Below are 109,323 nucleotides of genomic sequence, written 5' to 3'. Positions count from 1 at the left end.
GTGAGGTAGGCGAACAGCTCACGTAACCAGACCGGACTCGACACGATGACGCCGGCGAACAGCGCGATTCTCAGTTCGAGATCGAAGGCGCCCGTGACAGTTTCGAAGTTGAGACTGGCTGCACGCGAGAGGGCGAGTTCCTCGACCGGTGCGCGGAGGATGTCGAGAATCTGGTCGGAGAGGGCGAACCCGATCGCTATGCCGACGAGCAGGGACACCGCCGCGCGGATCGCACGGCGACGTGCCTCGCGCATATGGCCGGCCAGGGGCATGGTGCCCCGCGGAGCGGTAGCCCGCGCGGCAGTGCCCCGCGCGGCGGTGGCCGTGATCACGACGCGTGTCGGTACGGAACTGTGGCGGACGAAGCGTCGGCAACCGCGTCATCGCGGGGTGCTGCGTTCTTGTCCTCGCGCACTTCGTCTTTGAGGATGCGCAGCGATTGGCCGACGCCCTTGGCGAGTGACGGGAGTTTGGTGGAGCCGAACACGAGCAGCAGGATGGCGAGAACGATGAGGGCGTGCCATCCGGTGAGGTTGTGCAACATGGTATTTCCTTCGGTGATGTGGGGTGAGGGGGGATCAGTTGGTGGGTGCGGCGCCGTCGGCCGGTGGGCCGCCTGCAGGGGGAGTGCCGCCGCCCATCGGAGGCTGACCGCCACCTCCGGCAGGTGCTCCGCCGCCGCCTGCAGCGGGTTCGGTGGTGGTGTCGATGGCCACGGCCAAGGATCCGACGTAGCCGGATGTGGGGTCGCCCGAGAACGTCCCCATCTCGAGGTCGTAGCCGTCGCCGAAGACGTTGTCGTTGTCGAGGCTGCCGAGCTGGGCCAGGTTCTTCGCGGAGTTCGGGTAGGTGTCGAGTTGGTAGATCGCGTCGAGCATGTCCTGAGGGAACGCGACCTGTGAGGTGGCAATAGCGTTGTCCGCGTTGGTTGCCGACGCCGCATCGGGATAGACCTCGAAGTGCATGTGGGTCCATCGACCGGAATAGCAGCCGGGGACGATGGTCTCGAACGTCACCGTACCGTCGGCACCGGCAGCTTGAATGCCGCGCAGATACGTCTCGTCCTCGACGCCCTCGGAGTACATCGAATACTGGCCGTCCGCGTCGCACTGCCACAGGTACACGGCAGCACCCTCGAACGGTCGATTGTCGTTCGCCATGTCGGTGAGTGTGAAGGTGAACGACAGTGGCGTTCCCTCGACTGTGGTTCCGCCGTCGAGGCTGGAGGTGATGTCGTTGCGCACTATCCCTGATTCTTCGAGAACATTGACGCCGTTGGTGCCGTCGGCCGGGTAGGGGCCGTTGGTCTCCTGGGGGATTTCGCTCGTTGCGCTCGCGGTGCCGGTGCCGGTAGCCGTCGTCGTGGAAGTTGTTGTGCTGGTGACACTTGCGCCGTTGGACGTCGAGGAGCAGGCGGCCAGTGCCACCGCTCCGGCCCCCGCGCCGACGATGCTGAGCACGCGGCGGCGAGTGATCAGGGTGGTGATGTCGAACCCGGCACCCTGATCGACCACCTCTTCGGTGGGGCGATCGAGAAGCCGTCCCTCGTAGGTCGGTCCGGCAGAAGTGTTGGTGGGCTCTGGAATTGGGGGCATCGTCTGATCTCCTGAGATGGCATCGGTTCTTTTCGGTAGTGCCAATACTCTGGGATGTTCCGGTGAGAACCCTGGACTCTCACTGCGAGGTTCCTGTGAGCCCCGGGCGGTCGGTTTTACCAACAGGGATAGCTAAGGCTAACCTACAAGTCCGATCACCGACATACAGGACATTCATGACTCATCGCGCAACTACTCGATTCGCTGCCGTGCTCACCGCCGCGTTGGCCGGGTCCATCGCACTCGCGGGCTGCAGCCCTTCAGATACCGTCGAGACTCCGACCGCAGCGTCATCCACCGGCTCGTTCCCGCTGACGGTGCAACACATGTACGGCGAGACCACCCTCGACGCTGTGCCTCAACGGGTAGCGACCTGGGGCTTCGGCACAACGGACGCGGTACTCGCGCTCGGCGTCGTGCCGGTGGCCATGCCCGCGGCCGAATACGGCGGCGGCGACGATCTGATCTACCCGTGGATCTCCGACGCGATCGACGCGAGCGGCGGTCCGGCGCCGACTCTGCTCGACAACGTCACCAACGCCTTGACGGTCGAGAAGGTGCTCGCCGCCGATCCTGATGTGCTGCTGGCCCCGCACTCCGGCCTGACGCAGGCCGAGTACGACGCGGTGACCGACGCCGGAATTCCCGTCATCGCCCCGCCCGAAGAGCTGTGGTCGACGCCGTGGCGCGATGTCATCACCACCACCGGAGATGTTCTCGGCGTTCCGGATCGGGCCCGGGATCTGGTCTCCGATCTGGACCGGCAGGTGAGCGAGGCAGGTGCGCAGCATCCCGAATTCGACGGCCGATCGATCGCATACGTGTCCGAGGCCGCCGATGTGTACTACCTACTGCTGCCGTCGGACCCCCGAGTGGAGCTACTCGAGAATCTCGGCTTCGTCTCGCCTGCATCGGTGACCGACCTCGCGACCGACGACGCCACGTACTCGACCACCGTCTCGGCAGAGAACATCTCGAAAATCGACGCCGATGTGGTGTTCACTCAGGTCGACACCGACGACGCCTTGCAGCAATTCGTCGATTCGCCTGTCTCGCGCCAGATTCCGGCCGTAGCCGCGGGTGCAGTCGCAGGATTCGTCGGCCAGGAAGCCGGAGCTGCAGTAGGCCCGACGGCATTGTCGATTCCGTATTTCCTGCCGACCCTGGTCGACGGACTCGCATCCGCTGTGAACACCGCTGGCTGAGTACTGCCGAGGAGTGGGGCGGCGACATTCGGGAACGTCCGGAAGAGTTTGTTCACGAGTAGTCTGGCCGCGATGTCCGTCCGTCGACTCCGGGAGTTCTGATGACCTCACGCTTGCCCGACGTGTTCAGCCCGTCGGCCGTGCAGTACGGCGAGACCGTCAGAGTGGACGACCGCACGACCATTCTGCCGGTATCGCGTCGATCGACTCGGGGAGCAGAGACCGCCGTGGGGTTGTTCACCATCGCGGACGGTACGGCCACGTGGACTCCGGCTGTCGATATTGGCCGCATCCATCTGATCGGTGCACTCACCGGCCTCATTGCAGCGACACTGGGATGTGCGGCGGTGTTGAGGCGGCCACCGTGGCCGAACGTCACCATCGATCGTTGACGTAGCTCATGCCTGACGAAGGACGTCGCGTGTGAGCTCGAGCTGGCCGAGGTGCTGGGCCAGCTCGCGCACCAGGTGGGTCAACACCCACTCCGGGGTGGCGGTTGCGAGCTCAGGGCGCGTGGTGCCCATGACGGTCCGATCGCGAATCCCTTCGCGTAGTGCGACATCCACCCACTCGGGTAGACGCGCCCGAACATCATCGAGCCGCGTGATCACATCGTCGACCCGGCCTGTGGCAGTGAACTCGGCGGCGCGGTCCCGCGGGATTTTCAGGCCGGCGATCACCGAGCCCGCCCAGTACTCGATCACGGCGACGCAGTGGAACACAATGGCATACGGACTGTTGGCACCCGGCAGATCCGGTTTCGTGTTGGCCAACTCGTCCCCCAGGTCCCGCAGGATCTCCGTCATCGACGACAGGCTTCCGCCGGTGATCGCCAGAACGGCGTCAGCGACCCGGCTTTCGGCGTCGTCCTGCGACGTCACCACTGGTACGACTCGAAGTCGGTGGGGATAAATCCGGACAAGTCGACATCTGATTTGCCTTGCATCATCGGACCGTACACCCGGGCCGCAACGACGCCGGATCAGATCCGACGGGTGACTCGAACCACCGCGTCGCGCAACGTCTTCGAGTGACCGTCTTGTCCGCCGACCGTCCTCGAGCGTTCGGCTTCGGTGTCGACGCGCCAGGCGGAGGCGTCGAACAGGGCGGCCGCCCGCCCGTCCTCACTAGTCCCTCGTGTGTCTTTTCGCTAGGTTGTTCTGTGCCTACCTCCTTCGATGCCCGGTTCGGCGGCTTCGAATACCTTCAGCAAGTTCGACGTACATCTGGTCAGGAGTGAATTTCTTGTCGAGCACCGGGACCGTGTCGGTCGATCACCATCAATTCGTCGTGGGATCTCCGAGCGCTGAAACCTACGAACCCTCAACGACCGGCAGCGTCATCGAAGTTGGTCCCAACTTCGTCACCATCATGACCGGCGTCGCGTACGGACCGGTAGCCGTGAGCATCGAGACGCTCGATGCACACCCCGGAGAACCGAGCACACCCTCGGAATGGGAAGTGATCGAAGAAGCCACGATCAAGGTCACCGCATCGTTCCGAGTCCTCAGCCTGGACGGCGAGGCCGCGTCCGACTTCTCCGACATGCCGATCCGCAAGGGTTGGAATACGTTTCGAGTAAGCGCGAGAGGGCGCGATGCACGCTGGGATCTGACTGTCAGCGAGCCGACCGAGGAGTACCTCGTACAGATCTGGAAGACCACTCGTCCCGCTCCGATGCGTCGAATACACAAGCGCGACAAAGCATGGGACGACGACATCGTCACCCACAGGACACGTAACTGGTGGGACCCCGACCCGGCCGGGGACGCAACCCTGTACCTCAAATACGGCTACGAGCAGATGGCTATCTGGGCCAAACAAGAAGCAATCGACTGGGGTGGCAGACCTCCGACCGACAAACTCCGACACACTGCCTACGCCAAGCAATTCGCCGCTCACGACAGAATGCTCGTCGACGCGTTGGCCCGCACTCGCGCACCGAAGCTACGAAAGATCGCAGCTTGGGCAGCGCGACGTGCCTACACGATTGCCGGTGTTGCCGATATCGAATGGATACGGGACGGGCTCGACGCATTGGACAACGGAACCCCGTTGCCACCCCCGTTCACCGACCGACACAGCACGGCCGTCATCGATGCCTTCAACGCTGACGAACGAATCCAACTGTGGACCACATCCGAGAGCGGTGACACAGCGCCCACTGCCGCGTTGGCCGCTGTCAACGCGTTGACCGACGCCAGCTGGACCGATCCACTGCCAGCCTTGTTCAACGTCCTGTGGACCTTGCTGAAAACCCAAGGCTCTGATTACGGGGGCCTCATCGCGGACCTACGGCATGCGTTCTATCCGAAATTGGCCCCGGCGGATCAGTACGAGAGGTGGATTGGACTTACCGTAGACGACGTCCCCTGACCGCCGTCACGACAGGATCGAAACTCCGCATTCGGCAGAGACCAGGAGCCGGGCCTGTTCATCGCGGCAAGCGAAGATCCCGAAATGGTAGACAAGAAACGCGTCTGGGAAATCCGCAGGAACACCCGCCTACGCCTTTACCTGGAGAGTTCAACGAAATCTGAAGTGCTGCAACAGTATGCAGCACATTTGTGGTGACGCTGCCGTTAGGGCGAGTCGCTTTTCTCATAGAGCTGCGGATTCAGTGGAGGAGTACCGACCACATCTTGGCCTGGGTGAAGCACGTGTTGGAGTTGCGCCAGTGTCGTGTCGGTCAAACTGCCCGGTCCCAGGCCTAGTGCGCATGCCCAGTCGAACTCGTCGGTCGACCATGCCCGGATCGGCGTCGGGTAGTGAGCGGTCCAGTTCACGGGGAGCAACCAGTCTTCGCTCGATCGCGCACGTCGCCACAATCTGCCGGCACCCTTCTCGAAGTGGGCTTCGAAGCCGTCTGGATGGTCTGGATCCCGCCGCACCTCGGTCGGGGTGAAGTCGACCAGGACATCCGCCTGTATCCGCTGTGCGCTGACGTTGTCGTGGAACCATCGCATGTTGTTTCTCGATCGTTCCACCTCTCGCGCCCGATCCTCGGCGAACACGTTACGAGGCATTCTGACCGGGCCGGACCATATGAACGTCGAGTCCGGCAATTCGTCCGACACATCGCAGTCGACGTACGCCGCACTGCCCTCCTCTGACTTCTGCTTCAACACGGCCCCGGTCTCGATGTCGATCGTCAGCACCATCGGCTGGCCCTTGCTGCCGGTCTGCAGTTCCACGTTCCAGCATCGACGTCCGAGGAATTCGACTTCTTCGATAGGACGCGTAGGTCTGGTGAGGCCCGGCCGCGCCCAGTGTTCGACCGGGCGGGACACGATCAGATCCCGGCCCGGGTCGGGTATCCGTGTGTTGAGCTCGTTCGTTTCGATCGGATCTTCGTGACCTGCCTCGAACACCCAACATGTCTGGCCGTCGGCGATGAACAGCGGTTTCCCGTCGAGGGACTCCATACGTGTCATTCGACCGAAACGGAACAGGCGGATCGCGCCGAGCCCGAAACCCACATACGACGGAACGATGCCGTAGTGCCCGTCGTAGACGCTTCTCGGACCGTTGTCGGCGTGAATTGCGCGGGCGATACCCATGACCGGCCGCTGCGGACCGTCGACGATCTCGAGCAGCACTTCGACCCAATGCGTCATACGTACAACACCCCTCCGACGGCGCGCGACCGATCCGGGTAGGCGCGGGTGTCTGCCTGCTCCATCAATTCCGTAGGGACATAGGAGGCTATATCGTCGAGACGTTGACCCTGTTCGTCGTACAGGTTGAGTCGAGTTACCAAGGTGAGCCCCTCGTAGTCATCGTGGGTGAAACTGATGTGCAATCGGCCATGTGGCCAGTCCCCGACGAATTCGGCCCGCACGTCGTGCATTCTCTTCGAGAGCTGTCGCCCATGGAGTCGACGAACGCAGTACCTGACGTACGACGCATGATCAGGAGGCTCGGGAGCGACGGGACGGCAGTAGCCCGTGATGTCCAGATCGTCTATCGCTGTTCGGAGTTCGGACTCTGCTGTGTCTGTCGACAGCCGAACAAGGTGGCGCTCCGAATTGAATTCGTCTGCAGACCTCACAAGAAGCCAGAGCTGGTCACCGTGTGCGGTGCCCTCGTAGGCCCGGACCCCGGGCAGTTCGATCTCACGTACCGGCACCGACGAACCGCCACGGAATGCGTTCACGAGGAGAGCACCGCCGTGTCTGTCTGTCACGCCCCAGTGCCATCGGACGCCATCGCCGAACGCGCGCTTGCGGCGGTGCAGTTCGTTGTACGTGGTGTCTGCGTACTCGCTGGTGTGCCATGCGCCGTCGGCTCGGGATCGAGCGTAGTCGTCGAGTTCTATGCGACTGTTACTCGCATCCAGCGGTAGATGAATCCACGACTTGGATTGTTGGAGAACATATCCTGCCGGAGTCGGGGTATCGCGATAGGTGCGCGACCATGGGGTGTGCTCGACGCCCAGACGGACCGACTGTTCGTCGAAGTCGGCTGCGACGACAACCCCGTCGACGTCGATCGTAGAGGTGCCTCCGCCCGGGTATGCCAGGAGCAGAGGTGGTCGCGGTCGCGGGCGGGGGAGCGGAGGCTCCTCCGCGGTGCGAGCGACGTCGTCACGCGTGCGTGTGGGTCGAAAACACCATGCTCCGGACGATCCCGCGGTCAGCAGATGTGTGCCCTCGAGGTACTCGGCGTGATGTACCCCGTCCACGGTCACGCAGGCCAGAACATCGGTTCCGCGGTACTGAAGCCAGACACGGTCTTCGTGGGAGGCAATCGTCAGCGCAGGTGACGATGAGAGTATCTCGGGCCAGGACACGATCCGATCGACCTGTCCGGAAATCGTTTCGAGAAGTGCTGCAACAGGCTGGGTTTCGTCGATCACCCACAGTCGGTCGGCAGCAAATCGAATATATCGTGGGCGCAAGAGTCTGCGCTCGGACGACGGGGCGCTCATGCGCCTTTCTGCAGTGTCATGACTGAGACACTACCTCACCCTGTTCGACGTGTAGTCTGAACCTCTTCGTCCCCGGACGGAGTATCCGGGAGTGTTTACGAATGCCAGCACACGACAAGCCCTCTGCAGGTGTCCCATGATGCCACGAGAGCGCGATGATATCGGTCATTACATCCTTGCGGGGTACGTGACCATCGCGGAAGCTCAACGGCTGCAAGTCAATCCACCGCACAGGTCGGTAGTTCGGGATTTACGGGATAACCTTCTCGTCCACCTCAGTGCGTATCCTCTCGGCGAGGCAGGGCCAGGCTCAGGACTTGCGGAATTGCAGGTGTTCGGTTCGGCTATCGAGCGCGAGCCCGCGGTCTGGGCGAAAGACATGGATGACAGGGTCGGTCGGCACATGATTGCCGTCGGACGGACCGTCACGCGCGAGTCCCGGGAGCAGGCTCGCTGGGACATGTTGTTGCCCTTGGGCTCACCTTCGACAGACCGATGGCAGGCGGCCATCAACGTTTTCACCCGCGTGATCAGCTCGCGGGCCGTGGAGGGCTTGATTCATCCTGTTCTCGCAGCGAACTCGATATGCGGGTGGCCAATTCCTGGGCCGTTGAACCAGCCGGATGTGCCCGGTATTGCGATGATCGGAACCATGGAGCGGCTGTTCGATTCGTGGAAGGACGATCGCGGACAACGAGACGCGATCGAGCAGGACATGATGGACGCGTTCCACGCTGGGACCTGGTCGTGACGGTTCCAGAACCTGCGGCCGATCCGATGGTGCAGATGCGGCCGTCGGGCGGGCTTTGACGGTCTCCACCCTCACCTTGATCCGTTGCGCAGCAACGCTTTTTTCCTGGTCGTCGAGGAAGCTACGGCACCCGAGCTGCGCGATCCGAACAGCTGGCTTCCGCAGCTCATTCCGGTCACGGCGCTGCTTGTCGTCGTCCCTTGCATCGCGGGGGCTGCGGGAAATATGTACGTAGTGGGCCGGCTGAACGCGCGCGAGATCTTGCGTTAGCGGTGTCGACGATGCACAGCCGGCATTCTTCCGACGATTCCCTTCGTACCCTCACTACTGCGGAATTCAGCGGATCAGTCTCGGTACACCGATTCGTATCGGTACCAAGGACCGTCGAGGTGAGTCGAGGAGAAATCTACGTCGCCCAGGCCGTCCGGTTCATGCTCAGGTGAGTACACCCATCCGCTTGTGAAGCTGAAAAAGATGGTCGAATTGTCGACGAAATAGACCTCTCCCGACGGACCGCCTCGTGCACGATTGATGTCGAAAGGACCGATCTCGAACTCATCGCGTGACGAGCCGGGATTCTCCCGGATGTCGACGGCAATGGCCTCGAACTCGCTGCGCTTGTCGAGGAAGGTCGTACTTGGCCCCCACACCACGAACGCGAAAGCTGCAGAGACGATGACGGGCGCAGGAAGTATCCACCAGGACCAACGTCGGTCGCGGCCGAGCACGTAGAGGGTTCGGATTGCCCACACCAGGCCAGTGACGGCCAAAACCACAAGGACGACTAGATGGGCAAGTAGTGGGTCGGCCCAGGTGTGTGCGCCGAACGGAGACGGCCACCAATTTCGTTTGACGCAGACCCATACCGCAGCGGCAGCTGTCACGAAGGTCAGCAGTATTGGACCGGGTGGCTTCGCCCGTCTCTGCTCACCCGTGAGATGGTGATGCACCCACCTGTCGAGCGACGTCATTCTCGCCATCGAACCAGCGTATCGGCCTACAGCCTGCGGCCGATCTCGAACGCTGTACGTCAGTACGGTTGGTGACAGCCCGAAAGTGAGGAGCAAGGTAATGGAATGGCACGTATCGGTGTTCAACCCGGAAACCAAGCGGAGTCGGTTGCGCAGTGGGGAAGCCCCTGACCGTGAGGCAGCGATCAGGTCGATTGTCGGCAACGGGCGCGAGCTCGCGCAGGAGCTGGGAAGCAAATTCGGCAACGTAGTCGTAGACGATCAGCCGGGCAACATGGTGAACTTCGGCGAAACCTCACTCACCGACGAACAGATGGCTGAACGAGTACAGGCAGCCATCGAGTACGAACAGCAACGAACGGCCGAGCGTGAGAGAAAAGCTGCTGAGTGGACGGAGTCAGCTCCTCCTCCACCTGCACGTGAGCCAGGTACAACAAAGTTTTCGACACCGGCGGCCGACGTCGGTCAGCAGTGGGCCCGTGTCGCTCAGTGGCTGAATGTGCATCAAACCCATCAGCCGGCTGCGGGCGCTGAGCCGGAGGCCATTACCGAGGCAGAGGCGCGCTCCGGAGTCACGTGGCCCACCGAACTACGCGAGCTCTTCCGCCACGTCAACGGCATACCTGCCGACTCATGGTTTCCATTGTTTCCGTCGCATCATCTGTTCGACCTCGAGCAGGTAATCGATGAGCGCGAAGTGGAGCTCGAGGTCTGGAGCCAGTTCGGCGATGAGGCAGAAAAGGGCGGAAGCAACGCGGGGGATCCTGCAGGTACCTGGTTACCTGAGTTCATTCCGTTTGCCGGGGTCGACGGCTACTTTCTTTTTGTCGATTCCAGACCTGGGCCCTTGTGGGGCTGTGTCAGCGAGTTCGAGAAAGTGGGTGCCGACGATCGTGGGCCGCAGTGGATTTCCCTCAGCGCCATGCTCGCCGACCTAGCCGATGCCCTGGATACCGGCGGCCCATTCGCGGAGGTGTGGCGCCCGAGCATCGTAGGCGGTCAGCTGGAGTGGACGTACGAGGCGAACGGGTAGGAAGGCCGATACCCCACGGCGTTCGACGCGGGGCATCCCGCGAAGCGGCACGCAGGGGCACCGCGCATCGCCAGTTCGGTTCTGCAAAAATGAGACTCGTGCCCATTCTGGTCGAACCCGCTATTCCCCAGGGATCATTTGTCGGTTCTGCTCAACCCGTCATCGAGGTGTCGCGGTCGGTCTCGCTGCGCCCGTGGGATGGGGGCGATGCTGCAGCGGTGGTGGACGCGTTCCAGGACCCACTCATTCAACGATGGCACGTCCGGCGTGCAGATTCCGTCGAGGAAGCAGCGGAGTGGATCGAACGGTGGCAGTCCGAGTGGCACAAGGAATCCGGAGCCCATTGGGCTGTGGTCGATTCGTATTCGAATCTTCTACTCGGGCGAATCGGGTTGAAGAGTATCGATTTGTACGACGGAACAGCCGAGCTGGTGTACTGGATGACTGCATCGGCGCGTGGGCACGGAGTGTGCTCGAACTCAGTGATTGCTGTGGCGCGATGGGCTTTCAGCGAAATGACGTTCAATCGGATCGAGCTCGAGCACTCGGTCGACAATGCTGTTTCGTGCCGCGTCGCGGGAAGGGCCGGGTTCCAGTTGGAAGGGACTCGTCGTAGGTCAGCACGTCACGCGGACGGGTGGCATGACATGCACGTACACAGCCTCATTCGGGGAGACTCGAATGAGGGCTGAATGACCCTTGGCTCGTGGGGGACAGACGCCATTGCGGCACCGGATCAGATCGGACGGGTGACTCGAACCACCGCGTCGCGCAACGTTTTCGAGTGCACACCGGTACCGACGACGGTCCTGGAACGTTCGGCCGCCGTGTCGATGCGCCAGGAGGCGTCGAACAGAGCAGTGATGTCTTTCGCGGTGACGGTGGCCTCGTGCGGCGGCTGCTCGTCGTCCCCGTGTGAATGGTGATGCCCGCCGTCGTGCAGGTGCCCGACGATGAGCAACGAACCGCCCGGTGCCACCCACTGCGCGATGTGTCGATAGAAGTCCAATTGCGGAATCGACGGATGCGCGTAGTGGGTCATCACCAAGTCCCATCGCTCGTCAGGACTCCAGGTGGTCAGATCGGCTTCGATCCAGGTGACGTCGACGCCCGCCCCCTCGGCCTGCTGCGCGGCGGTGGCGAGAGCGGCGGCGGAGATGTCGGCACCCGTGACCCGCCAACCCTGCCCGGCCAGCCAGATCGCCTCCGCTCCCGCGCCGCAGCCTGCGTCGAGCGCGGTGCCGGGTGTCGACCCTGCTGTTTCCTCCACGAGGTACGGATTCGCTGCGACGGTATGGGATGTTCTGTCATCCCAATGGTGCTCCCAGTAGTCCTTGTCGAATGCGTGAGTCATCGATCGTCCTCTCCTGGTGGCGTACAGATGCCAGAGTGTCAGCTCACACGGGTTTATGGCAAGTGAATTTGCTGGATCAGCAAGTTCCACGAAGCGCTCGCACCGTCTCAGTGAGGTGCGTCGGTGACCATTCGATTGCGGCCGGCGCGCTTCGCCTGAAACATCAATGCGTCGGCTCTGTCGAGTGTGTGGCGAAGACCTTCGTTCGGTCGCTGGAGCGTGTATCCGGCCGAGAACGTCACACCCGACGGCGTGGTGGCGGCTGCAAGAGCCTCGAGTGATCGAAGAGCGCCCCGACGATCGCAGTTGCGCAGAGTGATCACGAATTCCTCTCCGCCCCAACGTGCTATGAGTCCATCGACGCCGATGCACTCACGGGCTGTCGACGCGAAGTCGCGTAGCAACGCGTCGCCGGCTGCGTGGCCGAAGTTGTCGTTGAACTGTTTGAAATGGTCCAGATCGAGAACCGCAACGACGGTGTCGACCGAATCGCCGTCGACGACGGACACCGCGTAGTCCGACCAGCCGCGACGGTTGAGTGCACCGGTCAGCTGATCTGTTCGGGACGCGCGCAGGATGCCGTCCTCGACTTCCTTTCGGTCGGTGATATCGAGAGCGGCAGCGAGAGTCCACTCGGCATCGGACGGACCGGTGAAAGGAACCAGAGTCAGGAGAACCCAGCGAATCTCGTCGTTCGGTCGAACGAACCTCACCTCGACCTTCACGGATTTGTCCGCGGCGGTCCCGGCGGCCATCAGATCCTCGACGCTGTCGTGGAGTGCGAGGTCGTCCGGGTGAGTGTGCACCGTCGCGGATCGCCCCAACAGTTCCGAGTAGGACAAGCCGACGAGATCGCAGTAGGCGGCATTGACGTCGACGAACAATCCGTCGGCGTCGGAGAGAGCCTGCGCCACGGGGCTGGAGGCGAACATGCGCCGGTACCAGTGATCCTCCACGACGCAACGACCTGCTTTCTCCCCTTCCTGCATCGGGAGTCTAGTCGAGGTCGGGTCGAGCTCATCGGCACGTGCGTCTGCTGGAAGGCAGCAAAACTGGCACGAATGTACGACTTTTGGGAACCGTTTGCGCTCGGGCATCGTCGAAGTAGTGGGGCAGCCGGCCGACGATGGGGGTTTTAGATGATGACGAAGTGGCGAGAAGTGACGAGCGCCGAGTGCCAAGAAGATTTCGACGATCTACTCGACGTGTGTGTCGAGATCGCCGCCGAACGAATCAGCGAGAGGTGGGGACTCGAACCGGTGGCTGTCGTCAATCACCTCTCGCTCGGTCAGAGGGTTTTTCCTTCGGAGGGGCAGGCGGATGCGTCGTCGACCATGTCGGTTCATCAGCAACTCGTCGGTCGGCTACGGGCGACGTCCGACGATCTTCGCTCGTACGCCATCGTGTCCGACGCGACCGTCGAGGGGGCGTCGGACACTCATCTCGAGGTTCTGCTCGAACACCGCGAATACGCGATGCGCATTCTCGTGCCCTACCTCATGCCGGATGCGAAGACATTCGATCTCGGTCCGATGAGAGCGGTTGTGGGGCAGCGTCTTCTGTGGGGATGATGGCGGCGGTCGCGATGGTGGAGCCCAGTAGGCGCCCCCCGTTCAGGGCGCGGAGTACCGAGGTGGCTCCTGGGTAGGTGTTGTAGTAGATCCCAGCAGATTCGCCTACTGCATAGAGGCCGGGGACAGCACTGCCTGCGGTGTCCAGAACTCGTCCCGACGCATCCGTCGCCAGTCCACCGAAGGTGAAGGTGATGACGCACGCCAACGGCCAGGCGAGAAACGGTGCCTCGGTCAGTGGCCGGGCCCAGTTCGATTTGGGCGGAAGCAGCCCCTGTGTGCTGAGGCCATCGCAGGAGTGTGGGTCGAATTCACCTGTGGTGCAGGCATCGTTGAACCGAGTGATCGTCCATTCGAGCTCGTCGACCGGGACGTCGATACGCTCGGCCAGTCCGGCAACTGTCGACGCGGTGTACGGCGGGCGGTCGGTGAGGATCGCCCGGTCGATACCGACGATGTCGAGCAGCCGAGAATCGGCTATGAGGTAAGCACTTTGGTGTGCATCGCGCCAGATCCGGTAGGCCAGCTCCTCGAAGGTGTTGTCGGGTGAGTCGGACCCTTCGTCGAGGAACCGCCGACCGTGAGAGTCGACGACGATGCCGTAGGGGTACGCCATCACCAACGCTTCGGGCCGAGTGGACCGCGCATCGGTCGGCTCACCGTGGAAACGGTCGTATTGGCCCCCGCGGGCTGCGCCGTTGTGCACGGCGAGTTCGATGCACGCGCCGTCGTTGTAGTTGCCGCCCGGGGCGATGGTCCGCATGGCCTCGGCCGTGGGGCCGAGGTAGCGTTTCCGCAGGTCGGGTGACCCCTCGAAGCCGCCCGCTGCAACCACTACATGGGCGGCCCGCACGTCGTATGCACCGTCGGGTCCGTCGATCGTCACCTCCCAGCCTTCGTCGAGTCGAGCCAGTCCGATCACCTTCGATTCGTAGCGAAATTGGGCTCCGAGTCGTTCGGCCGACTGCACCAGCTTCTCGACGATCGATGCTCCACCGCCCTGCGGCATGAGCCGCGGACCCTTGGATGTGAGGAAGTACGTGTTGTCGGTGACGAATCGGATGTCGTGTGTGCCGCTCAACCATTCGATGGTCTGTCGGCATCCCAGAGCGAGGGCGTCGATGTGCTCGCTCGGGGTCCGTCCCTCGCTCAACGAGTGCATTCGCTCGACGAAATCGATCGACGGGTCACCCTCTGCGGTCGTACGAAAGAACGACGATGTCCATGCCGTGTTGCCACCGCGATGGCGTACCGACGCGCGCTCGAGGACCAACAGTTGTGCGCCCGGTGAGTGCTCCAGAATGCTGACGGCACTGGCCAATCCGGCCGCACCGCAGCCGATGACGATCACATCCACATGCTTCATGACAAGTCCTCGTTCTCGGTCGGTCGAACTTTCCGGGGGAGCGTCAGTGCGACGATTGCGGCGAGCGCCATGCAGCACAGGCACAGAACGGTGACGCCGTTCCATCCGTGGGAATGGAACGTGGCGGTGGCGACGGTGGCACCCACACTGTTGGCCACGTAGTAGACGGTGAGATAGAGAGCCGACGCCTGCGCTCGTGCGGTGGACACCGAGGAGCTTGCGCTCGCCGATGCCACGACGTGGCCGGTGAAAAATCCGGCGGTGACGATCGACAGGCCGATCGCGATGGACACCAGTGAATCGGCACGCGTCACCACGGTTCCCACTGCTGCCAGAACTGCACCGGCGAGAAGCGTCCGGTTCACGCCGATCTTTCCGGCGACGCGGCCCACGCGCGGGCTGATGACTGTTCCGACCAGGTAAATGAGGAAGAACGCTCCGACTGCACCCTCGGTGAGACCGAAAGGATCTGCCTCCAAACGGAATCCCAGAACCGTGTACACCGCGCCGAACACCACCATGAACAGTGCGCCGAGGAGATACAAGCGCAACAGCAGGGGGTTTCGCAAGTGAAGGCCGAGCGTTCTCACCAGTGCTCGGGGAGTCAGGCGCTGTTCCGGTCGAGCGCCCTCGCCGGGTATGAGTAGCCGAAAAACGACGGCACACGCCATGGAGGTGAATCCGAGAACGCCCAGAGCGATCCGCCAGCCCGCGTATTCCGAGACCATCCCCGCAAGGAACCTCGAGCCGAGTCCGCCGATGCTGTTGCCGGACAGGTAGATCCCGATCGCTGCGGTGGTGTACCGCGGGTCCACTCGATCGGCCAGGTATGCCATCGCGGTGGCGGGCAGGCCGGCCAATGCCAATCCCTGAACGGCACGCAACGAGATCAGCCACCATGCGTTGGGAGACAGTGGAAGTAACACTCCGATGGCAGCGGCGGTGAAGATCGACGCCGTCATCACCGGTACGCGACCGACGATTTCGGACAGGCTGCTCATGGGGATGAGTCCGATGGCAACGCCTGCGGTGGTGGCCGAGATAGTGAGACTGGCAATCACCGGAGTCACGTGAAGTCCGGATGCCAACTGGGGCAACAGACCCTGGGTCACGTACAGCAGCAGGAACACGCTCACGCCGGCACTGAACAGAGCCACCATCGCACGCCGATACCGAGGGTCGGTCGGAACCAGGAGTCCAGTGCTCCGACGGTTCGACGAGGCAGTGGCGGTGTCGTTGGTCATGGCTGCGACAGTAAGCAGATGCTGCAGATGCGTCCAATGATCAATTGACCTATTATCCATGCAATGATGCATGAGGGGGAGACCGGCGCGGCGGTGGCAGCTGCGGATCTGATGCCCAAGCTGGCGCAGTTCGCAGCGGTTGCGAGATCCGAACACATGACCAATGCTGCTGCTGCGCTGGGTGTTCCGCAGCCCACGATGAGTCGGTCGTTGGCCCGGCTCGAGGAGGAACTCGGCATCCAACTGTTCGTGAGGCGTGGCCGCTCGGTGCGCCTCACGCCGGCCGGCAAGATCTTCGCTCAGTACGTCGAACGCGCCGTCGAAGAGATCGAAGCGGGAATTGCGCACACACTCGAGGCAGTCGACCCCGGTCGAGGAAAGGTGTCTTTCGGCTTTCCGCTCACCATGGGTGGCGATGCCGTTCCGCGCATAGTCCGCGACTTCCATACTCGATACCCCCGGGTGTCGATCGACTTGATGCAGGGAAGCGGTGAAGACCTTCTGGATGCATTGAGGCGCAATGCAATCGACCTCACGCTCATCTCACCGCCCCCGTCGTCTCCTGAAATCGAGACGGTAACGGTGCAAATTCAGTACCTCCGCCTGCTGGTGCCGCGCGGTCATCGACTCGCTCAGCAGCGTTCGGTGTTGCTGCGCGAGGTTCAGGGCGAAGCGTTCATCGGCTTCCCCGACTTCTACTGGATCAGCGATATAGTGCGAAAGCTGTGTACTCGAGCTGATTTCAGTCCCAATGTGGTGTTCACGAGCAGAGAGTCCGAGACGATCCGTGGGTTGGTGAGCTCCGGACTCGGTGTCGCGGTGATGCCGCCGACGGCCGCTCGGTGGCCCAATATCGTCGAGCTGGAACTGATCGATCAGGATGCGTTCCGAGAAATCGGACTGGTGTGGCTGCGCGATCGGACCTTGCCGCCACCGGTGGAGCTGTTCCGCGATTTCATCGTTTCTCGGCGGCACCAGTTCTCGGGAGCTCCGACGATCGATCCGAAGCGGATCGACCGAAAGCGCTGAACAACACGCCTTCGGTCGATCCGGTCACGTTGCGCGGGTTACGAACTCAGCGCTGCCTTCGCGGCGCGATCGGCCAGCGTCTCGCCGCCGATCGACCAGTCGTCTTTCGACACCTCTTCGATGGTCGCCCAGACACTGGCGGGCTTTGCGCCGGTGACCTCGACGTAGGTCGACGTCAGCTTCTCCAGCAGTTCCTTCTTCACCTCGGGCGACTGTCCGGGGGTTTGAACGATGTGCAGTATCGGCATTGCAGCTCCTGACAACGGGAGGGAAATGTCGGCCGGTCGATCCGACCGCTGTGAACGCTGCCGACGCTAACAGTGTGTACCGAGCCATGTACCGGCAAGTGGCCGTTGTCACATATCGAAACTGCTATACCCCGGACAGCCATCCGCTTGCCAAAGCCGCGCGTTGCACGATCTCGGCGTAGTCGGTTCCCTGCATGGCGGTGAGGCCGAGCCTCTCCTCCAGCGCGGGCCCGTCGGAGATCGATTTCCACTGCAGGATGGGATCCGGTTCGATCGCCGATCGTGGCCGCAACGACACCAGATCGGGGTTGGTCTGCAGGAGATGCTGGAACAAGATGTGGCGGCTGGTGTCGGCAACCACGAGGTCGGGTGCCCAACCGGCCGCATGCAGGGCGGTGAGGAGCGAACTTGCGTAGAGCGGTGCCTTCGCGGTGTCGAACCACAGAAGTCGTTGAGTGACCAGCTGCGACCACGTGACGGTGGGGCCGGCGGCGAACGGGTGGTGTTTGCCCACCACGACGCCCAGCTCCTCGCGCCACACCTGCGCGGCGACCAGCCGGTCGTTGTCGAGCGGCAACCGCGCGAGCCCGAAGCTCAACTCCCCGTGCTCGAGCAGTGTGGCCTGTCGCGTCGAGCCGGCCGAGCGCAGTTCGATGCTGGCCGAGGTTCCCATTGCATCCCGTGCCTGCCGCTCGAGCGCTCGTTCCACCAACTCGATGACGTGCGACGGAACGCCCGAGCACACCCCGATCGACCAGTTGTGTTCTGCTCGCACAGCATTGGCAACTGCCGCTCTGAACTGGGTGGGAATGGTCTCCACGCCGTCGAGGAAGATTCTGCCGGCAGGCGTCAGGGTCATCCCGCCGGCCGAGCGGGCGAACAGTTCGACGCCGACGCGCGCTTCGAGCTTGCGCAGCTGATTGCTCAGACTCGGCTGGGCGATACGCAATTCCTTGGCTGCCGCAGACACACTGCCCTCACGGACCACGGTGAGGAAGTAGCGGAGATGGCGCATGGCGATCTCGTCGAGGTCGGTCACCGTCGGCTCGCCGGGCCATAGCCTAAAGACATAGCCACTAGGCTATACCCCCTACGCTGATTCGGTCTTACCCGATACCGATCTCCTGTCGCTAGCCTCGTCTGTATCGACACACCGCCGTGTCGGTCCATCTGCATTCACATCACTCGTGCGTACACGACGAGCACGCGAACGGAGCATTCTCGTGACATCCACTGCACGTACCAGTAGCGGCGACACTGCCGCATTCGCATCGAACGACGTCGTCGGATCCGCGTTGGTCGAAGATGCAATCGAAGCGGCGTCTGCTGCCGCGCCTGCCCCGCAGGCATCGCGCCTGTCCTTCTGGCTGGTCACCGCCGCCACCGCGCTGGCCCTGGCCGCCAGCGGAACACCCTCGCCTCTGTACGTCGACTACCAGGCGAAGTGGGGATTCTCGGCCACCACGATCACCCTCATCTACGGGATCTACGCGGGCGGTGTGCTGCTCGCCTTGCTGACGATGGGCGGTCTGTCCGATCGCATCGGCAGGCGTCCGGTGATGCTCGGCAGCATCGGAGTCCTGGCGGCCAGCATGGTGGTTTTCGTGTTCGCAGACAACGTGGGATGGCTGTACGCGGCCCGTGCGATTCAGGGTGTCGCAACCGGCGTGTTCACCGGTGCCGCCGGTGCTGCATTGTCGGAGTTGCACTTTCGCCGCGATCATCGCGTCGCGTCCCTGGTGAACAGCACGGCGACGGCGTCGGGCATCGCCTTCGGTGCCGTGCTCACAGGCGTGTTGGCGCAGTGGGCACCGGCGCGGTTGGTGACCCCGTACCTGGTGGTGGCAGGACTGTCCGTGGTGGTTCTGGTGGGGATTGCGATCTGGGTTCCGGAGACGGTGGCGAATCGCCAGTCGTTGCGCAGCAGCCTGATCAGAATCCAGCGACTGAGCCTGCCCGCGGGTATCCGCCGCGAGTTCGCCATCGGGGGACTCAGCGTGACCGCGGCGTGGTCGGTCGGTGGCCTGTATCTCGCGCTCGGCGGCACCATCGCGAAGGAACTTCTGCACGTCAACAATCATCTGGTGGCCGGTCTGGTCATCCTGGCCGTTCAGGGCGTCGGCGGGGTCAGCCAACTGATCTGGAATCTCACCAGGCCCGCGGCCACCATTCGCTCGTCGGCACTGGTTGGGTCTGCTGCGCTGATCGTCGGCCTCGTACTCGCCTCGATCGGACTTGCCACGTCCACCTCGGTGACCTTCTTCGCCGGAGCCATCGCAACCGGTGTCGGCTTCGGCCTCGCCTTCATGGCAGGAACGCGACGGGTGACCCAGGCGGCACCCGATGCCCAGCGCGGCGAAGTGCTGGCCGCGTATTTCGTGATCGCGTACATCGCGATCTCCGTGCCCGCCATCATCGCGGGGTTGGTGTCGACGCACCTCGGCATCACCGAGACCTTCTACTGGTTCGCCGGTATCACCTCGCTGATCGCGGCGGTGGTCTTCGTGTCCAGCGCCCGCGAGCACAATCCCTGATTCAAAAGTGGATGCATGGATCACGCTCCCCGGATCAGCCCGTCGGTCCGGGGAGCCCGCGTTTCACCTGGGGACATTACCGAGTACATAGCTATCGTTAACGCGCTGTTCACGGCCGGTTTCGTGGTGCGGGTCACGACTGCCCGTCGCCGGTTGCGCAACTCGAATAGCTTTCCTAACTTTCTCCCTGGGACGCGACGACGCCTCCCGCAGAACGTGTGTCACGATCCGACACTTTCTCAGCGGACTGGGGGCTCCATGATCACGAACATCGATGTGACGCTGCGAGACGGCGGCTATCGAAACGGTTTCAACTTCACACTCGACTATGCACTCGAGCACGCCCGGCGAAGCGTCGATGCAGGCTTCGACTGGGTCGAAATCGCCTATCTCAAAGGCTCTTTCGATCCGTCGAAGAGCACCGGACTGACCGGGCGAGGTGATCCGGACTACGTGCGAGCACTGGCGCAGCACATCGGGCCCGATCACACCGGTCTGATCGGACACCCGAAGAACATGAGCTACGCCGACGTGGCGGCATCGTACGACGCGGGGGCGCGATTGATGCGGTTGTGCCTGACGCAGTCGCCGGCGGAGTCCGATTTCGCGATGCTCACTGCGGCCAAGGACATGGGATTCACCGTGTGCGCCAACTTGACCCGCGTCAGCCGTCTCGCACCTCGGGAGATCGCCGATCTCTCACTGCGTGCCAGCGAGGCCGGTGCGGACGTGGTGTACCTGGCCGACTCCAACGGCAGCCTCCGCCCCTCGGATGTCGGATCGCTGATCAATCTCGTGGAGATCGTCACCCCGGCCGCGGCGGGTCTGCACGCCCACAACAATCTCGGATTGGCCCTCGCCAACGCCCTCGCCGCTGTGGGCAGCGGTGCCACGTGGATCGACTCGTCGGTTCTCGGTATGGGCAAAGGTGCGGGCAATCTCATCGCAGAGCAGTGGATCGCATACCTCGATCGTGACCCCACGATCGACTCACGAGCAGTGGATCTCGGTACCGTACTGGAGCTTTCGGATTTCCTTGCCGCATCGGTCGCGGAGTCGCGGCCGGCAATTCCGATGACCGATCTGCTGATGGGCCACTTCGATCTGTCCATCGACCAGCGTGAGCACTTCCGCGGCAGCCATCGGGACTCCGTTCTCGCGGCCCGGGACCTGCACGGTATCGCCTCGTGACGCGGGGTCGTGCCGTGGTCTTCGGGCCCGTCCAACCGGTGTTCGATCCGGGATTCTTCGATCCGATCAGCGCCTGGCTACGGGCGGCGGGCTACGCGGTGGAGCTTGTCGATACCCTCGCCGTTCTCGAGGACGACGCGATGTCCGTGGCCGACGTGGCCGCCGAATGGCTGCGTCGTCGACCGGAGCTGTCGGAATCGAACCTGTTCTGCGGTAACGCATTCGGCGGCGCAGTGGTTCAGGCAATGTTGCCCGCGGTAGGGCCCGACGCCGCGGTGTTGACCGTGTCGGCACCGACGATCGCCGACGCCTCACTGGCGCAGCGACTCGGCGAGGTAGCGGAACTTGCCCGGCACCGGAGGATCGACGACGCTCTACGCACCTTGGACTTCTACGTCCGATCGCACTCTGTGCGGTCTCCGTTCGTCGAGGGTGCAGCAACCGATATCGACGACATCGACGACGCCTGCCGCCGGATCGAGATGGGGATGTCGATGCTGACATCGATCGACCTCGAATCTGTCGTTGCGGATCACCGAGGACCGATGCTTGCGATCGTCGGCCAGGAATCCAGATTGGTCACCACGGCAACCGTTCGCGTACCCGAACACGGTGTGATCGCCGATATCCCTCGTTCCGGAATGCGTCCACATCGAGACAACTGGCCGGCCGTCGCGCGCGCTCTCGCGGCCCACCCGATATTCGCAGATGCGCGAGACACGAACCGCCACAACATCGAAGGAGCGGCATGACCACCATTGCAGTATTGCCCGGCGACGGCATCGGTCCCGAGGTGACCGATGCAGCCCTGCCGATCATCGCCGCCGCAGGTCTCGACTGGACACTCGAATTCGGTGACGTCGGATGGTCCTGCTGGCAAACCGAGGGCAACCCGGTTCCGGAACGGACGTGGGATCTCATCGACCGGACGGACGGGTGTCTGCTCGCGGCGATCACCAGCAAGCCGTTGCGCGAGGCCGAAGCCGAACTGCCCGTGGAGCTTCGCGGCACCGGTGTGCGATTCGTATCGCCCGTCATCCAGCTTCGGCAGCGACTCGGCTTGTACGCCAACCTGCGTCCGGTCACGGATTACCGCGCAGACACCTTCGCCTTCGAAGTGGTCCGCGAGAACACCGAGGGGTTGTATGCCGGATTCGACTACCACGGACTCGACGGCGAACTCTGGAATCTGGTGTCGACTCACCCGAATGCAGCCGCCTCGGGACCCGCGGACACCAGTGTCAGTCTGCGCCTGCAGACCCGGGTAGGAATCGATCGGCTACTCCGCTTCGCCTTCGAGCGTGCGGTGGTGGGTGGGCACTCGCTCGTCACTCTCGCAGACAAGCCGAATGTGCTGCGGCAGAGCAGCAACTTCCTGCGCGGACGGCTCGAGACCGTTGCCGCCGACTACCCCGATATCGACTTCGAGATCGCCAACGTGGATGCCGTCGCACTGTGGATGGTCAAGAGCCCGGGGCGATTCGGCGTCGTCGTCGCCGAGAACATGTTCGGAGACATCCTCTCCGATCTCGGCGCGGGGGTGATGGGAGGGTTGGGATTGGCCAGTAGCGCGAACATCGGCGACGGTGGGTGCTACTTCGAGCCGGTCCACGGCAGCGCGCCCGGGATGGCAGGAGCCGGGCGAGCCAATCCGATGGCCATGATCCTGACCATCGCGCAGCTCGCCGAGCATCTGGGTGAGGACACCGCGGCCTCCCGAATTCGCACCGCGGTATCGAACGTCATCCGTGCCGGGACCACCGTTACGTACGATCTCGGCGGTTCCGCCAGCACATCCATCGCCGCCAAGGCCATCATCGAGGAGCTATCGTGACACTGCCCGCACCCGCGCTCGACGACGTGATCGATCGCCTCCGCCTCACAGACACCGCCGCAGTGTCCGATGCCCTCGACAGCCTCGGCATTCCGGGTGTGCTCACCGGAATCGCTTGTCGGGTACCGGGAGTGACCATGGTCGGGGTCGCCTACACCGTCACGTACGGGCCGGTGGAAGATACGACAACCTTCCACAATGCCGCCAACTACATCGACGACGTACCCGCAGGGGCGGTCATCGTCGTCGACAACGGTGGCAGCCTCGAATGCACCAACTGGGGCAACATCCTGACCGCGGTGGCCATGCAGCGCGGTGTCGCCGGCACGGTGATTCACGGTTCCGCCCGCGACATCGCCGAGATCCGAAGTCACGGGTACCCCTTGTTCAGCACAGGGGTGTCGATGGTCAGCGGAAAGAATCGCGTCACGCTCGCGGCAACCGGCAACGACATCGATGTACACGGGGTGCGAGTGAGTCCGGGCGATGTGATCGTCGCCGACGACAACGGTGCGATTCGGATTCCTCGGGCGATCGCGGAGACGGTGGCCGAGCGCGCAACACAGGTCGACGAAACCGAACGACGCATCGCCGACGCAGTTCGGGCCGGTGCTCGATTGGACCGAGCTCGAAGCGAATTCGGCTATGCGACACCGTGGGAGCCGGCAAGGCCGTGATGGTGGACCCTGCGCAACGGGAGGTCGTGGATATCCACCATCACGCCGGGGTCGACACGCTGCGGCGACGGCGCACCGTGCTGGAGGCGGGTGAGGAGTATCGGCGGCTCGCAGGATGGGTGGTGGTCAAGTCTCACCTGGCCTCCACCACCGCGGTCGCCTGGGAGGCTCGCAGGCGGGGACTACCGGTATCGGGTTCGGTGGTGCTCAATCATCTTGCGGGTGGTCTCGATCCGAGGGTCGTCGAGCAAGCAGTACTGACCCACGGGCCCGATTCTCCGGCTCGCCCGCTGATCTATTTACCGACACTGACAGGGCACGCGCACGCCCCGTCGCAGGATGCGTTCCACCCGGACATCGGTGCCCGCAGCGTGGGTATACGTGTGAGTGACGACGAGGGTCGGTTGCTGCCCGAGACCGTCGAGGTGATCGCCGCCTGTGCCGATCTGCCGGTTGTGTTGGCCACCGGCCACTGCGTGCGCGACGAGGTGATGCGCGTCGTCGATTGTGCCGTCGAGCACGGAGTTTCGCGCATCGTCGTCACGCACGCCACTCACCCCATCGTGGGGCTGACCGATGACGACCTCCGTGCCCTCGCGGATCTCGAACAGGTCTTCATCGAACTCACCGGTCTGACGTACATCCTGAAACGGCGGACGCCGGAGGAACTCCTTGCGTCCATCGGGGCGCATCCGCGGGTGATCCTCAGTTCCGACCTCGGGCAGCCGGCCAGTCCCGATATCGAGGAGTGGCTGACCGAGACGCGAGCGTGGTTGCGGAGCAATGGTGTGTCCGAGCGCGAGATTCGTGAGCTGCTCGTCGAACGGCCCTCGAGACTCATCGCGTCCTAGCAGGGGATTGGCACTCTCGGTCGCCGAGTGCCAAAATGGTGTTGCGTATTTTCGCGCACCGAACCCCAGCTCAGCCTGCCTGAGGAAGGAGATAACCGTGACAGTCACCTCCCCGAATATCGACGCCCACGATATGGACGACGACATGTCGCCCAAGTGGTGGAACCGACGTATTCGTACCCGCGCTCAGGTAACCGAGATTGCCGTCATGTTCGGCGCGTTGTCGATCGTCTCGTTCTGGGCCGCCGGTCTGGGTATCGCCGCCGGCATCATCGCCGTCGCGGCAGCGCTGTGGGCCGACCGCACCCCCGACCTCACCGGGGAGCGCGCCGAACGTACCGACACGGCGTTGGCCATCGGCACCGGAATTCTCGGCATCATCGTCGGTGCGGGCTTCCTTGCGATGGTGTTGTAGAGCGACGGCGCGCGAAGAGTCCTCCAGGCCGGTCGACCGCACAGCGGTCGACCGGTTTCGTCGTTTCGAAGCGAATTCCTGGAGTATCTGCGACGGTCCGTTGCACTAACCGGTTTTATGTGTGACGCTGTGTTGCGTACACATTCTTCGTACATCTTGTTCGGACGCAGGCGGAAGGACCACCATGACTGCAGTCGACGACTCACGAACGCACTACCGCGACACCTTGCATGCGCTGTCGACGGCATCGGTGCATCAGCACTTCGACGCCTTCCTCGACATTCCGTGGGACGAGCCCGAGTACGCGATCGTTCCCAACGATCCGCGCTGGGTGCTGCCCGACGCGGACCCGCTCGGTCACACCGACTGGTACAAGTCACTTCCCCTGGACCGGCAGATCCACATCGGCATGTATCGCCAGGCCAGCATGGTCAAGGTGGGATTGCAGTTCGAGCAGATCCTCATCAGCGGCCTCATGCATTACGCCCTGACGTTGCCCAACGACTCACCCGAATTCCGGTACTCGACTCACGAGGCCACCGAAGAGTGCCACCACACCCAGATGTTCCAGGAACTGGTGAACCGCATCGGCATCGACGTGCCGGGCGGGCCCGCATGGTTCCGCAAGATCGTGCCGGTGCTCGCGCTGTTCGCCAGCCGATCGGCACCGTTCGGATTCTTCGTCGGCGTCCTTGCGGGAGAAGAGCCGATCGACCACATGCAGAAGGGCGTTCTGCGTGCCGGGAGCGTCGGACACCCACTGGTCCAGCGCGTGATGCAGATTCACATCGCCGAGGAAGCCCGCCACATCGGCTTCGCGCATCAGTTCCTGCAGTACAAGGCTCCTCGCCTCGGCCCATTCGAGAAAGCATCGATCTCGATCCTGACGCCGGTCATCATGCGACTGCTGTGCGACGTCATCATGAAACCGAGCAAGCAGATGCGACGCGACCTCGACATCCCCGACGAGGTAGTGGACGCCGTGTGGTGGAACAGTGACTCATCACGAAAGATATTGCGCGACACCTTCGGTGACGTACGGATGCTTGCCGGCGAACTGGGACTGATGAACCGAGTCTCGAAGCGAGTATGGCGCGCTCTCGGTATCGACGGACGGCCGTCGCGCTACCGCAGTGAGCCGTCGTTCGGCTGACCTTCTCGGACGATGTCGAGAGGGACGGTTTCGAGAGGGACGGTTTCGAGAGGGACCTGGGGAATGGCGATGCCGCGGGACGCCCCGAGTCCCTTGACCTGAAGCCAGATGGTGTCGGCCAGGAACGTGGCGAAATGGTCCAGGCCGGTGCGTGATTCGGTTTGCCCGCTCCAACTGCGTACCGCGCCCATGCATCCGGAGACCAGTCCAGCCACCCATGGCCGTACCAGCGACCAGTCCTCGGGCGAGAGATCCGCGTGCACGATCGCGAGGAACGCGGCAACGCTCACCTCCAGCTGCTCGGCCAGCATCGCATTGGTTTCTTCGAGGGGAGTGGGCGATTCGGCGCTGACATCCTGTTCGACGAAACGCGTCCACGCGGGATGTTCGGCAACCCATCGCACGTAGGTGCTTACCGTGCGATGCACCACATCGCGTGGGGTGCCGGTCAACTCGAACGAGGTGACCAGGGCGGCCGTCAACTGGTCGCAGATGGCCCGCTGAATGGCGGTGTCCAGGTCGGTGCGATCTCGAAAATGTCGGTACAGCCCGGTGCGATGGACCCCGGCCTCCGCGGAAATCTGGGCGGTGGTGAGCCGTTCACCGGGTGCGATATCGCGGGCCAGCACCGTCATGGCGGCCGCGATGATATGGCGTCGACGATCGGTGTTGTGCTGTTCCCAACGCCGCTTGCGGCCGTCGGACTTGGGGCGTGACCCACCGTCGCTCATGCTGCATGTTCTCACGTCCGCACTGGCCGGGAGTGCAATGCCTCGGCACCGCTCCTACGCTGGCACCATGACCGACCACGCACAGAACCCGCCCCACGCGCACGAGACGACACCCGCTCCGAAGCTGACCTACGTGTTCGATGCGTACTGCGGTTGGTGCTACGGCTTCGAGGCTGCATTCGGCGACTTCGCGCGATCGCGTGCAGACTCCGCGGCGATCGAGGTGATCTCCGGTGGACTGTTCGTCGGTAGCCGTGTGGGCCCTATCGGCGCGTTCACGGGACTGCATGCCGCCAACGAACGAATCACCGCATTGACGGGCGCACAGTTCGGCCCGGCCTTCCGCGACCTCGTCGACGACGGAGAATTCGTCCTGGATTCGACCGACGCCGCACGTGGATTCGCGGCTGTGCGCGCCCAGGCACCGCATCGCAGTGTCGAGATCGCCCAGGCGCTCCAGAGCGCCTTCTATCTCCAGGGCGCGAGCCTGTCCGATGCCCGAACGTATCGCGCCGTGGCGGACCGGGTAGGTCTCGACGGCGGGCGTGCAGAAGCGGAAGCCTTCACCGACGCGTCCTCGGCAGCAGCCGAAGCGGACTTCGCGCGAGCGAGCAATTGGGGAGTGCGCGGCTTTCCGACCGTCGTGCTCGAAGTCCCCGGACGCGCACCGGTTGCCATCGGAAGCGCCACGAGCACAGCGGACGAATTGCGCGCCGAGCTCGACGGCTATCTCGGTGTTTCCAGCCAGGCCGGTCGCCCCTGACACCTAAGGTTTTCGTGGATCGTCACGGGGTGCGCTTGCGTAGCGCGAACAGGACACCCGATGCACCGACCGCGACCACGACGACCGCAATGATCCAGATCGGGAAGCCGCTGTTGTCCTCGACCACCTCGGTGTCCTGAGGTGCGGCCTGCGCGGCCTCGTTGGTGAAGTCCAGGTTCGTGGTCGACGGTGTTGCCGCCGCCGGGGATGCCTGGGTGAGCTGGAACGGGACACTGCCGGTGATCGGATGCCCGTCGGCCGAGACCACTCGATAGCCGATGGTGTACTCACCTGCCGCGCCGAGGCCGTCGAGATCGACCGTCACCGTGCTGCCGTCGACAGTGGGATCCGATGCTGCCCAATCGATCCCGTCGGGCGCGATGACGGTGACGGTGGCGAAGTTCGACTGCACCGCCTGATTGAACGTCAAGGTCACCTCGTCCGGCGCGGCGTCGAGCGCGGCGTTCTCGGCAGGATTGCTCGACTGCAGAGCTGCGTGCGCGGACGCGGGAGCGATCGACAGTGTCGTCGCGGCGAGAACTGTGGCTGCAATAACGGCCAGGCGTTTCATCGAGTGCTTCCTTGCTATTCGTGTGGAGGTTCGCCGGTTACCTTGTGGTCGGCGAAATTGAGGCCCTCCCGCACGAGACGGGCGAGGTGGCCGTCGGCCAAGCGGTAGATGACGTTGCGGCCCTCGCGTCGGGTCTCGACGAGTCCGGTGAATCGGAGTTTGGCCAGATGCTGGCTGACGGCTGTACGCGAGGTTCCGGTGGCTGTGGTGAGTGCGCTGACGTCCGCGGGTCCGCGATCGAGCAGCCAGAGGATGTGGAGTCGGGTGGGATCGGACAGCATTCGAAAGGTGTCACTGGCAGTCGCCAGGCGGGCGGAGTCGGGTTGGACGGCATGGTCGAGACTGATGCGCGGTTCCTTCTTCGGTGGCATCGAACGTCTTCTCCCTACGTGGAGACGACGACCGGATCACGGGAGCGACTCCACAGGCGTGCTGCGGACAGTCCCGCAAGTGTAGCCAAGCCGGTGAGCACTGCCGCCGCGGTGAACTGTCCGAATTGCGCTCCCACCCATCCTGCGACCGGATACGTGATCAGAAACGCCGCATGAGACAGCGAGAACTGTGCGGTGAAGATCGACGTTCGAGTTCTCTCGTCGGATTCACGACGCAGAATTCTCGCCGACGGCGTGTTGATCATCGAGGTTCCGATGCCCAATATCGACCACGTGGTGGCGAGAGCAATCCAGGCCGTCGGCCCTCCGCTCAGGGTCGAGACTGCCGTTGCCGCGGCGGTTCCCGCGACGGCTACTACGGCGCCGGTGAGCATGAGGCGGTGGTCGTCGGTGGATCGGAGGGCTCGCGGAATGAACAGTGCTGCGACCATCGAGCCGGCACCGTAGAAGCCGAGCGCTATCGCCAGTTGACTGTTCGAGCCGGCGAACAGATCGCGAACGTAGACCACGGAGTTGACGGTCACCAGTGCCGTGGCTGCGGCAACCACCGTATTCAGCGCCATTAAGCCCTGCAGCTCATGGCTTTTCGTGAAGGTCGTGATGCCGTCGGTCGGCCTGTTGCGCTTGGCCGCAACGTGCTTCGGCAGACGAGTGCCGATCACCATCACCGCCGAGACGACGAAGCCCAGGGCCGTCCCGGCGAACAGGGTGTGAAAGCTGATCACCGTCAACAGTGCCGCTGCGATCAACGGGCTCACCAAGGATTCGAGGTCGTAGGCGAGCCGGGACAGCGTCAGTGCGTGGGTGTACTGGCGTGTGTCCGGAACGACCGACGGGATGACGGCCTGGAAGGTGGGCGTGAAGGTCGCCGACGCCGCCTGCAGAAGGAAGATCAGGACGTAGATCTGCCATACCTGATCGATGAAGGGCAATGCCACCGCTGTGAGTGCCCGCACGGCATCCGCGCTGACGAGTACGAGCTTGCGGGGGAGTGCGTTCGTCAGGGACGAAACAATTGGTGCGACAAAGACATACGCGATCATCTTGATCGCCAGCGCGGTGCCCAGGACCGCTCCGGCGGAGCTGCCGGCGATGTCGTAGGCGAGCAGGCCCAGCGCCACCGTCAACAATCCGGTGCCGATCAGCGCGACGACCTGCGCCGTGAAGAGGCGTCGAAAGGCGAGATTGGCAAGAAGCATGGGTTCAACGTACACATATGTGCGCACTTGCGCACTCATGGTGTTGATGTGTGCTTCTTGCAGGCCAAGTGCGAATACTTTCGGTACCGTTGCGAGGTCGGCGTCGTAAATGAGGTGGGTCATGACCGTCACGCGTAATTCATCGAACGAGGTGATGCGCCGCGCCGTCGACCAGTTGCCGTCGATGATCGGCTACTGGGACTCCGGCCTCCGGAACGTCTTCGCCAACAAGGTGTATGCGAACTACTTCGGCATCGAGCCGTCGGTTCTGGTCGGTAAGCACATCAGCGAACTGCTCGGCGAGACGCTGTATCAACTGAACTTGCCGTACATCACCGCTGCGCTCGGCGGTGAACAGCAGCAGTTCGACCGGACGCTCATCGACGTCAGCGGCGCTGTGCGCGTTACCCAGGCCACCTACGTCCCCGACATCGTCGACGGCACCGTCGTCGGATTCACCGCGTTGGTCGTCGACGTCAGTGCCCGCGCCGAGATCGAACGGGAGCGAGATCGCGCGATACGACTGTTTCGAATCACGATGGAGAACGCCCCGATCGGCAAAGCTGTGATGACCCGCGACGGACGATGGCTCCAGGTGAACAAAGCTCTGTGCGAACTACTCGGCTACACCGCAGAAGAACTGCAGCAGAAAACTTTTCGTGACATCACCCATCCCGACGACATTCCCCTCGCCGACGAACACCTGAAGGGATTGGCTGAGGGGACTCTGACGAACGTGGCGTCGGAGAAGCGATACATCCGCAAGGACGGTGCCACCATCTGGGTGCAGCGCAACGCGACCGTGGTGCGCGACGACGAATCCGGCGACGTGATCATCGCGCAGATCCAGGACATCACCGCACGCAAGGCCGCCGAAGCGCGACTCGAACGACAGGCGTTGATCGACGACCTCACCTCGCTGGGAAATCGTCGACGACTGATGACCGAGCTGAACAGTCTCAGAGACATGTCCAGCGATCGGCCGGTCGGAATGCTCTTCGTGGACGTCGACGCGTTCAAATCCATCAACGATAAATACGGGCACGCAGTGGGCGATCGCGTGCTCGCCGCCATCGGACGTCGCATCCTCGACAACGTGCGTGCGGACGATGTGGCCTGCCGTATCGGTGGAGACGAATTCGTCGCCCTGCTGCACACTGCCCGATCGGCCGAAGGAGTCGAACACCTCGCCAACCGAGTCCGCGGCCTCCTCGCCGGTCCCTACGACCTGGACGGCCTGAGCATCCCGGTGACTGTGAGCGTCGGATGGAGTTGGGAACCGACCACCGACCCGGACCAGCTGCTACGTATCGCAGACGAGCGAATGTATTCGTCGAAGCGCGCCTGAGATCCGGATCAATGTGGGTGCCAGTCGGTCAGAGTGCAACAGAGTCGCATTCATCCGCCTGCCGGGGTGCGGGTGCGGTGGGGTGCTTGGCCGGGTGCGGGGTGGGCGGTGCGGTTCTTCGCAAACGCGCGCGCGTTTGTCAGACGCGAGGGGAATAGGCCCGAATCGGACGCGATCTTGCGCGCGTTCAGCAAACGCGCGCGCGTTTGCGGAGGCGATCACGACGTCAGATCGATCTCGGTCCCCACTCCGTCGGCACGGGCGCGTCCGATCACCAATTCTGCGACCGCAAGATCCTCGAGTCCGATCCCGGTGGAGTCGAAGAGCGTGATCTCCGCGTCGGTCGATCGTCCGGTCTTCCGGCCGGTGATGACGTCGCCGAGTTCGGTATCGAAGTGGCTTTCGTCGACGGCCCCCTCGGCGATCGCCAGCAGCGCGTCGCCCGACTTCGTCAGGGCTGTGGCGGTGCTGTCCACCACCACCCTCGACCGCGCCATGGCGTTGCCGTCGACCTCGCGTTCGTTCGGACGCGGCGCGGCTCCGACGACGTTGAGGTGAGTGCCGGCATTCAACCACTCGCCGAGCAGGATGGGAGTGATCGATGGGGTGAGCGTGCAGACGATATGGGATTGCCGCACAACATCTTCGACCGACACGGCATGTTCGACCTTCAGATCCAGGTCCGCGATGTTGTCGCGAAACCGTTCCACGGTATCTGCGGATCGAGACCAAACGACGACGCTCTCGAGATTGCGTACGCCGTGTAGCGCACGAACGTGTTCGACGGCCAAGTTACCGGCGCCGACGACGCCCACGACGGAGCTGTCGGCACGTGCGAGGTGCGCGGTGGCCACGGCACTGGCGGCAGCCGTACGAATCGCCGTGATCGCCTGGCCGTCGAGTACCGCGACGCACTCGCCGGTGCGAGTCGACGTCACCAACATGGTCGAGCGCTGCCGGGGAAGGCCGCGTGCGCGGTTCCCCGGCAGGTCCGACAACACCTTCACCACTGCGAGCTCAGCAGTGCCGGACTGCGCCACCATAGGGATGATCCGACCGTCATCGATGCCGTTCATCGACGGCGGGGCCGGATTCTGAGCGCTACCCGCGGACAGGTCGGCCAAGGCGCGCTCGACCGCGGTGGACACCTCACTTCGGTCGAGGAGCGCCGATATCTCCGAATGGCGCAGTACCAGTGTCATGGTCAGCCGACAGACGTGAGCTCGGCTGCGTCGACGACGCGAGAAGTGACCAGGTCTGCGAATGCCGGTGCCGAGCGAACCATGCCTTCTTCCTGCAGTATTCGCATCCAGCGGTCACTGGCATCGCCGTCGATACGGATGGTGTCCCAGGTCTGCGACTGCTGAATTCTGGTGCATGCCGCAGAGAGCGTCGGCATTGCGATGTTCGACCAGTGCTCGGCCAGCAGCGGTTCCAGCTCGGTCACCGGGGTGGCCTTGACTGTCGCCATAGCGGCGTCGAGACCCGTTGCAAACTTCACCAGACGCTCTTCGAGTTCCTCGAAACGGTCTGTGCGGCAGTAGTACACGCTGTTCGGTCCGAGTCCGCCGACCTCGGCGTATTCGACGACGATGTGACCGGTGCCGCGATCGGACATGATCTGGGCGGTCGTGATGTCGAGAATGATCGCATCGCCCAGGCCGTCCTCGAACAGTTCGACGAACATCGGCGTCGACAAGTCTCGCAAGAAGGTGGTGCGAGACGAGTCGACTCCACTCTCGCGCATCATGCCTGCGGTGATCGCATACGGTGCACTGCCTCCGATTCCCGGAGCCAGCACGGTCTTTCCGGTCAGCATCGACCAGTCGAATCCATTCGGTGTCGGTTCCCGCATGACGAGTGCTTTGGGGAACTGGTGATTGAGCTGCGCAAAGACGGTGAGCTGTCGTGATGTGCCCCAGTATATTCCGGGGACCCACAGACCGCCGAGAGCGATGTCGGCTTCGCCGCTGGCGAGGTCGTCGAGCACGCCGGTCCACGGATCGCATGCCTTCGCATGGACGGACAGGCCGTTGTCTGCGAACAGCCCTGCGTGATCGGCGTAGTACTCGGGAAGGTAGTTCAGTCCGTGCGCGGTAGCGGAGATGGACAGGAAGTCGGTCATGGTGTTCTCTTCTTTCTTTCGTGATACGGCTCTGAATTACGCTGCTACGAGTTCCTTTTCGTTCACCGCCTCCAGCGATCGGCCGAAGGTCTCCGGGCCGAACTTCGCGGCGACGACGAGGAGGACGTACATGCCGGCGATCATCATGAAGACCCCAGCAACACCGGCGATATCGAAGAAGAAGAGGGCCGCGAACGGCATGACGGCCCCGGCGACATTGCCGATTCCGTTGACCACCGAGGTGCCCATGCCGCGGATGGACGTGGGGAACAGTTCGGGTGTCCATACCGAGAGCATCGTGTTGAGCATCATCGTGAAGAACTGGAAGATTGCGCCGAGGATCAAGATGGTGGCGACGCTGTTCGCCAGGGTTGCGAAGGCGATGGCAGAGATGCAACCGAGAGCCGCAGCGGTCATGACGGTGGGGCGTCGACGGACGCGCCCGGCCAAATAGCATGCGGCACAGGCTCCGAACAGGCTACCGATGTTCATGATCATCGTGAACAACAGTGAGTCGGTCAGGGAATAACCGCGGGAGACCAACAGGATGGGCATCAGGAACAGCAGCGTGACCTGAGCGCCGAAGGACATCCACGACGCGGCTCCGACGGCGGCTGTGCGGCGCAAGTTCTGTCCCTTGAAGACCTCGGCGTAGGACGTCTTCTCGGTGCTGGGGAGAATGTCCTCGGCAGTGACGAATTGCTTTGTCGGTCCTGGGTTTCGGAGACCGGAGATGGAGCCGCTGGCCAGCCGGGTCAGGCTGCGATTGGCCTCGTCGATCCTGCCCTTGGACATCAGGAACCGAGGAGACTCGGGCAGATAGCGACGGAAGAAGACCACCAGTACTGCCGGCAACGCGAGGATGACGTAGGTCCAGCGCCACGAGGTGTCGTCGCCGCCGAGCACTCCACCGAGCGGGCCGAGTACCAGCATGAAGAACCCGAAGGAGGCGATATTGCCGATGCCGCCGGACGAGATGTTGAGCGTCGCCAGCAATGAGCCGCGGTGTCGGGTTGCAACGAGTTCGGCGAGAATGGCCAAGCCGACAGTGAATTCGCCGCCGAGGCCTATGCCGACGATGAAGCGGCTGGCGAGCAACATTTCGTAGCTGACGGCCGCGGCGCTGATCAGGCCACCGAGCGTGTAGACGAGAAGGTTGAGGCTCAACGCAGTTCGGCGACCCCAGCGGTCTGCGATATATCCGCCGATGAGGCGTCCCACGAGACCGCCGATCACGGTGGCAGTGTTGATGAGTGTCAATTGGGCGTTACCGATTCCGAGAGATTCCTTGATGAGCGGTCCCATCGCGCCGGTCGAGTTCTGCTCCAGGCTGTCGAAGAACAGACCGGCCATCAGCAGCAGGATCACTGCACCTTGCACTCGGGTGAAGCCGATGCGATCGAGTGCATTGGTCAGGCCTGATGCGGGTGGCGGTGTGGGTTCGATCGGGGGGATGGGAGTAGGTGGGACGGATTCCGAGGTAGAGGCAGACATGGTGTGCTCCAGCGGGCTGGCAGGCACCGGCAACGGATGTTTCCGGTGAGTCGCCTCTCGTAACTCTCCGAAACGACTGCCTAATTTGTATACAAAATGTGTGTCATTTCAGTTAGCTCCCGCTACGAACATGTTAAGGACTCGATATATCCCATAAATCGTATACGACCCAGTGGTTCAGGCCCCGCGTGGGGCGTCGGCCTCGTCACGCCGGAGATGTTCGTCCATCAGAAAACCGGCCTGTACGGGCGAACCGTTGAGGATTGCCGCGGCCAGGGCCGCGTGATCGTGGACGGACGCGCCCGGATCGTGGCCGAGACCCCAGGCCACCCGGCGATTGACCCCGGCCAGCATCTCGCGCAGTTGATCGTTGCCTGCCGCCATCGCGACCAGGTCGTGAAACGGTCGGGTCGTCTCCGCGGTAGGGGACTGTGCCCGGGCCTGTTCGACTACTGCGGTGAGTTCGTCCGCCACCGAGCCGCCCCTGTTCTTGGCGGCGAGCTGAGCGGCCAACACCTCCAGCCCGTGCCGAACTTCGAGGAGTTCTTTGTTCTCCTTGTGCAGCGTTGTCGAGACCGTCGCACCTCGATAGCGAACGATGGTGACGAAACCCTCGGCCTGGAGCTGAGCGAGCGCTTCTCGCACCGGTACCCGAGAGACGCCGAAAGCCTTGGCAATCGACTCCTCGACCAACCGCTCGCCGCCGACGCGACTCCCGGCCAGAATCTCCTCACGCAACGTCTGAGCAATGATGCCGCCTGGAGATTCACCATCTGGATACACGAGGTGGAGTCTAGATCGGTCGATGGCTATGCCGCTTCGGCCACCTCGGACGAACGAGCAGCCAGACCGTGCGGCATATGTTTGAGTTACTCGTGTGGAATGGATCGCGAAGGAGCTGTGTGTTGCGGCCATCAGCGGTGCATGCACAGCCGCTGTGATCATGCTGCCGGTCGTCGTCGACGGCCGGTGGTGGAATCTGACACCTTTCGTCATCATCGGCGGGCTCTGCGGGGTGCTGGTCGGACTCGTCGCGGTTGCCGGCGGGCGCTATGCGATGCGGACCGCGGTGTTCTGGCCACCTCGTACTCGCAACCGATGGCGTCATCGATTCGGTCTGTGCTCTGCGGCTTCGGTGGTGTTGCTGGTCGGCACCCTCTTCGCCTGGGGAATAGCCGCATCGGCCGGGGACTCGGGCTTCCCGGAGTCGTTGATCGCGCTGGCAGTTTTGGGGGCCGTCAGCTACTTGTTCGCCTACCTACTCGCGCCGGTTGACTACGCCAATGCGGATGTCGAGTCGACCTAGGTCCGCCGGCAGTCGACCCGATATGCGAGATAGAGGTACAGAACTCCGGTGATCGCGCCGCCAAGGCATCCGACCGCGATGTCGAGGGGAATCGATCCGAAACTCGCTACCAGTCGAGCCAGGAGAAATCCGACCGCCACCGCGGGAACCAATGCGAGAGCGTTGATGTAGTCGCTGCGAGTAGCCCCGCCCTTCTTGCTCATCGGGCCGGTCATCACGTACTCGCGAAACGTTCGCTGGTTCGACACGTCGATCCTTCTGTGGTGCAGTCGGTACGGTAACAATATACCGAGCGGTCGACTTTGTCCGATTCGAGTGAGAGACGAGGACGCAATGCGCGCGGTGATCTTCCTGTTGGTACTGGGCGTTGTGTACACGTGGCCGCTGTTCGGAGACAGTCCTAGTGAATGGTCGGCACTGTCGCAGGGCATCGTTCTCGGAGCAATCGTGAGTACGATCGCAACACCCGCGGGCTGGAGGGCCATCCGCCGCATCAGAACTCGCATCGATGGGTCGTACAGATCGGAAGTATGACGGTTCCGATTCGGGTTTCGGTTGCGGGTCGGGTCGTTCGCAAACGCGCGCGCACTTGTCATCCGCGTTCGGAATAGTGATCGGATTCAGGGGATTTCACGCAAATGCGCTCGCGTTTGCGGGGTGGGTACGCGGCCGCATCGCCCAATTCGAGGTGCACGCCCCAAAACGAGGTGGCAGTCCAGCGATGCTGCTTGCTACCGTCGGGGCATGCATTTGATCTTCGAGTGACGGACTACGTAAGCACCACCGAGCGCCGGGAATACCGGCGTCTGTTGGTGCCGTCGTTCTGGGACCGTCGTGGTCCAGTCCCGTCAACTCAGGCGCACTTATTGTGGTGCGCTTGCTCTTTGGAGATCAAATGTCACATTCAACAGCTGTTTCTGCGCGCTCCGACGCTCAACTCATCGCCTCGAACATCACTGTCGCCTTCGGCGGATCGACTGTATTGAGCGGTGTCGACATCGCGGTGACTGCCGCATCGCGGTGGGCGATCGTGGGCGAGAACGGGCGCGGCAAGTCAACCCTCCTGAACGTCCTGGCCGAAAGGCTGACGCCGGATTCCGGCTGCATATCATGCGTCGGAACTGTCGGAGTGGCCGAGCAAGAAATGATTACCAACGATGAACGAACAGTGGGCGAGGTGCTTCGAGAATCCGTCGCCGATTCGATTGTGGCTTTGGCGAATCTCGACGCCGCCGCGGAGGAACTCGCTACTGGCGCCGGGGGAGCCGAGCAGAGGTACTCCATAGCATTGGAGCGAGTCGAGTCTCTCGATGCGTGGGACGCCGAGCGGCGGGTGGATATCGCTCTCGATGGCCTCGGCGCGGTGAGTGACAGATCTCGGCTACTGACCGAACTGTCTGTCGGACAACGTTATCGGGTGAGACTGGCGTGCCTACTCGGAGGGAATCACGATTTCTTGCTGCTCGACGAGCCGACCAATCACCTCGACCGAGCGGGCCTCGACTATCTGACGGACCGACTTCGAGCTCGTACAGGCGGCGTCGTTGTGGTCAGCCACGACCGTGCGCTGATCTCCGATGTAGCGCAACAGATTCTGGACCTCGACCCGACGCCGGACGGCCGGCCACGCATCTACGGCGACGGATACGACAGCTATCGCGCCGGGCGTGCTGCCGAGCTGGTCAGGTGGGAGCAGGAGCATCGACAGCAATTGGCGGAGACGGCGAGACTGCGCGAGGATCTGAGCAAGGCGCAGAACAGGCTCGTCGGCAGTTGGAGACCCGACAAGGGCACGAACAAGCATCAACGTGCCACCCGCGCCGGGGGTCTCGTACGGAACGTGCAACGCCGGCAGCAAGATTTGGAATCTCAGCTGCTGCCCGTTCCGGAACCCCCTCAGCGGTTGAGGTTTCCGGAGATCGCTGCAGCATCCGGTTCTTCCCTGTTGATTGCGGATGATGTCGCAGTCGATGGTCGGCTGAATGGGCCGGTGTCTTTGAACCTGGAGGCGGGCGGCAAGCAGGTGGTGACCGGCCCCAATGGGTCGGGAAAGTCCACACTGCTGTCCGTGCTGGCGGGTGAGCTGGATCCGACGGCTGGGCAGGTTCAGGCTTCTTGTGCTGCGCGAGTGGTTCTGCTGCGGCAGGAGTCCGCACTACCTCCAGAATGTTCAGCAGGGCAGTACTTCCGGTCCTGTAGCGGCATGACAGTTTCGTTGTCTTCGCTCGGTCTTTTGCGATCGAGGGAGACGAATAAGCGAATCGGGGAGCTCTCGATGGGTCAACAGCGTCGACTCGATCTGGCGCTCGCACTGGCTCGCCGCCCACACGTCCTGTTGCTCGACGAGCCGACGAATCACCTGTCCATCGCTTTGGTGGACGAATTGACCCAGGCATTGCAAGCAACCGACGCGGCCGTGGTTGTCTGCACCCACGATCGACAGATGCGTCGGGACCTGAGCGACTGGAATGTTCTTGATCTCGAGGGTGAACGATAGACGCGGGACCGGGTACTCCGACTCACGCGCACGCGTCGGGGCCGTCGAAAGCGCCCACGAATCCGCACGCGAAGGTGCGGGAGACCTTCCATTCGTTGTCCCAACGGACGAAGGGAATCGGACCGACCGGATAGGGCTCGATATTTCCCAGATGCCCTTGCCCACTCGCGTGGACCGCGTCCGGTCCGACAGGCTCGACCGTCGTGAATTCGATGTGTTGTGGATCGGGTTGGGCACCCCACGCGCGTGCGAGTGACACGTTGCGTTCGACGGGTCCGTCGAACAGACGAGCCCGATCATCCTCCCGTATACCGTAATTCAGGCTTGCAGCGAGAAGCTCGGTGAGTTGCTCTGCGGTGGGAACGGTGTCGTTGACCGGCGGAGGGGGAGGGGAGAACTGGGTCGAACGAACCGAGGCCACCGGAACTCGGGGTTCATCGACTTCGGCAGGCGCGCAGGCACAGACCATCATCACGAGAGCGATAGCAGACACTCCGGCGCTTCTCATCCGCTCAGTATGTACCGATTGTCGTACCACCACTGCTTATTGCCAACGCAATTGGCCGTCGACCACGGTAGGAGTTTGACCGTCGAAGGCTGTGCCGGTCTCGAGGCTATCGGCCAAGTCCGTCAACATCGCGCTCAACGATGGCCACTTGGGGCCTGCGCCGTCGGCGTCGACCTTCTGGAACTCTGTGACGCAACCATGGAGAGGGCCCCACCGAGCGTCGACGAACAGCAGATAGCCGTCTGCTCCCGCGAACGGAATGAACTCAGGCAAGTAGGTTCCGACGTACTCTCCAGCTGCCGTTCCGACCTGAGGTTCGGCACCCATCTCGGCGTCGATCTCACCCCAGATGTCGAGCTCGAGCTGACGTTCGCTGACGGTGCGGTCGACATCGAACAGCTCGTGCATAGGAAAGATCGAAACCCAGTTTTCGCGGGGGAAGCCATTGACCAGACGGAAGAACGACGTCAATTCCTCGGGCCACAGGCCGCCGGTTGAACGCATTGCGTCCTGAATCTGTTCGTCCGCGGCACCGGCGATCGAGACGGACGAGACGTTGTCCGTGAGCCACTGTGCAATTCGGTCCCATTGTTCGGCAACCGATTTGGGTGGAGTCGGAGCTGCGTTGGCGACTCCGGCGTCGTACTCGGTCTGCTGCTCTATGCGTCGACGTAGATCATCGTCGCTCGCGGTACTGCTGCCATCGGCGGTCGATACCGCCTCACCGTCGCCGATTCGATAGTTCCGCGCGGGGCCGAGCTGAGTGCCGTCGTCCGCGTGCGTCAATTCGCGACCGGTCTGTATCGCCTGCGCAACGGCCTCGTCCCAATCTGCTGATTCGCCAGTACGAATCGTGCTGCTGATGGTCTCGGCACTGCGGGCCGATACGAACCACTTCATCGAGGTTGTTCTCCTTTCGGTGCGACCGAGATGCTCACGAGGTTGGACGACGCGAATCCGGTAGGCGACTGTTATGAGCGGTGGTGATGACGATGACTGGAACTGCCACTGGAGCAACAAGAGCGATCAATCCGACTGCCACCGCAGGCGTGGCGTTTGTGACGTCCCAGAGCGCCGTCACAACGGTCCACGCACCGATCACGGAGACGGCCTGGGCCGCAACCCGCAGCGCTGTGACCTTCAAAGGGGAAGCGACTGCGAATTTTCCGATGATTACCGGCAAATAGTGGCCTTCGTTCACGCGCGATAATTGCCTGGTCGCGATCGTCATCATCGCCGCACCGAGCGCAGCGACCAGAAGACCGACAAACAGCATGCACGGTACGATACGCGACGGAGGGCTTTAGACTTCCAGGATGACGAAAGCACCCGACAGTCAGCGACGTAAAGCCCCGTCCTGGTTGCGTGAGACAGCCGTACTCGTCGTCGTCGCGCTGGTGCTGAGTGTTCTGCTTCAGACGTTCGTCGGTCGGGTGTACTTGATTCCGTCCCAGTCCATGGAGCCCACCTTGCATGGGTGTCCGGGGTGTACAGGTGATCGAATCGTGGTGGACAAGATCACCTTTCGCTTCGGTGATCCGCAGCCCGGTGATGTGGTGGTGTTCAAGGCACCGACGTCGTCGTGGAACGTCGGCTACACCTCGACGCGATCGACCAACCCGATCGCCAAGGCATTGCAAGACGCGGGTTCGTGGGCCGGACTGGTCGCGCCCGACGAGAACGATCTGGTGAAACGAGTCATCGCAACCGGCGGGCAGACCGTGCAGTGTTGCGACTCCCAGGGGCGCGTCGAAGTAGACGGGCAGCCACTCGACGAGCCGTACGTAGTCATGGATTTCCCGTTCGTCGCGAACACGCTCACGTGCGAGACCCTGCCGCAGTCCGGTCGCTGCTTCGGCCCGGTGACCGTACCGTCTGGCAATCTCTGGATGATGGGCGACAATCGAAGCGGCTCAGCCGATTCCAGATCTCATGCCAGGGATGAACTCGGCGGCACCGTTCCGGTCGACGATGTCATCGGAAAGGCGCGTCTGATCGTGTTGCCACCCTCGCGCTGGGGAACCATCGATTCGCCGTCGATCCAGCAACGCTGATCAGAACCCGAGATCGCGTTTGCGACGCTCACGCTCGAGTTGGCGCTGCTCCTCTGCGCGTTCCCGGCAGCGACGAAGAAATTCGGCGTCGGCTTCGGGATTCTGGGCAGCCTGGCGGCCGGGCCGCGTCTCGTATTCCGGGAACTCGGAGTTGGTTGCCCTCCGGTAGCCGGAGCCGCCGCCTGGACCTCCCCAGATTCCACCCCCAATCGGGCGTCCCGCGAACAGCCAGGCCAGCGATCCTGCAAACGGTAGAAACACCACGAGCAGCAGCCAGACGATCTTGGGGAGATACCGGACCCCGCCGTCATCGGCAGTGATCACGTCGATCAGGCAGAACACCCACAGCAGCATCACCAGCAAACCGACGTACGGCATTCGATCCTCCACGCTCGAGACCATCCGGTCTGTTGTATCGAGGATCGTAGCGGGAGAATCGTGAATTCGACAGTGGAAGAGCACGGACCCGGGCCGGAAAGTAATCGCTGGCCGAGTGCGTTGTCCCCTGCTACCTTCTGTGCGACGTACGAGACCGAGGAGGTGGTAGCCGTGAACGCAGTACCGACATGGATGCTCCTTCGGAGTGACACGATCTGACAGCAGGTCGGTCCGGGAGCGCCGTTGATCAGCTCCCGAAAGGCACGACCATGCATTTCACGTCCGAACAACGTCTCGATGATCATGTCCTCGAACGCAAGTTCACACTCGGCGACATTCCCGGGATCCTGTGGACTCCGGTATTCCGTACTGTTCCAACACCTTTGATTCTCTTCGGCCATCCCGGTGGTCTCGATATGATGTATTCCCGTCTTGCCGCTCGGGCGCGACACGCGGTGAGCGCAGGTTACGCCGCAGCAACCCTCGAACTACCGGGTAGCGGGATGCGTCCGCGATCTGTTGTCGCCGAGCAGGCTCGAGCAGATCTGCGCCGAGCAGTGGGAGCCGGCGAACCGGTCACCGACGACATCATCGATCGACTCGTCCTTCCACTGGTCGAGAAGGCGGTACCGGAGTTGCAGGCTGCTCTGGATTCTCTCCTCACTCTCCCCGGAGTTGTTGGACCTGTCGGCTATTCGGGAGGCGTGACGGCCATCGGAGTTCGACTCGCGGCTGTTGAGCCACGCATCGCGGCCGCGCTGCTGTTCGCCGGTAGCTTCGTGCCCCGCGTCATGTTCGACGAGGCCAAGCAGGTGAGCATTCCGCTGCAGGTTCTTCTGCAATGGGACGACGAAGGAAACGACAGGAACATGGCGTTGAATTTGTTCGACGCTTTCGGCTCGACCCAAAAAACGTTGCACGCCAACATGGGTGGGCACACCGGCGTCCCGCACTTCGAGGGCGACGATGGAAACAGATTCTTCGACCGGCATCTGAAGTAGTTGCGCGAGGTCGGGTCGATCAGTGACCAGCGCAGTAGATGAACAGAGACGATCCCCGCGCGCCCCTGGTCAGCACAACGGAGACAGGGTCTCTCGATCCCTGAGCGGGGCGCGACATGGACAGCATCTCGGCTTCGCAACTGAAGCCCAGTGAGGTCCAGCTGGTCTTCGTGGCGGTGCCGCACGTAGCCGGTTGTAGCGGGGGATACGACGGGTTGGCCGCAGTGACAGCCGGCCCGTCCAATTCCTTCGGTGCGTCGAATCGAGCGGACCACGCGGGTTGGCCCACGAACTCCGAGTACATGACGCCCTGAGTGAACTGGAATCCATCCGGGATTGTGAAGGCGATCTTCTCCACCTCGCGCGACGCATCGTCTTCGTCCATGGACATGGGTTTTCCGGGCTCGAAGGAACCACACGAGGTGGTGAGAAGGACCAGCAATGCAAGCGCTGCCTTCCACGAACTGTTCATGTCATCACCGATCTCGGGTGAGGATGCCGTATGCGGAAATCGGTAGCTCTCGGAGGAATCCCAATCCTGCGACGCGTCGGCACCCGTCCAATTCGACTGTGAGGTGGGTGGATCCGGAACCGTCGGGGCGAGTCAGGTCGGTAGAGGCAAACAGTGTTGCCGGAGTCGAGCACGGCTGAGCGATAGGCGCGTCGACGATGTAGCCGAGCAATTCGATGCTGTCCGGCCGGTCAACGGTGAAGGACGTTCCCATCACGGTCTCGTATTCGGCAGGCAAGGCATCCGCGTCTTCGGATCGGGCGTACGTGCAGACCTGCAAGAATCCGACGTCGTCTGTGGGTGCCACCAAAGCCGGAGGAAGCATCGAATCGCCTGTGCGTCGACGCTCGACTGCACTGGCAACGTCGGCGTCGGAGGTCTCGTAGAATTCCCCGCTCATAGCTGGGCCCGAACACACAGTCGCGTAGTCGTAGTCGTAGCCCGTGGAGTAGACGGTCCGAGAAACTTCGTCCAGTTCGTTCAACAACTGAAGCGGCTCGTCTCGTAGTCCGCACGGTTCGGCGGGCCAGGCGGGACGAAATGCTCGACCCGATGCGTCGACGAACCACAGTCCGACGGGTGCTTCGATCGAGTAGGCACAGCTCGCCATGATGCCGCTTGCAAAACGATTCGAGGGGACTGCGAACTCGCCCATCGCGGCCTGGACGTCTCCGCGGAGACGGACCGAATCCAACATCAGCACGTTGTCGTCACTGAGCGCCCGTTCGCATCTGAGCACTTCGACCGGCTCGAAATATCGCGGGGGATAGCCCGGCGTAGGGGCGTCGACAGTGACGTTCGGATCCCACACAGAGCCGCCCAGTGCGGAGACGATGTCGTCGGCCATGCAGTTCGGAGTCCGCGTGGTGCTGGCGGTGAGTGGTCGATAGGACTCCGTGTCGGACTCGGCGAAAGGCAAAATGTGGCCGCAGGATGTCAGCAGTCCGCACAGTGTGATCACTGGAATCGCCCGAGCGGATCTACGCATACTGCAGGCTACTCAGCATCGCTTTGCGTACTGGGCACCTGTTCCTCGTCCGGCACGGTGGAACGATGAGAGCAGGGTGACGGTGATCATGGCCAGAAAGACTGCTGGATAGGTGAATTGAACGGCAGCCTCGAAAGCGGGTGATCCCTCGAACATGAAGATTCCGATTGCTTTGATTCCGCGGTAGTCGGTGAAATACCAGGCGATCATCGGTGCGGTGACCGCTACCGGTGCCAGCCAGCTCCACCAGGTGCGACGGCGAATGGCGTAGTCGATGGCGACGATGGCCAACGGTATGCACCACACCCAGTGGTGACCCCATGCGAAAGGAGACACCATCGGCGTCGCGAGGCCGCAGATCACCAATGCCAGCAACGTCTTACCTGCTTTGTGCGCGCGTGCAGCTGTCCAGAGAGCGAGGAAGGCAACGGCGGCGGCAATGACAAACCAGACCATGAACGGCGGTGTGTGGCCCGGCCACACACGAGCCAGGGCTCCGTGGATCGACTGATTTGCCGGTGACGCGAGTGCCCCGATCCGTTCGGAGTCGACCATCGTCGCGGTCCAGAACTTCCACGAATCGGAAGGGATGATCAGGAATCCTGCTGCAACGGTGAGCATGAAGGCGGCACCCGCGGTGAGCGCCGCGCGCCACTGTCTGACGGCCAGAAGATAGAGGACGAAGAACGCGGGAGTCAGCTTGAGCCCCGCAGCAATTCCCACACCGACACCGCGGAGACGACTGCCCTCACCTCGGTTGAGATCGAACAGAACCAACACCAGCAACAGAAGGTTGATCTGCCCGAGCCAGATGGTCATGCGCACGGGCTCGAGCCAGGTGAACGCGATCGCCATCGGCGCGCTGACGAGATACGTTCCGCCGCTACGATGTCCGAGCGCCCGCCAGCTCAGGACTACCGTCGCGTAGACCAGCAGCACATTGATCACCTGCAGCAGTGTCACGGCAGTCGTCACGGTGAGCAGCGCGAGCGGGGTGAAGGCCAATGCCGCGAACGGCGGGTAGGTGAAGGGCAATCCGACGTCGAACAGCGCGAACTCGTACAGCGGCTGACCATTCAGGACTACCTCGCCGCCGTGTCGGTAGACGATGGTGTCTATTCCGTTGCCGAAGAGGCCGAACGGCACTTTCCATCCCAGGAAGTACGCATGTGCTGCGATGGCGATGCACGCTGCAAGGGTCGATCCCGCCAGCCATCGAGGACCGAAGCGATCCGGCGTCGTGTGTCCAGGTTGAATCGGAACGGACTGCGCGCGTGTGCCTTCGACGAACGACTCTTGCCCAGCATGCGTACGCGATCCAGTTTCGGTTCGTAACGGCATGTAGCTGGACGACGTCATGAAAGACACGATAGAACGTTGTGGCTGTGACCAGGGACGCGACACGGACTGACCGGTCGTTTTATGGAGCAGTCGTCACAACGCACCGGGTCCAGTCCCTGAATCGACGCCGCGATCCAGATGCACTACTTGTTTCTGGACGGGAACAAGGAATTCAGTTGGTATCGAGGATGGTTCGACGAGCCGTGTTTCTTGCCAGCCGAATCGGCTTCGGGTCCGCGTCGCACGAACTGCCCGGCTATCGAACCGATGAGTGCGATACCGAACCCCAGACATTGAAGTCCGGTCATGTTCTGTCCCAGTGCGATCCATCCGACGACTGCCGCAGTCAGAGGGCTCAGTACGCCGAGGAGTGTGATGTTGGCGGGAGGAAGAGCGCGGGCACCGCGAAACCACAGTGAATAGGCCAAGGCACCGCCTATCACTGCGAGCCAGGCATAGCCGACTACAGCCTCGGTATCGATTGCCCATGGACCGTCGTCGACGATCGGAATCAACGGAGAAATGACAATGCCGCCGACGAGTAATTGCCACGCAGTGGAATTGAGCGGGTTGGTGATGGGTGGCACGCCCCAGCGTCTCGTGAAAGTGACACCGGTGGCCATGCTGACCGTTCCGACTACTGCAGCGGCGAGACCGATTGCGTCGAGTCGGATTGTGCCCGATGTGGCCGTCAGTGCGACCCCGGCGACGGCGACGATGGCCCATCCGATCTGCACTGGGCGTGTGCGTCCCCAGTCGAACCCCGTGGATATCGCGATGATGATGAGTGGTTGCGCAGACCCGACGACTGCGGCGACCCCTCCGGGTAGTCGGTAGGCCGCCACGAACAGCATCGGAAAGAACACGCCGATGTTCAATACGCCGAGGGTTGCGGTCTTCAGTCGCCAACCCTTGCTGGGTATGCCTGGCGCGACGAGCAGCAGAAGTAGTCCGGCGGGCACCGCACGCAGGACGCTGGCCGTCATCGGCCGATCCGGAGGAAGAAGTTCGGTGGTCACCAGGTATGTCGTGCCCCAGAGGATGGGAGCAAGGGCAGCAGCGGCCGTCAATCCGAGAGTCGAGGAGGCGATGTCACGCGGGAGGCGTCGACCATCGGTTGGTTGTGTCTGCGTGCGAGGTGTCCGCATTGTTGGCTCATCTCCGGGACCGGGTCCCTGAACATCTTAACGCTCAACTATCTAGTGTTGAACGGTAGGACTGCCGTGTCAGAATGTCAACAATTGAGCGCTGAAGTTTTGAAGGGTGGTTGGTCGATGGCGAACGAGGCACTCGACGCAGTGGACCGGATAGTCGAGCAATGGCAGGCCGAGCGGCCCGATGTGGATGTCAGCCCTATGGCCGTTATCGGCCGCATCAGCCGAGCAGCATCCGTTCTGGACAAGCGCACGCAGGCAGTGTTGGTCGAATTCGGTTTGCAGTCAGGTGAATTCGACCTGATTGCGACGCTCCGACGCGCCGGGGCTCCGCATCGTCTTACCGTCGGACAGTTGTTGGACAGCGCGATGGTGACGTCGGGCGCTGTTACGCACCGTCTGAACCGGCTGACCGGCAAGGGGCTGATCGAGCGAGAAATCGATCCCACCAACCGTCGGGTGGTCATCGTGCAATTGACGCCGGCCGGAATTGCCGCAGTGGATGCCGCGCTACCCGCGCACGTGGCCAACGAGGAAGCTCTGCTCAGGTCACTGAATCCGGATGAGCGAAGCCAACTTGCAGGCTTGTTGAAAAGACTTCTCCTGGACCTTCGGTGAAGGTGTGGCGATCGGTCACTCGCACAAGGCCTTCCGTATCGCGACGAACTGTGGTACTTGTTGTTCTATGAACACATTCGACGCGTCGAAAGGCGCATGAGCGCCCGTAGTCACCCCACCTCCGGTTCCAGTGCACCGAGGTGCAGATCATGAAGCTTGCCGAGGCCCTCGCTGAACGAGGGGAACTGATCAAGCGCTCCGAACATCTGAAGGTTCGGATTCTGGCGAATGCCCGCCACCAGGACGGTGAATCACCGGCCGAAGATGCTTCGATTCTGTTGTTGGAGTACGGATCTGCACTCGATCGGCTCGAAGAACTCATACGCAGGATCAACCGGACCAACAGCACCGCGAGGATGCGGGACGGAACCATCACCGATGCGCTCGCGTCCCGCGACGTGCTGCGTATGCGTCACAGGGCGATCTCCGCCGCGGCGGACGCGGCGTCGGGACGTGATCAGGAGCGCAGGTACGGCCCGCGTCAACTGCGATCGGAGTTGGTCTATGTAGCAGCTCTTCCGGTTGCCGAATTGCGCTCTGCTGCGGACGATATCGCCCAACGGATTCGGTTGGTGGACCTGGCGATCCAACGCGTCAACTGGGAGTTCGACCTGATCGAGTAGCGCTCCACATGCCGGGTAGTAGGTAGTTTTCGTTCGAGGCGAGCACGTGCCGTGGCCGGCGGTTTCCGGTCCTTCTCCTGCGTGATGAGCGGCGTCACGGGCATTGCCCGATCACATTGCAGCTCAGTACGATTCACGGAGTACGGCGCACATAACACAACGCACTACCGTGTGCTGATCGAACGAAGACGAGGGTGGGTAAGGGGCCACCCGGCATCATGGTCTCCGCGGCTGTTCGCGGCTAGTCTGAACAGTATGAAGGCTCCATCGATATCTCTGGAACGGCCCGCTCTGATCGTCGTCGACGTGCAGGCTGGGTTCGATGATTCCGACTTCTGGGGTCCACGTGACAACCCGCTGTGCGAGAGCAATATCGCTGCACTCGTTGGCTTGTGGAGATCGAAGGCATGGCCGATCGTGTTCGTTCGACACGACTCCGACAACCCGCAGTCACCGCTGGCACCGGCGGGTGCGGGGCACGCCTTCAAGGACATCCTCGAGGGGACACCTGATCTGTTGATCAGCAAGCGAGTCAACTCGAGCTTCTACGGCACGCCGGATCTACACGCCTGGCTTCGCAATGAAGGCATCGATCAGGTGGTGATCTGCGGAATCACCACCAATCACTGCTGCGAGACAACCGCACGGATGGCGGGCAACCTCGGCTATGACACCTATTTCGTCATCGACGCGACCCATACGTTCGATCGCATCGCACTCGATGGAACCACGGTGCCTGCCGCGACATTGTCGGCAGTCACGGCAACAAACCTGCACGGTGAATTCGCAACAGTGGTTACGACGGAGGCCATGCTCTCGAACTGAGGAAGGCGCACAATGCAAGTGTCAGGTCGACTGTCCCCGGAGGAATTCTGGGAACAGATGAACCAGATCGAGGGCCGTGTTCTTTCGGGAGCTCGGCAGGTGCGCGTGTTCGGGCTGAAAGAGTGGGTCGGACCGATCATGATCGGGGACTGGGAGTGGGTGGACGACCGGTTGTCGTCCGCCGGACTCGTGCACGGTACTCCCGACGGCGACGTGTCTGTGCAGATCAACACCGTGGTCGGAGATCCTCGACGGGAGGTGGTTCGAGCGATCGAACGCGCTACCGGGATCTCACCGATGCAGCCCGAATACGAGAATCGGCACCGGGCAGTCAGCGATGCTCCAGGAGAGACCGTGTCGATTCTTGCCGATGGAGTGAGTATCGAATTCACGCAGTGGGGTGGACGTGATCGATGGTGGGCCGCAGGCGTGGTCGACGATGTGGCACTCTTCCTCGAAGGTCGAAACTACCCGGTGCACTCCGTCCATCTGAACGAAATCGACGAAATGCAGCCCTATCTGGACGGTTTGCGAGAATACGTGCGGACTGTTCGCGGGGGAATGTAGGCAGTCCGTACCCTGACCGGGCCGGTCACGGCGGTAGTGACGGCCGTTGCGATCCAATTGATTGCTAGGATTTGATACCGTTCGGTATGGATAGTCGGAAGACGGCAGGGCTGGCGGGGCCGATTGTGCTGCTGTACTTGGGCTTTTTCGCTTCGATCACCGTGATCACGTCTCTTGTTCACGGGTTGTTCGAGCCTCGGATGAACTGGGCCGAAATCGGATTGGGCGGAGCACTCGTGTTCTCGTTCATGGTTATTGCCGGTTTCGCTGCGTGCGTGTCGGCGGTGTCGATGCTCGCCGCCTCCCCGAGGTTTCCCGGAATAGTGGCAACCCCAGGTTCCTCCGTCGGGCGGAAGGTCGAGTCGTTCGGCGCGACTGCGATCGCATTCTTGGTTCTCGCACTTGCCTTCGCCGGTACCCTCCCATGGCTCGGGATATTGGCCCCGATTGTCGCGGGGTGGGCGTGCGTGAACACACTTCGGATCTACCGGTCATTCACGTTGTCCGGACGAGCGCCGGCAGCGGGGTAGTTGTGAATACCGCCCTTGCGCTCGGGCTGATCGTGGGCGTCGTTGCGTTCAGCTACGCCTCGTCAGTCGGGTTGCGAGGAAAGGCACTGCATCCCGACTTCTACGGCCGCGACGCACCGGATCGAGTGAAAACTTCGCCGCACCTGCGCGCCGCGGCTAACAGGCTGTTCGCAATCTGTGGCATCGTCGCCGCCATTCTGCTTCTGGCTCCCCTGGTATGGCTGTTCTCAGACCTACATCATCACAGAACAGCGTGGGAGCTGGCCGGGCTGGCAGCCTACGTCTTCGTCGTCGTAGTAATCGGCGGCTACCCGTTCGAGAAGATCAAGACCTTGTGACCATTTCGATCGGTAACCGTCGCATATATGCGTGGAAGACACCGCACGCAGTCTGACAGGCTGGAAGCCATGACCCGATCATTCGAGGAGATGGTGGCCGAAGCGGACTCCGTTTCGGTCGACGGCTGGGACTTTTCCTGGTTGGACGGCCGCGCGACCGAAGAGCGACCGACATGGGGTTATCAGCGGCTCATGGGCGAACGGCTGGCCATGGCCGAGGCTGCGCTCGATATCCAGACAGGTGGGGGAGAGGTCCTGGCGGGAGCATCTTCGTTCCCACCGGTAATGGTGGCGACCGAATCATGGCCACCGAACGTCGCGCAAGCGACCGCACTCCTGCATCCGCGCGGGGCGGTGGTAGTAGTCGACTCCGACGAGCCACCGCTGCCTTTTGCCGACGAAGCTTTCGATCTGGTGACGAGCAGACACCCCGCCACTGTGTGGTGGGAGGAAATTGCTCGCGTCCTGCGCTCGGGTGGAACCTATTTCGCTCAGCACGTGGGGCATGCGAGCGTCTTCGAACTCGTGGAATATTTTCTTGGCCGCCAGCCCGATGAGATTCGGCGCGCTCGTCATTACGAGGACGAGAGCGCGGCTGCACAAGCCGCTGGACTCGAGGTGATGGACATTCGATTCGAGTCATTGCGAATCGAGTTCTACGACATCGGCTCTGTCGTTTACTTCTTGCGCAAAGTTATCTGGATGGTTCCGGGATTCACCGTCGAGCAGTATCGCGATCGGTTACGCGAACTGCACGAACAAATCCTGAGGGAGGGACCATTCGTCGCGCACTCGAGCCGATTCCTCATCGAGGCCAGAAAATCCGGATGACTGGGCGTGGCTTCGGTCTATCCATCAGGGCCCGGTGTCACGAGAACAGTGACGGCACGGTACGTGAGCGCGTCTTGGACTCCGCCACCTTCTGTTCCCCGAGCCGCCGCGCGCCAGGGCCCTGTTGCCCGAGAACGTCATTCGGATTCGAATATGGGCACGATGTGAGTGACAGGCATCCGCATCCGATGCAGTTCGAGAAGTTGTCGCGTAGTGCAGTCAGCTCATCGATTCGTGCCGTCAGGTCGTCGTGCCACTGTCGTGAAATTCGCATCCAGTCACGTTTGCCCGGAATCTGCTGCTCCGGCAGTTGATCCAGTGCGTCCTTGATCTTCTCGAGGGACACCCCGAGGCGTTGGGCAGTTCTGATGAATGCGATGACGCGTAGTACATCTCTGCGGTACTCACGCCGGTTTCCACTGGTGCGCCGACTCGAGATCAATCCCACTTGCTCGTAATAGTGCAGGGCGGACACCGCGACGCCGGCACGTTCGGCGACCTGACCGGGCTTGAGCCACACGGCGTCGGTATCGAGTCGTGTCATGACATTCTTCCTGATTCTCGTTCGCCTTGACGTCAAGTGGACTTGATGAAGTGCACTGTACATCGCACTCGACGGCGATGGCAGGAGAGAAAATTGACGACAACGATCACGATGTGGGCCGACGTGCGGTGCCCGTGGTGCTGGATCGGACACCGACAGCTCGGCAGGGCGCTCGATCAACTCGGTCCCGATACGAAGGTCGAATACAGGAGCCTTCTGCTCGAACCCGACGGTCCGGCCCAGCCTGGAATGACAGTCCGAGATGCAGCGCTGACTTCCTGGGGTTTCGACGCCGCACGCTGGGCGGCGCAGAGAAACCGAATTGTCCAAGGTGGCGCTGCTGAGACGCTCACCATCGACATCGACACCTCGTTGACGGTCGACTCGCGTGCTGCGCACCGTCTTCTCAAACTCGTCGCGGCTCGCCGATTGAATCGATTTGTGGCGTGGGATGCACTGTACTCGAGCCATTTCGAGCGCAATGAAGATATCGGTGACTGGATTGTTCTGCGCTCGATCGGACTTCGAGTAGGACTGGCCGACGATGGCATCACGCGGCTCGAAGAATCTGACGAATACTCCAGCGACGTCGACGACGATCTTCGTCGTGCAGCCGACCTCGGCATAAGCTCCGTGCCGACTGTCATGGTCGACTCTGTACGTGCCACGGGAGATCTGAGCCTGAGCGTCCCTCGGCTGGCGAACGGGCCGGTGGTCGACCGATGAGTGCCACGATGCGCGCCGCTGCCATCGACGAACACGGGCCTGCGTCGGTGCTGAGGACCAGAACGCTTCCTCGGCCCGCACCGCGCGCAGGTGAAGTGCTGGTGAAAGTGCAGGTAGCAGGAGTTCAGCTGACGGACGCGGCAATTCGCGGGGGATGGGTGCCCCCGGGTGCGAGTATCGAGTTCCCGCAGATCCTCGGCAACGAATTCTCGGGAACCGTCGAGGCGCTCGGCCGGAATGTTCACGACGTGGCCGTCGGCGATGCGGTTCTCGGGTTCCGTGTGCTCGGCTGTTACGCGAAGTACGTCACGGTTCCCAGCAGTCAGATCGTCCGAAAGCCGACCACTGTCTCGTGGCGCGCCGCGGGGGCACTATCGGCGTCCGGCCAGACAGCGCACACTGCGCTGGGACGGTTGAGAGCACGCCCAGGCGAAACCCTGCTCGTGCACGGTGCCGCGGGTGGGGTGGGTTCGATGGCGGTGCAGTTGGCACGCCACCGTGGCCTGCATGTAGTCGGCACCGCAAGCCCGGTCAACCACCGGTACATCGCGGGGATGGGGGCGACACCGGTCACCTACGGCGACGGCCAGCTCGAACGAATCAGGGCCGAGGCGCCGGACGGAATCGATCTGGTGCTCGACGCGGCCGGGCATGAGAACCTCCGTACTGCAGTCGATCTACTGCCCGACCGAACTCGAATCGGCACGATCGTCGACATGGTCCTGGCGAAAGAGCTCGACTGTCGGTGGATCTCGAGCGACAGGTCTGCTGTGCGACTGCAGGAACTGATCGATCTGTGCGGCTCCGGAAGCCTGGATGTCACGGTGAGAGACGCATACCCGCTCGACAACGCAGCCGATGCACACCGCGATGTGGAAACCGGACACGGTCGAGGCAAGGTCGTACTTCTCGTCGGTGACGAACGCCCATGATCGACAGAGCAGCTCGGCCGGCGAGTGTGCTCCGCGGGCAGCACCGGCCATTGATTCTCGCCCTGCTGTGCATGATGACGTGTGTTGCGTTCGAGTCGTTCGCTATCACCACCGCGCTCCCGGTCATTGCCCATGATCTCGATGCCGAACACTGGTACTCGCTCGCCTACGCGTCGACGCTCACCGCGGCATTGATAGGGATGACCATCGGTGGGAACTGGGCGGACCGTCGCGGAGTCGTGGTGCCTCTGGCGGTGGGAGGGTCCACCTTCGTAGTCGGTATCGCACTCTGCGTCGTGGCACCCACGATGGAAGTGTTCGTAGCAGGCCGACTTCTGCAGGGGATCGGCGGCGGAATCGACTCCGTCGTGGTGTACGTCGTCATCGCACAGTTCATCCCGGCCGGACTACACCCACGCGTATTCGGTCTGCTGACGGCAGCGTGGCTCCTGCCCGGTATTGCAGGACCACTGGTCACCGGTGTGGTCGTCGAGTTCGTCGGCTGGCGAACGGTGTTCGCGCTGGTTCTGATCGGTTCCGCAGCCTCGTTGATGTCGCTGCTGATCATGGTGCGTGGTTCGGCCCGGATAAGCACCGGCACAGCCATATTCGGCACTCGGGGAGTGTGGGCTGTCGTTGCAGCGGCAGGTGTGCTTGCGTTGCACCACACAAGTCAGCAGGAAATTCGTGTTCTAGTCCCCGGCACTCTGTGCGCCGTTGCGCTGATCGGGCTGTCCGCAACGCGGCTTCTTCCCCAGGGCACCTTCAGGATTCGGCCAGGCATTCCTCGGCTGACGGCGCTGCGCGGACTGCTCGGCGCGACCGTCGCGGCGACGGACATCTATCTGCCGCTCTACCTCCAACGCCAGCTCGACTACAGTCCCAGTCGCTCCGGTCTGATTGTCGCACTCGGGGCCCTCGGATGGATCGCAGGTGCGTGGCTGCAGGGCAGAACCTCCGGCCGCAGCGGTGGACACACTCTCGTGCGAAAAGCGGCGATGTTGGTACTGATCGGGCCGGTGTCTGCGTTGCTGTTCATCACCGGTGCGATACCGGTAGCTGCACTGGTGGGCGGATGCATCGTCATGGGAACAGGAATGGGCATGGCGTACCCGCGAATCACTGCCAACGTTCTCGCCGAGTCCATCGAGGAAGAACAGGGAACAAACAGCTCTGCCTTGCAGATCTCGGAGTCGATGAGTCAATCGATCCTGATTGCAGTGACGGGTGCGGTGCTTTCTCTCGCGATCTTGCACGAATTCACGATCGCGTACAGCCTCGTCGTCGGTGTGGGGGTAGCCGCTGTTCTTCTTGCGCGGCAGTCCGTTCCAAGCTGAGCTGAATGTCAGCAGAGAGGCATCCCCTTCAGCAGCCTCTCGTACAGCTCCTCGATGGCCGCGTATACCTCTGCGGGATCGATGTACTTGTTCTCCTCGCGCAGTGCGCTTTCCAGGGCCTCACCGTCTTCGATGTATCCGGGAACCAACACGTACCAACGGTAGCCATGGGGGCGTAGCCGCACACCGGCCTCGGCCAGATAGGAACTGATGTCGTCGTTCTCAGCCTTCACGTCGTCGTCGGTCCAAGGCTCGAACCACACTTCCTCCGGCGGCCCGCTGGGGTGACCGCGAGTCACTCTCATGGGAGGGTGCGCGGACGCGGGATAAGGGGTTCGGTAGCACCGACGGGGTCCGGCGACCCACGCGGTAAGCGCGCCGTGACCGTTCGTAATGACTTCGACGTACCGACCGGCAGCCAGACCGTCGGGAAGCTCGCCGCCGGCCTCGGCCGTGGGGTAGGTACTCCAATATTGAGCCATCCTGTCCTCTTTCGTCGTCTGCGTCCCGTCAGCGCGATACCACGCCGACCTCCGAGTCGCTCTGACTCGGGGACGATGCTGACGCGTCGTCGAATATTTCACGGGCTCGGGCGATTCGGTGTTGGTTCTGTTCGGTCCATTCGACGAGAGCTTGGATGGTGCCCAGCAATGTTCGGCCCAGTTCCGACAGCCGGTACTCGACGCGCGGTGGGATTTCCGGATACATCCGTCGGTCGATCAGCCCGTCGCGCTCGAGGTTGCGCAGAGTCACCGTCAGCATGCGGGTGCTGATGCCGTCGATTTCTCGTCGGAGCTCTCCGAATCGAAACGTCTGCTCTTCCAGCAGTGCAATCACCAGAAGCGACCATTTGTCTGCGACGCGATCGAGAATCTGCCTGACGCCGCAGTCCTCTCGCGCGTCCCATTGGTATGCCTCACGCCCATCTCGGCAACATCCGTCCACTACCTGGTCGCTTCCCTGTGGGGAACCGACTGACTTCGAAGTGCCTTCTTGTGCCATGCGTTCATGATCGCCCAGGCTGAGGCCGGTTACAAGAAGTAACCGACTCATTTTTCGTCACCGAGGAGAACATTGTGACCGAATCCGACACTGCTATCGAAGGCGATGCGACGAAGCGACCGCGACAGGCGTGGGCTGTTCTGGGTGTCGTGACCGGAGCCTTGTTTCTCGAGGGCATCGACATCGCAATGTTGAACGTGGCGGTGCCGAGTATTGCGTCCGACATCGGGCTCGAGACCGGCTCAGCCCACTGGGTGATCAGCGCCTACGTGCTTGCGTACGCAGGCTTCATGATTCTGGGAGGTCGCGTCGCCGATGTACTCGGACGACGACGGGTTTTCCTGACAGCCCTCGCTGTGTTCGCGGTATTCTCGGCCATCGGTGGGCTAGCGGAAGAATCCTGGGTGCTGATTGTGGTCCGCTTCATCACCGGTGCTACTGCAGGCTTCATGACGCCGGCTGGATTCAGTCTCCTGACCACCGCGTTTCCCGAAGGCGCATTGCGCAGCAAGGCACTTGCGGTCTATGGCGCAATCGGTGCATCCGGGTTCCTTCTCGGAGTGGTCGCCGGTGGTCTGCTCACATCTCTGGACTGGAGGTTGGTCTTCTTCGTACCGGCCGTGCTGGGACTCGGATTCTTAGTTGCAGGTTGGTATCTCATCGTGTCCGACGTGCCTGAGCCTGGGAGTGGGGCTCGCGGATCTTTCGACCTCCTCGGTGGGACGACGCTGACGGCGGCGATGGTCAGCCTGATCTACGGCATCGTTGCAGTCGGAGAAGACACGTCGAACAATTTGGGGCTGATCGCTTTCGGCTCTGCCGCAGTATTGGGCATTGCCTTCGTGGCGATCGAACGGCGATCGGACGATCCGTTGATTCCTCAGGGAGTGTTGACGACCGGCCTGCTGCCGTGGGCAAGCTCGGTGGGAACACTGTTCATCGGCGCATTCTTTGCCTGGCAATTCGTCTTGACGCTGTATTTCCAAGAGCTACTGGGCTGGACACCGCTGCAGACAGGCTCGGCCTTTGCTGCGATGGGAATCGAACTGGTCATCGCTCCGTTCCTGACGCCGAGGTTGGTAGCACGATGGGGCAACGTATCCGTGATGGCGGCCGGCTTGGGGGCGGTAGCACTCGGTTTCGTTCTTACCCTGCGGTTGACTCGCGACTCGGGATTCATCGATCTGCTGCCGTCGCTTCTGCTGTTGGGCGTTGCCTTCGCATTTATCTACGGACCGTTGACGGCCGCTGCAGTAGAAGGAGTCGACGACGAAAAGCATGGCGTAGCAGGCGGAATCGTGTACACCGGATTTCAGTTCGGCGCCGCTTTGGGCGTGTCCATCGCGACCATCGTCCTCGTCACCGGAGATGCGAAGATTCCCACGATCGACGACTATCGACGCGCGTTGATCGTTCCTGCAGTGGCATCGGTCCTCGCCCTGTTCATCGGTCTACTGCTGCTCCTTCGGCAGCGACATCGCGCGAGTGAGAACGTGGATTGACCGCAACGGTGGTTGCGTCGCGGCGGATGATGCCTTTGGATTGCCTATTGCTCGAAGACTCGGGAAGCAGGAGCTATCCGGGTAGTCTCGACCTCCAATTGTGCATCGATACGGAGTCCCGATATGGCGATCGAGAACCATCACCTCCTCGAGCTTCCTGCGACTGCAGCGTGGCGGCACTGCGGACTGCGAGACGGCTTCGAGGTGGCGTACTTCGCAACGGGTTCAGCAGAAGGTACGACCCAAATCTGGGGTAGCAGCGTCGCGGTGGAAGGAACCGCGAGTTATACAGTCAGCTACCGAGTGGTCGTCGACGAAAATTGGAAAACGCGTGAGGCAAGTATCGAGACGCGGACCCGTGGCGCAACCTGGGTCATGGAACTCGTTCGCGATGAGCACGGTACATGGTTTGTCGACGGTGAAGAACGAGCTGACCTCTCAGCATGTACGGATATCGATCTCGAAGCGTCTGTCGTCACCAACACCATTCCCGTTCACAGGCTCTCGGCCATCTCCGGCCCGCACGAAGTACGCGCGGTGTACGTCCGCGCTACGGAGCGCAGGGTGGAAGTACTCGATCAAACCTATTCATTTCCAATGGTTGGCGCGTCATCGTTTGCATGCGCCTACACAGCCCCGCAATTCGAGTATTCCGCAGATTTGCGGTACGACGCGTCGGGACTCATCGTCGAATACCCGGATCTCGCCACGCGTGTCGATAGCGTTCACGGCGATATCCAGTGATCGGGCGCTCTGATCAGTTGAGTGGCGTACACCAGGCCGGGCCGAGTGGCTGCGGTTGCACGAGATATCGGGACACTCGCCTCTCTCGCCGGATGGGCGTGATGTCTTGATCAGCAATGTATGCACTGCGCCCGATGCCCGAAGTCAGGGATTCGGTGGGAGAGCGTTCGATGCGGTGATGGAGTGGGCTCGTGGAACCGGGATCGCGCGAGCGGAGCTGATGGCGACGCCCTATGGGCTGGGCATGTATGAGCGGAACGGGTTCACTGCCAATGCCTTTCCGGCCATGAGGGCGCAGTTGTGACGATCAGATGTACGCCGTCGCGACCATGGCCACGCCGACGACCGCGGTGGTACTCAGTGCCGTACCGATAGCGTTGTATGCCGCGAGGCCGTAACGTCGCCGTTCGAGTAGGCGCACGGTCTCCACACTTGCCGTGCTGAAAGTGGTGTAGCCACCACAGAATCCGACGCCGACTATGGCCTGCACCTGTTCCGGAGCCGATCTGAACGCGACCAATCCCGCTACGATGCCCAGTGCGGCCGAACCGGTGACGTTGATCAGCACTGTGGCGTACGGAAACTGGGTCTTCAGTCGTGATCGGATGACGCCGTCGAGCACGAATCTGCTGACCGCCCCTGCACTTCCGGCGAGAACGACCCACAGTGCGATCATCGCTTCTCCTCCGCCCGGGTGCCGAACCGTTGCGCGAGAACGATGCCCGCTCCGGCCGCGAACGTTCCGATGACCACGCTGACGGTCATGTACACCGCGGCAGCGACCACACGATGATCTCGTAGCAGCTCCACGGTCTCGAGGGCGAACGAGCTGTACGTGGTGTACGAGCCGAGTACCCCGGTGCCGATGCACAGCCGGATTCGGCGTCGCCATCCCTGGTCGGGGCCGGCCAGTGCGAGGCGCTCCAGCAGCATTCCGAGTACGAACGCACCGGTGAGGTTGATGACGAGAGTGGTGAACGGGAACGAGCCGGCGACGGCCGGGTACACGGACTCCGCGCCGTAGCGAATACCCGTACCCACCACGCCACCGAGAGCTACCGCCGCGATCGCTTGTGGTTGGAGGTGCAGTGGGCGTGACGAACCCGGGCTGTCGGGGTCCACCGGCATGGATCGGTCGGCGGAGGTACCGCTCTGCGTCTCGTCGAATTCGTTCATCGAACTTCTCCCTATCTGCGGACATGCGACTGCCGAGACAGGGACTGTTGTCGGTCCGAAGACCGAGGTTCGGTTACGGCGAGCCCCACCGCCGCTGCGCACCGAGGCGCGTTTTCCATCATGGCACACCTCGGTGCGGCTTCGCCGCAGTGGCGCGGTCAAGTGCCCTGGGCGGCACCTATCCGCACCACTGCCGAAGGCACTGGACCGTCGTAGCGGGCGATCGGGCGAATGATCTTGCTGTCGTGTGACTGTTCGACGATGTTGGCGCACCACCCGACCATGCGGCTGCACGCGAACGTGGGGGTGAACATCGATCGCGGAATCCCGCACAGTTCCATCACGACTCCGGCGTAGTACTCCACATTGGCGTACAGCTTTCGATCCGGCTTCAGATCTGCGAGCGCAGCGGCGATGACCTTCTCGACCTGCACAGCCTTGTCGATGAGCTCTCCGCCCATGTCCTGCGCAGTCTCTCGCAGCATCACCGATCGGGGGTCATCGGTTCGATACACCGGGTGCCCGAATCCCATGATTCGTTCGCCTGCCGTGATTTTCGAGCGTGCCCACACATCCGCGGATTCGATGTCGGCAATCTCGTCGAGCCCGTCGAGGGCGCGATCCGGCGCGCCTCCGTGCAATGGACCGGCGAACGCCCCGATCGCTGCGCACACTGCGGACGCGATGTCCGACCCCGTCGACGCGACAACCCGTGCGGTGAACGTCGAGGCGTTGAATCCGTGATCGATCGTGGCAGTGAGGTAGCGGTCGACGGCTCGGGCGCGGTCGGCGTCGGGCACTTCACCGGTGATCATGAACAGCCAGTTCTGTGCCATTGTCAGGTCTTCGCGCGGCTCGACGGGTTGCTTGCCGGACCGAATCCTGTGCACGGCAGCCAAAATGGTCGGCGTCATCGCGCACAGGCGTAGAGCCGTGGTCCGCTTGTCCGCCTCCGACGACTCGTACAGCGGTACCGCGCCCGCGAGGCCGGACAGTACCGTCCGCAACGCCAAGAGGGGCTGCGCGGGTCCTGATTGCGCGACCGTTCTCACGGCGGCGGCGACGTCGTCCGGCAGCACTCGCAGGGGTGCCACCGCGTGCAGGAACTCGGCGCGTTCGGTCTCGCTTGGCAACCGGCCTTCGACCATCAGGAACCAGGCATCCTCGAACGTGCCCGTCAGAGCCAGGTCGATGGCCGAGTACTGGCGGTAGTGATAGAACCCCTCGTCACCTCGCACGTCTCCGATCGAGGTGGTGGTGACGACGACGTTGTGCAGCCCGCGGGGGGCTTCGAGAACGGTCATGACTGATCTCCTTTGTCCTGGTCAACCCCTACGATCCGCGTTACTGTTGATTTTTGTCAATGTTGATCCAGTCAATACGAAGGACGAGCATGACGTCGAACGACGGCCGAAATCTGCTCACCACGGCCCAGGCCGCAGCGCGACTGGGCGTCAAGCCTGAGACGGTGTACGCCTATGTCAGCCGCGGGCTACTGACCAGCACTCGACTGCCCGGGGTGCGGGGGAGTGTGTTCGACGTCGACGAGGTGGAAGCGCTCGCCGGCCGTGACACAGCCCGTCGCACCGATATCGGTGCAGTGGAACGTATTCGGACCCAGACCACACTGATCGACGACGGGCATCTGTACTACCGGGGGCGTGATGCCGTTCAACTCAGTTCTCTCTCGTTCGAGTCGGTTGCACACTTCGTCTGGACCGGTGAGCTGCTGGAAGACGTGCAATTTCGGGCCGATTCCGCAGTGGTGCAACGATGTCGGCAAGCACTGGCGGCTATGGCACCGGACTGCCGCTCGATCGATCGGATACGCATAGCCGTCGATGTAGCGGCCACCTACCGCCCGCTGCGATTCGATATCGGCTCCACCTCCGTGGTGCGCGAAGCGGGACAACTGCTGGCCACGGTGGGCGCGGCCCTCGGTGGGCAACCCTCGGAAGTATCGGTGACGGAATCTGTTTGGGCGGCAGTGAAGTCCGATGTATCGGATCCACGTGGACGAGTCCCGCTGCAGGCAGCGCTGGTGTTGATGGCCGATCACGGTCTGGCGGCCTCGACCCTCGGAGTTCGAGTGGCGGCGAGCACCCGTGCCAATCTGTATTCGGTTCTCGCGGCGGGACTCGGGTGCATCGACGGCCCCCTGCACGGTTCCGCTGCCGACCCCGTGTACAGGTTCTTGGCGACGGCGATCGATGATCCGGTAGCAGCTCTCGCAACACAATTGAGGTCCGGAACGCGTATCTCAGGGTTCGGTCACGTCGTCTACACCGACCGAGATCCACGTGCGGAGGAACTGCTTCGGTTGCTCCGAGATCCTGCACACGGTGCCGATTCCTCGGTGATCGCTGCCGCGGATGTCGTCATCGACGAGGTGAGCGATCGGTTCGATACTTTTCCCAATTCGGACTTTGCTCTCGCCACGTTCGCCCTTGCCTACGGACTCAAAGCGGACACACCGGAGATGGTGTTCGCACTCGCCCGAATCGTGGGTTGGACGGCACACGCGCTCGAAGAATACGAGGAGGCACCTCTGCGTTTTCGAGTGCCGGGCATCTACACGGGGACCCGGCCGGGGACCTACTGAGGCGTCGAGCAATCCACCATCGCGAAAGCGGCGCGCAATTGTGCTCGCGCGGCGTCGATCTCGGCCGGCTTTCCTGCGAGGTGGTGTAGAAGGGCCCGTTGAAATATGCCGTCGAGAAGCACGTACGCCGACGCCCGATCGAGAGAAGGTGTGGTTCCGCGAAGCTCGCAGTAACGAGCGACGACGCGCCAGATCATGTCCACCCGACGCTCTTCGATCTCCAGCACCTCGGTACGGAACGAATCGTCGAACAGGGCTTGATTCCGCAGGTCGTACCAGAGTCGATGGATGCCGGCGTCCGCAGCGAGAGTGGCGAAGTACTTGGCCTCGAAGTCCGCGTAGAGGCCCGTGGCGTCGACCGCGTTGGCCACCACCTCGTCGTAGCGGGTGACACAGATGGCCTCGTACTGGCGAACTGCGTGCGTGATGAGGTCGAGTTTGTCGGTGAAGTAGTAGTGCAGGACGCCATGCGAGAACTCGGAATTCTGTGCGATCTCGCGGAGTGAGGTGCGCGCATAACCCAGTTCGGCCAGCGTGTGCAGCGTCGCCTGCGCCAGTTCGGTTCGTTTGGACTCGAACTTGTTGCGAGCGCGCTCTTCGATACGCGCGCGCGGATCGACCGTCTGTGTCATGGTCCGGGTCCTTTCCGCGCGTAGGTCTCCCAGTGTATGCCCGACGGCGAGTTCGCGAACCACTGCATTTCGTCCGTCCTGGACAGTTGTCAAGAAAAAGCTTGACGGCTGTTCAAATTCTAGCTTACTGTGACCCACAGCACATGCCGGAACGGTGGATGCAGATGCGTCCCCTCCGGTGCTCGAACTCGACACCCAACTCGGTCCGCCGTGCGGACGGGCCATCCACGAGAGGACTTTCCATGCCAACGGACAAGCGCGTCGTCGTCTACGGTGCATCGGGATATACCGGCCGACTCACCTGTGAGTACCTGCGCGAGTACAACATTCCGTTCCTCGCAGCCGGACGCGACGAAGGCCGCGTCAAAGGCATTCTCGACGCGGTGCCCGGTATCGAGACCGTCGAACACGACGTCGTCGAGGTCGAACACACGGCCGCGGCCCTGGCCGAGGCGTTTCGTGGGGCCGAGATCGTCCTCAACACGGTCGGGCCGTTCTCTCGATTCGGTCACGAGGTGGCCCAGGCCTGCATCGAGATCGGGGCGCACTACACTGACACCACCGGTGAGCAGGACTGGATGATCGACGCCGAAACCAAATACGGTGCCGAGTTCGCCTCCCGAAACCTGGTGCTCACGCCAGGTTTGGCGCAGATGTACAGCATCGGCGAGATCGCCGCGAACATCTGCCTCGAGACACCGGGCCTGGACACCCTCGACATCGAGGTCTTCTGGAAAGGGCATCCGACGGTCGCGTCGACGAACACGATCCTCACCAACGCCGCGTTCTCCAAGGCTTACTACCTCGAACAGAACGAGTACGTGGAGTGGCCGGACGACGGAGTCATGCAGGTAGTGGTGCCCGGCCAGCACGACCTGGGCCTGGCGCTTCCGTGGGGCGGGACATCCCATCCGGTGTGGTTCAAGAACGACCCTCGAGTAGCGAACGCTCGCGCCCTCGGCGGCGTGATCAACAAGCCCCTCATGCTGGCGGTACCCCAAATCATTTCCGCCGCAATGGCTCAGATGGAGGGCAAGTCGGATGCAGAGAAGTACCAGATCATCGACACGGTCTCTGCCTCGGTACGAAGCGAGACACCTCCCCGAGAGAATCCGCGCATCAACACCTCACTCGACTCGGTCTACGCGTCGGGACCCCTCGGGCGCGTGCACACGGTGATTCACGGCAACTGCAACTACAAGCAGACCGCACTACTCAACGCGTTCGCCGCGGCGCATCTGCTGCAGGGACCGCCGAAGAAGGTGGGATTCGCGTCCAGCTGCCAGGCATTCGGGCATCGGGAACTGCTCGGCGTGCTCCGCGCCTTCGGGCTGGTGCTCGAACCCATCGTCACCGCGCACAGCTGAGGACTGGGCCGATGCGGTTGTCGGACTACCTCGACAAAGGGGTGTCGCTGGGCAGAGATGCCCCCTGTCTCACCATCGGTGACACCACTCGAAACTACGGCCAGGTGTACGACGACACGGTGACCATCGCCGCTGCGTTGCAGCACAACGGAATCGAGGTCGGCGATCGGGTCGCGGTGCTCTCCGCCAACGACCCGCTGGCACTGACCTGCGTGTTTGCGATTTCGCGAGCAGGGGCAGTGTGGTGCCCGATCAATCCACGCAACGAAGCCGACGAGAATCGGCAGCTGTTCGAGCTGTTCGGCTGCCGATTCCTGTTCTTCCAGAAAGCGTTCGCCGATCTCGTCGGTCGCATTCGCGACCAGCTTCCTCGGTTGGAATGGCTCGTCTGTCTGGACGGCGACGTGCCGGGAGCGCTCTCGTACGACAGCTGGCTCGTCGAACACGGTTCCGATTCTGTTGCCGAGAGACGACCGGCGGACGGATTGTGCATGATCGCCGGCACGGGCGGTACGACCGGAAAACCCAAGGGGGTGAGGCTGACCGAGGAGAACATGATGACCTCCACGGCAACAGCACTCATGAGTTATCCCTTCGGGGATCGGCCTCGGTACCTGGCTCTTGCACCGCTGACCCACTCTGCGGGCGTGCTGACGTTTCCCATTCTCAGTCTCGGCGGACACGTGGTGGTCATGGGCGCTCCCGACGTCGGAAAGTTCCTGTCCCTCATCGAGCAACACGGAATCACCCACGCGTTTCTTCCGCCGACCGTGATCTACGGTGTGCTCGATCATCCGGATCTCGACATCACGGACCTGTCGTCGTTGCGGTGCCTCTGGTACGGGGCCGCGCCGATGTCGCCGACTCGACTGGAAGAGGCGCTGACCCGTATCGGCCCGGTTCTCGGACAGCTCTTCGGGCAGACCGAGGCACCGAACATGATCGCCACTCTTGCTCCGGCCGAACACTTCCGTAGCGACGGTTCCATCGCCATCGAACGACTGAGCTCGGCCGGCAAGCCGACGCCCCTGACGACAGTGGCGATCATGAACGACGACGGTGGATTGGTCGATGGTGGCGAGCGCGGCGAGATCGTCGTTCGCGGGCCTTTGGTGATGCAGGGCTATCACGAGAATCCGTACGCCACAGCCGAAGTTGGTGCACATGGTTGGCACCACACCGGCGACATCGGGTATCTCGACGACGACGGCTATCTGTACGTCGTCGACCGCGCCAAGGACATGATCATCACCGGCGGGTTCAACGTCTACTCCGCCGAAGTGGAGCAAGCTCTGTTGTCGCATCCGGCGGTGAAGGAATGCGCCGTCGTCGGGCTGCCGGACGACAAGTGGGGTGAACGCGTCACCGCCGCAGTACTTCTACGTCCTGGCCGGGATGCATCCGACGAGGACCTGATGGCCCATGTGAAAGCAATGATCGGAAGCATCAAGACACCCAAACAGATTCAGATATGGACCGACCTTCCCCGCTCGAAAGTGGGAAAGATCCTCAAGACCGAAGTGCGCAGCACCATGTCTCACTCACTATCGAAGGGAAGCACACCATGACCGAGTTCGAGGGCAAGCGAGTATTCGTCACCGGGTCCGGAGCCGGTATCGGAAAAGCCATCTCCACGATGTTCATCGAGCGCGGTGCACGCGTCGTCGTCAGCGACATCGACGAAGGTGCGGCAGCGAAGACGGCCGAGGAGATCGGAGCTGCAGGTATCGCCAACTGCGACGTATCCGACGAGAGTCAGGTGCAGAATGCGGTGGCCCAGGCTGTCGAGATTCTGGGTGGACTCGACATCGTCATCAACAACGCCGGCATCGAAGTATCGTCACCGCTGCTGCAGCAGTCGACGGAAAGCTTCGACAAGATCTACGCCGTCAACGTCAAGGGCACATTCTTGGTGATGAAGGCCGCGATCGGCGCGCTGATCGAATCGAAGGGGAACATCGTCAACATTGCGTCGCTGGCCGGCGTCGGCGGAACAGCGCTGCTCGGGTCCTATTGCGCCACAAAGGCTGCGGTCATTCAGCTCACCCGGGTCGCGGCCATCGAGATGCGAGCATCGGGAGTGCGCGTGAACGCTGTGTGTCCCGGATTCGCCGATACCGCAATGGTCGACCGCTTGGTCCCGGACTTCGAGGCTGCGACCCAGATTCCATTCGGTGACCTGGTCGCCGCGAAGCAGGGACGACTGGGAACACCCGAGGACATCGCCGAGGTGACGTTGTTCCTCGCATCCGACCGCGCGTCCTGGATCACCGGTAGCCACTACATCCTGGACGGCGGGTTGTCGGCGTCGCTGGTGTAGAGATCGAGGAGCTCCCCGTCATCCCAGGGCGACGGGGAGCAACCCTCGGGGCGTCTCGGATGCAATGTTCGCCAGCGCGTCGTCCAGCCTCGAATATCGAAACTCGAAACCGCTGTCTGTCAACACTTGTGGATCCACCCAGCGACTCTTCAAGACCAGTTCGGCCTCGGTGCGAATCACCCGTGCACCGAACTGAAGCAGCCACGCCGGTGTCGGTAGACCGTGACTGCGGCCCAGTGCATTCCGGACCTGATGCATCAGCTCTGTGTTGGTCACCGGAAACGGAGTGGCGACGTTGACGGGGCCGGAAATTCCTCGGTTGTCGTAGAGATGATCGAGAACCTGTGCAACGTCTGCAACGTGCACCCAGCTGAACATCTGACCGCCGTCGCCCATCGTGCCGCCGAGTCCGACTCGTGCCAGGTCGATGATCGGATTGATGGCCCCGCCACCTGCGCCCAACACGATCGACATACGAAGTGCTACTTTCCGAATGGCCACATCAGCGTCGAACAATTCACGTTCCCACGCGCGAGCTACCTCGACCGAGAAGCCCGACCCCAGCTCGCCGGATCGCTCGTCCATCGGCCGATCACGGGAATCGCGATAGATCGTTCCGGTGCTCGCGTTGACCCACAACTCGGGTGCGGTGTTGACGTCGGCCAGGGCACGGCCGAGTTGGGCCGTCGTCTGGATACGCGACGACATGATCTCGTCTGCGTTCTTCTTATTGTAGCGACAGCTCACCGAGCGGCCTGCGAGATTGACGACCAGATCGGCACCGTCGAGAACCTCGACAATGCTGCGATGGTCGGACCACGTTGCATCGCTGGATGTTCCGCGCCCGATGGTCTTGACTTGGATATCGCGTTCTTCGTAGTTGCGACGCAGATACCGGCCGATGTAGCCTGAGGCACCGCAGATGACGACAGTCGGTGGTGAATCGTTCACTGGTGCAACCCTTCCGGAGAGGTCATTCGTTTCAGGAGACCGGCCACGTCGGTGACCAACCCCCGTGCCACGGGGAGACGAGCAAGGCGTACGGCCTTGGATACGACGGGCACGAGCCCGTCGACCAGTACGCGCGTGCGTCGCTGGTTGTCCGAGGAGTCGGTTACCCAGTGCAGAGTGACTCCCATGTAGATCATCCAGAGCAGTGTCGGGAGAGCGTCTTTCAGTGACGCCGGAACCTTCTGTTTCGATGCGCTCAGGGTGTCTCGCATGAGATCGATAGCCATGGATCTGGCGTCGGACGACTCTTCCGAGAACGGACTGGAACTCGTGCTCGTCGGCAGCGCCAAATGCAGGAAGGATCCACCGAACGCGTGGTAGGGCGCCATCACGTCCAGGCCGGAATGCAGTACGGCGGCCAGATTTTCGGAGAGCGATCCGCCGTCGACGAGAACGCTGAGCGCGCGCTCGCGATGATCGCGCTGAATCACCATGTACAGCTCGTTGACGAGCTCATCCTTGCCGGCGAAGTAGTAGTAGGCATTGCCGAGCGACACACCCGCTTCGTCGGCAATGCGACGCATCGTGGTTGCCTGAAACCCCTCCTCGCGAAACAGGCGTAGAGCTACCTCGACCACCTTGTCGCGAGTCTCGGACGTGCGCGCCATCGATTCGCCTCATTTCTGAACGTGTTCAAATTCGACCATAGACCGCAGTTTGAACATGTTCAAGTCCCACGTGTGTGGCTAGGTTCGTGCACTCACGACTTCGGCGCAGGTCCGATTTCCGGCAGAACGTCGCGGCCCGTCGTCGTAGTGTCGCTGCTATGAATCCAGAACTCGTTGTGGCAAGTCGACACGTCAGTCGAGTCATAGGGCGCACACCCGAGGAGGTGTACGAGTTCGCAGTCAATCCCGCGAACTTACCCAGATGGGCAGCAGGATTGGCGAACAGTCCCGTGACCATCGACGGCGATCGACTCATTGCTGAATCGCCGATGGGGCATGTGACAGTCCGATTCGTGCCACACAACGACCTCGGTGTCCTCGATCATGACGTGACGTTGCCGTCAGGGACGGTGGTGAACAATCCCGTTCGAGTATTGAGCCATCCGAACGGCGCGGAGATTCTGTTCACGGTCCGCCAAATCGAACTCAGCGACGAAGAGTTCGAACGCGACCTCGCAACGGTCGCCGAAGACCTGACAAGACTGGCGGAGGTGTTGGAAGCTCAGTCCTCCTGAGTGGGTCTCATCATGGCGGTGGGGTCGACGCGATCGAATACTCGCTGCATTGCGGGCATCGGGTGAGCAGATCATGTGTGCACGAGACGACGTGCGTCAGAAAGCGCTCGGCATGGTCGAGTTGACCTTGTTGCCGTCGTATTCGAGCCAGCTGTTCCTCGATGACTGCTGTTCGTCCGAGCTCGTCTCGATGAAGTATCAGGCGAATATCGGCCAAGCTGATCCCGACGCCTTGACAGGCCTGCAATACCCGCAGTCGTCGCACATGTTCCTGGCTGTAGTCGCGGTGGCCCGACGGTAGACGCTCGGGCACAACAACACCCATGTCGTCCCAATGTCTCAGGACATGGGTCGGAACGTCGAGCTCCCGCGCAACCTCGCCGATCTTCACCTGCCGATGCTCGCACATTGACTTCAGGTCGACCTGAAGTTCTAGGGTCCAGTCCTATGGACGTGAGCAGACTCGATCTACCGGAGCCCATTTACGTGTCTGTTGGCGGCACGACCGTCGCGACCTACGAGCTGACACCCGACAGAGCGAAACCGTCTGCCGATGTGGTGTTCTGCCATGGAACACCCTGGTCGGCCCAGGTGTGGGCGCAGGCCGCTCGCCACCTCCGCGCTGGGCATCGCGTCTACTTGTGGGACATGCCCGGATACGGCCGCTCCGCACAGGGATCCGATGTGCGGACCGACCTACCCAGCCAGATGCTGCGCTTCGCGATGTTGCTCGACCACTGGCGGTTGGAGCGGCCCTTCGTCGTCGCGCACGACATCGGCGGTGCCGTCGCCCTGGGTGCCCATCTGATACACGGACGAGACTACGGCAGTTTGTACTTGTGGGACGTGGTGACCCTGGACCCGTGGGGGTCCGAATTCTTCCGGCTCGTCGCGGACAACAGTGACGTTTTCGCTGCCTTGCCGGCCTCCCTACACAAGGCGTTGGTCTCCGAATACGTTGCAGGAGCATCACATCAGCGGCTGGACCCAGACATCGTGGCGATGTTGACCGAACCCTGGATATCCGACGAGGGTCAGCCTGCGTTCTACCGACAGATTGCCGAACTGCGGCCCGAGGACACGCGACCGATCGTCGACGCACTTCCCCGAGTCCGCTGCGATAGCTCCATCGGATGGGGTCAACAGGACCCCTGGATTCCCGTCGACCAGGCATTTCGACTGAAACAGTTGTTGCCGGGACAATCGAATGTGATCACTCTTCCGGGTGTGGGGCACCTGGCACCGCTGGAAGCTCCATCACTCGTGCAACAAGCCTTGGACACATGGTTGGGTTGACATCGTTCTCCGAAGTGGGGTGGCCGCGCCTCGTGGATACTGGGTTCCGTGGTGCTGAGACGAATGGGGACGTCCCTTATCGGAGGCAGAGGGGCCCAGTGGGTTCGCGAGCTGAACGAGCGACACCCATGGAGTCACAACGACTACTTCCACAGTTGGATTCTGGCGAACCTGCCCCAGACGCGCGGTACTGCGGTCGACTTCGGTTGCGGACGAGGTGGCCTGGTGCGTGCCCTGGCTCCCCATTTCGATCAGGTCACCGGGGCAGACCGGGACTCGGAGATGCGCCGCATCGCAGAGATCACCTCTGCCGACGTGAACAATGTGTCGATCACAGATCGCCAACTCGATTCCTGGGCAGACGATTCGATCGATCTTGTGACCATGGTCGCCGTCCTGCATCACCTCGACATGGACGACGCATTGCGTCATGTCGAAAGGATTCTTGCGCCGGGCGGACGCGTGCTCATCGTCGGGCTCGCGCCACCGCGAAGCGCACGAGATCTGCTGTGGGATTCGGTCTCCATCGTCACCAATCCATTGATCGGATTTCTCCACCGCCCGTGGCCGAGCCCGGTTACGGCACCGCCGGCACCGTTCCCGGTGAAGGACCCGGTGCTGAGCTTCGACGAGATTGGTCACATCGTGAAGAAGCGGCTCCCGGGCGCGACCATGCGACACCGCATAGGGTTTCGGCACACAATCGAGTGGACCAAGCCGGGTGCCCGCAGGTGACTCCCAACCCTCAGCGCCGAATGTGGGATGTGCAGACAGCGGGCGTGCTGCGGCTGCCGTCGGGCAGTCTCGTTCGGGGACGCGCCTTGCGCGATCCAATGCCCGGCGGCCCACGGCCGGATCTCGGGGTGTACCTGCAGGGGAGGGATCCCGGCGAGTTCGACTGGGACAGCCGATGGGTTCGTTGGCCCGACTTCTGGCTCCCGTCCGACTCGAAGGAGCTCGGGGTTGTACTACGAGAAGCACTGCGACGCTGCGCAACCGAGAGGGTCGAGATCGCATGCACTGGTGGTGTGGGGCGAACGGGCACAGCACTGGCGTGTCTCGTCGCGCTCGACGGTGTGCACGGCGACGCGGCCATCGACTACGTCCGGCGACACTACTCGCAACGGGCCATGGAAACGCCCTGGCAGAAGCGCTTTGCGAAGACGTTCGCGAAACCGGGTTCTCTGCTCTGAGCAGAATCCCCGACACCTCATGGAATCGAGGCCTAGGCTCCGATCATGGGCGAGGTCATACGAATCGATGAGCGCCGAGCAGCGCGCGCAGTGGAACCGTTGTGGCGTGAAGTGGTCGGCCGGAGGCTACGCGAGTGCAGGCACGCCCGCGGCGACACACTCGCCGAGACCGCTGCCCGCGCAGGCATTGCGCCGCAGTACTTGTCGGAGGTCGAACGTGGCCGCAAGGACCCGTCGAGCGAAATCCTTGCGGCCGTCGTCGGTGCGTTGGGCACGTCGATGGCAGACATCTCACGCCTAGCGCATCATGACCTGTCTCGAGGAGATGCAACGTTGATGGCTGCCTGACGCCCCTCGAGAACCTGGTCGACGACGCCGTACTCGCGGGCGGCCGAGGCCGTCAACACGAGATCGCGGTCGGTGTCATGGCGAAGCTTCTCGACGCCGCGTCCCGTGTGTTTCGCGAGGATCGATTCCATCTCGGCCCGGACGCGGACCACCTCGTCGGCAGCCAGAATCAGGTCGGGAATGGTGCCGCGTCCCTGCGCCGCAGGTTGATGCAACACCACCCGACTGTGGGTCAACGCAGAGCGTCGCCCCGGTGCGCCGGCGGCGAGTAGCACTGCACCAGCCGCGACGGCTTGGCCCACACACGTTGTGGCAACAGGTGATCCGATGAACTGCATGGTGTCGTAGACGGCCAGCATGGCGGCCGTGTCACCGCCCTCGCAGTTGATGTACATCGAAATCTCCTGATCGGGGGAGTCGGCCTCCAAGTGCAGAAGTTGCGCGATCATCGCGTTCGCGACACCGGCATCGATTCCGGTACCGAGGTAGACGATGCGCTCACTGAGCAGGTGCGAATAGACGTCGACGACGCGTTCTCCGCGCGAATCTCGCGTGATCACATTGGGAATCGTGTAGGTGCTCATCGTGCCAGCTCCATTCCGAAGGACACCCGTCGCGCAGGCATGACCTGATCGAACGAGTCGACGATCGCGTCGACGAACCCGTACTCACGGGCAGCCTCCGCAGTGAACCAGCGATCGTGCAGAGAGTCGTCGAAGATTTGCTCACGTGTTTGTCCCGTGTCGTCGGCGATCAGGCCGAGCACCGTATCTCGGGTATGACGCAGATCGTTGGCCTGCACCTCCACTTCGACGGCGGACCCTCCGATGCCGGCGGAGCCCTGATGCATCAGAATCCGTGAGTGCGGCAGGGCGTACCGCTTGCCGCGCGTACCCGAGGACAGAAGGAATTGACCAGCGCTGCAGGCCAATCCGAGCGCGAGGGTCGAGACGTCGCACGGGACGAGGCGCATCACATCGCGGATGGCGAGCATTGCGGGAACCGATCCGCCTGGAGAGTGAATCCACAGTGCGATGTCGGCCGAGGAATTCTCGGCGGCCAACGTCAGCAGATGAGTGGTGAGGACGGTGCCGTTGTCGTCGTCGAGGGGGCCGTCGAGCACCAGGACTCGGTGCCGTAGGAGTTGGTTGCGGAGTTCGGGCGGGAACATTCGAGGCGATTCGCTCATGAGTCGAGTGTGAGTCCGAATTGGCTTGCACACCAGTTGTTCTGCTGTGGGCAGCGACTCTGCTCTCAGCTGCGTCGGCCGCCGAGGGACAATGGTGAGATGACTGCACTCGAGTTCTCCGAATCCATCGCCGTCGCTGCGTCGGTCGACGACGTGTACGCCGTTGTCTCCGACGTCACCCGTACGGGTGAATGGAGCCCGATCTGCCAGGAGTGCTGGTGGAACGAATCCGATGGCGGTGGCGTCGGATCTACGTTCACCGGCCGCAACGTGGTGCCGGGTCGCACATGGGAAACGGTCTCGACAGTGGCTGCAGCCGAACCCGGCCGCGAATTCGCCTGGGTGGTGGGCGACAACTTCGTCCGCTGGGGTTACACGCTCGAGTCCGTCGACGGTGGCACACGCCTGACGGAGAACTGGAACTTCCTGCCCGGCGGCATCGCCCACTTTCACCGCAAGTTCGGCGACGACGCGCAGCAGGAAATCGACACTCGAAGCCGAGCGGCACTGGACGGCATCCCGCGCACCCTGGCGGCAATCAAGCGAATCGTGGAAGCCGAGGCCTGATTGCTGCCGGTCGGGTGCGCTGACTGTCCACTATTCGAGGCCTATGACGGAATCCCGCCTTTCGACGCGAATTGTGGACACTGAGAGCACCACCGACGGATAGCCTGTCCGCATGGCAGCAACGGTGTTGCGGGTGTCGACGGTCCTCGAATCACGGGGCCCTGCAGCAGCAATTGTGCTCAGTGACGAACAGGTTGCGTCCCTCGGTTCCATCAAGACTCCGCCGGTTCGGTTCACGATCGGTGGTCGGACGGTGCGCGGTCGCATCGGACGCATGGGCGGCGAGAATCTGCTCGGACTCAACAAGAGCGTTCGCGCCACACTCGGCGTGGAAGCCGGCGACACCGTCGACGTGACGATCGAATTGGACGACCAGCCGCAGGTGATCGAGGTACCGCCGGCGCTGGCGACAGCTCTGGACGCGGATCCCGCCGTCCGAGCAGCGTTCGATGCGCTCGCACCGTCGACGCGAAAAGAACACGCCCGCTCCGTCGCCGACGCGAAACGCGACGACACCCGCGAGCGGCGTATCACGGCAATCGTCCAATCCCTTCGGCCCTGAAGCGACCTGCTGCCTGCCGGGAGAGCGCCACAGGCAGCGGTGCGAACTCAGCGTGACACCACTAGGGCTTGACGTGACACCATTGTGGTGTCACTCTTGATGCATGGAACTTGGGCAGTACGTCAACGACCTCCAACGTCGGTTGGTCGAGTCGGCAGCAACCGGGGACGAGAACACTCGTGCTGCTGCTGAACGACTCGTCGACGGCATGGATGCGGCGACGCGTCTGGTGATGCTCGACGTGCTGTCGGCCGCGGTAGGAGACATCAACCGCGACCTTGCCCCTGGTTCCGTGGACATCAGGCTCCGTGGACGCGAGATCGAATTCGTCGTGGCGGCACCTGTCTCGGAACCGGAAGACGACGAACAAACCCCTCCCAGCATCGAACTGGACGACACGAGCACATCCCGCACCACTCTTCGACTGCCGGACGCGCTCAAATTGCGGGTGGACGAGGCCGCGGCGTCGGACGGTATGTCGGTGAACACCTGGTTGGTGCGAGCCGTCGCCACCGCTCTTCAACCCAAGCAGCGCCGTGCCGCGCAACGAACGGTTCGTACCGGGGACAACTTTGCCGGCTGGGCGCGCTGATCGTCCGCTCCAACAAAGCTTTTCAGTAACTCTGCGCCGAGCAGAGTGTCACAACCATGCCCATAGGAGGCATCGCCATGCCCGAATTCGCTACTCCGACGCCGATCGACCTGGCCATCGATCTGCAGGTCGGGAGCATCGACGTCGTTGCGACAGAACGTGCCGACACCGTCGTGACCGTCACTCCCACCAACCCGTCCAAAGCCGTCGATCGTAAGGGGGCCGAGAACACCAAGGTCGACTTCGACGGCGAGCGCCTCACCGTCATCGGTCCCAAGGCCCGCATCAGCTTCTTCGGTCCGACTGAGTCCGTCGAGGTGAAAGTCGAGCTACCGCAGGGATCTCGACTCACTGCGGAGGTTGCAGTCGGCAGCCTACGCACCGTGGGCGATCTCGGTGCCGTGCGCATCAAGAGTTCCATGGGTCCGGTGGAAGTGGATTCGGCAGAGGACCTGTGGGTGCGCGCTGGGCACGGTAACGCGACAGTGGGTACGGCACTGGGCAATATCGACATCACTGCCGACCACGGCCAGATTCGACTCGGAACGGTCGTCGGTGATGCAGTGCTCAAGGCGTCGCACGGCTCGATCATGGTGCGGGAGTCGGGTACCGAACTCGACGCCAAGCTCTCCTACGGCGATCTCGATATCGAGAAGTCACTCGGCGGAGTGAGTGCGAAGACCGCGTACGGCAGCATCGCTCTCCACGAAGTGACCAGTGGCGCAATCCAAGTCGAGAGCGGATACGGACAGGTCACCGTCTGTGTGCGGCGCGGTGTGACCGCGTGGCTCGATCTGTCGTCGAAAGACGGACACGTTCGCAACGAACTCACGCCCGAAAGCGCACCCGACGAGACAGAAGAGAGCGTGTCGATTCGCGCTCGAACGCGATACGGCGACATTGCCGTCCGGCATGCACAGCACAGTTGACAGGCAAGGATCGGACATGGAAACACCCGCAATTCACGCCCGTGGTCTGCGAAAGTCATACGGCGACAAACGTGTACTCGACGGTGTCGACCTCACCGTCGACGCCGGCACCGTCACCGCTCTGCTCGGGTCCAACGGGGCAGGCAAGACCACAACCGTCCATATCCTGTCCACCCTCGTTGGGCCGGATGGTGGTACGGCAACAGTCGCAGGCTGCGACGTCGTCGGCAATCCTGACGGCGTTCGTGCAGCGATCGGTCTCACCGGTCAGTTCTCGGCGGTCGACAACCTCTTGACCGGCGAGGAAAACCTGATGCTGATGGCGAGACTCCGGCATCTGGGACCGAAGCGATCCAAGCCGCGCGTCGCAGACCTGCTCGAGCAGTTCGATCTGGTCGAGGCCGCTCGAAAGCCGTTGTCCACGTACTCGGGTGGCATGCGGCGACGGCTCGATCTTGCCATGACCCTCGTCGCCCCACCGCGCGTCATCTTCCTCGACGAGCCGACCACCGGCCTCGACCCCCGCAGCCGACGCACCATGTGGGATATCGTGCGATCCCTCGTCGCCGACGGCACCACCGTGCTGCTCACCACCCAATATCTCGACGAGGCAGACGAACTCGCAGATCGTGTCGCAGTACTCGACGGCGGCCGGATCGTCGCCGACGGTACCCCGGACGAACTGAAACGTCGCATACCTGGCGGCCACATTCGATTGCGCTTCGCCGACATCATGACGCTCGACGACGCAACCCGCGCATTCGGCGATGCGGTCGTCGACGCCGACGGTCTGGCGCTGTCGGTACCGACCGACGGAAGCGTCCGCACCCTGCAGGCCGTGTTGAGTCGGCTGGATGCGGCGGGCGTTGCGGCCGACGACCTCAGTATCCACACTCCGGACCTCGATGACGTGTTCATGGCACTGACCGGCCGGACCGACAGCAAGGTCGAATCATGACAACTGCAACGACATTCGCGATGAGTGATTCGATCACCATGCTCCGGCGCAGTCTTCTGCACATTCGGCGATATCCGGGCTTGACGATGTTCGTCATCGGCGCGCCAGTGGTGTTCCTGATGTTGTTCGTCTTCGTATTCGGAGGAACCCTGGGCGCAGGTTTGCCCGGTGTGGACCCAGACGCCGGACGGTCTGCATATCTGCCGTACGTGATGCCGGGCATCCTCGCCATGACGATTGCCGGTACAGCCGGTGGAACGGCGACCACCGTTGCCATGGACATGACGGAAGGCATCACCGCGCGCTTCCGAACGATGGCGATCTCGCGTGCAGCGGTTCTCGCGGGCCACGTTCTCGGCAACACGGTGCAAGCCGTTCTCGGAGTGGTGGTTGTGCTGGCAGTGGGAATTGCCGTCGGCTTTCGACCGAATGCCAATCCTCTGCAATGGTTCTCGATTCTGGGAATGGTGCTGCTCATCGCCTTCGCGATCAGTTGGCTCGCGGTGGCGATGGGTATGGCGTCGAAGTCGGTGGAGACCGCGAGCAACCTACCGATGCTGTTGCTGCTGTTGCCGTTTCTGGGAAGTGGGTTCGTTCCGACCGACACGATGCCATCGGGGCTGCGATGGTTCGCCGACTACCAACCGTTCACGTCCTTCGTCGAAACCCTGCGCGGACTGCTGACGGGGCAGCCGGTGGGCACGAATCTGCCACTGGCACTTGCCTGGTGCGCGGTGATCACAGTGGCGGGGTATGTCTGGTCGATGACAATCTACGAGAAGAAGTCGGTGCGGTAGGGTCATCGGTGGTTGGGTGTCGTCGTCACAAACGCGCACGCATTCGTCAGGTGCGCGCGATTCAGCTGGCGAACAGGTGACCAATACGCGAGCGTTTCGCAGACGCGCGCGCGTTTGCGGGGGCCGGCGGGCTCACACCACCGCAGCAGGCGTGCTCGACGCGATGGCCGCCGCCGGGCCGATCCCCGAGGACAGGCCAGCGAGAATGCCCACAGCCGAGGTGATGTCGGGAAGTGAGCGAGTGAATGGAATGCGCTGATGATCGTCGAAGGCGTATCCGGTTCCGAATCGCAGTCCGGGTGCCAGCAGCAAACCATGAGAGTGGGCTTCGGCGACGAGAGCACTCGATCGGATGCCGTCGGGAAGGGAGCACCACAACGCCAAGCCTCCGTCCGGTACTCGAAAGTGCCAGTCCGGCAGACGATCACGCATCAACGTGACGGTGTGGTCACGAGCAACTCTCGATGCCTCCGCGCGCACCCGACGAACCTCGTCGTACTTGCCCATCAACTCGACCGCAGCCAGCTGATCGATGACGGACACCGAAAGTTGGCGTCGCGCATAGGTTGCGGCGATTCTCGCCAACAGACCTGCTTCGGCGCGAACCCAGCCGACTCGCAACCCACCCCACACCGTTTTGCTCGTGGACCCGATCGTCACCGTCGCAACATCCGGGGTGGCCGCCCCGAAAGGTTCGATGTCGGGCGACCCGTCGAGGGACAGGTCCGCTGCTACCTCGTCGACGATGGTCAGTATTGCGTGCCGGTGCATGGTGGCCGACAGCTGTCGGCGGGTGCGGAGGGGGAGTCGCGCACCGGATGGATTGGAGAAGTCGGGCATGTAGTACGCCAGCGTGGGGGCGCTCTGTCGAGCGGCCCGATCTGCTGATGCCACGAATTCGTCGGTGTTGTCGGGGTCGATGGGCACCGGGATGCATCGGCCACCGAGGGAGTGGACGAGTTCGACGACACCGGGATATGTCGGGTGCTCGACCAATACCCGGGCACCCGGCTCGGTGAACGTCGCCAACACAGCGTGGATGGCGTCGGTGGCACCGGAGGTGACGAGAATGTTCTCCGCGGTGGTCGGCATTCCCCGTCCTCGGTAGTACGCGGCAATCGACTCGCGGAGCTCGTACAGACCGAGTGGGGCGTACCCGCCCAAGGGAAACCGGTCTCGAATCTTCTCCGCCGCAACGCCGTACGCATCGGACAGCATGGGCGACGCAGAGGGGGACGCGTTGACGAACTCCAGGTTTGCAGTCTCCCGATCGCCGGCGAGCGAACCCCACGACGGCAGCGAACCGGTAGGCGAAACGTAGGTGCCCGACCCGCGTTGGGCACTGATCCACCCGCCGTCACGAAGATGCTTGTAGGCCGACGCGACCGTGACCCGACTGACATCGAGACTGATCGACAGCGCCCGCTCGGCGGGCAACCGCGTCTGAGCCGACACCTCGCCGTTCTCGATCAACCGCCGTAACTCGTCGGCGATCTCGAGGTAGAGCGGACCGCCGGATCTGTTCCGCAACGTCGACGGGTCGATCCGTGCTGCCAACTCCGGGGCCGAGATCGCCGTTGCGTCGAAAGGATCCATACAGGCCACTCTCGCACACTGGACTGCACTATTCGACGAAAAACCAGTCCATTGTGGTCCCATGATCGCAATTGGAGCTGTTATGGCCTTATCCGTCATCGGAGCAGGGTGGACCGTGGTCGCACTACGCGAGGGCGGGCGATGCGGGCCTGCCGGGCCGCCGCGGAGTCGTGTTCGGTCCGACTGACTTTCGTTCGTCGCGCGGCCTGCCTCAGTGGGTCGGTGCAGAACCTCTGACGATGCAGCGAAACCCGATGTGGGACATCCCGGAGTCGACGGGTTGCGCCTGCCGAGCTGCGGGACGATAACGGCGGCAATAGTTCTCGGCGCAGAGGTGGGATCCGCCTTTGATGACCCGACGCGAGATGGTCCCGGCGGGATTACTCGGATCGTGGCTGCCCTCGGCCGACGCGACCCGCGGATCGACTGCCGGTCCGCAGCAGGCATGGGTGGCGGTCTCGCTGTGGTCGGTGCGGTAGAAGTCCGCCGTCCACTCCCATACGTTTCCGGTGACGTCGTACAGGCCGTAGCCGTTGGGCGGATACGAACGCACGGCCGTGGTCCTACGATCGGCGACCGGTTTGAGGTTCTGCCAGGGAAACTCCCCGATCCAGTAGTTGGCCAACTGTGTACCCATCGGTGCCAGTTGGTCTCCCCATGCATAGGGCGCGCCGTTCAACCCGCCGCGCGCCGCGCGTTCCCACTCGGCCTCGGTGGGTAGTTCCTTGCCCGCCCACTGTGCGTAGGCGTGCACGTCCTCCCAGCTCACATGCGTGACCGGATGCAGTTCGCGCCCGTCTATACCGGACCCGGGGCCCTCCGGATGCGCCCAGTTCGCGCCCGGGATCAGCCGCCACCAGCCCTGCCAATTCGTCAGATCCACCGGGCCCTGCGTCGGGGTGAATACCAGCGAACTCGGCACCAGACGCGTTGGATCCGCATCCGGATAGTCCGCCGGATCCATCGGCCGCTCCGCCACCGTCACGTACCCGGTGGCTTTGACGAACCGTCTGAACTGGGTGACGGTCACCGGAGTCTCGTCCGCCCAGAAACCCTCGACGGTCACCTCGTGAACGGGCGCCTCCTCGGGATAGTCGGCCCAGTCCGACCCCATCCGAAACTGGCCGCCGGGCACCCACTGCATGCGAGGGAAAGGTGGGGCACTCATGGCGGCGATCGTACACATTGCTGGGGAATCGCATTGCGCTGTCACGGAATTGAACGGGTTCTGTTGACCTCGCACGCGTGATCGTCGCTCGGCCCTATCCGATTGCGCACCGCCACCCCTTCGCAGACGCGCGCGCGTTTGCCGAACGCGAGCGGTTTCGCGTCACCAATGTGCGCGCGTATGGCGAATGCGCGCGCGTTTGCGCCGCCCCGGCCCGCCGGCGACACCCAGGCCACGGCCGCAGTACTCATCAGTAGCGGAACGTGATGCTTGCCACTTCTCCACACCGCTGTTATCTTGGAAACACATTCCATCAGATGGAATCGTTCATGGAATTCAGAGGAGTGGACAGTGGCATCTCGTTCCAACGAAGTACCCGTCGCGATCTCGGGTGGGGGGCCGGTGGGGATGGCGTTGGCCATCGATCTCGCCCTTCGCGGTATCCCGAGCGTGCTGTTCGAGAAGCGTTCGGAGGAGGAACGGATCGTCGCACGCGCCAATATGACCAACGTTCGCTCCATGGAGCACTTCCGACGCTGGGGCATCGCAGATGCACTGCGCGACAACGATCCTGTGAGTCCATTGGTCTACCGTGACGTTGCCTTCGTGACCCGTCTGACCGGTCATGAGGTTTTGAGGTTTCCCCGCGCATACGAGTGGTCGGAGCGGCTACCCATCGCGTCCGAGGTCGCGGAATGGGCCCCGAACGAGGCGATCGAGAAGACGCTGCGGGACCGCGTGAAGTCCCTTCCTCTCATCGATCTGCGCTTCGAGAACGAAGTGAAGAGATTCGAGCAGAACGACCACGGGGTGACCGTCACCGTTGCCACCCCGGACGGCGAACAGACGCTGCTGGCGCAGTACATGGTGGTCTCCGAGGGCAGTCGCAGCCGACTCCGTCGTGACGGCCTCAACGTGCGAATGGAAGGTCATCCCAACCTCGCACGCAGCTTCCTGTGGCACATCAAGGCTCCGGCACTGGCCGAGCTGTGGAAGGCCACTCCGATGGCCTCGATGCTGCTGTTCTACAACGAGGACCGTGCCGGCGACAGTCTGGTGCCGCAGTCGGGCACCGATCACTGGGCCTACTTCTGCTCGCCCGTACCCGAGGACGTCGATGGTGACGACTGGGAAGCCTGCCGCGCCATGCTCTTTCGCGCGATCGGCGAGGAATTCGAGGTCGAGCCACTCGCGGGCGGTACCTTCATCACGCACTCGATCCAGGCACCTCGATTCGACTTCGGCCGCGTACTGCTGGCCGGCGACTCGGCACACATGGTCTCACCGATGGGCGGATTCGGCATGAACATCGGTATCGGTGACGCCGCCGACCTGGGTTGGAAACTCGCCGCGTTGATCGACGGTTGGGGCGGTCCCCTCATGCTCCCGAGCTACAGCATCGAACGCGGTGAAGCGGCGCGCTTCATCCTCGCCGGTTGCGAGAGCAATCAGGCCGTCGGCTCCCGCGAGCTGGTGCGCGACGGCATCGAGGACGACGGCCCCGTCGGTGAAGCGATCCGCGCCCAGGTGGCCGAGGACATCGCGATCCAAAAGGCCCGTCAGTTCAAGCGAATGGGCGGCCAACTCGGCTACCGCTACTCGTCGTCTCCCATCATCTACCGCGACGGAACCGACCAACCTGCACCGTCTTTCGAGGACTACGTACCGTCGTCCTATCCCGGAAATCGTGCACCGCATCATTGGCTCGCGGACGGCTCGTCGCTGTACGACCACCTGGGGAACGGCTTCACGCTCCTTGTGCTCGGCGACGTCGAACACGGCGCTCTCACCGATGCTGCGGCAGAACGCAACGTGCCACTGCAGATCCTCACCGTCGAGGATCCCGACCTCACCGATCTGTGTGAATTGTATTCCGCCGGAGCGACATTGATCCGTTCGGATCACCATGTCGCGTGGCGCGGCGACGCGCTTCCCGACGATCTCGACCATCTGCTCGACGTCGTCACCGGATCGGTCTCGTTCATCTGAACTGCCAGGCCCTTCAATTCCCATCCACCACATCACCGAAAGGCTCACTCTCATGCCCAAAGTCACCCGTCTAGGCCACGTCGGACTGTTCGTCTCCGACCCCGAGATCATGATGGAGTTCTACTCGACATTCCTCGGAATGACCGTCACCGACCGCGACGAACGCCGCGTCTTTCTGAGTTCGCGGCCGTCGGAGGAGCACCACGAGATTCTGCTCGCGAAGAACCTCGAACGCCACACCGATCCGCAGCAGCTCTCGTTCGTCGTCGATTCGTTGGCCGACCTGCGTGCGTTCTATGCCCAGATCGTGGAGCGCAAGTACGACATCGACCACATCAGCAATCACGGCAATGCGCTCGGTTGCTACTTCCGCGACCCCGAGGGAAACCGAGTGGAGGTCTACTGGCACACCGGAATCGAATGGCCGCAGCCGTTCAGTGAGCCCATCGATCTCTCGCTGTCGGAGGAGGAGTTGCGCAGCCGCCTCGACGAGATGGTCGCGGCGTAGGAAACCCGGCCGGGACCGCGGAGGAGAAGAGCGTTGAAAGAAGGAATGATCGCCGAGGTGGTTGCGTTCAGCGGCCACAACGGCGACCGCATCGAGGGCTATTCGGCTCGCCCGACCGCTGCCGAGCCGGTGGGCAGCGTCGTCGTGCTGCACCACGCACCCGGGCTCGACTTCTGGTGCAAAGAGGTGGTCCGACGGTTCGCCGAGTGTGGATACGCGGCCCTCGCGCCGAATCTCTATCACCGCCGCGGTCCCGGGCACTGGGCCGAGGTCGCTGCGGCGGCCCGGGCCGAGGGATTGGGAAAGGCCATGCCCAACGACCAGGTGATGGGCGACATCGCCGGGGCCACCGACTACGTGAAATCGCAGCCCGGATCCAACGGCAAGGCCGGGGTGATCGGATTCTGCTCCGGCGGACGGCAGGCCTTCCTCGCGGCGTGCGACGTACCGGCGTTGGACGCCGCCGTCGACTGCTGGGGAGGAAGCATCGTGCCGCAGGCTCCCGATCCGACGAAGCCGAACGCCCCCTCGCGGGGAGTCATTCATCGGGCTCCGGACATGTCAGCTCCGCTGTTGGGGATCTTCGGGAACGACGACACCAATCCGGATCCGACGCAGGTCGACGACATCGAACGTGAGCTGACCAGGCTCGGCAAAGAATTCGAGTTTCATCGTTACGACGGTGCGGGACATGGGTTCTTCGCTACCGACCATCCGCATTACCAGCAGGCACAGGCGGTGGACGGCTGGAAGAAGGTCTTCGCCTTCTTCGATGTGCATCTGCAGTCCGACGCATCCTGATCGACTGTCAGGCGAGGGTCGAAACGCACAGAAAACCCGAAGGTATTGAGGGTTGTGTGATGGCCCTCACATCGCTAGTCTCGATTCCGTACCTCGGAATCGCATTCCACGAAGGCCACGCGAGTAGTCCACGAGACCGCGTGAGCACCCCGCACGCGCTCTCGAAGGAAGAACCCCAATGTCTCTCACTCCCTCCCGTCCCACCAGGGCCGGGTCGAAGTCCGCGAAGTTGATGGTCATCGCGGCAACCATGTCGGCCGTGCTCGCCGGCTGCGCCGCCGAAGCGGCATCACCGACCGGCACCGCCACCGGCGGCTCGACGGCCGTAGCAACGGACCAGACCAACACCTCGGCTGTCACCGACCTGGTCGACTACACCGGAGGAACTGCAGGCGCAGCCGATCAGAGCCTCGAACCCGTCACCATCGGATGGGTCAATCAGCAGGGCGGTGCCCTCGGATTCCCGGCCGCCACCGACGGTGCCGAGGCTGCCGTGAAGTACGTGAACGAGAACCTCGGCGGTATCGACGGCCATCCGCTGAAGCTCGAGACGTGCTTCGTGGTCGAGAACGAGCAGGACGGCAACAGTTGCGGCCTGCAGCTGGTCAACGATCCGGACGTTCGGACCGTGCTGTTCGGCTCGACCATCACCGGCAATCAGTCGTTCCTGGCGGTCAACAAGGGGCAGAAGCCGATCCTGATGGCCAACTCCATCAGCTCCACCGACGCTCAGAGCGACAACGTCTTCATCTACAACGGCAACCCGTCGTCGATCTTCCGCGGACTGACGACCTACCTGGACACCGTGGTCGGCGCGAAGTCGGTGGCGCTGATCTACCCGCAGAACGCTCAAAGTGCGGACGGTGCAAAGGTTCTGCAGACTGCACTCGATTCGGTCGGCATCGAGGTCAAGGCCGTCGGCTTCGACCCGTCGACCACCAACCTCACCGCGGCAGCAGTGGCCTCGGGGGCATCGGACGCCGATGCCATCGTGCCGCTCGTCTCGACTCCGCCGACCTGCGTGGCCGCGGCCAAGGCTCTCGACACGCTGGCCGTGACGGCCCCCATCATCGGAGCCGGCTCCTTCTGCTTCACCGACCAGGTGGCGCAGGGACTCGGCGGCGACGCACCGAAGTGGCAGCAGATCTCCACCCAGACCAACGTCGCCGACATGAGCCAGCCCGACGTCCAGTCGTACATCGAGGCCTCGACAACCGCCGGACTGTCCGAGACGTCCCAGGCCACTCCCGACGCCGCCCTCGCATGGGGGCTGGTCGCCACAGCGACCCGATTCCTCAATGCTGCAGGCGGTTCCGAAGCAACCGCGCCGGCGATCGCCGAACAGGCGAAGTCTTTCACCGGCCCACTGCTGTTGGGTAGCGCCACCGTCGCCTGCGGCGCGAACACCGCCGAGCCGGGCCTGTGCGGTGCCCAGACTCGAGTCTTCGAATACACCGGCAACGGCTCGTACACCGCGCTCACCGACTGGCTCGAACCATCGGGCTCCTGACACATCGATCTCCGACAGCCCCCACACTCTCGAGAAAGAAGACCATCATGACCGCTGTAGCCAACGACACCGTCGAACATTCCAGCCCCGCGTCGAGTCCGGAAGTCCTCATCGAACGAGCACGATCGTTCCGTGATCACTTGCTCGCAGAACAGGATTCGACGGACGCTCGCGGCACCTACTCGCCCGAGACGCACGAGTTGTTCAAGGAGGCTGGCTTCTACCGCACCTTGCTCCCACAGCGTTTCGGTGGGCTCGAATACGACGTCACCTCGTTCGTCAGGATGATCATCGAAATCGCCCGCGGCTGCCCGGGTTCGGGCTGGTGCCTGTGCCTTGCCTCCGGTCACGGACTGCAGATCGGTGGATTGTTCGACGAGAAGGCGCAAGCCGAGGCGATCGGACCCGGCGGGGACTTCGCAGCCCCGATGCGCGGCGTGCCGATGGGCACCGCGACGCTGCAGGACGACGGTCGCTGGAGCGTCGACGGAACCTGGGACTACTGCTCGGGATCGCCCTACTCGACCCACGCCATTCTCGCGGTGCGGCTCGTCGAGGGCGGCGAGAAGACCGGCCAGGGATTGGCTCTCGTTCCGCGCAACGGCTGGATCCTGCAGGACGATTGGAAAGAGCGCGCGTTCGGTATGCGCGGCAGCGGCTCGAACAGCATCACCGTCACCGGCACCGCGGTGCCGGAGGAGAACGTGGTGCGCGGCAGCCTGCTGCAGTTCCGCGGCGGACTGAAGACTCCCGGTTACGAGCTGCACGGCAATCCGATGTATGCAGGCCATCCCATGGGCTACCTGCAGCTCGAGATCACCTCGGTACTCGTGGGCTGCGCCTGGGCCGCGCTCGACGAATACGAGCGCATCCTGCGGACCAAGAAGACCATGGGCCCCAACCCACTTCCGCGCTTCACGTCCCCGGATTTCCAGCGCTACTGGGGCGTCGCGGCCGGCAAGATCCGTGCGGCCGAGGACATTCTGGTGAAGATGAGCCAGCACTACTCCGAGCTGTGCGCGTCGTCGGTACAGGACGGCGGCGAGTTCGAGCCCGAGGACCTGATGAACATCAACGCCAGCACCCACCACGCCGTCAACCTCGCCTGGGAAGCCGTCGAGTTGCTGTTCCGTACCTCGGGAACCAGCGAAGGCGGCCGAAACGGCTCACGCATGCAGCGTTACTACCGCGACATGTCCACGGCGCGAACCAATGTGGGCCTGCAGTGGGAGACCTTCGCGCAGATGTTCGCCCAGGAGCACTTCGATCTCTCGCCGGCACCGCTCGCGTGATGGCCTGGCCCACGATTCGACTCGGGCGGGCGTAGCGCATGGATACCGTCTTCCTGTTCGCTCTGCTCGGGTTGGGTACCGGCGCACTGATCGCGATGATCGCGGTCGGCGTCGTACTCAGCTGGCGCGGTAGCGGAACGATCAACATCGCGGCCGGTGCCGTGGTCATGGTCGCCGGCTACCTCTTCTGGTCCCTGCGCACCGGGTTCTTCGCCCCCGCATTGACCACTCCCGCAGCAATAGTCGTCACGCTGCTGGCGATGGCTCTGCTCGCCGTCATGGTCGAGTTCGCCGCCGTCAAACCGCTCAGATCCGCCTCGCCGCTCGCCAAACTCGTCGCGTCCATCGGCGTATTGCTGCTGCTGCAAGCGGTGGTCCAGCTCGTGTTCGGCACCGCTCCGCTCAACAGCCCAGCGGTATTGACCGACTCGGTCGTCGAGGTCGGCGGCGTGACAGTGCCGGTGGCACAACTGATTCTGGCCGCAGTGGTCGTCCTGATCTCGACGGCACTGGCGGCGCTCTACCGCTTCACCCGCTTCGGTATCGCTACCCGCGCGGCGTCGGAGAGCGAGCGTTCGGCCGTACTGGCCGGGTTGTCGCCGTCGTCGATCTCGCTGGCCAACTCCGTACTCGCCTATGTCACGGCCGGCTTCGTCGGCATCCTGGCCGCCTCCATCGTCGGAGTCAGCGCCTCGACGCTGCCGCTGCTGGTGATCCCGGCCTTGGCCGCTGCGTTGTTCGCGGGGTTCAGCTCGATCGGAATTGCCTGCGCAGCAGGTCTTCTCATCGGGATGGCCGAGTCGCTGCTGTCCTACGCCTCGACCATGGCCTGGTTCCCGACACAGGACGGAATCACCCCACCCGGGTTGCAGCAGCTCGCAGAGTTCCTGCTGATCGTCATCGCACTGTGGTGGAAGGGTTCGACACTGCCGCAGCGCGGCGAATTCGTCGGACGCTCGCTTCCGGCGGTACCCCGTCAGGAGCACCTGCTGCGCCGCGTCGGCCCGGTCTTCGTCGTCGGAGCGATCGCACTGCTCGTCCTGCCCGCGGACCTACGCCAGGCCATCACGACCGGCCTCGTCGCGACCGTCCTGTGCCTGTCGTTCATCGTCATCATGGGATACGTCGGGCAGCTGTCGGTGGTGCAACTCGCGCTCGCCGGGTTCGCCGCGTTCGCGGTGTCGCGGCTCGGTACCGAATTCGGTCTCGGCTTCCCGGCCGCCCCGATCATCGCCGTTCTCGCGGCAACGGCACTGGGCGTGGGGATCGGAGCCGCGGCCCTGAGAGTGCGCGGAGTGACCCTGGTGGTGGTAACCCTCGCCGCCGCCGTGGCGATCGAACAATTCGTGTTCGCCAACTCCGAGTGGGGTGGAGGACAGACCGGGGCACCCGTGGCCTCACCCACGCTGTTCGGATTCAACTTCGGACCCGACTCGGGTCTGCGCGGACTGGACGGCGCACTACCGAGCCCGGTGTTCGGACTCGTCGCGCTGGTGGTCGCAACCCTCGCGTACATGGGCGTGGTCTACCTGCGCAACAGCGACCTCGGTCGTCAGATGTTGGCCATCCGCTCCAACGAACGTGCCGCAGCCGCAGCCGGAGTCAACGTGAGAACGGTCAAGATCGTCGCCTTCGGCATCACCTCGGCACTGGCCGGAGTGGCGGGTGTGATGTACGCCTACCAGTTCGGCACCGTCTCGGCGAACAGCTACGGGATCTCCGTCGCTCTGACCCTGGTGGCGAGTGTCTACGTACTCGGCGTGACCCTGCCGCAGGGAGCCGTGCTGGCGGGCTTCGGAGCGATCGGCTCGGTGATACCGCTGCTCCTCCAGAAATACGTGCTCCCCGCAGACCACATCTCCCTGTACGTCCAGCTGCTCATCGGCGGAGGTCTGCTGCTCCAACTGCGGTTCTTCCCGGACGGCCTGCTCGTGTCGAGGTCGATCAAGAAGGAACGCAAAACGACCGGCATCGACACCCTCGTGCCGGAACTGCCACGGATGAAGAGCGTACGAACATGACCACCAACGTTCTCGAAGCACACGACATCGAAGTACGGTTCGGCGGAGTCCACGCGTTGCGCGGAGTCGACCTGCAGGTACGCCCCGGCCAGATCGTCGGCCTGATCGGACCCAACGGAGCAGGCAAGACCACCTTCGTCGACGCCATCACCGGATTCGTCCCGGCCGGTGGGTCCATCGAGATCGGCGGCCGCAACGTCAGCGGCCTGCGGCCCCACGCACGAGTGCGGGAGGGGCTGTGCCGCACCTGGCAGGCCGTCGAACTCTTCGACGACCTGACGGTGGCGGAGAACCTCGCCGTGGCCTCACGCCAACCCACCGTGAAGTCGACGATCGCCGGCATGTTCGGCCACGGCATCGACGATATCGCGGGCGCGACAAAGACTCTCGACGACGTCGGAATCGGCCATCTGGCCAGGGCGCTGCCCACCGAACTCTCCGAGGGCCAACGCAAACTCGTCGGAATCGCCAGGGCGCTGGCGTCCAAGCCGGCGATTCTGTGCCTGGATGAGCCGGCCGCCGGCCTTGACACGACCGAAAGCTCCTTTCTCGGAAAGCAATTGCGCAGCCTGGGCGATCACGGAACGCCGATGTTGCTGATCGACCACGACATCTCGTTCGTGTTCGGCACCTGTGACTACGTCGTCGTCCTCGAATTCGGTCAGGTGATAGCCCAGGGACTCCCGCACGTCGTGCGATCCGACCCCCGCGTCATCTCGGCCTATCTCGGTCACGACGTCGCCCCGGCCGGAAAGGATCGGACATGAGCGCGGTTCTGAGCGTCGATCACCTCTCGGCCGGCTACCAGCGATCGGTTGTGGTCCGAGACATCCGCATCGAGGTCGGGACGGGCGAGGTCGTGGCCCTGCTCGGGCCCAACGGAGCAGGCAAGACCACCACTCTCAAAGCAGTCTCGGGGCTGGTGCGTTCGTTCGAGGGCGGAGTGAGCCTGCTGGGTGAGAACCTCGCGGCACTGTCACCGACCAACCGGGCGCGCCGCGGCATCGCACACGTGCCCGAGGACCGAGGGCTGTTCTTCGGTCTGACCGTCGCCGAACACTTCAAATTGCGCAGGCGCGGTGAGACTCTCGACGCAGACCTCGCCTTCGACTACTTCCCGGCGCTCACGTCGCTGAGCAACCGGCTCGCAGGAGTTCTCTCGGGAGGCGAGCAGCAGATGTTGGCCGTGGGCCGAGCACTTGCCCGCAAGCCGGCACTGCTGCTGCTCGACGAACTCAGCCTCGGGCTCGCGCCGGTCATCGTGCAAGCACTGCTGCCGGTGATCCGTCGGTTCGCCGACGACACCGGCTGCGGCGTCCTGCTCGTCGAGCAGCACGTGGAGCTCGCACTCGGAATCTCGGACCGGGCCTACCTGATGGCTCACGGCGACATCTCGGCCGGACACGACGCCCGAGTACTGCTGCAGGACAAGGGGCTGGTCCGAGCCAGCTACCTGGGCGGAGACCAATGGGACGCAAGCGAAGCGGACCTGGCGACAACAACCACCACAGAAGGAGAGAAATGAAAATAGGAATCATCGGAGCCGGACGGATGGGTCAGGCATTGGCCGGACTGTTCACCCGGGCCGGACACGACGTCATCCTCAGCAACTCGCGCGGCCCGGAATCGTTGGCGGACATCGTCGACGAGTTCAACGGACACTGCTCCGCGGGAACGGTGCAGGAGGCAGTCGACAGCACCGACCTCGTCTTCCTCGCCACCCCGTGGGGCAAGACCGCCGCGGCCGTCTCGGTCGTCGAGAACTGGGACGGCAAGATCGTCGTCGACACGACGAACAACCGAACCGCGCCCGGCCCGCAGGGAGTCATCGACATCGGCGGCCGAATCTCGAGCGAGGTGGTCGCCGAGTACGTACCGGGCGCGCGAGTGGTCAAGGCGCTCAACGTCACTCCCATCCACATCATGGCGACCACACTGTCGGCCGGAGCCCATCCTCAGCACGCGGTCTACATGGCAGGCGACGACGACGACGCGAAGAAGCTGGTGACGGATCTTCTCGCGACCATCGGCGGAGTCGCCATCGACACGGGCGATCTACACACCGGCGGAGCGCTCCAAGGGATGGGCGGTGCGCTGCCGGGCGACATGGACATGCTCAGCGTCCCCGCCGCCGAGGCCAAACTCGCTGCAGCCAAGAGCTAGACCAACCAACACAATTCGAGGAGAACACCATGACCATCGTTCAGTTGAGCAAGACGACCACCCTCACCGCCAAGGCCGACGAGGTCTGGTCCTTCGTCAGCGACTTCGGTGGCTACGCCTCCTGGCAGCCGCACATCGACGCCGTGGAGATGCAGGCCGACGGTAGCCGCAAGGTCGACTTCTCCCGCGGCGACTCGGTATTCGACCGCATCGCGGCCCAGGACGACGCCGCCCGATCGCTCACCTACGAGTTGGTGCCGGGCCAGCCGGGACCGATGCAGCACCTCGCGGCCACCTTCACCGTGCGTGAAGCAGGCGACGGTTCCGAGGTGGAATACGCCATCGAGGCCGACGTGCCCGAGGAGATGCAGGACGGTGCCCGCGTCGGAATCGGAGCGGACATCGACGGCGCTCTCGACGGCCTGAACAGCAAATTCGGTGGCTGACGACGCCCCCGTCGCACTGGTGACCGGGGGAGCGGGATTCATCGGATCGGCTGTCGTCGACCAGCTCCGCGCCTCCGGCCACCACGTGGTGGCACTCGACCTACACGGCGATCCGGCGGTCGACCTGTCCGACGAACACGCCGTGCGCGCAGCCGCACGGGCAGTGCTCGCCGAACACGGCCGCGTCGACGTCCTCGTCCACGCCGGGGTCTCGTTCCAGCGTGCGACTCTTGCCGATCTGGATGCCGAGGTGCTGCGCAACGTCATGGCCGTCAACGTCGAAGCGCCGCTGTGGCTGGTCCAGGAGCTCGAACCGGGGATGACCGAGCGGGGTTTCGGACGCGTGGTGTTCCTCGTGTCCGACACCTTCTTCGATCCACCGCCGGTGTCGGACATGCTGCCGTACATCGCCAGCAAGGGCGCGCTCATCGGTGCGTCACGCTCGCTGGCGCGCTCCCTCGGCGCGTCGGGCATCACGGTGAACTGCGTTGCACCGGGTCTGACGCCACCGCCGGTCGGCGGCATGGAACAGCACGTCAAGGACGACGTGCTGCGCAGGCAGGCACTTCCGCGTCCACTGGTCCCCGACGACGTGGCCAACGTCGTCGCGTTCCTGGTGCGGCCGGAGAGTCAGGCCATCACCGGTCAGACGCTGTGCCCCGACGGTGGGCTGGTGTTGCTGTGACGTCCCATGTGGCGGTGCGGGCCGGTAAACGGATGTCGGCCGAAGAGGCCGTCGCGGACATTCCCCACGGCGCGAGCATCGGCGTCGGGGGATTCGGCACCGCCGGAGTGCCGTGGGCGTTGGTGCGAGCACTGCGTGCCCAGGGTGCCTCCGGCCTGACCGTCGTGGCGAACAACTGTGGGGTCAACGGTGCCGGTCTGGCTCTGCTGCTGCACGATCGCCGCATCGACCGGGTGATCGCGTCGTACATCGGATCGAACGAAGAGTTCGCGCGGCAGTACATGAGCGGCGAGCTCGAGGTCGAGCTGACACCGCAGGGGACGTTGGCCGAGCGGCTGCGGGCCGGCGGGGCCGGCATCGCTGCCTTCTTCACCCCCACCGGCGTCGGCACCCTCGTCTCCGACGGCGGCATGGCGCATCGCTACAACTCGGCCGGGGACGTGGTGAAAGCGTCCGTTCCCAAAGAGATTCGCCGATTCGGACTCGGTGGCCGCGAGCGTGAGTACGTGCTCGAAGAGGGCATCGTGACGGACTACGCATTGGTTCGTGCCTCGGTGGCCGACACTGCGGGCAATGCGATATTCAGGGCCTCGGCGCAGAACTTCAACCCGGATGTGGCGATGGCCGGCCGCATCACCGTCGTCGAGGCCGAGCGCATCGTCGAACCCGGCGAGCTCGATCCCGACTCCGTTCAGCTCTCCGGCGTGTTCGTCCAGCGTGTGGTCGAAGTGCCGGACGAGGTGGTCGCATGACCGGCCTCGGCTGGGACCGGGACGAGATGGCGCGGCGGGCCGCGCAGGAACTACGTCCCGGCCAGAGCGTCAACCTCGGAATCGGTCTCCCCACCCGCCTGGCCAACCATCTGCCGTCCTCGCTCGGAGTGACCGTGCACAGCGAGAACGGAGTTTTGGCCGTTGGCCCCACACCGCTGCCGGATTGTCTGGACACCGACCTGATCAATGCCGGAACCGAACCGATCACGGTGCTCCCCGGTGCATCGTTCGTATCCTCGTCGACGTCGTTCGCCATGATCCGCGGCGGACACATCGACGTGACGGTTCTCGGTGCGATGGAGGTCTCGGCGACCGGCGACCTGGCCAACTGGATGGTGCCCGGTCACATGGTGCGGGGGATGGGCGGGGCCATGGACCTCGTTGCGGGTGCCGGCCGCGTCATCGTCGTCATGGAACACGCGGGCAAGGACGGCACTCCCAAACTGGTGCAGCAGTGCACCTTGCCGCTGACCGGACGCGCGGTGGTGGACCGCGTCGTCACCAATCTCGGCGTTCTGGATGTCACGCCACGAGGCTTCGCGTTGCGTGAAGTGGCTCCGGGGGTGACGATCCACGATGTGCGCCGACTGACGGGGGCGTCCGTGATGACGTGATGAGCCCGGCCACAGGGGCGTTGACCGGTGTGGTGACCGGGACGACTAGTAAGCTCACGTCCCATGGAGGCTTTGTGAACGAGCGCGAGAACCGAGACGCCGGCCACGTGCGTGCGGTGTCCCGGGCCACCCGCATCGTCACCGCCCTGGCCGAGCACCCCTACCCGCTGGGCATCGTCGAACTCGCCCAGTTCGTCCACCTGTCGCCGGCCAGCGTGCATCGCATCCTCGGCACCCTCGTCAGTGTCGGTTGGGTGGAACAGAATTCGCGCACCGCGAAGTACCGCCTCGGGATGCACGCCATCGGAATCGGCAGCGTCGGAATGGTCACCAATCCGGTACTGCACGACGCGCGGATGTACCTCTCGCGTCTGGCGGAATGGTCGGGCCACGATGCGGTGCTCAGCACTCTCGTGGGAGTCAAGGCCGTCCAGCTCTCGCGCGTAGCGGGAGCGCATACCGAGTTCATCGAATTCGAGCCCGGGCACCCGCAGCCCGCGTACGCCATGGCCGACGGCAAGCTTCTGCTGTCGTACATGCCGTACGAGCAGCGTCGCAACCTCTACGACAACGAGGGTCTGCGGCGATTCACACCGAACACGATCACCGATCCGGATGCCATGGAAGAGGAGTTCTCGCGCATCCAGGAACAGGGATACGCCGTCGACAACTTCGAACGGTTCGATACCGGTCGCGGGATCGCGGCCCCGGTCCTCGACGCCGATCGACGGCCCATCGCAGCGATGCTGTGCCTGGGCAAGATCGAGCCCGATCGTGATGCGGAGATCATTCAGCAGCTGCTCTCGTTGGCACGGGAGATGTCGGAACGGCTGCGCGCCGCGGGAGATCTGCCTGCGTCCGCTCTCGATATCGCAATGCCCGACATCGACTCGGGTCACTGATTTTCCCGAAACCTTTCTGACGCAACGGCGTCCGCGGCGCTCCGTCCTCCCCGAGGGTTGACGGCGGTGTCCGACGTCACGTAAAGTCGGTTGAAATACGATTCCATCAGACGGAATCAAAACGCGAATGGACTGTCTCATGGCGACGTCGACCACTGAAACACCCGCCGCAGTGGATGCGGGAATGATCTTCCGAAAAGTATTGGGCCACTTGCCTACCGGTGTTGTCGTCATTGCGTCGGATGGCCCATCCGGTCGGACCGGGATCGCGGTGAACTCGTTCACGGCGGTCTCACTCGACCCGGCACTCGTCTCGATCTGCGTAGCGCGCACCTCGACCACCTGGCCGGCCATCAGAGCGGCAGGCCGGTTCTGCATCAGCATTCTCGCCGACCATCACGAACAGGCGTCACGCCAGTTCTCGGCACGCAACACCGATCGTTTCGCAGGCACGAGCTGGCACGACCAGTCGGCTGGCCCGGCCCTGGACGACGCGGTGGCCTGGCTCAACTGCGAGATGTACGCCGAATACGCGGCAGGCGATCACACGATCGTCGTGGCCCGAGTACACAGTCTCAGCGCGGCCGAGGACGGCAGCGCTCTGGTCTTCTTCCGCGGCCGGTACGGACGTTTCGTCCCCAACCCCCAACCCCCAACGAAAGGTGCAACACCATGAAGCTTCTCTTCTTCGACGATTTCAAACTCGGAGCCCTCCACGGCGGCAACGTGATCGACCTCAGTGGCGAAGTCAAGGACATCCCGGCGGCGCATCCGCAGGACGTCATCCGCGGCGTCATCGAGGGCTGGGCCACCTACCGCGAACGCCTCGAAGCCGCAGTGGCCGCAGGTGACGGAATTCCGTTGAGCGCAGTACGCATTCGTCCGCCGATCCCTCGGCCGTCGAACATCGACTGCATGGCGCGCAACTACATGGAGAACGGCACCCTGCCCGAGCGGCCGCCGATCAACGGATTCGCGAAGTCTCCCAATTCGATCATCGGACACGGCGACACCATGGTGTTGCCCGACGTCGCAGCAACGATCTTCGAGGGCGAGGCGGAGCTGGCCATCATCATCGGCAAGCGCGCGCACAACGTCTCGGCAGCCGATGCATACGACCACATCTTCGGCTACACCAATCTGATCGACGGATCGGCACGCGGAATCCCGCCGCGGGAGAACGCTTTCTACCAGATGAAGTCCCGGGAGACCTTCTGCCCGATCGGCCCGTACCTGGTGACCGCCGACGAGGTGCCGAACCCGCAGAACTTGCCCGTCACGCTGTGGAACAACGAAGAGATCAAGCAGGAGTTCGACACCGACGACATGGCATACAGCATTGCCGAGTCCGTCGAGTTCGTCTCGCACATGCACGCCCTCGAGCCCGGCGACATCATCGCCACCGGAACCAATCATCGTGGACTGCATGCCTTTCAGGACGGCGACCGCATCGACTTGCAAGTGGGCGACCTCGGCCGGCTCAGCGTCACCATCAGCGACGAGCTGCACCGCACCTGGGGACGTCAGACCCGCCACGAATGGACCGAAGCGGGAAACAAGGGTCGGACTCCGCCTCAGCTGAGCGGACGCTACGCCCCCACAGCCGAATGACCGCCCGATGAAAGTGCTTCGCGTGCACGAGACCCTCGGCGATTCCGAGACGTACGGAGGAATCGACGCGGGCGATGCCTTCCTGCCGCACCGCGACTCACGCGTCAAGGGTCCGGCGAATGTCGTTCCGGCAACGGCTTTCTGGCTCACCCGAGCTCGGATGGCCGACGTCCCCGCCCCCACCTCGCTCGGGTCGCACGCCGTTGTGGTGCTCTCGGGCGAGGTGCGCGTGGACGTACGCGACCGCAGCCCGGCTGTGCTGACCGCAGGCGACCTGGTGTTCGCGAGCGTCGCCAGTCCCGAGACCATGACGATGACCTGGGACGGCTTCGCATGGTTGCTCTACCTCGCGCTGGACGACTGGCTGCCCGAGGCAGGCGACAACGGAGCCCGACCCGACCCGAACATCCGGCAGGGCCGGCCGTCACTGACGTGGATCTACGACGACGGTGGAACCTCTCGGACCGAGCCACTGCGCTGGCCGAGTGATCTGGCTCCGGTACCGCCGGTCGAACAGTGGCCACGCTCGCTCGGAGCATTCGTCACCCGCCGCGATTACGGCGAGGACGGGTACGTGCCGGGCGTCTGGCACAACGGACCCAGGCCACAGCTGGGCGTCACACTCAACGGCAGGGCCGAGAACGAGACCGGGGACGGAACGGTGACCTCGCCGGTGGCCGGAGACATCGCCTACATCGACGACGTGACCGGAGCAGGCCACGTCACGCGCGGTCTCGGCGATCGATGGATGCTGTTCGTTACAGTCGATCCAGAACACCTGCGTTTCGTACCGGAGAAGTAAGTCCCTCGCCGAGGAGGAGGCCCGACGTGCCGATCGCTGCGTCACCCGTGGAGTTCTCCACCGTCGGGCTCCCCTCCGTCGAGCGAATACGACGCTGGGAGGGGCACAACTCCGAGGTGCTCATCGGACTGAGATGCCGCAGCCTCGACGGCGGGTCCCTCGAAGCCACCGAGACCAACGTCCAGGTCGGATCGGTGGGCCTGGCGCGCGTCGTCGGAACCTCCCATGTCGTCGAGCGAGATGCCGAGCTGATTCGGCGCCGGCCGTCGGACTCGGTGGTGCTGTACTTCAGCCTGGTCGGCGATGCGTTCTTCTACTCGGAGGACGGAGTGCGCACCGTCGGCCCCGGCCAGGTTCTGCTGTGCGATGCCGACAAAGCCTTCATGCGCGGGTTCTCCCGCGGCCTCGAGGAACTCGTCGTCAAGATCCCGCGCGGGGTCTACTCCGACGTCACCGGCGATGACTCGCTCGCGGCCCCGAAAGTCTTCGACTTCTCGGCGAACGGCAACGTGCACGCCGCCGCCCTGGCCGCTCGCGTGAGCCGCGCGATGCGCGCCGACGGGCCGGCGGCGCCCGACGAGCGGACGATCCTCGAACTGGTCTCCGTCCTGACCGGTGGAACGCGCAGCGACGTCGGGCAGGCGCATCGCGCGGCCGCCCACTCCTACATCGAGCGCCGTCTGACCGACGCGTCGTTGTCTGCCACCGACGTCTCCGACGCCATCGGAATCAGTGCCCGGCACCTGTCCCGAGTCTTCGCCGCCGACGGCACCAGCGTGCCCAAGTACATCCTCGAGCGGCGACTCGCTCGTGCCCACACGGTGCTCACCTCGCCGTCGGGACGCTCGACGTCGATTGCCGAGATTGCCGCCTCCTGCGGATTCTCCTCTGCCGCTTACTTTTCCAGTGCCTTCTCGGCGCGGTTCGGAGCCCGAGCATCGGACGTTCGACGCGACGCGGTGGTGCTGCGGTCGGTGCACTAGTTTCGCAATTACGCCACCGTTGCCGATTTGCGCCGACATGATGGTGATCGATGGCCACCCACCGTGTGATGCAGGACACTGGGTTGCAAGACCCGAGATCAACGTCGGGCGCAACGAAGGGTGTGTTCCATGCCGGTGTTCGACGACGGCCAGAAGGCCACAGAGCTGCCCGATTCCTCGGTGGTCGAGACCGACGTTCTCATCGTCGGCTCGGGGCCCGCCGGTGGATCCGCAGCGTTGCTGCTGTCCACTCTCGGGATTCCCAACATCATGATCACCAAGTACCGCTGGACGGCCAACACTCCGCGCGCCCACATCACCAACCAACGAACCATGGAGGTCTTCCGCGACGTCGGTATCGCAGACCAGGTATTGGCCGACGCCACCGAGCACGGGCTCGTCGGCGACACCGTCTTCTGCACCTCGATCGCGGGCGAGGAGATCGGCCGCATCCGCACGTGGGGTACCGGAGCCGACCGAGAAGCGGACTACCAGCTCGCGTCGCCGTGCCTGACCGTCGACATTCCCCAGACGTACCTCGAGCCCATTCTGGTGAGGAACGCGACGATGCGGGGAACCCAGGCCCAGTTCTCCACCGAATACCTTTCGCACGTGCAGGACGCCGACGGGGTCAGTGTCTCGGTGATCGATCGACTCACCGGACACCGCTACACGATCCGTGCCAAGTACCTGATCGGTGCGGACGGAGCGCGGTCCAAGGTGGCCGCGGACATCGACCTTCCGCTCGAAGGCGCAATGGACATCGCCGGGTCGATGAACATCACCTTCAAGGCCGATATCGCCGAGTACGTCGGACACCGACCGTCGGTGCTGTACTGGGTGATTCAGCCCGGATCCAATGTCGGTGGCATCGGTGCCGGTTTGGTTCGCATGGTTCGGCCGTGGAACGAGTGGCTCGTGGTCTGGGGATTCGACATCGCACAGCCGCCACCGGTGGTCGACGAGGCGGCCGCCATCGAGATCGTTCGGAGCCTGCTGGGCATGCCGGACCTCGACGTCGAGATCACCGGAACATCGTTGTGGGGCAACAACGAAATGTACGCCACGCATCTGCAGAAGGGGCGGGTGTTCTGCGCGGGCGACGCCATCCACCGACATCCGCCGAGCAACGGGCTCGGCTCGAACACCTCGATCCAGGATTCCTACAATCTCGCGTGGAAGATCGCCGCGGTGCTGAAGGGTCAGGCAGGCGAGGCGTTGCTCGATACCTACACCGCCGAGCGTGCCCCGGTGGCCGAGCGAATCGTCAAGCGTGCCAACCGCTCCGGTCGTGAGTTCGCAGACCTGTTTCACGCCCTCGGGGTCACCGACGCCAAGACCGAGGAGGAGATGGTCGAACGCATCGAAGAGCGTAAGGCCAACACGCCTGCGGGCGCGGCGAAACGGGCCGCGCTGGTGAAGGCGATGGAGATCAAGAACTACGAGTTCAACGCCCACGGAGTCGAATTGGGCCAGTTCTACACGTCCTCGGCCGTCGTGCCCGACGGGGTTCTGCCCGAGGCGGTACGAGATCCGGACCTGTACTACCAGGTCTCCACCGTGCCGGGATCGCACCTGCCGCACGCCTGGGTGGGCGACAACATGCACAAGTTCGCGATGATGGATCTCGCGCCCTACGACCGCTTCACGCTCATCACGGGAGTGGCCGGATCGGATTGGGAGTCGGCGGCGGACAAGATCGGTCACGAGTTGGGTGTGGCCGTCGAGGTCGTCGTCATCGGGCCCGGACGCGATGTCACCGACCTGTACTTCGACTGGTCTCGGCTCCGTGAGGTGACCGAGAGCGGTGCATTGTTGGTCCGCCCCGACAAGCACATCTGCTGGCGTGCACACGAACTCGCGGCAGACCCCGAGGACGCCCTGCGGCAGGCATTGACGGCGGTCCTGTCGCGATGACCTACGACTTCGCCTACGAGGCGAACCCGATGCGGGTGCGATTCGGCGCGGGCTCGCTGTCGGCTCTGGCCGACGAGCTCGATCACCTCGGTCTGCGGCGCGTCCTCGTTCTCTGCTCGCCGAGCCAGAAGGGCACAGCCGAACGTATTGCCTCGATGCTCGGAGACCGATGTGTGGGCGTACGGGCCGACGCCGTGATGCACGTGCCGTCGGAGGTGGCGAAAAGATCCAGCGCCGAGGCCCTTTCCCTCGGGGCCGACGGCTGCATCACCGTCGGCGGCGGCTCCTCGATCGGCCTCGGCAAGGCCATCGCCCTCGTGCACGGGCTGCCGATCGTGGCCGTTCCCACCACGTACGCCGGATCGGAGATGACCCCGGTGTGGGGTCTGACGACCGACGGACGCAAGGAAACAGGTCGCGACATCAGGGTGCTGCCACGCAGTGTCGTCTACGACCCCGAGCTGACGACCGGCCTTCCGGTCGACATCTCCGTCACGAGTGGAATCAACGCCGTGGCGCACGCCGTCGAAGCGCTGTATGCACCCGACATCAGCCCCATCGTCGCGCTGATGGCCGAGGACGGGGTGCGCGCGCTCGCAACCTCGTTGCCGGCGATCGTGGCCGATCACCTCGATCCGCAGGCGCGCAGCGATGCCCTCTACGGTGCCTGGTTGTGCGGCGCCACTCTCGGTGCCACCACGATGTCGTTGCACCACAAGCTGTGTCACTCGCTCGGCGGTACCTTGAACCTGCCGCACGCGCCGACCCACACGGTGGTGTTGCCGCACGTGTTGGCCTTCAATCAGTCGGCTGCACCCAGTGCAGTGTCGGCGCTCTCGCGTGCTCTTCCCGGTTCCGGGGACCCGGCAACCCGGTTGTGGGACCTGTGTCGCGGACTCGGAGCGCCGCGCTCTCTGGCCGAATTGGGTATGAAGGAGAAAGACATCGACCGAATCGCCGACGACGTGACGAGCAGATCGTACGGAAACCCGCGGCCCGTCACCCGTGAGGCCGCCACAGCCATTCTGCGAGCAGCGTGGGCCGGCGACCAGCCGACCGACATCGGACAGTGAGAGAGACCATGACCGAGCAGACCATGACCGGACAAGCACAGGATGCCGTCGAAGAGCGGTTGGTGGAGAACGTACTTCGCTCGTTCGACGACTGCACCGACCCCCGGTTGAAGCAAGTGATGACCTCGCTGGTGCAGCATCTGCACGGATTCATTCGCGACGTGCGACTGACCGAAGCGGAGTGGAACAACGCCATCGGATTTCTGACCGAGGTCGGTCATATCACCGACGACCGCCGACAGGAATTCATCTTGCTCTCCGACGTCCTCGGCGCATCGATGCAGACGATCAACGTGAACAACCCCGCCTACGAGGACGCGACCGAAGCGACCGTGTTCGGCCCGTTCTTCGTCGACGACGCACCGCGTATCGAGAACGGTGGTGATGCATCGGGAGGTGCTGCAGGACAACCGTGCTGGGTCGAGGGAACCGTACGCGACACCGACGGCTCACCGATTCCCGGTGCACGCATCGAAATCTGGGAAGCCGACGAGGACGGGTTCTACGACGTTCAGTACGACGATGCGCGCGTCGGCGGTCGAGCGCATCTCTACAGCGACGACGACGGGCACTACCGATTCTGGGCGCTGACTCCGACTCCGTATCCGATTCCCCACGACGGGCCGGTCGGACGAATGCTGGCTGCGACCGGTCGCTCGCCGATGCGGGCGTCGCACCTGCACTTCATGGTGACGGCACCGGGGATGCGCACGCTGGTGACGCATATCTTCGTCAGCGGTGACGACCTGCTGAACAGCGACACCGTGTTCGGAGTGAAGGAATCCCTGATCAAGGACTTCGTCGAGCAGCCGTCGGGAACACCGACTCCCGACGGTCGCGACGTCGGCGACAAGACCTGGGCCAGAGCCGACTTCGACATCGTGCTCGCACCTGTCGGCGAGTCCTGACGCGTCAGTGTTCGACCGACCGACCGGCAGTGATCGAGTCGACGAACGGAGTCAGCAGCAGCGCAAAATCATCGGCAGCAGCAGCAATATCGTGCGGGGGCTCGGGGATGTAGCTCAATGCCAGACGGACAATCGCCCTGCTGATGACGTCTGCCTGCCGCGGGCTCGCGCCTACCCAGCCGCGTTGGAAGGTATTCGCAAGACGGTCTCCCGCACGCTCGATCAGTACGGCACTGTCGGTGGTGATGAGGCGGAGCAGATCCTCGGGGGCGTCGCCACCGTGCAGTGATCGCACAAGGGGATCCAGTGCACTCAGCTGGAAGAACGACGAGAAACCCTGGCGCAGGGCAGCACCGGCATCGTCGGGATGCTCGTACAGCGCGGTTTCGCACAGGTCGACGAATATGTCCGTCAATCTGATGGCGTACCCCTGTGCGACACCGCGTCGTGAACCGAATTCGTTGTACAGGCTCTGTCTGCTCAGGCCGGCAGCCTTGGCGATGTGACTCATCGTCACGTTGCGCCAGTTGCGCTCGTGCAACAACTCGCGCAGCGCGTCGAGTGCGGTATCGCGGGCAAGAGTGGACGCGGCTTCACGGTATCGACCGGGGGTCGACGTCTGTTCGGCTGCGGGCATGAACACGACTCTATCGAACGACCGCATGCGGCTGATCCAGCCAATCCTCTCCGAGGAGATCCCGATCGACGCGGTCTCCGCTCGAGATGAGGGATCTGATCTGCCGGATGTCCTTGGGATACCCCACTCCGATAGCTCCGACGAGGGAATCGCCGCGCAGCGCACAGGCGGTGAAGCGGCGGTCCTCGATGGAGCCGCGAACCACGACGTACTCGTCGTCGGCGCTGGTCCACCCCGCGAACTGCAGGTTGACGCCGTGCTGAGTGGACCACCCCCACGGAACGTCGAGATCGCCGACGTCGAGACCGAGGATGGACCGGGCGGCCCGGGTCGCTTGATCGACGGCCCCGTTCCAGTGCTCACTCCGATAGGTGCCGCCGAGAATCGTGTTGGGCACCTCGGCGACGTCACCCGCCGCGTAGATGCCGGCCGCCGATGTTCTCATCTCCGCATCCACCAGGATTCCCGACGCGGTCTCGAGGCCCATATCCGCTCCCAGCTCGATGTTGGCGACCGAGCCGACGGACACCAGAACAGTGCCGGCAGACCATGAGCGTCCGTCCTGAGCGGTGGCACGGAGCGTGCCGTCGGGCAGCTTTTCCAGCTCGGTCACGGAGACGTCGGTGTGAATCGTTATGCCGTTGTCGCCGTGTAGGTCTCGATACATCTGCGAGATCTCGGCCGGTGCGATCCGGCTCAGCGGAGTCGAGGCTGCCTCCAACACCGTGACCTCGGCACCGAGTGACCGGGCCGCTGCCGCCGCCTCGCACCCGATCAGGCCGCCACCGATCACCAGCAGTGATCCTGTTCGGAGAATGTCGGCGTGCAGCGGGGCGACGTCGGCGGCGCTGCGGAGCGTGAACACGTGACCCGAACCCAACCGATCGAGTTGCCGTGCACGAGAACCCGTTGCCAGCAGCAGGGCGTCGTACGGGACCTGATCGCCGTCGTCCAGTTGCACGGCCGAATCGGTGACGGCTGTCGCCGTGACGCCGGTGCGAACGTCGACACTGTCGATGGCGGCACCCAGCTGAACCTGATCGACCGACTTGGTACCCAGCAGCAGCTCCTTGGAGACCGCCGGACGACGATAGGTAGCCTCCTGCTCGTTGCCGATCAGCGTGACGGACCCGGTGAAGCCCTCGGCTCGTAGCACTTTGGCGGCGGTGTACCCGGTGGCACCGGTGCCGACGATCACGACGCGGCCGGGTTGCCGAGTATTCACCCGCGTTCGACCTCGACCATCTCGAAATCGGCCTTGGCAGCGCCACAATCGGGGCACGACCAGTCGTCGGGAATATCGTCCCAGCGCGTGCCTGGCTCGATGCCGTCCTCGGGCCAGCCCAGTTCTTCGTCGTACTCGAATCCACACTGAACGCAGCGGTAGAGCTTCATGCCTTACTCCTGAAGTCGATTTTCTCGCGGACACCACAGTCGGGGCACGGCCAGTCGTCCGGTACCTCGGACCATGCGGTGCCGGCCGGGAAGCCCTCGCGCGGTGCGCCGTTGGACTCGTCGTACACGAACTCGCACACCGGGCACTCGAAGGCAGCCATCACTTCGCTCCGTAGGCAGCGAGGATCTTCTCCCGCTTGGACGGCTGGATGTTGACGCGAGTGATGTCGCCGTCGTAGTGATCGAGAACGCGGTGGTCCATCACCTTGCGCCAGACGGGCGGGAAATAGGCCAGAGAGATCATGCTCGCGTAACCGCTCGGCAAGTTGGGTGCTCCGTCCATGCTTCGCAGCGTCTGGTAGCGCCGAGTGGGGTTGGCGTGGTGATCACTGTGTCGCTGAAGGTGATACAGAAAGATGTTGGTCACGATGTGATCGGAGTTCCAGCTGTGCTCGGGGGTGCATCGTTCGTAACGGCCGTTGTCCTTCTTCTGACGCTGCAAGCCATAGTGTTCGAGGTAGTTGACCGTCTCCAGCAGTGAGAAGCCATAGATTGCCTGAATGACCAAGAACGGCAGCACGATCGGACCGAACACGGCAACGAGAACGGCGTAGAGGACGACGGACATCAGCCATGCGTTGAGCACATCGTTGTGAATACTCCACGTGCTCTTGCCCAGACGCTCCATGCGAGTCTTCTCGAGCTCCCAGGACGACCGCAGACTTCCCCACACGCTACGGGGGAGGAAGGCCCAGAAACTCTCACCGAACTTCGAGCTCGCCGGATCCTCGGGAGTGGCGACGCGAACATGGTGGCCGCGATTGTGTTCGATGTAGAAGTGGCCGTAGAACGTCTGTGCCAGAGTGATTTTCGACAGCCAGCGCTCGAGCTCGTCCTTCTTGTGCCCGAGTTCGTGAGCGGTGTTGATGCCCACACCGCCCATGACGCCGATGCTGATGGCCAGGCCGATCTTCGAGACGAGGCCCAATCCGCCGTCGATGCCGAGCCACGAGAGGTTGTCGGTGGACCAGAGGTAGCAGGCGAACACCAGGCTCGCGAGCTGGAACGGAATGTAGGCATAGGTGCAGTAGCGGTAGTACTTGTCTTCCTCGAGCGCCTTCATCACCTCGTCGGGTGGATTGTCGCCGTCGGGACCGAAGAAGCGGTCGAGAATCGGGAGCAATCCATAGACGAGCAGCGCGCCGATCCACCACCAGACCGGGGCCACCGAATTCCAGCCGAGCTGGTTGAAGGCCCACACGAGACCGGTGGCCAGGAACACCGCCGTGGGCGGAATCAGGCCCATCAGCCAGAGATGTCGCTTGCGGTCGTGCCACTCGTCGACCGGCGTCTGTGCCTGGTCGTCGATGTTCGATGCGGTCATCGTCACTCCTCGTGTAAGTCCGATCACTATGGATTGGACAATACACCGAATTTGTCAGCTTGATGGACAAATCTCAAAATTTGTACAAACTGCCGCTATGGGTGTGGCCACGCCCACAGCGGCACTTTTCGGTCAGATCCAGCTGCTACCTTCCGATTCGTTGTGGTCGGTAACAGTCGGCCATGACATTCGTAGGTCCGTCTGTATCCCGTCGGGGGTACTTCACAACAGGAGTAGCTATGGACGCATTCATCGCCAAGATCATCGTCGACGTCATCCTCGGGCTCATCGGCAGCGGAAGCGCCGAGAGCGGCAGCACTGCAGTGAGCGCATTCCTCGGTTCCTGACGACGGGGGCTGCGCCGGTGCGATACCGGCGCAGCCTGCCCGAGAGTCGAGTCGCGGTGAAGGGGACTCGTTTGTACTCTTGGCCGCGAGACAGGGAGACCGCCACCGCGCCATGAGCAATGACAACGATGACCCGCACGGTGACAGCCGTAGCTCTCGCGGTCGCAGCAGGCACCGACGGCCCAAGAAGACGAATCGACGCATCCTCGGGGGCTTCGGCCTGCTGGTCGTCGGCGCTCTCGGCCTCGGTGCGTGGTTGGCATACACAGTCAACGCCGCGTACACCAACTTGAACCAGGCCAACGAATACGCCCAAGCAGCGAAAACTGCACTGCTGGCAGGAGATACGAGCAAGGCCGAGGACTCCGTCGACGATGCGGTGCGGACCTCGACCCGCGCGAAGGACGCCACCGACTCGCTGATCTGGACTGCTGCTGCGGCAATTCCGTATGTGGGGCAACCGCTGGACGTCGTTTCTCGGATTGCCGACGTCGTGCACGGTCTGACAGTCGACGTGCTGACGCCGGCGGTCGCGGTGGGCACCGCTCTCGACCCGAGTCAGCTGCGCGGACCCGACGGGGCCATCGACATCGGTGCTCTGCGCGACGCCTCGCCGGCGCTGTCTCGGGCCGCCGCCGCGGCCGCCGAGCTCGATGCGCAGTCGCAGGCGATCGGGGAACCGACGTTCATCGCGCAGATCTCCGACGCTCGGACTCGGCTGCAGGATCGAACGCACGAGCTGAACTCTCTGTTGGCGAACACCGACATCGCGGCCGAGGTGCTTCCGGCGATGCTCGGGGCGGACGGCCCGCGCAGTTACTTCATGGCTTTTCAGACACTGTCGGAATCCCGAGGGACCGGCGGACTGATCGGCGGATTCGGGATCGTGCGTGCCGTCGACGGCACGGTGACGGTCGATTCGCTCGCCAGCAATGCCGAGCTCCGGATTCCCTACGACCCGATCGATCTCGGTCCGGACTTCTTCGGTGCCTACGAGACTCGCTTCCAACCGACACAGAATTGGCAGAACAGCAACGTCAGCCCGCATTTCCCGTACGCCGGGCAGATCTGGCAGTCGATGTGGGAGCAGGAGACCGGGGAGCGTGTCGACGGGGCGCTGGCAACCGACCCGGTTGCGCTCGGGTACATCCTCGACGTCGTCGGTCCGATCACGATGAGCGACGGTGAAGTGATCGATGGATCCAACGTCGTACGAGTCACGCAGTCCGACGCCTACTTCCGCTTCGAGAACGACAACTCCGCACGCAAGGCGTACCTCCAGGACATCGCCGCCAGGGTCGTCGCGAAGATGCAGGGCAACATCGCGTCGCCGCGCGCAATTCTCGAAGCACTCGGAAAAGCGGCCAGCGAAGGCCACATCGCCGTATGGAGCGCCGACGCGGCACTGCAATCGATTCTGGGTCCCACCAAAATCGGCCACGAAGTACCGGACAGCCCCGACCCGTACGCCGCACTGGTGGTGAACAACGGTGCGGGCGGCAAGCTCGACTACTACTTACAGCGCAAGGTCACCTACTCCGCGCAGACCTGTGACGGCGCGACGCGGACCACCCATGTGGTCGCAGAGCTCACCAACAATGCGCCCCTGCAGGACTACACCACGTATATCGCAGGCAGACAGAACGATTCGACTCGATACGACGGGCCGCCGGGAACCAATCGATCGGTGGTAGCGCTGTACGCAACTCAGGGTGCAACGTTGACGAACGCGACGATCAACGGCACGCCCCTGTTCCTGCTGACCGCCGCCGAACGCGGCCACCCGGTGTTCTACGTTCCGGTCGTCATCGAACCGGGTAGGACCGAGACCATCGAGTACAACCTCGTCGAACCGAACGTCGACGGCGAGGCCTCGGCACCGGTTCAGCCGCAATCGGTTCCGGTACCGACAGAAGTGGATTTCCCTGACTGCTCGTGATCGCAACGTGGCATGGGAACGGTGGGGCCCATCGGCCCGCGACAACTGCGCGGATACCCGGTCTACCTCGCCTATCTGCGCACGCTGCGAACGGCGGTGCTCGCTGCGGACCCGGGCGCGCGAGTGGTGATGACGCCGGAGTGACGGACCGGGAGGTTCAGGATCGTCCGTCGGACGCGGGATCCCGCCGATAGGCGTCGATAACGGACAACGAGATCCGCGATCAGAGGCGGCCCTCATGGATTGCCAGGATGACCAGAACGACCATAGCAATCGTGAGGATTGCTAAGAGCGCCACGTGGATTGGATGTGTCGAGCCTGGCGGTCGAACCCCGTTCGGACCCCTCATCTGGAGCATGTCACAGACTGTAGGCCACCTTCTCGGATTGTGCACAGGATGAGTGGTACAAACCGCCGCCGCGAATCGACTCGCACACGTGTTCGATAAAGCGTAGGGTTGCGGTCGGCGGGGCTGGGAGGGAAGCCCGGCTCCGCCGCCCGATCTGTGCACAGCTCCCGTGAAGTGGACGGTGATCCGATGGACGACGTAATGCGCAAAGCGAAGGAACTCGAGGCGGTGGTCATCGAGCTCGAGGCGTTGGATCATCGGCGCGTCGGACTGGGGGATCGGCTGGTGGATCTCGAGCACTTCTTCCGGAGAGCCGGGTGCCCCGAACTGTCCCAGCAAGCGCTCGACGCGTTTGTGGTCACATACGCGGGCCGGGTGCTCGAGTTGGCAGACGGTATGCGCGGTTAGCCCCTGCGTCGGGAAGTTCACGACTTCGCAAACCAGGTGGTTTCGTCTGTGGTTGACTTGTCGATCCAGGTCGGGATACGAGGAAAGCTGCTCTTCACAGTGAACAGTCTTCGCCAATGGTGGTCGCTCCCGGTCGACTACGGGTGGAACGTCGCGTACGCACGTTCGCAACGCGGACTGTCCATCACCAGGGTCCTCATCGGACTCTTCTGCTGGCTGTACGGCACTGCCGCGGCGATCGCCCTGACCATTCCGGGGCTCGGAGACAGCACTCTCGGTCGCTGGGCCCTGTGGTTCACCGTGATCACGACATTTCCGGTGGGTTCGGCCTGGTTGGTCGGCGGCTGGCCGAAATGGCAGATGTCGATCGCATTCGTGCTGTACGCCGATACCGTGCTCGCCGCGGTTCTGCTCAGCGTGGACGGGCCGTCGGAGATTCTGCCCATGGCGGCTTTGTTCACCGTCATGGGCAGCTACGTCGTGGGATTTCACGGCCCGAAACTGTTCACCGCACATCACGTGTTCGCGCTGGTGACCACGGCCGCACTCTACGTCTCTGCCCTGGTGGACGGCCGGGAGCAGCGTCTGCAGACCAACCTCTACCTGATCATGCTGATCCTGGTGATGTTCTCGGCACCTCTGATCTGTCACTCGTTCCTCATGCTGCTGCGCCGCGACGCCACCGGCGCGTTCTACGACCCCTTGACCGGAATGCGGAACCGGCGGGGATTCGATGCGGCGATCGGAAATCTGGAGTTTCGATCCGGTTCGGACGCTTCGGTCACCGCAGTGGTGATCGACATCGACAATTTCAAAGCAGTCAACGACAGGTACGGGCACGAGCACGGAGATTCCGTCATACGAACGACCGCGACTCGAATTCTCGAGGCCTTTCCCGCGCCTGCGATCACCGTTCGACTCGGCGGCGAAGAGTTCGCGGTCGTCTGCGTGGACGACCGCGATTCGGTGATCGAACGATCCGAATTACTGCGAATCCGACTGTGTGACAAGACGGATCGATCTCCGCTGACCGCTTCGTTGGGCGTCGCGGAGGCGGTTGTCGAGGCACGGGACATCGAGGCCGACATCAACGATCTGCTGAGCCGTGCCGATCAGGCGATGTACCAGGCGAAAAGGCTGGGCGGCGATCGCGTCGCGCTGTACGTGGACCATTCACTGCCGAGTGGAGCCGTGGACGAACGGCAGTGACGGCGCCGACCGATTCCGAATCCGGAACCGGTCGACGCCGCGAGTGTCTGCTGTTACCTCTAGCGGGCAACCTCGGCTGCGATCGCGGACTGCGTGCCGACGTCGAAGACCGGGTTGGTCAGGTGCACGTCGAGGGTGTTGCCGGGGCCGGCGATGATGGCGTTGAGCACCGAGGTGAACGCGCCACAGTTCTGGAACTGCGGAATCGTGTAGGTGCCCTTGACATGTGAGTCGGTCTGGTTGTTCTGGATCAGATCGATGGCATCGAGCGAACCGGTGAGGTTGGCGGTGGTTTCCGCGGTGACGCAATTGGCACCCGCGGGGATCAGATCGAGTGAGGCCGACCCTGCCGATCCGGTGTCGATACCCAGCGGCTTCACCGAATCGATTCGGATCTTGAAGCTCTGCTGAACATCGAGATCCAAGGTGGGTGCCTCGGCGGGTCCGCCCTGGACGAGGGTGCCGGACACCGGGGTCGCGTCGACGATGGAGATGGTGAACTTCGCCAGCGTTGCCGGGCCGAGCTTGAGGTTGGCGGACGCTTGCGGGAGGGCGAGCGAACCGGTGACCGTGCCGCCGACGAGGTCGACGTCGGTGACCAGGTCGGTCGTCGGGAACACCACCGGCTGACCGGTCTTGGCGATGATCGTCGTCGTGTCTGCCTGGAACGTGATGGGAAGCGTGTCGGCAGCGTTGGCCGGGGCGGCCACCATCGTTGCGAGTGCGACGGACGATGCCAGTGCCGCCATGGTGACGACAGTCTTGTTGCGGATCTTCACGTAGTTTCCTTTTCGAGGATGGGTTGTTTCTCGGACGAGGTCGAGCGTCAGGACAGGGTGAAGGCCGGATTCGGCTGGACCGACAGGCTGTTGACCGTGCAGTTACCGGACATCGGCTGGTTGGTCGACGTCAGAGTGTTGGTCATGTTGTCGAACGAACCGGCCAGGGTTGCCGGTCCGCAGTTGTACCCGACCAGCGAGAAGCCCACGTTGGACACTTCGCCGGTGGTGGCGCTGGTGGGGGTGAGGGTCCAGGGCAGGTTCTTGAGCTGCGGCAGATTGCACAGACGATTGGAACCGCTGATCTTGGCGTCCGTGATCGAAGCCGAGGAGCCGTCGGCGCTGGTGGTGCCGATGAGGTTGATGGAGCAACTCACCGGCACTCCGAACGAGGCCGGTGTGCTCACGACGATTGTTCCGGGTGCAGTGAAGGCGGTGCCGGCAGGCGAGATGGTGGCGGCACCGGCGCTGGCGGCACCGACCGTCGCTCCGGTGATGGCAACGGCGGCGAGTACGGCGGCGAGTGTACGAGAGCGGGTCGGCGGGTTGAGCGTCATCGATCGATCCTCCAAGTCCAGAAGCGGCTCCGGAGCCCTCTCGGGGCAGCCGGTGGCACCGGAGCTCCGGTAGCCAGGAGGGACGTTAGGTCGACGAAACGTATGTCGGAATTGTTTCATTTCAACTCTGTGACAAGTCACAATACGGTCGGTACGTTTGTTGTACGCAATAGTAATGAAACTGGGCTCGAACCTCGAAAGTCCACTCCGTCATGGGTTTTCGGCCCGGTTTATGGTCGTCGACGGGCCCGGGGAGGCATGGTCGCCGGGTACGGTGCCCGTTATCGGAACGTTATGCAAAGTTACCGAAACGAGATAGTTGCGACGTCGTTCGCGACACCTCTGTCGTCCACGATCGTGAGTGCGAAAAGAAACCGACGAAAGTCGGGTTTGAAACACGTAT

General features: G+C 63.2%; 126 protein-coding genes (1 of these 126 cut by a window edge). 75 read left to right on the top strand and 51 right to left on the bottom strand.

What is annotated here, in order from left to right; translation table 11 throughout:
• The 3 genes in view from tatC to CH294_RS06210 are tightly spaced (at most 34 nt apart) and all read right to left on the bottom strand, a layout consistent with a single transcriptional unit that may run on beyond the window.
• Positions 1 to 332: the start of a twin-arginine translocase subunit TatC gene (tatC, locus tag CH294_RS06220; protein WP_249305095.1), read on the bottom strand. The gene continues 487 nt to the left of window position 1, outside the view; the window shows 332 of its 819 coding nt (coding positions 1-332); its start codon is at positions 330 to 332; the stop codon falls past the left edge of the window.
• On the bottom strand, positions 329 to 544 hold the full coding sequence (locus tag CH294_RS06215) for a twin-arginine translocase TatA/TatE family subunit (protein ID WP_032376093.1): 216 nt from the start codon (positions 542 to 544) through the stop codon (positions 329 to 331). The genes tatC and CH294_RS06215 overlap by 4 nt, the downstream gene beginning before the upstream one ends.
• A 34-nt stretch (positions 545 to 578) precedes the next feature.
• On the bottom strand, positions 579 to 1,595 hold the full coding sequence (locus CH294_RS06210) for an intradiol ring-cleavage dioxygenase (protein ID WP_094737328.1): 1,017 nt from the start codon (positions 1,593 to 1,595) through the stop codon (positions 579 to 581).
• Positions 1,596 to 1,771: 176 nt separating this feature from the next.
• Between CH294_RS06210 and CH294_RS06205 the strand changes: the two genes are divergently transcribed.
• Positions 1,772 to 2,800 carry an ABC transporter substrate-binding protein gene (locus CH294_RS06205; protein ID WP_094737327.1) on the top strand — a complete coding sequence of 343 codons (1,029 nt, stop codon included), beginning with the start codon at positions 1,772 to 1,774 and terminating at the stop codon, positions 2,798 to 2,800.
• 101 nt (positions 2,801 to 2,901) lie between these two features.
• The gene (locus CH294_RS06200) at positions 2,902 to 3,192 is read left to right on the top strand and encodes a hypothetical protein (protein ID WP_094737326.1); all 291 of its coding nucleotides are present in this window, start codon (positions 2,902 to 2,904) and stop codon (positions 3,190 to 3,192) included.
• Positions 3,193 to 3,198: 6 nt separating this feature from the next.
• Here CH294_RS06200 and CH294_RS06195 read toward each other — a convergent pair whose 3' ends face one another.
• Positions 3,199 to 3,684: a DinB family protein gene (locus CH294_RS06195; RefSeq protein ID WP_249305093.1), complete on the bottom strand. Its 486-nt coding sequence runs from the start codon at positions 3,682 to 3,684 to the stop codon at positions 3,199 to 3,201.
• A 361-nt stretch (positions 3,685 to 4,045) separates the two neighbouring features.
• Between CH294_RS06195 and CH294_RS06190 the strand changes: the two genes are divergently transcribed.
• Positions 4,046 to 5,176, top strand: a complete 1,131-nt coding sequence (locus CH294_RS06190; protein WP_094737379.1) for a transposase — start codon at positions 4,046 to 4,048, stop codon at positions 5,174 to 5,176.
• Positions 5,177 to 5,382: 206 nt separating this feature from the next.
• On the opposite strand, the gene CH294_RS06185 is transcribed toward CH294_RS06190, so the two are convergent.
• Together CH294_RS06185 and CH294_RS06180 are read right to left on the bottom strand one after the other, a co-directional pair.
• Positions 5,383 to 6,417: a hypothetical protein gene (locus CH294_RS06185; protein ID WP_094737325.1), complete on the bottom strand. Its 1,035-nt coding sequence runs from the start codon at positions 6,415 to 6,417 to the stop codon at positions 5,383 to 5,385.
• The gene (locus CH294_RS06180; RefSeq protein ID WP_094737324.1) at positions 6,414 to 7,658 is read right to left on the bottom strand and encodes a hypothetical protein; all 1,245 of its coding nucleotides are present in this window, start codon (positions 7,656 to 7,658) and stop codon (positions 6,414 to 6,416) included. Before CH294_RS06180 ends, CH294_RS06185 begins: the two co-directional genes overlap by 4 nt.
• 451 nt (positions 7,659 to 8,109) lie before the next feature.
• On the opposite strand from CH294_RS06180, the gene CH294_RS27205 reads away from it, so the two are divergent.
• Positions 8,110 to 8,481: a hypothetical protein gene (locus tag CH294_RS27205; protein ID WP_141216457.1), complete on the top strand. Its 372-nt coding sequence runs from the start codon at positions 8,110 to 8,112 to the stop codon at positions 8,479 to 8,481.
• An 84-nt stretch (positions 8,482 to 8,565) separates the two neighbouring features.
• The gene (locus CH294_RS06170; protein WP_094737322.1) at positions 8,566 to 8,751 is read left to right on the top strand and encodes a hypothetical protein; all 186 of its coding nucleotides are present in this window, start codon (positions 8,566 to 8,568) and stop codon (positions 8,749 to 8,751) included.
• Positions 8,752 to 8,825: 74 nt separating this feature from the next.
• Here the strand turns inward: CH294_RS06170 and CH294_RS06165 are convergent, their stop codons facing one another.
• Entirely contained in the window at positions 8,826 to 9,461 is a 636-nt protein-coding gene (locus tag CH294_RS06165; protein WP_094737321.1) for a DUF1109 domain-containing protein, read from the bottom strand.
• Positions 9,462 to 9,726: 265 nt separating this feature from the next.
• Between CH294_RS06165 and CH294_RS06160 the strand changes: the two genes are divergently transcribed.
• Both CH294_RS06160 and CH294_RS06155 read left to right on the top strand, forming a co-directional pair.
• Entirely contained in the window at positions 9,727 to 10,485 is a 759-nt protein-coding gene (locus CH294_RS06160; protein WP_249305091.1) for an SMI1/KNR4 family protein, read from the top strand.
• A 98-nt stretch (positions 10,486 to 10,583) separates the two neighbouring features.
• Positions 10,584 to 11,177 carry a GNAT family N-acetyltransferase gene (locus CH294_RS06155; protein ID WP_249305090.1) on the top strand — a complete coding sequence of 198 codons (594 nt, stop codon included), beginning with the start codon at positions 10,584 to 10,586 and terminating at the stop codon, positions 11,175 to 11,177.
• Between the two features lie 44 nt (positions 11,178 to 11,221).
• On the opposite strand, the gene CH294_RS06150 is transcribed toward CH294_RS06155, so the two are convergent.
• Both CH294_RS06150 and CH294_RS06145 read right to left on the bottom strand, forming a co-directional pair.
• Positions 11,222 to 11,839 (bottom strand): class I SAM-dependent methyltransferase, encoded by a 618-nt coding sequence (locus CH294_RS06150; RefSeq protein ID WP_094737318.1) that lies wholly within the window; start codon positions 11,837 to 11,839, stop codon positions 11,222 to 11,224.
• Positions 11,840 to 11,946: 107 nt separating this feature from the next.
• Positions 11,947 to 12,828, bottom strand: a complete 882-nt coding sequence (locus CH294_RS06145) for a sensor domain-containing diguanylate cyclase (RefSeq protein ID WP_283164492.1) — start codon at positions 12,826 to 12,828, stop codon at positions 11,947 to 11,949.
• Positions 12,829 to 12,978: 150 nt separating this feature from the next.
• On the opposite strand from CH294_RS06145, the gene CH294_RS06140 reads away from it, so the two are divergent.
• On the top strand, positions 12,979 to 13,410 hold the full coding sequence (locus tag CH294_RS06140; protein WP_094737316.1) for a hypothetical protein: 432 nt from the start codon (positions 12,979 to 12,981) through the stop codon (positions 13,408 to 13,410).
• On the opposite strand, the gene CH294_RS06135 is transcribed toward CH294_RS06140, so the two are convergent.
• Both CH294_RS06135 and CH294_RS06130 read right to left on the bottom strand, forming a co-directional pair.
• Positions 13,337 to 14,776 carry an FAD-binding protein gene (locus CH294_RS06135; RefSeq protein WP_170944605.1) on the bottom strand — a complete coding sequence of 480 codons (1,440 nt, stop codon included), beginning with the start codon at positions 14,774 to 14,776 and terminating at the stop codon, positions 13,337 to 13,339. The two genes, CH294_RS06140 and CH294_RS06135, sit on opposite strands and share 74 nt — an antisense overlap.
• Positions 14,773 to 16,020, bottom strand: a complete 1,248-nt coding sequence (locus CH294_RS06130; RefSeq protein ID WP_170944604.1) for an MFS transporter — start codon at positions 16,018 to 16,020, stop codon at positions 14,773 to 14,775. Before CH294_RS06130 ends, CH294_RS06135 begins: the two co-directional genes overlap by 4 nt.
• Before the next feature lie 63 nt (positions 16,021 to 16,083).
• Here CH294_RS06130 and CH294_RS06125 point away from each other — a divergent pair, with 63 nt between their 5' ends.
• On the top strand, positions 16,084 to 17,049 hold the full coding sequence (locus tag CH294_RS06125; protein ID WP_094737314.1) for a LysR family transcriptional regulator: 966 nt from the start codon (positions 16,084 to 16,086) through the stop codon (positions 17,047 to 17,049).
• 38 nt (positions 17,050 to 17,087) lie between these two features.
• On the opposite strand, the gene CH294_RS06120 is transcribed toward CH294_RS06125, so the two are convergent.
• Both CH294_RS06120 and CH294_RS06115 read right to left on the bottom strand, forming a co-directional pair.
• Positions 17,088 to 17,297, bottom strand: coding sequence for a tautomerase family protein (locus CH294_RS06120; protein ID WP_032376103.1), 210 nt, complete (start codon positions 17,295 to 17,297; stop codon positions 17,088 to 17,090).
• 124 nt (positions 17,298 to 17,421) lie between these two features.
• The gene (locus CH294_RS06115; RefSeq protein WP_052069903.1) at positions 17,422 to 18,336 is read right to left on the bottom strand and encodes a LysR family transcriptional regulator; all 915 of its coding nucleotides are present in this window, start codon (positions 18,334 to 18,336) and stop codon (positions 17,422 to 17,424) included.
• A 184-nt stretch (positions 18,337 to 18,520) separates the two neighbouring features.
• On the opposite strand from CH294_RS06115, the gene CH294_RS06110 reads away from it, so the two are divergent.
• The 8 genes from CH294_RS06110 (at position 18,521) to CH294_RS06075 (ending at position 25,952) form a co-directional block, all read left to right on the top strand.
• Complete coding sequence (locus CH294_RS06110) at positions 18,521 to 19,831, top strand: MFS transporter (protein WP_170944603.1); 1,311 nt, start codon at positions 18,521 to 18,523, stop codon at positions 19,829 to 19,831.
• Between the two features lie 258 nt (positions 19,832 to 20,089).
• On the top strand, positions 20,090 to 21,022 hold the full coding sequence (locus CH294_RS06105; RefSeq protein ID WP_052057796.1) for a hypothetical protein: 933 nt from the start codon (positions 20,090 to 20,092) through the stop codon (positions 21,020 to 21,022).
• Complete coding sequence (locus CH294_RS06100; RefSeq protein WP_094737312.1) at positions 21,019 to 21,774, top strand: hypothetical protein; 756 nt, start codon at positions 21,019 to 21,021, stop codon at positions 21,772 to 21,774. Before CH294_RS06105 ends, CH294_RS06100 begins: the two co-directional genes overlap by 4 nt.
• On the top strand, positions 21,771 to 22,856 hold the full coding sequence (locus CH294_RS06095; RefSeq protein WP_094737311.1) for an isocitrate/isopropylmalate family dehydrogenase: 1,086 nt from the start codon (positions 21,771 to 21,773) through the stop codon (positions 22,854 to 22,856). The genes CH294_RS06100 and CH294_RS06095 overlap by 4 nt, the downstream gene beginning before the upstream one ends.
• Positions 22,853 to 23,533 (top strand): RraA family protein, encoded by a 681-nt coding sequence (locus tag CH294_RS06090; RefSeq protein WP_212709769.1) that lies wholly within the window; start codon positions 22,853 to 22,855, stop codon positions 23,531 to 23,533. Before CH294_RS06095 ends, CH294_RS06090 begins: the two co-directional genes overlap by 4 nt.
• Positions 23,512 to 24,384, top strand: a complete 873-nt coding sequence (locus tag CH294_RS06085; protein ID WP_052077933.1) for a DUF6282 family protein — start codon at positions 23,512 to 23,514, stop codon at positions 24,382 to 24,384. Before CH294_RS06090 ends, CH294_RS06085 begins: the two co-directional genes overlap by 22 nt.
• A 97-nt stretch (positions 24,385 to 24,481) precedes the next feature.
• The gene (locus tag CH294_RS06080) at positions 24,482 to 24,799 is read left to right on the top strand and encodes a hypothetical protein (RefSeq protein ID WP_141216455.1); all 318 of its coding nucleotides are present in this window, start codon (positions 24,482 to 24,484) and stop codon (positions 24,797 to 24,799) included.
• 184 nt (positions 24,800 to 24,983) lie between these two features.
• Positions 24,984 to 25,952, top strand: coding sequence for a diiron oxygenase (locus tag CH294_RS06075; RefSeq protein WP_037147063.1), 969 nt, complete (start codon positions 24,984 to 24,986; stop codon positions 25,950 to 25,952).
• Here CH294_RS06075 and CH294_RS06070 read toward each other — a convergent pair.
• Positions 25,925 to 26,683 carry a TetR/AcrR family transcriptional regulator gene (locus CH294_RS06070; protein ID WP_094737309.1) on the bottom strand — a complete coding sequence of 253 codons (759 nt, stop codon included), beginning with the start codon at positions 26,681 to 26,683 and terminating at the stop codon, positions 25,925 to 25,927. The two genes, CH294_RS06075 and CH294_RS06070, sit on opposite strands and share 28 nt — an antisense overlap.
• 67 nt (positions 26,684 to 26,750) lie before the next feature.
• Here CH294_RS06070 and CH294_RS06065 point away from each other — a divergent pair, with 67 nt between their 5' ends.
• Positions 26,751 to 27,446: a DsbA family protein gene (locus CH294_RS06065; protein ID WP_094737377.1), complete on the top strand. Its 696-nt coding sequence runs from the start codon at positions 26,751 to 26,753 to the stop codon at positions 27,444 to 27,446.
• A 22-nt stretch (positions 27,447 to 27,468) separates the two neighbouring features.
• Here CH294_RS06065 and CH294_RS06060 read toward each other — a convergent pair whose 3' ends face one another.
• From CH294_RS06060 to CH294_RS06050, 3 genes are read right to left on the bottom strand one after another with little or no spacing between them, the layout of a single operon-like run.
• Positions 27,469 to 28,017 (bottom strand): copper resistance CopC family protein, encoded by a 549-nt coding sequence (locus CH294_RS06060; RefSeq protein ID WP_094737308.1) that lies wholly within the window; start codon positions 28,015 to 28,017, stop codon positions 27,469 to 27,471.
• A 14-nt stretch (positions 28,018 to 28,031) separates the two neighbouring features.
• Positions 28,032 to 28,388, bottom strand: a complete 357-nt coding sequence (locus CH294_RS06055; protein WP_032376110.1) for a metalloregulator ArsR/SmtB family transcription factor — start codon at positions 28,386 to 28,388, stop codon at positions 28,032 to 28,034.
• Between the two features lie 14 nt (positions 28,389 to 28,402).
• A complete protein-coding gene (locus tag CH294_RS06050) occupies positions 28,403 to 29,608 on the bottom strand; it encodes an MFS transporter (RefSeq protein WP_094737376.1) in 1,206 nt (401 codons plus the stop codon).
• Positions 29,609 to 29,729: 121 nt separating this feature from the next.
• Here CH294_RS06050 and CH294_RS06045 point away from each other — a divergent pair, with 121 nt between their 5' ends.
• On the top strand, positions 29,730 to 30,956 hold the full coding sequence (locus CH294_RS06045) for a GGDEF domain-containing protein (protein ID WP_170944602.1): 1,227 nt from the start codon (positions 29,730 to 29,732) through the stop codon (positions 30,954 to 30,956).
• 218 nt (positions 30,957 to 31,174) lie between these two features.
• On the opposite strand, the gene CH294_RS06040 is transcribed toward CH294_RS06045, so the two are convergent.
• From CH294_RS06040 to CH294_RS06025, 4 genes are all read right to left on the bottom strand, one after another.
• A complete protein-coding gene (locus CH294_RS06040) occupies positions 31,175 to 32,158 on the bottom strand; it encodes an ornithine cyclodeaminase family protein (protein WP_094737306.1) in 984 nt (327 codons plus the stop codon).
• Between the two features lie 2 nt (positions 32,159 to 32,160).
• Entirely contained in the window at positions 32,161 to 33,081 is a 921-nt protein-coding gene (locus CH294_RS06035; RefSeq protein WP_094737305.1) for an ABC transporter substrate-binding protein, read from the bottom strand.
• A 36-nt stretch (positions 33,082 to 33,117) separates the two neighbouring features.
• Positions 33,118 to 34,575, bottom strand: a complete 1,458-nt coding sequence (locus CH294_RS06030; RefSeq protein WP_212709768.1) for an MFS transporter — start codon at positions 34,573 to 34,575, stop codon at positions 33,118 to 33,120.
• Positions 34,576 to 34,752: 177 nt separating this feature from the next.
• Entirely contained in the window at positions 34,753 to 35,358 is a 606-nt protein-coding gene (locus tag CH294_RS06025) for a GntR family transcriptional regulator (protein WP_170944601.1), read from the bottom strand.
• A gap of 94 nt (positions 35,359 to 35,452) precedes the next feature.
• Between CH294_RS06025 and CH294_RS06020 the strand changes: the two genes are divergently transcribed.
• Positions 35,453 to 35,881: a hypothetical protein gene (locus CH294_RS06020; protein WP_170944600.1), complete on the top strand. Its 429-nt coding sequence runs from the start codon at positions 35,453 to 35,455 to the stop codon at positions 35,879 to 35,881.
• Here CH294_RS06020 and CH294_RS06015 read toward each other — a convergent pair.
• Complete coding sequence (locus CH294_RS06015) at positions 35,878 to 36,129, bottom strand: hypothetical protein (RefSeq protein ID WP_037147046.1); 252 nt, start codon at positions 36,127 to 36,129, stop codon at positions 35,878 to 35,880. The two genes, CH294_RS06020 and CH294_RS06015, sit on opposite strands and share 4 nt — an antisense overlap.
• Before the next feature lie 647 nt (positions 36,130 to 36,776).
• Between CH294_RS06015 and CH294_RS06005 the strand changes: the two genes are divergently transcribed.
• Entirely contained in the window at positions 36,777 to 38,378 is a 1,602-nt protein-coding gene (locus CH294_RS06005; RefSeq protein WP_094737301.1) for an ABC-F family ATP-binding cassette domain-containing protein, read from the top strand.
• Positions 38,379 to 38,400: 22 nt separating this feature from the next.
• Here the strand turns inward: CH294_RS06005 and CH294_RS06000 are convergent, their stop codons facing one another.
• Genes CH294_RS06000 through CH294_RS05990 form a run of 3 tightly spaced genes read right to left on the bottom strand, consistent with a single transcriptional unit; the run spans position 38,401 to position 40,162 of the window.
• Positions 38,401 to 38,886 (bottom strand): hypothetical protein, encoded by a 486-nt coding sequence (locus CH294_RS06000; RefSeq protein WP_094737300.1) that lies wholly within the window; start codon positions 38,884 to 38,886, stop codon positions 38,401 to 38,403.
• 36 nt (positions 38,887 to 38,922) lie between these two features.
• On the bottom strand, positions 38,923 to 39,786 hold the full coding sequence (locus tag CH294_RS05995) for a hypothetical protein (protein WP_094737299.1): 864 nt from the start codon (positions 39,784 to 39,786) through the stop codon (positions 38,923 to 38,925).
• 34 nt (positions 39,787 to 39,820) lie between these two features.
• Complete coding sequence (locus CH294_RS05990; RefSeq protein WP_032405458.1) at positions 39,821 to 40,162, bottom strand: hypothetical protein; 342 nt, start codon at positions 40,160 to 40,162, stop codon at positions 39,821 to 39,823.
• A 40-nt stretch (positions 40,163 to 40,202) separates the two neighbouring features.
• On the opposite strand from CH294_RS05990, the gene lepB reads away from it, so the two are divergent.
• Complete coding sequence (gene lepB / locus CH294_RS05985) at positions 40,203 to 40,940, top strand: signal peptidase I (protein ID WP_094737298.1); 738 nt, start codon at positions 40,203 to 40,205, stop codon at positions 40,938 to 40,940.
• On the opposite strand, the gene CH294_RS05980 is transcribed toward lepB, so the two are convergent.
• Positions 40,941 to 41,318 carry a PLD nuclease N-terminal domain-containing protein gene (locus tag CH294_RS05980; RefSeq protein ID WP_094737374.1) on the bottom strand — a complete coding sequence of 126 codons (378 nt, stop codon included), beginning with the start codon at positions 41,316 to 41,318 and terminating at the stop codon, positions 40,941 to 40,943.
• A gap of 269 nt (positions 41,319 to 41,587) precedes the next feature.
• On the opposite strand from CH294_RS05980, the gene CH294_RS05975 reads away from it, so the two are divergent.
• Complete coding sequence (locus tag CH294_RS05975) at positions 41,588 to 42,319, top strand: alpha/beta hydrolase (RefSeq protein ID WP_094737297.1); 732 nt, start codon at positions 41,588 to 41,590, stop codon at positions 42,317 to 42,319.
• Between the two features lie 19 nt (positions 42,320 to 42,338).
• On the opposite strand, the gene CH294_RS05970 is transcribed toward CH294_RS05975, so the two are convergent.
• The 4 genes from CH294_RS05970 to CH294_RS05955 form a co-directional block, all read right to left on the bottom strand.
• Positions 42,339 to 42,791, bottom strand: a complete 453-nt coding sequence (locus CH294_RS05970; RefSeq protein ID WP_094737296.1) for a hypothetical protein — start codon at positions 42,789 to 42,791, stop codon at positions 42,339 to 42,341.
• A gap of 4 nt (positions 42,792 to 42,795) precedes the next feature.
• Positions 42,796 to 43,677 (bottom strand): hypothetical protein, encoded by an 882-nt coding sequence (locus CH294_RS05965; RefSeq protein ID WP_141216454.1) that lies wholly within the window; start codon positions 43,675 to 43,677, stop codon positions 42,796 to 42,798.
• A 153-nt stretch (positions 43,678 to 43,830) separates the two neighbouring features.
• On the bottom strand, positions 43,831 to 45,177 hold the full coding sequence (locus CH294_RS05960; RefSeq protein WP_249305088.1) for a glycosyltransferase 87 family protein: 1,347 nt from the start codon (positions 45,175 to 45,177) through the stop codon (positions 43,831 to 43,833).
• A 125-nt stretch (positions 45,178 to 45,302) separates the two neighbouring features.
• Positions 45,303 to 46,307, bottom strand: a complete 1,005-nt coding sequence (locus CH294_RS05955; protein WP_094737294.1) for an EamA family transporter — start codon at positions 46,305 to 46,307, stop codon at positions 45,303 to 45,305.
• A gap of 93 nt (positions 46,308 to 46,400) precedes the next feature.
• Between CH294_RS05955 and CH294_RS05950 the strand changes: the two genes are divergently transcribed.
• The 7 genes from CH294_RS05950 (at position 46,401) to CH294_RS05920 (ending at position 50,645) form a co-directional block, all read left to right on the top strand.
• Positions 46,401 to 46,931 (top strand): MarR family transcriptional regulator, encoded by a 531-nt coding sequence (locus CH294_RS05950; RefSeq protein ID WP_230592692.1) that lies wholly within the window; start codon positions 46,401 to 46,403, stop codon positions 46,929 to 46,931.
• Positions 46,932 to 47,080: 149 nt separating this feature from the next.
• On the top strand, positions 47,081 to 47,554 hold the full coding sequence (locus CH294_RS05945; protein WP_094737372.1) for a DIP1984 family protein: 474 nt from the start codon (positions 47,081 to 47,083) through the stop codon (positions 47,552 to 47,554).
• Positions 47,555 to 47,809: 255 nt separating this feature from the next.
• Positions 47,810 to 48,379, top strand: a complete 570-nt coding sequence (locus CH294_RS05940; protein ID WP_094737293.1) for a cysteine hydrolase family protein — start codon at positions 47,810 to 47,812, stop codon at positions 48,377 to 48,379.
• Between the two features lie 12 nt (positions 48,380 to 48,391).
• On the top strand, positions 48,392 to 48,946 hold the full coding sequence (locus tag CH294_RS05935) for a hypothetical protein (protein WP_094737292.1): 555 nt from the start codon (positions 48,392 to 48,394) through the stop codon (positions 48,944 to 48,946).
• 86 nt (positions 48,947 to 49,032) lie between these two features.
• The gene (locus tag CH294_RS05930; protein WP_141216453.1) at positions 49,033 to 49,476 is read left to right on the top strand and encodes a hypothetical protein; all 444 of its coding nucleotides are present in this window, start codon (positions 49,033 to 49,035) and stop codon (positions 49,474 to 49,476) included.
• A gap of 2 nt (positions 49,477 to 49,478) precedes the next feature.
• Positions 49,479 to 49,814 (top strand): hypothetical protein, encoded by a 336-nt coding sequence (locus tag CH294_RS05925; protein ID WP_094737290.1) that lies wholly within the window; start codon positions 49,479 to 49,481, stop codon positions 49,812 to 49,814.
• A gap of 69 nt (positions 49,815 to 49,883) precedes the next feature.
• Positions 49,884 to 50,645, top strand: a complete 762-nt coding sequence (locus CH294_RS05920; RefSeq protein ID WP_094737371.1) for a class I SAM-dependent methyltransferase — start codon at positions 49,884 to 49,886, stop codon at positions 50,643 to 50,645.
• Positions 50,646 to 50,682: 37 nt separating this feature from the next.
• Here CH294_RS05920 and soxR read toward each other — a convergent pair whose 3' ends face one another.
• A complete protein-coding gene (soxR, locus tag CH294_RS05915) occupies positions 50,683 to 51,189 on the bottom strand; it encodes a redox-sensitive transcriptional activator SoxR (RefSeq protein ID WP_094737289.1) in 507 nt (168 codons plus the stop codon).
• A 93-nt stretch (positions 51,190 to 51,282) separates the two neighbouring features.
• Here soxR and CH294_RS05910 point away from each other — a divergent pair, with 93 nt between their 5' ends.
• From CH294_RS05910 to CH294_RS05900, 3 genes are read left to right on the top strand one after another with little or no spacing between them, the layout of a single operon-like run.
• Positions 51,283 to 51,915, top strand: coding sequence for a DsbA family oxidoreductase (locus CH294_RS05910; protein ID WP_170944599.1), 633 nt, complete (start codon positions 51,283 to 51,285; stop codon positions 51,913 to 51,915).
• Entirely contained in the window at positions 51,912 to 52,847 is a 936-nt protein-coding gene (locus CH294_RS05905) for an NADP-dependent oxidoreductase (protein ID WP_212709767.1), read from the top strand. Before CH294_RS05910 ends, CH294_RS05905 begins: the two co-directional genes overlap by 4 nt.
• Entirely contained in the window at positions 52,844 to 54,184 is a 1,341-nt protein-coding gene (locus CH294_RS05900; protein ID WP_212709766.1) for an MFS transporter, read from the top strand. Before CH294_RS05905 ends, CH294_RS05900 begins: the two co-directional genes overlap by 4 nt.
• An 8-nt stretch (positions 54,185 to 54,192) precedes the next feature.
• Here CH294_RS05900 and CH294_RS27200 read toward each other — a convergent pair whose 3' ends face one another.
• Entirely contained in the window at positions 54,193 to 54,666 is a 474-nt protein-coding gene (locus CH294_RS27200) for a DUF5956 family protein (RefSeq protein WP_141216451.1), read from the bottom strand.
• 28 nt (positions 54,667 to 54,694) lie between these two features.
• Positions 54,695 to 55,057 carry a helix-turn-helix domain-containing protein gene (locus CH294_RS05890; RefSeq protein WP_283164493.1) on the bottom strand — a complete coding sequence of 121 codons (363 nt, stop codon included), beginning with the start codon at positions 55,055 to 55,057 and terminating at the stop codon, positions 54,695 to 54,697.
• 203 nt (positions 55,058 to 55,260) lie between these two features.
• Between CH294_RS05890 and CH294_RS05885 the strand changes: the two genes are divergently transcribed.
• Together CH294_RS05885 and CH294_RS05880 are read left to right on the top strand one after the other, a co-directional pair.
• Positions 55,261 to 56,688: an MFS transporter gene (locus CH294_RS05885; RefSeq protein ID WP_212709765.1), complete on the top strand. Its 1,428-nt coding sequence runs from the start codon at positions 55,261 to 55,263 to the stop codon at positions 56,686 to 56,688.
• Positions 56,689 to 56,811: 123 nt separating this feature from the next.
• On the top strand, positions 56,812 to 57,432 hold the full coding sequence (locus CH294_RS05880) for a putative glycolipid-binding domain-containing protein (protein ID WP_094737285.1): 621 nt from the start codon (positions 56,812 to 56,814) through the stop codon (positions 57,430 to 57,432).
• Between the two features lie 307 nt (positions 57,433 to 57,739).
• Here the strand turns inward: CH294_RS05880 and crcB (CH294_RS05870) are convergent, their stop codons facing one another.
• From crcB (CH294_RS05870) to CH294_RS05860, 3 genes are all read right to left on the bottom strand, one after another.
• Entirely contained in the window at positions 57,740 to 58,108 is a 369-nt protein-coding gene (gene crcB, locus CH294_RS05870; RefSeq protein WP_094737283.1) for a fluoride efflux transporter CrcB, read from the bottom strand.
• Complete coding sequence (gene crcB / locus CH294_RS05865; RefSeq protein WP_094737282.1) at positions 58,105 to 58,608, bottom strand: fluoride efflux transporter CrcB; 504 nt, start codon at positions 58,606 to 58,608, stop codon at positions 58,105 to 58,107. Before crcB (CH294_RS05865) ends, crcB (CH294_RS05870) begins: the two co-directional genes overlap by 4 nt.
• A 158-nt stretch (positions 58,609 to 58,766) precedes the next feature.
• Positions 58,767 to 59,912, bottom strand: a complete 1,146-nt coding sequence (locus CH294_RS05860; RefSeq protein ID WP_094737281.1) for a citrate/2-methylcitrate synthase — start codon at positions 59,910 to 59,912, stop codon at positions 58,767 to 58,769.
• An 89-nt stretch (positions 59,913 to 60,001) separates the two neighbouring features.
• On the opposite strand from CH294_RS05860, the gene CH294_RS05855 reads away from it, so the two are divergent.
• Positions 60,002 to 61,210 carry a citrate/2-methylcitrate synthase gene (locus CH294_RS05855; protein WP_249305083.1) on the top strand — a complete coding sequence of 403 codons (1,209 nt, stop codon included), beginning with the start codon at positions 60,002 to 60,004 and terminating at the stop codon, positions 61,208 to 61,210.
• On the opposite strand, the gene CH294_RS05850 is transcribed toward CH294_RS05855, so the two are convergent.
• Positions 61,204 to 61,842 (bottom strand): TetR/AcrR family transcriptional regulator, encoded by a 639-nt coding sequence (locus CH294_RS05850; RefSeq protein ID WP_094737367.1) that lies wholly within the window; start codon positions 61,840 to 61,842, stop codon positions 61,204 to 61,206. The genes CH294_RS05855 and CH294_RS05850 overlap by 7 nt on opposite strands.
• Before the next feature lie 242 nt (positions 61,843 to 62,084).
• Between CH294_RS05850 and CH294_RS05845 the strand changes: the two genes are divergently transcribed.
• From CH294_RS05845 to CH294_RS05835, 3 genes are read left to right on the top strand one after another with little or no spacing between them, the layout of a single operon-like run.
• Positions 62,085 to 63,209 (top strand): DUF5938 domain-containing protein, encoded by a 1,125-nt coding sequence (locus CH294_RS05845; RefSeq protein ID WP_094737279.1) that lies wholly within the window; start codon positions 62,085 to 62,087, stop codon positions 63,207 to 63,209.
• Positions 63,210 to 63,220: 11 nt separating this feature from the next.
• Positions 63,221 to 64,777: a long-chain fatty acid--CoA ligase gene (locus tag CH294_RS05840; protein ID WP_094737278.1), complete on the top strand. Its 1,557-nt coding sequence runs from the start codon at positions 63,221 to 63,223 to the stop codon at positions 64,775 to 64,777.
• Positions 64,774 to 65,529, top strand: coding sequence for an SDR family NAD(P)-dependent oxidoreductase (locus tag CH294_RS05835; RefSeq protein WP_094610829.1), 756 nt, complete (start codon positions 64,774 to 64,776; stop codon positions 65,527 to 65,529). Before CH294_RS05840 ends, CH294_RS05835 begins: the two co-directional genes overlap by 4 nt.
• A gap of 18 nt (positions 65,530 to 65,547) precedes the next feature.
• On the opposite strand, the gene CH294_RS05830 is transcribed toward CH294_RS05835, so the two are convergent.
• Both CH294_RS05830 and CH294_RS05825 read right to left on the bottom strand, forming a co-directional pair.
• Positions 65,548 to 66,480, bottom strand: a complete 933-nt coding sequence (locus tag CH294_RS05830) for a TIGR01777 family oxidoreductase (RefSeq protein ID WP_094737277.1) — start codon at positions 66,478 to 66,480, stop codon at positions 65,548 to 65,550.
• Positions 66,477 to 67,148, bottom strand: coding sequence for a TetR family transcriptional regulator (locus CH294_RS05825; protein WP_094737276.1), 672 nt, complete (start codon positions 67,146 to 67,148; stop codon positions 66,477 to 66,479). The genes CH294_RS05830 and CH294_RS05825 overlap by 4 nt, the downstream gene beginning before the upstream one ends.
• 158 nt (positions 67,149 to 67,306) lie before the next feature.
• Between CH294_RS05825 and CH294_RS05820 the strand changes: the two genes are divergently transcribed.
• A complete protein-coding gene (locus CH294_RS05820; RefSeq protein ID WP_094737275.1) occupies positions 67,307 to 67,723 on the top strand; it encodes a polyketide cyclase in 417 nt (138 codons plus the stop codon).
• Positions 67,724 to 67,733: 10 nt separating this feature from the next.
• Here the strand turns inward: CH294_RS05820 and CH294_RS05815 are convergent, their stop codons facing one another.
• Entirely contained in the window at positions 67,734 to 68,132 is a 399-nt protein-coding gene (locus CH294_RS05815; protein ID WP_249305081.1) for a MerR family transcriptional regulator, read from the bottom strand.
• A gap of 38 nt (positions 68,133 to 68,170) precedes the next feature.
• Between CH294_RS05815 and CH294_RS05810 the strand changes: the two genes are divergently transcribed.
• The 4 genes from CH294_RS05810 (at position 68,171) to CH294_RS05795 (ending at position 70,560) form a co-directional block, all read left to right on the top strand.
• Positions 68,171 to 69,019, top strand: a complete 849-nt coding sequence (locus CH294_RS05810; protein ID WP_094737274.1) for an alpha/beta hydrolase — start codon at positions 68,171 to 68,173, stop codon at positions 69,017 to 69,019.
• 63 nt (positions 69,020 to 69,082) lie between these two features.
• Positions 69,083 to 69,754, top strand: coding sequence for a class I SAM-dependent methyltransferase (locus tag CH294_RS05805; RefSeq protein ID WP_094737365.1), 672 nt, complete (start codon positions 69,083 to 69,085; stop codon positions 69,752 to 69,754).
• 20 nt (positions 69,755 to 69,774) lie between these two features.
• Positions 69,775 to 70,212 carry a protein-tyrosine phosphatase family protein gene (locus CH294_RS05800; protein ID WP_094737364.1) on the top strand — a complete coding sequence of 146 codons (438 nt, stop codon included), beginning with the start codon at positions 69,775 to 69,777 and terminating at the stop codon, positions 70,210 to 70,212.
• 45 nt (positions 70,213 to 70,257) lie between these two features.
• Positions 70,258 to 70,560: a helix-turn-helix transcriptional regulator gene (locus CH294_RS05795; protein ID WP_249305080.1), complete on the top strand. Its 303-nt coding sequence runs from the start codon at positions 70,258 to 70,260 to the stop codon at positions 70,558 to 70,560.
• Here the strand turns inward: CH294_RS05795 and CH294_RS05790 are convergent.
• Positions 70,518 to 71,144, bottom strand: coding sequence for an ATP-dependent Clp protease proteolytic subunit (locus CH294_RS05790; RefSeq protein ID WP_094737273.1), 627 nt, complete (start codon positions 71,142 to 71,144; stop codon positions 70,518 to 70,520). The two genes, CH294_RS05795 and CH294_RS05790, sit on opposite strands and share 43 nt — an antisense overlap.
• Positions 71,141 to 71,749 (bottom strand): ATP-dependent Clp protease proteolytic subunit, encoded by a 609-nt coding sequence (locus CH294_RS05785; RefSeq protein WP_037172932.1) that lies wholly within the window; start codon positions 71,747 to 71,749, stop codon positions 71,141 to 71,143. Before CH294_RS05785 ends, CH294_RS05790 begins: the two co-directional genes overlap by 4 nt.
• 99 nt (positions 71,750 to 71,848) lie before the next feature.
• Between CH294_RS05785 and CH294_RS05780 the strand changes: the two genes are divergently transcribed.
• The 6 genes from CH294_RS05780 (at position 71,849) to CH294_RS05755 (ending at position 76,154) form a co-directional block, all read left to right on the top strand.
• Positions 71,849 to 72,316, top strand: coding sequence for an SRPBCC family protein (locus tag CH294_RS05780; RefSeq protein WP_032405479.1), 468 nt, complete (start codon positions 71,849 to 71,851; stop codon positions 72,314 to 72,316).
• Between the two features lie 112 nt (positions 72,317 to 72,428).
• Positions 72,429 to 72,878 (top strand): YdeI/OmpD-associated family protein, encoded by a 450-nt coding sequence (locus tag CH294_RS05775; protein ID WP_094737272.1) that lies wholly within the window; start codon positions 72,429 to 72,431, stop codon positions 72,876 to 72,878.
• Positions 72,879 to 72,981: 103 nt separating this feature from the next.
• Positions 72,982 to 73,470, top strand: coding sequence for a histidine kinase (locus CH294_RS05770; RefSeq protein ID WP_094737271.1), 489 nt, complete (start codon positions 72,982 to 72,984; stop codon positions 73,468 to 73,470).
• Between the two features lie 77 nt (positions 73,471 to 73,547).
• Positions 73,548 to 74,399: a DUF4097 family beta strand repeat-containing protein gene (locus CH294_RS05765; protein ID WP_094737270.1), complete on the top strand. Its 852-nt coding sequence runs from the start codon at positions 73,548 to 73,550 to the stop codon at positions 74,397 to 74,399.
• 16 nt (positions 74,400 to 74,415) lie between these two features.
• A complete protein-coding gene (locus CH294_RS05760) occupies positions 74,416 to 75,357 on the top strand; it encodes an ATP-binding cassette domain-containing protein (RefSeq protein WP_094702948.1) in 942 nt (313 codons plus the stop codon).
• Entirely contained in the window at positions 75,354 to 76,154 is an 801-nt protein-coding gene (locus tag CH294_RS05755) for an ABC transporter permease (protein ID WP_094737269.1), read from the top strand. Before CH294_RS05760 ends, CH294_RS05755 begins: the two co-directional genes overlap by 4 nt.
• Positions 76,155 to 76,286: 132 nt before the next feature.
• On the opposite strand, the gene CH294_RS05750 is transcribed toward CH294_RS05755, so the two are convergent.
• Together CH294_RS05750 and CH294_RS05745 are read right to left on the bottom strand one after the other, a co-directional pair.
• Positions 76,287 to 77,750 carry a PLP-dependent aminotransferase family protein gene (locus CH294_RS05750; protein ID WP_094737268.1) on the bottom strand — a complete coding sequence of 488 codons (1,464 nt, stop codon included), beginning with the start codon at positions 77,748 to 77,750 and terminating at the stop codon, positions 76,287 to 76,289.
• Between the two features lie 211 nt (positions 77,751 to 77,961).
• A complete protein-coding gene (locus tag CH294_RS05745; protein WP_249305079.1) occupies positions 77,962 to 78,918 on the bottom strand; it encodes a formylglycine-generating enzyme family protein in 957 nt (318 codons plus the stop codon).
• A gap of 351 nt (positions 78,919 to 79,269) precedes the next feature.
• On the opposite strand from CH294_RS05745, the gene CH294_RS05740 reads away from it, so the two are divergent.
• From CH294_RS05740 to CH294_RS05640, 21 genes are all read left to right on the top strand, one after another.
• Positions 79,270 to 80,907, top strand: a complete 1,638-nt coding sequence (locus tag CH294_RS05740; protein WP_094737266.1) for an FAD-dependent monooxygenase — start codon at positions 79,270 to 79,272, stop codon at positions 80,905 to 80,907.
• 52 nt (positions 80,908 to 80,959) lie between these two features.
• Entirely contained in the window at positions 80,960 to 81,415 is a 456-nt protein-coding gene (locus CH294_RS05735) for a VOC family protein (RefSeq protein WP_037193869.1), read from the top strand.
• Positions 81,416 to 81,448: 33 nt separating this feature from the next.
• A complete protein-coding gene (locus tag CH294_RS05730; protein ID WP_249305077.1) occupies positions 81,449 to 82,216 on the top strand; it encodes a dienelactone hydrolase family protein in 768 nt (255 codons plus the stop codon).
• A gap of 178 nt (positions 82,217 to 82,394) precedes the next feature.
• Positions 82,395 to 83,726, top strand: a complete 1,332-nt coding sequence (locus tag CH294_RS05725; RefSeq protein ID WP_052047933.1) for an ABC transporter substrate-binding protein — start codon at positions 82,395 to 82,397, stop codon at positions 83,724 to 83,726.
• A 47-nt stretch (positions 83,727 to 83,773) separates the two neighbouring features.
• Entirely contained in the window at positions 83,774 to 85,018 is a 1,245-nt protein-coding gene (locus CH294_RS05720) for an acyl-CoA dehydrogenase family protein (protein WP_094670309.1), read from the top strand.
• 38 nt (positions 85,019 to 85,056) lie between these two features.
• Complete coding sequence (locus tag CH294_RS05715; RefSeq protein ID WP_094737263.1) at positions 85,057 to 87,039, top strand: ABC transporter permease; 1,983 nt, start codon at positions 85,057 to 85,059, stop codon at positions 87,037 to 87,039.
• Positions 87,036 to 87,806, top strand: a complete 771-nt coding sequence (locus CH294_RS05710; RefSeq protein ID WP_094737262.1) for an ABC transporter ATP-binding protein — start codon at positions 87,036 to 87,038, stop codon at positions 87,804 to 87,806. The genes CH294_RS05715 and CH294_RS05710 overlap by 4 nt, the downstream gene beginning before the upstream one ends.
• Complete coding sequence (locus CH294_RS05705) at positions 87,803 to 88,564, top strand: ATP-binding cassette domain-containing protein (RefSeq protein ID WP_094737261.1); 762 nt, start codon at positions 87,803 to 87,805, stop codon at positions 88,562 to 88,564. The genes CH294_RS05710 and CH294_RS05705 overlap by 4 nt, the downstream gene beginning before the upstream one ends.
• Positions 88,561 to 89,202 (top strand): NAD(P)-binding domain-containing protein, encoded by a 642-nt coding sequence (locus CH294_RS05700; RefSeq protein ID WP_170944598.1) that lies wholly within the window; start codon positions 88,561 to 88,563, stop codon positions 89,200 to 89,202. The genes CH294_RS05705 and CH294_RS05700 overlap by 4 nt, the downstream gene beginning before the upstream one ends.
• Before the next feature lie 29 nt (positions 89,203 to 89,231).
• Positions 89,232 to 89,648, top strand: coding sequence for an SRPBCC family protein (locus tag CH294_RS05695; protein WP_094630222.1), 417 nt, complete (start codon positions 89,232 to 89,234; stop codon positions 89,646 to 89,648).
• Complete coding sequence (locus CH294_RS05690) at positions 89,641 to 90,333, top strand: SDR family oxidoreductase (protein WP_094737260.1); 693 nt, start codon at positions 89,641 to 89,643, stop codon at positions 90,331 to 90,333. Before CH294_RS05695 ends, CH294_RS05690 begins: the two co-directional genes overlap by 8 nt.
• Positions 90,334 to 90,365: 32 nt before the next feature.
• A complete protein-coding gene (locus CH294_RS05685; RefSeq protein ID WP_170944612.1) occupies positions 90,366 to 91,085 on the top strand; it encodes a CoA transferase subunit A in 720 nt (239 codons plus the stop codon).
• A complete protein-coding gene (locus tag CH294_RS05680) occupies positions 91,082 to 91,720 on the top strand; it encodes a 3-oxoacid CoA-transferase subunit B (RefSeq protein ID WP_094630225.1) in 639 nt (212 codons plus the stop codon). Before CH294_RS05685 ends, CH294_RS05680 begins: the two co-directional genes overlap by 4 nt.
• 74 nt (positions 91,721 to 91,794) lie before the next feature.
• A complete protein-coding gene (locus CH294_RS05675) occupies positions 91,795 to 92,622 on the top strand; it encodes an IclR family transcriptional regulator (protein WP_170944597.1) in 828 nt (275 codons plus the stop codon).
• 139 nt (positions 92,623 to 92,761) lie between these two features.
• Entirely contained in the window at positions 92,762 to 93,298 is a 537-nt protein-coding gene (locus tag CH294_RS05670) for a flavin reductase family protein (protein WP_170944596.1), read from the top strand.
• Positions 93,295 to 94,233, top strand: coding sequence for a fumarylacetoacetate hydrolase family protein (locus tag CH294_RS05665; RefSeq protein WP_037193889.1), 939 nt, complete (start codon positions 93,295 to 93,297; stop codon positions 94,231 to 94,233). The genes CH294_RS05670 and CH294_RS05665 overlap by 4 nt, the downstream gene beginning before the upstream one ends.
• 7 nt (positions 94,234 to 94,240) lie before the next feature.
• The gene (locus CH294_RS05660) at positions 94,241 to 95,035 is read left to right on the top strand and encodes a hypothetical protein (protein ID WP_094737257.1); all 795 of its coding nucleotides are present in this window, start codon (positions 94,241 to 94,243) and stop codon (positions 95,033 to 95,035) included.
• Between the two features lie 26 nt (positions 95,036 to 95,061).
• Positions 95,062 to 96,018 (top strand): helix-turn-helix domain-containing protein, encoded by a 957-nt coding sequence (locus tag CH294_RS05655; protein ID WP_170944595.1) that lies wholly within the window; start codon positions 95,062 to 95,064, stop codon positions 96,016 to 96,018.
• 129 nt (positions 96,019 to 96,147) lie between these two features.
• A complete protein-coding gene (locus CH294_RS05650) occupies positions 96,148 to 97,935 on the top strand; it encodes an FAD-dependent monooxygenase (RefSeq protein ID WP_094737255.1) in 1,788 nt (595 codons plus the stop codon).
• Positions 97,932 to 99,008, top strand: a complete 1,077-nt coding sequence (locus CH294_RS05645) for a maleylacetate reductase (RefSeq protein ID WP_094737254.1) — start codon at positions 97,932 to 97,934, stop codon at positions 99,006 to 99,008. Before CH294_RS05650 ends, CH294_RS05645 begins: the two co-directional genes overlap by 4 nt.
• 8 nt (positions 99,009 to 99,016) lie before the next feature.
• The gene (locus CH294_RS05640) at positions 99,017 to 99,916 is read left to right on the top strand and encodes a dioxygenase (RefSeq protein ID WP_094737253.1); all 900 of its coding nucleotides are present in this window, start codon (positions 99,017 to 99,019) and stop codon (positions 99,914 to 99,916) included.
• Positions 99,917 to 99,920: 4 nt separating this feature from the next.
• Here CH294_RS05640 and CH294_RS05635 read toward each other — a convergent pair whose 3' ends face one another.
• From CH294_RS05635 to CH294_RS05615, 5 genes are read right to left on the bottom strand one after another with little or no spacing between them, the layout of a single operon-like run.
• Positions 99,921 to 100,553: a TetR family transcriptional regulator gene (locus CH294_RS05635; RefSeq protein WP_094737362.1), complete on the bottom strand. Its 633-nt coding sequence runs from the start codon at positions 100,551 to 100,553 to the stop codon at positions 99,921 to 99,923.
• A gap of 10 nt (positions 100,554 to 100,563) precedes the next feature.
• Positions 100,564 to 101,778, bottom strand: coding sequence for an FAD-dependent oxidoreductase (locus tag CH294_RS05630; protein WP_094737252.1), 1,215 nt, complete (start codon positions 101,776 to 101,778; stop codon positions 100,564 to 100,566).
• Positions 101,775 to 101,948, bottom strand: a complete 174-nt coding sequence (locus CH294_RS05625) for a rubredoxin (RefSeq protein WP_027495558.1) — start codon at positions 101,946 to 101,948, stop codon at positions 101,775 to 101,777. The genes CH294_RS05630 and CH294_RS05625 overlap by 4 nt, the downstream gene beginning before the upstream one ends.
• Positions 101,945 to 102,109, bottom strand: coding sequence for a rubredoxin (locus CH294_RS05620; RefSeq protein WP_032405486.1), 165 nt, complete (start codon positions 102,107 to 102,109; stop codon positions 101,945 to 101,947). Before CH294_RS05620 ends, CH294_RS05625 begins: the two co-directional genes overlap by 4 nt.
• The gene (locus CH294_RS05615) at positions 102,109 to 103,332 is read right to left on the bottom strand and encodes an alkane 1-monooxygenase (protein WP_094737361.1); all 1,224 of its coding nucleotides are present in this window, start codon (positions 103,330 to 103,332) and stop codon (positions 102,109 to 102,111) included. Before CH294_RS05615 ends, CH294_RS05620 begins: the two co-directional genes overlap by 1 nt.
• Positions 103,333 to 103,791: 459 nt before the next feature.
• Between CH294_RS05615 and CH294_RS05610 the strand changes: the two genes are divergently transcribed.
• The 4 genes from CH294_RS05610 (at position 103,792) to CH294_RS05600 (ending at position 107,584) form a co-directional block, all read left to right on the top strand.
• Positions 103,792 to 105,618, top strand: a complete 1,827-nt coding sequence (locus CH294_RS05610) for a DUF4012 domain-containing protein (RefSeq protein ID WP_094737251.1) — start codon at positions 103,792 to 103,794, stop codon at positions 105,616 to 105,618.
• Positions 105,619 to 105,630: 12 nt separating this feature from the next.
• The gene (locus tag CH294_RS27975) at positions 105,631 to 105,762 is read left to right on the top strand and encodes a hypothetical protein (protein ID WP_256983538.1); all 132 of its coding nucleotides are present in this window, start codon (positions 105,631 to 105,633) and stop codon (positions 105,760 to 105,762) included.
• A 394-nt stretch (positions 105,763 to 106,156) separates the two neighbouring features.
• Positions 106,157 to 106,375 carry a hypothetical protein gene (locus CH294_RS05605; RefSeq protein ID WP_032376460.1) on the top strand — a complete coding sequence of 73 codons (219 nt, stop codon included), beginning with the start codon at positions 106,157 to 106,159 and terminating at the stop codon, positions 106,373 to 106,375.
• Positions 106,376 to 106,423: 48 nt separating this feature from the next.
• On the top strand, positions 106,424 to 107,584 hold the full coding sequence (locus tag CH294_RS05600; protein WP_094737250.1) for a GGDEF domain-containing protein: 1,161 nt from the start codon (positions 106,424 to 106,426) through the stop codon (positions 107,582 to 107,584).
• Positions 107,585 to 107,643: 59 nt separating this feature from the next.
• Here CH294_RS05600 and CH294_RS05595 read toward each other — a convergent pair whose 3' ends face one another.
• Together CH294_RS05595 and praA are read right to left on the bottom strand one after the other, a co-directional pair.
• Positions 107,644 to 108,363 (bottom strand): hypothetical protein, encoded by a 720-nt coding sequence (locus CH294_RS05595; protein ID WP_094737249.1) that lies wholly within the window; start codon positions 108,361 to 108,363, stop codon positions 107,644 to 107,646.
• Between the two features lie 47 nt (positions 108,364 to 108,410).
• A complete protein-coding gene (gene praA, locus CH294_RS05590; RefSeq protein WP_032405490.1) occupies positions 108,411 to 108,920 on the bottom strand; it encodes an alkane oxidation protein activator PraA in 510 nt (169 codons plus the stop codon).
• Positions 108,921 to 109,323 lie beyond the last annotated feature (403 nt).

The organism is Rhodococcus sp. 14-2483-1-1, assembly GCF_002259335.1.
Classification (GTDB): Bacteria; Actinomycetota; Actinomycetes; order Mycobacteriales; family Mycobacteriaceae; genus Rhodococcoides.
The sequence above is the reverse complement of the archived record's forward strand: the minus strand, read 5'-3'. Positions and strand labels throughout refer to the sequence as shown.

Excerpts from the sequence above, each read along its gene's own strand:
- CH294_RS06215 (WP_032376093.1), bottom strand. The coding sequence starts at position 544 with ATGTTGCACAACCTCACCGGATGGCACGCCCTCATCGTTCTCGCCATC.
- CH294_RS06210 (WP_094737328.1), bottom strand. The coding sequence starts at position 1,595 with ATGCCCCCAATTCCAGAGCCCACCAACACTTCTGCCGGACCGACCTAC.
- CH294_RS06205 (WP_094737327.1), top strand. The coding sequence starts at position 1,772 with ATGACTCATCGCGCAACTACTCGATTCGCTGCCGTGCTCACCGCCGCG.
- CH294_RS06200 (WP_094737326.1), top strand. The coding sequence starts at position 2,902 with ATGACCTCACGCTTGCCCGACGTGTTCAGCCCGTCGGCCGTGCAGTAC.
- CH294_RS06185 (WP_094737325.1), bottom strand. The coding sequence starts at position 6,417 with ATGACGCATTGGGTCGAAGTGCTGCTCGAGATCGTCGACGGTCCGCAG.
- CH294_RS27205 (WP_141216457.1), top strand. The coding sequence starts at position 8,110 with ATGGATGACAGGGTCGGTCGGCACATGATTGCCGTCGGACGGACCGTC.
- CH294_RS06165 (WP_094737321.1), bottom strand. The coding sequence starts at position 9,461 with ATGGCGAGAATGACGTCGCTCGACAGGTGGGTGCATCACCATCTCACG.
- CH294_RS06160 (WP_249305091.1), top strand. The coding sequence starts at position 9,727 with ATGGTGAACTTCGGCGAAACCTCACTCACCGACGAACAGATGGCTGAA.
- CH294_RS06150 (WP_094737318.1), bottom strand. The coding sequence starts at position 11,839 with ATGACTCACGCATTCGACAAGGACTACTGGGAGCACCATTGGGATGAC.
- CH294_RS06145 (WP_283164492.1), bottom strand. The coding sequence starts at position 12,828 with ATGCAGGAAGGGGAGAAAGCAGGTCGTTGCGTCGTGGAGGATCACTGG.
- CH294_RS06140 (WP_094737316.1), top strand. The coding sequence starts at position 12,979 with ATGATGACGAAGTGGCGAGAAGTGACGAGCGCCGAGTGCCAAGAAGAT.
- CH294_RS06135 (WP_170944605.1), bottom strand. The coding sequence starts at position 14,776 with ATGAAGCATGTGGATGTGATCGTCATCGGCTGCGGTGCGGCCGGATTG.
- CH294_RS06130 (WP_170944604.1), bottom strand. The coding sequence starts at position 16,020 with ATGACCAACGACACCGCCACTGCCTCGTCGAACCGTCGGAGCACTGGA.
- CH294_RS06125 (WP_094737314.1), top strand. The coding sequence starts at position 16,084 with ATGATGCATGAGGGGGAGACCGGCGCGGCGGTGGCAGCTGCGGATCTG.
- CH294_RS06120 (WP_032376103.1), bottom strand. The coding sequence starts at position 17,297 with ATGCCGATACTGCACATCGTTCAAACCCCCGGACAGTCGCCCGAGGTG.
- CH294_RS06105 (WP_052057796.1), top strand. The coding sequence starts at position 20,090 with ATGATCACGAACATCGATGTGACGCTGCGAGACGGCGGCTATCGAAAC.
- CH294_RS06095 (WP_094737311.1), top strand. The coding sequence starts at position 21,771 with ATGACCACCATTGCAGTATTGCCCGGCGACGGCATCGGTCCCGAGGTG.
- CH294_RS06075 (WP_037147063.1), top strand. The coding sequence starts at position 24,984 with ATGACTGCAGTCGACGACTCACGAACGCACTACCGCGACACCTTGCAT.
- CH294_RS06070 (WP_094737309.1), bottom strand. The coding sequence starts at position 26,683 with ATGAGCGACGGTGGGTCACGCCCCAAGTCCGACGGCCGCAAGCGGCGT.
- CH294_RS06065 (WP_094737377.1), top strand. The coding sequence starts at position 26,751 with ATGACCGACCACGCACAGAACCCGCCCCACGCGCACGAGACGACACCC.
- CH294_RS06060 (WP_094737308.1), bottom strand. The coding sequence starts at position 28,017 with ATGAAACGCCTGGCCGTTATTGCAGCCACAGTTCTCGCCGCGACGACA.
- CH294_RS06055 (WP_032376110.1), bottom strand. The coding sequence starts at position 28,388 with ATGCCACCGAAGAAGGAACCGCGCATCAGTCTCGACCATGCCGTCCAA.
- CH294_RS06050 (WP_094737376.1), bottom strand. The coding sequence starts at position 29,608 with ATGCTTCTTGCCAATCTCGCCTTTCGACGCCTCTTCACGGCGCAGGTC.
- CH294_RS06045 (WP_170944602.1), top strand. The coding sequence starts at position 29,730 with ATGACCGTCACGCGTAATTCATCGAACGAGGTGATGCGCCGCGCCGTC.
- CH294_RS06040 (WP_094737306.1), bottom strand. The coding sequence starts at position 32,158 with ATGACACTGGTACTGCGCCATTCGGAGATATCGGCGCTCCTCGACCGA.
- CH294_RS06035 (WP_094737305.1), bottom strand. The coding sequence starts at position 33,081 with ATGACCGACTTCCTGTCCATCTCCGCTACCGCGCACGGACTGAACTAC.
- CH294_RS06030 (WP_212709768.1), bottom strand. The coding sequence starts at position 34,575 with ATGTCTGCCTCTACCTCGGAATCCGTCCCACCTACTCCCATCCCCCCG.
- CH294_RS06005 (WP_094737301.1), top strand. The coding sequence starts at position 36,777 with ATGTCACATTCAACAGCTGTTTCTGCGCGCTCCGACGCTCAACTCATC.
- CH294_RS06000 (WP_094737300.1), bottom strand. The coding sequence starts at position 38,886 with ATGAGAAGCGCCGGAGTGTCTGCTATCGCTCTCGTGATGATGGTCTGT.
- CH294_RS05995 (WP_094737299.1), bottom strand. The coding sequence starts at position 39,786 with ATGAAGTGGTTCGTATCGGCCCGCAGTGCCGAGACCATCAGCAGCACG.
- CH294_RS05990 (WP_032405458.1), bottom strand. The coding sequence starts at position 40,162 with ATGCTGTTTGTCGGTCTTCTGGTCGCTGCGCTCGGTGCGGCGATGATG.
- lepB (WP_094737298.1), top strand. The coding sequence starts at position 40,203 with ATGACGAAAGCACCCGACAGTCAGCGACGTAAAGCCCCGTCCTGGTTG.
- CH294_RS05980 (WP_094737374.1), bottom strand. The coding sequence starts at position 41,318 with ATGCCGTACGTCGGTTTGCTGGTGATGCTGCTGTGGGTGTTCTGCCTG.
- CH294_RS05975 (WP_094737297.1), top strand. The coding sequence starts at position 41,588 with ATGCATTTCACGTCCGAACAACGTCTCGATGATCATGTCCTCGAACGC.
- CH294_RS05970 (WP_094737296.1), bottom strand. The coding sequence starts at position 42,791 with ATGAACAGTTCGTGGAAGGCAGCGCTTGCATTGCTGGTCCTTCTCACC.
- CH294_RS05965 (WP_141216454.1), bottom strand. The coding sequence starts at position 43,677 with ATGGCCGACGACATCGTCTCCGCACTGGGCGGCTCTGTGTGGGATCCG.
- CH294_RS05960 (WP_249305088.1), bottom strand. The coding sequence starts at position 45,177 with ATGACGTCGTCCAGCTACATGCCGTTACGAACCGAAACTGGATCGCGT.
- CH294_RS05955 (WP_094737294.1), bottom strand. The coding sequence starts at position 46,307 with ATGCGGACACCTCGCACGCAGACACAACCAACCGATGGTCGACGCCTC.
- CH294_RS05945 (WP_094737372.1), top strand. The coding sequence starts at position 47,081 with ATGAAGCTTGCCGAGGCCCTCGCTGAACGAGGGGAACTGATCAAGCGC.
- CH294_RS05940 (WP_094737293.1), top strand. The coding sequence starts at position 47,810 with ATGAAGGCTCCATCGATATCTCTGGAACGGCCCGCTCTGATCGTCGTC.
- CH294_RS05935 (WP_094737292.1), top strand. The coding sequence starts at position 48,392 with ATGCAAGTGTCAGGTCGACTGTCCCCGGAGGAATTCTGGGAACAGATG.
- CH294_RS05930 (WP_141216453.1), top strand. The coding sequence starts at position 49,033 with ATGGATAGTCGGAAGACGGCAGGGCTGGCGGGGCCGATTGTGCTGCTG.
- CH294_RS05920 (WP_094737371.1), top strand. The coding sequence starts at position 49,884 with ATGACCCGATCATTCGAGGAGATGGTGGCCGAAGCGGACTCCGTTTCG.
- soxR (WP_094737289.1), bottom strand. The coding sequence starts at position 51,189 with ATGACACGACTCGATACCGACGCCGTGTGGCTCAAGCCCGGTCAGGTC.
- CH294_RS05905 (WP_212709767.1), top strand. The coding sequence starts at position 51,912 with ATGAGTGCCACGATGCGCGCCGCTGCCATCGACGAACACGGGCCTGCG.
- CH294_RS05900 (WP_212709766.1), top strand. The coding sequence starts at position 52,844 with ATGATCGACAGAGCAGCTCGGCCGGCGAGTGTGCTCCGCGGGCAGCAC.
- CH294_RS27200 (WP_141216451.1), bottom strand. The coding sequence starts at position 54,666 with ATGGCTCAATATTGGAGTACCTACCCCACGGCCGAGGCCGGCGGCGAG.
- CH294_RS05880 (WP_094737285.1), top strand. The coding sequence starts at position 56,812 with ATGGCGATCGAGAACCATCACCTCCTCGAGCTTCCTGCGACTGCAGCG.
- crcB (WP_094737283.1), bottom strand. The coding sequence starts at position 58,108 with ATGATCGCACTGTGGGTCGTTCTCGCCGGAAGTGCAGGGGCGGTCAGC.
- crcB (WP_094737282.1), bottom strand. The coding sequence starts at position 58,608 with ATGAACGAATTCGACGAGACGCAGAGCGGTACCTCCGCCGACCGATCC.
- CH294_RS05860 (WP_094737281.1), bottom strand. The coding sequence starts at position 59,912 with ATGACCGTTCTCGAAGCCCCCCGCGGGCTGCACAACGTCGTCGTCACC.
- CH294_RS05855 (WP_249305083.1), top strand. The coding sequence starts at position 60,002 with ATGACGTCGAACGACGGCCGAAATCTGCTCACCACGGCCCAGGCCGCA.
- CH294_RS05850 (WP_094737367.1), bottom strand. The coding sequence starts at position 61,842 with ATGACACAGACGGTCGATCCGCGCGCGCGTATCGAAGAGCGCGCTCGC.
- CH294_RS05845 (WP_094737279.1), top strand. The coding sequence starts at position 62,085 with ATGCCAACGGACAAGCGCGTCGTCGTCTACGGTGCATCGGGATATACC.
- CH294_RS05840 (WP_094737278.1), top strand. The coding sequence starts at position 63,221 with ATGCGGTTGTCGGACTACCTCGACAAAGGGGTGTCGCTGGGCAGAGAT.
- CH294_RS05835 (WP_094610829.1), top strand. The coding sequence starts at position 64,774 with ATGACCGAGTTCGAGGGCAAGCGAGTATTCGTCACCGGGTCCGGAGCC.
- CH294_RS05825 (WP_094737276.1), bottom strand. The coding sequence starts at position 67,148 with ATGGCGCGCACGTCCGAGACTCGCGACAAGGTGGTCGAGGTAGCTCTA.
- CH294_RS05820 (WP_094737275.1), top strand. The coding sequence starts at position 67,307 with ATGAATCCAGAACTCGTTGTGGCAAGTCGACACGTCAGTCGAGTCATA.
- CH294_RS05815 (WP_249305081.1), bottom strand. The coding sequence starts at position 68,132 with ATGTGCGAGCATCGGCAGGTGAAGATCGGCGAGGTTGCGCGGGAGCTC.
- CH294_RS05810 (WP_094737274.1), top strand. The coding sequence starts at position 68,171 with ATGGACGTGAGCAGACTCGATCTACCGGAGCCCATTTACGTGTCTGTT.
- CH294_RS05805 (WP_094737365.1), top strand. The coding sequence starts at position 69,083 with ATGGGGACGTCCCTTATCGGAGGCAGAGGGGCCCAGTGGGTTCGCGAG.
- CH294_RS05800 (WP_094737364.1), top strand. The coding sequence starts at position 69,775 with ATGTGGGATGTGCAGACAGCGGGCGTGCTGCGGCTGCCGTCGGGCAGT.
- CH294_RS05795 (WP_249305080.1), top strand. The coding sequence starts at position 70,258 with ATGGGCGAGGTCATACGAATCGATGAGCGCCGAGCAGCGCGCGCAGTG.
- CH294_RS05790 (WP_094737273.1), bottom strand. The coding sequence starts at position 71,144 with ATGAGCACCTACACGATTCCCAATGTGATCACGCGAGATTCGCGCGGA.
- CH294_RS05785 (WP_037172932.1), bottom strand. The coding sequence starts at position 71,749 with ATGAGCGAATCGCCTCGAATGTTCCCGCCCGAACTCCGCAACCAACTC.
- CH294_RS05780 (WP_032405479.1), top strand. The coding sequence starts at position 71,849 with ATGACTGCACTCGAGTTCTCCGAATCCATCGCCGTCGCTGCGTCGGTC.
- CH294_RS05775 (WP_094737272.1), top strand. The coding sequence starts at position 72,429 with ATGGCAGCAACGGTGTTGCGGGTGTCGACGGTCCTCGAATCACGGGGC.
- CH294_RS05770 (WP_094737271.1), top strand. The coding sequence starts at position 72,982 with ATGGAACTTGGGCAGTACGTCAACGACCTCCAACGTCGGTTGGTCGAG.
- CH294_RS05765 (WP_094737270.1), top strand. The coding sequence starts at position 73,548 with ATGCCCGAATTCGCTACTCCGACGCCGATCGACCTGGCCATCGATCTG.
- CH294_RS05760 (WP_094702948.1), top strand. The coding sequence starts at position 74,416 with ATGGAAACACCCGCAATTCACGCCCGTGGTCTGCGAAAGTCATACGGC.
- CH294_RS05755 (WP_094737269.1), top strand. The coding sequence starts at position 75,354 with ATGACAACTGCAACGACATTCGCGATGAGTGATTCGATCACCATGCTC.
- CH294_RS05750 (WP_094737268.1), bottom strand. The coding sequence starts at position 77,750 with ATGGATCCTTTCGACGCAACGGCGATCTCGGCCCCGGAGTTGGCAGCA.
- CH294_RS05745 (WP_249305079.1), bottom strand. The coding sequence starts at position 78,918 with ATGAGTGCCCCACCTTTCCCTCGCATGCAGTGGGTGCCCGGCGGCCAG.
- CH294_RS05735 (WP_037193869.1), top strand. The coding sequence starts at position 80,960 with ATGCCCAAAGTCACCCGTCTAGGCCACGTCGGACTGTTCGTCTCCGAC.
- CH294_RS05725 (WP_052047933.1), top strand. The coding sequence starts at position 82,395 with ATGTCTCTCACTCCCTCCCGTCCCACCAGGGCCGGGTCGAAGTCCGCG.
- CH294_RS05720 (WP_094670309.1), top strand. The coding sequence starts at position 83,774 with ATGACCGCTGTAGCCAACGACACCGTCGAACATTCCAGCCCCGCGTCG.
- CH294_RS05715 (WP_094737263.1), top strand. The coding sequence starts at position 85,057 with ATGGATACCGTCTTCCTGTTCGCTCTGCTCGGGTTGGGTACCGGCGCA.
- CH294_RS05710 (WP_094737262.1), top strand. The coding sequence starts at position 87,036 with ATGACCACCAACGTTCTCGAAGCACACGACATCGAAGTACGGTTCGGC.
- CH294_RS05705 (WP_094737261.1), top strand. The coding sequence starts at position 87,803 with ATGAGCGCGGTTCTGAGCGTCGATCACCTCTCGGCCGGCTACCAGCGA.
- CH294_RS05700 (WP_170944598.1), top strand. The coding sequence starts at position 88,561 with ATGAAAATAGGAATCATCGGAGCCGGACGGATGGGTCAGGCATTGGCC.
- CH294_RS05695 (WP_094630222.1), top strand. The coding sequence starts at position 89,232 with ATGACCATCGTTCAGTTGAGCAAGACGACCACCCTCACCGCCAAGGCC.
- CH294_RS05685 (WP_170944612.1), top strand. The coding sequence starts at position 90,366 with ATGTCGGCCGAAGAGGCCGTCGCGGACATTCCCCACGGCGCGAGCATC.
- CH294_RS05680 (WP_094630225.1), top strand. The coding sequence starts at position 91,082 with ATGACCGGCCTCGGCTGGGACCGGGACGAGATGGCGCGGCGGGCCGCG.
- CH294_RS05670 (WP_170944596.1), top strand. The coding sequence starts at position 92,762 with ATGGCGACGTCGACCACTGAAACACCCGCCGCAGTGGATGCGGGAATG.
- CH294_RS05665 (WP_037193889.1), top strand. The coding sequence starts at position 93,295 with ATGAAGCTTCTCTTCTTCGACGATTTCAAACTCGGAGCCCTCCACGGC.
- CH294_RS05660 (WP_094737257.1), top strand. The coding sequence starts at position 94,241 with ATGAAAGTGCTTCGCGTGCACGAGACCCTCGGCGATTCCGAGACGTAC.
- CH294_RS05650 (WP_094737255.1), top strand. The coding sequence starts at position 96,148 with ATGCCGGTGTTCGACGACGGCCAGAAGGCCACAGAGCTGCCCGATTCC.
- CH294_RS05645 (WP_094737254.1), top strand. The coding sequence starts at position 97,932 with ATGACCTACGACTTCGCCTACGAGGCGAACCCGATGCGGGTGCGATTC.
- CH294_RS05640 (WP_094737253.1), top strand. The coding sequence starts at position 99,017 with ATGACCGAGCAGACCATGACCGGACAAGCACAGGATGCCGTCGAAGAG.
- CH294_RS05635 (WP_094737362.1), bottom strand. The coding sequence starts at position 100,553 with ATGCCCGCAGCCGAACAGACGTCGACCCCCGGTCGATACCGTGAAGCC.
- CH294_RS05625 (WP_027495558.1), bottom strand. The coding sequence starts at position 101,948 with ATGAAGCTCTACCGCTGCGTTCAGTGTGGATTCGAGTACGACGAAGAA.
- CH294_RS05620 (WP_032405486.1), bottom strand. The coding sequence starts at position 102,109 with ATGGCTGCCTTCGAGTGCCCGGTGTGCGAGTTCGTGTACGACGAGTCC.
- CH294_RS05615 (WP_094737361.1), bottom strand. The coding sequence starts at position 103,332 with ATGACCGCATCGAACATCGACGACCAGGCACAGACGCCGGTCGACGAG.
- CH294_RS05610 (WP_094737251.1), top strand. The coding sequence starts at position 103,792 with ATGAGCAATGACAACGATGACCCGCACGGTGACAGCCGTAGCTCTCGC.
- CH294_RS27975 (WP_256983538.1), top strand. The coding sequence starts at position 105,631 with ATGGGAACGGTGGGGCCCATCGGCCCGCGACAACTGCGCGGATACCCG.
- CH294_RS05605 (WP_032376460.1), top strand. The coding sequence starts at position 106,157 with ATGGACGACGTAATGCGCAAAGCGAAGGAACTCGAGGCGGTGGTCATC.
- praA (WP_032405490.1), bottom strand. The coding sequence starts at position 108,920 with ATGACGCTCAACCCGCCGACCCGCTCTCGTACACTCGCCGCCGTACTC.